Source organism: Marinobacter nanhaiticus D15-8W (assembly GCF_036511935.1).
Taxonomy (GTDB): domain Bacteria; phylum Pseudomonadota; class Gammaproteobacteria; order Pseudomonadales; family Oleiphilaceae; genus Marinobacter_A; species Marinobacter_A nanhaiticus.
The window spans coordinates 5,120,995-5,236,337 of sequence record NZ_AP028878.1 but is presented as its reverse complement, the minus strand read 5'-3'; the positions used below and the strand labels follow the sequence as shown (position 1 = coordinate 5,236,337).

At 60.1% G+C, this 115,343-nt stretch carries 101 protein-coding genes and 2 pseudogenes (1 of these 103 running past the window's edge); 56 read left to right on the top strand and 47 right to left on the bottom strand.

The features are described from left to right. Positions 1 to 11 precede the first annotated feature (11 nt). A complete protein-coding gene (locus RE428_RS23565; RefSeq protein ID WP_004579702.1) occupies positions 12 to 380 on the top strand; it encodes an EF-hand domain-containing protein in 369 nt (122 codons plus the stop codon). Between the two features lie 27 nt (positions 381 to 407). Here the strand turns inward: RE428_RS23565 and RE428_RS23560 are convergent, their stop codons facing one another. The 11 genes from RE428_RS23560 to RE428_RS23510 all read right to left on the bottom strand — a co-directional run bounded on the left by RE428_RS23560 (position 408) and on the right by RE428_RS23510 (position 12,163). Beyond that, entirely contained in the window at positions 408 to 866 is a 459-nt protein-coding gene (locus RE428_RS23560; RefSeq protein ID WP_004579703.1) for a DUF411 domain-containing protein, read from the bottom strand. A gap of 125 nt (positions 867 to 991) precedes the next feature. Next, entirely contained in the window at positions 992 to 3,781 is a 2,790-nt protein-coding gene (locus RE428_RS23555; RefSeq protein ID WP_004579704.1) for a heavy metal translocating P-type ATPase, read from the bottom strand. After that, positions 3,778 to 4,239: a MerR family transcriptional regulator gene (locus RE428_RS23550; protein WP_004579705.1), complete on the bottom strand. Its 462-nt coding sequence runs from the start codon at positions 4,237 to 4,239 to the stop codon at positions 3,778 to 3,780. The genes RE428_RS23555 and RE428_RS23550 overlap by 4 nt, the downstream gene beginning before the upstream one ends. Before the next feature lie 248 nt (positions 4,240 to 4,487). Beyond that, positions 4,488 to 4,808, bottom strand: a complete 321-nt coding sequence (locus RE428_RS23545; RefSeq protein WP_004579706.1) for a hypothetical protein — start codon at positions 4,806 to 4,808, stop codon at positions 4,488 to 4,490. A gap of 110 nt (positions 4,809 to 4,918) precedes the next feature. Further along, positions 4,919 to 7,186 (bottom strand): putative bifunctional diguanylate cyclase/phosphodiesterase, encoded by a 2,268-nt coding sequence (locus RE428_RS23540; protein WP_004579707.1) that lies wholly within the window; start codon positions 7,184 to 7,186, stop codon positions 4,919 to 4,921. 234 nt (positions 7,187 to 7,420) lie between these two features. Continuing rightward, positions 7,421 to 8,371 carry an AEC family transporter gene (locus RE428_RS23535; protein WP_004579708.1) on the bottom strand — a complete coding sequence of 317 codons (951 nt, stop codon included), beginning with the start codon at positions 8,369 to 8,371 and terminating at the stop codon, positions 7,421 to 7,423. A gap of 91 nt (positions 8,372 to 8,462) precedes the next feature. Next, positions 8,463 to 9,740 (bottom strand): HD-GYP domain-containing protein, encoded by a 1,278-nt coding sequence (locus tag RE428_RS23530; RefSeq protein WP_040882350.1) that lies wholly within the window; start codon positions 9,738 to 9,740, stop codon positions 8,463 to 8,465. Between the two features lie 547 nt (positions 9,741 to 10,287). After that, entirely contained in the window at positions 10,288 to 10,719 is a 432-nt protein-coding gene (locus tag RE428_RS23525; RefSeq protein ID WP_004579710.1) for a CoA-binding protein, read from the bottom strand. Positions 10,720 to 10,755: 36 nt separating this feature from the next. Beyond that, entirely contained in the window at positions 10,756 to 11,139 is a 384-nt protein-coding gene (gene folX, locus RE428_RS23520; RefSeq protein WP_004579711.1) for a dihydroneopterin triphosphate 2'-epimerase, read from the bottom strand. Positions 11,140 to 11,170: 31 nt separating this feature from the next. Then, positions 11,171 to 11,737: a GTP cyclohydrolase I FolE gene (gene folE, locus RE428_RS23515; protein ID WP_004579712.1), complete on the bottom strand. Its 567-nt coding sequence runs from the start codon at positions 11,735 to 11,737 to the stop codon at positions 11,171 to 11,173. Positions 11,738 to 11,968: 231 nt separating this feature from the next. Further along, positions 11,969 to 12,163 carry a hypothetical protein gene (locus RE428_RS23510; protein ID WP_004579713.1) on the bottom strand — a complete coding sequence of 65 codons (195 nt, stop codon included), beginning with the start codon at positions 12,161 to 12,163 and terminating at the stop codon, positions 11,969 to 11,971. Between the two features lie 370 nt (positions 12,164 to 12,533). Between RE428_RS23510 and RE428_RS23505 the strand changes: the two genes are divergently transcribed. Further along, the gene (locus RE428_RS23505; RefSeq protein ID WP_004579714.1) at positions 12,534 to 13,445 is read left to right on the top strand and encodes an alpha/beta fold hydrolase; all 912 of its coding nucleotides are present in this window, start codon (positions 12,534 to 12,536) and stop codon (positions 13,443 to 13,445) included. A gap of 13 nt (positions 13,446 to 13,458) precedes the next feature. On the opposite strand, the gene RE428_RS23500 is transcribed toward RE428_RS23505, so the two are convergent. Together RE428_RS23500 and RE428_RS23495 are read right to left on the bottom strand one after the other, a co-directional pair. Further along, positions 13,459 to 14,541, bottom strand: coding sequence for a GGDEF domain-containing protein (locus RE428_RS23500; protein ID WP_004579715.1), 1,083 nt, complete (start codon positions 14,539 to 14,541; stop codon positions 13,459 to 13,461). Between the two features lie 117 nt (positions 14,542 to 14,658). Beyond that, positions 14,659 to 15,297, bottom strand: coding sequence for a TetR/AcrR family transcriptional regulator (locus RE428_RS23495; RefSeq protein ID WP_169334053.1), 639 nt, complete (start codon positions 15,295 to 15,297; stop codon positions 14,659 to 14,661). A 124-nt stretch (positions 15,298 to 15,421) separates the two neighbouring features. Between RE428_RS23495 and RE428_RS23490 the strand changes: the two genes are divergently transcribed. Next, positions 15,422 to 16,501 carry a patatin-like phospholipase family protein gene (locus RE428_RS23490; protein WP_004579717.1) on the top strand — a complete coding sequence of 360 codons (1,080 nt, stop codon included), beginning with the start codon at positions 15,422 to 15,424 and terminating at the stop codon, positions 16,499 to 16,501. Between the two features lie 24 nt (positions 16,502 to 16,525). Here RE428_RS23490 and arsJ read toward each other — a convergent pair whose 3' ends face one another. Genes arsJ through RE428_RS23470 form a run of 4 tightly spaced genes read right to left on the bottom strand, consistent with a single transcriptional unit; the run spans position 16,526 to position 20,566 of the window. After that, complete coding sequence (gene arsJ, locus RE428_RS23485) at positions 16,526 to 17,740, bottom strand: organoarsenical effux MFS transporter ArsJ (RefSeq protein WP_004579718.1); 1,215 nt, start codon at positions 17,738 to 17,740, stop codon at positions 16,526 to 16,528. Then, positions 17,740 to 18,744, bottom strand: coding sequence for an ArsJ-associated glyceraldehyde-3-phosphate dehydrogenase (locus RE428_RS23480; protein ID WP_004579719.1), 1,005 nt, complete (start codon positions 18,742 to 18,744; stop codon positions 17,740 to 17,742). Before RE428_RS23480 ends, arsJ begins: the two co-directional genes overlap by 1 nt. A gap of 26 nt (positions 18,745 to 18,770) precedes the next feature. Further along, positions 18,771 to 19,799, bottom strand: coding sequence for an ACR3 family arsenite efflux transporter (gene arsB / locus RE428_RS23475; protein WP_004579720.1), 1,029 nt, complete (start codon positions 19,797 to 19,799; stop codon positions 18,771 to 18,773). Then, complete coding sequence (locus tag RE428_RS23470; RefSeq protein WP_004579721.1) at positions 19,799 to 20,566, bottom strand: metalloregulator ArsR/SmtB family transcription factor; 768 nt, start codon at positions 20,564 to 20,566, stop codon at positions 19,799 to 19,801. Before RE428_RS23470 ends, arsB begins: the two co-directional genes overlap by 1 nt. A gap of 147 nt (positions 20,567 to 20,713) precedes the next feature. Between RE428_RS23470 and RE428_RS23465 the strand changes: the two genes are divergently transcribed. Beyond that, positions 20,714 to 20,965: a CDGSH iron-sulfur domain-containing protein gene (locus RE428_RS23465; RefSeq protein WP_004579722.1), complete on the top strand. Its 252-nt coding sequence runs from the start codon at positions 20,714 to 20,716 to the stop codon at positions 20,963 to 20,965. Here the strand turns inward: RE428_RS23465 and RE428_RS23460 are convergent, their stop codons facing one another. From RE428_RS23460 to pilG, 13 genes and pseudogenes are all read right to left on the bottom strand, one after another. Then, a complete protein-coding gene (locus tag RE428_RS23460; protein ID WP_004579723.1) occupies positions 20,966 to 22,459 on the bottom strand; it encodes a CHASE domain-containing protein in 1,494 nt (497 codons plus the stop codon). Between the two features lie 366 nt (positions 22,460 to 22,825). Further along, the gene (gene znuB, locus RE428_RS23455) at positions 22,826 to 23,641 is read right to left on the bottom strand and encodes a zinc ABC transporter permease subunit ZnuB (protein WP_004579725.1); all 816 of its coding nucleotides are present in this window, start codon (positions 23,639 to 23,641) and stop codon (positions 22,826 to 22,828) included. Continuing rightward, positions 23,628 to 24,404, bottom strand: a complete 777-nt coding sequence (gene znuC, locus RE428_RS23450) for a zinc ABC transporter ATP-binding protein ZnuC (protein WP_004579726.1) — start codon at positions 24,402 to 24,404, stop codon at positions 23,628 to 23,630. Before znuC ends, znuB begins: the two co-directional genes overlap by 14 nt. Continuing rightward, complete coding sequence (locus RE428_RS23445; protein ID WP_004579727.1) at positions 24,397 to 24,906, bottom strand: Fur family transcriptional regulator; 510 nt, start codon at positions 24,904 to 24,906, stop codon at positions 24,397 to 24,399. Before RE428_RS23445 ends, znuC begins: the two co-directional genes overlap by 8 nt. A gap of 127 nt (positions 24,907 to 25,033) precedes the next feature. Continuing rightward, complete coding sequence (locus tag RE428_RS23440) at positions 25,034 to 25,495, bottom strand: chemotaxis protein CheW (protein ID WP_004579728.1); 462 nt, start codon at positions 25,493 to 25,495, stop codon at positions 25,034 to 25,036. Between the two features lie 10 nt (positions 25,496 to 25,505). Further along, a complete protein-coding gene (locus RE428_RS23435; protein WP_004579729.1) occupies positions 25,506 to 26,555 on the bottom strand; it encodes a chemotaxis protein CheB in 1,050 nt (349 codons plus the stop codon). Then, a pseudogene (locus RE428_RS23430) lies at positions 26,555 to 30,391 on the bottom strand (hybrid sensor histidine kinase/response regulator); the annotation flags it as partial. The pseudogene RE428_RS23430 and the gene RE428_RS23435, both read right to left, overlap by 1 nt. Before the next feature lie 376 nt (positions 30,392 to 30,767). Then, positions 30,768 to 35,000: pseudogene (locus RE428_RS23425) on the bottom strand (Hpt domain-containing protein); the annotation flags it as partial. 11 nt (positions 35,001 to 35,011) lie between these two features. After that, positions 35,012 to 35,905 (bottom strand): CheR family methyltransferase, encoded by an 894-nt coding sequence (locus RE428_RS23420; RefSeq protein WP_040882993.1) that lies wholly within the window; start codon positions 35,903 to 35,905, stop codon positions 35,012 to 35,014. 53 nt (positions 35,906 to 35,958) lie between these two features. Next, the gene (locus RE428_RS23415; RefSeq protein ID WP_004579732.1) at positions 35,959 to 38,031 is read right to left on the bottom strand and encodes a methyl-accepting chemotaxis protein; all 2,073 of its coding nucleotides are present in this window, start codon (positions 38,029 to 38,031) and stop codon (positions 35,959 to 35,961) included. A gap of 76 nt (positions 38,032 to 38,107) precedes the next feature. After that, positions 38,108 to 38,653, bottom strand: coding sequence for a chemotaxis protein CheW (locus RE428_RS23410; protein WP_004579733.1), 546 nt, complete (start codon positions 38,651 to 38,653; stop codon positions 38,108 to 38,110). A 17-nt stretch (positions 38,654 to 38,670) separates the two neighbouring features. Next, positions 38,671 to 39,033: a twitching motility response regulator PilH gene (gene pilH / locus RE428_RS23405; RefSeq protein WP_004579734.1), complete on the bottom strand. Its 363-nt coding sequence runs from the start codon at positions 39,031 to 39,033 to the stop codon at positions 38,671 to 38,673. Positions 39,034 to 39,070: 37 nt separating this feature from the next. After that, complete coding sequence (gene pilG / locus RE428_RS23400; protein WP_004579735.1) at positions 39,071 to 39,463, bottom strand: twitching motility response regulator PilG; 393 nt, start codon at positions 39,461 to 39,463, stop codon at positions 39,071 to 39,073. A gap of 557 nt (positions 39,464 to 40,020) precedes the next feature. Here pilG and gshB point away from each other — a divergent pair. From gshB to RE428_RS23355, 9 genes are all read left to right on the top strand, one after another. Then, positions 40,021 to 40,965 (top strand): glutathione synthase, encoded by a 945-nt coding sequence (gene gshB, locus RE428_RS23395; protein ID WP_004579736.1) that lies wholly within the window; start codon positions 40,021 to 40,023, stop codon positions 40,963 to 40,965. A gap of 150 nt (positions 40,966 to 41,115) precedes the next feature. Continuing rightward, positions 41,116 to 41,982: an energy transducer TonB gene (locus tag RE428_RS23390; RefSeq protein ID WP_004579737.1), complete on the top strand. Its 867-nt coding sequence runs from the start codon at positions 41,116 to 41,118 to the stop codon at positions 41,980 to 41,982. Between the two features lie 144 nt (positions 41,983 to 42,126). Beyond that, positions 42,127 to 42,684, top strand: coding sequence for a YqgE/AlgH family protein (locus tag RE428_RS23385; protein ID WP_004579738.1), 558 nt, complete (start codon positions 42,127 to 42,129; stop codon positions 42,682 to 42,684). Beyond that, on the top strand, positions 42,677 to 43,105 hold the full coding sequence (gene ruvX / locus RE428_RS23380; RefSeq protein ID WP_004579739.1) for a Holliday junction resolvase RuvX: 429 nt from the start codon (positions 42,677 to 42,679) through the stop codon (positions 43,103 to 43,105). Before RE428_RS23385 ends, ruvX begins: the two co-directional genes overlap by 8 nt. Before the next feature lie 76 nt (positions 43,106 to 43,181). Then, a complete protein-coding gene (gene pyrR / locus RE428_RS23375; RefSeq protein ID WP_004579740.1) occupies positions 43,182 to 43,706 on the top strand; it encodes a bifunctional pyr operon transcriptional regulator/uracil phosphoribosyltransferase PyrR in 525 nt (174 codons plus the stop codon). Between the two features lie 2 nt (positions 43,707 to 43,708). Then, on the top strand, positions 43,709 to 44,716 hold the full coding sequence (locus RE428_RS23370; protein WP_004579741.1) for an aspartate carbamoyltransferase catalytic subunit: 1,008 nt from the start codon (positions 43,709 to 43,711) through the stop codon (positions 44,714 to 44,716). After that, complete coding sequence (locus tag RE428_RS23365) at positions 44,713 to 46,002, top strand: dihydroorotase (RefSeq protein WP_004579742.1); 1,290 nt, start codon at positions 44,713 to 44,715, stop codon at positions 46,000 to 46,002. The genes RE428_RS23370 and RE428_RS23365 overlap by 4 nt, the downstream gene beginning before the upstream one ends. Positions 46,003 to 46,148: 146 nt before the next feature. Further along, the gene (locus tag RE428_RS23360) at positions 46,149 to 46,445 is read left to right on the top strand and encodes a hypothetical protein (protein ID WP_004579743.1); all 297 of its coding nucleotides are present in this window, start codon (positions 46,149 to 46,151) and stop codon (positions 46,443 to 46,445) included. A gap of 165 nt (positions 46,446 to 46,610) precedes the next feature. Beyond that, a complete protein-coding gene (locus RE428_RS23355) occupies positions 46,611 to 47,660 on the top strand; it encodes a putative solute-binding protein (RefSeq protein WP_004579744.1) in 1,050 nt (349 codons plus the stop codon). A gap of 95 nt (positions 47,661 to 47,755) precedes the next feature. On the opposite strand, the gene RE428_RS23350 is transcribed toward RE428_RS23355, so the two are convergent. Further along, entirely contained in the window at positions 47,756 to 48,031 is a 276-nt protein-coding gene (locus tag RE428_RS23350) for an HU family DNA-binding protein (RefSeq protein ID WP_004579745.1), read from the bottom strand. Positions 48,032 to 48,476: 445 nt separating this feature from the next. Between RE428_RS23350 and RE428_RS23345 the strand changes: the two genes are divergently transcribed. The 3 genes from RE428_RS23345 to RE428_RS23335 all read left to right on the top strand — a co-directional run bounded on the left by RE428_RS23345 (position 48,477) and on the right by RE428_RS23335 (position 52,786). Next, positions 48,477 to 49,535 (top strand): hypothetical protein, encoded by a 1,059-nt coding sequence (locus RE428_RS23345; RefSeq protein WP_004579746.1) that lies wholly within the window; start codon positions 48,477 to 48,479, stop codon positions 49,533 to 49,535. A gap of 100 nt (positions 49,536 to 49,635) precedes the next feature. Then, entirely contained in the window at positions 49,636 to 50,655 is a 1,020-nt protein-coding gene (locus RE428_RS23340) for a putative solute-binding protein (protein ID WP_004579747.1), read from the top strand. Between the two features lie 46 nt (positions 50,656 to 50,701). After that, entirely contained in the window at positions 50,702 to 52,786 is a 2,085-nt protein-coding gene (locus RE428_RS23335) for a TRAP transporter large permease subunit (RefSeq protein WP_085988665.1), read from the top strand. 380 nt (positions 52,787 to 53,166) lie between these two features. On the opposite strand, the gene RE428_RS23330 is transcribed toward RE428_RS23335, so the two are convergent. The 6 genes from RE428_RS23330 to mutM form a co-directional block, all read right to left on the bottom strand. Then, complete coding sequence (locus tag RE428_RS23330) at positions 53,167 to 54,699, bottom strand: phosphoenolpyruvate carboxykinase (RefSeq protein ID WP_004579749.1); 1,533 nt, start codon at positions 54,697 to 54,699, stop codon at positions 53,167 to 53,169. A 196-nt stretch (positions 54,700 to 54,895) separates the two neighbouring features. Then, entirely contained in the window at positions 54,896 to 55,747 is an 852-nt protein-coding gene (hslO, locus tag RE428_RS23325; protein ID WP_004579750.1) for an Hsp33 family molecular chaperone HslO, read from the bottom strand. Between the two features lie 63 nt (positions 55,748 to 55,810). Next, entirely contained in the window at positions 55,811 to 56,215 is a 405-nt protein-coding gene (gene hslR / locus RE428_RS23320; protein ID WP_004579751.1) for a ribosome-associated heat shock protein Hsp15, read from the bottom strand. Between the two features lie 69 nt (positions 56,216 to 56,284). After that, positions 56,285 to 56,965, bottom strand: coding sequence for a GMP/IMP nucleotidase (gene yrfG / locus RE428_RS23315; RefSeq protein WP_004579752.1), 681 nt, complete (start codon positions 56,963 to 56,965; stop codon positions 56,285 to 56,287). 102 nt (positions 56,966 to 57,067) lie between these two features. Next, the gene (locus RE428_RS23310) at positions 57,068 to 57,394 is read right to left on the bottom strand and encodes a hypothetical protein (protein ID WP_004579753.1); all 327 of its coding nucleotides are present in this window, start codon (positions 57,392 to 57,394) and stop codon (positions 57,068 to 57,070) included. A 163-nt stretch (positions 57,395 to 57,557) separates the two neighbouring features. Continuing rightward, the gene (gene mutM / locus RE428_RS23305) at positions 57,558 to 58,373 is read right to left on the bottom strand and encodes a bifunctional DNA-formamidopyrimidine glycosylase/DNA-(apurinic or apyrimidinic site) lyase (RefSeq protein WP_004579754.1); all 816 of its coding nucleotides are present in this window, start codon (positions 58,371 to 58,373) and stop codon (positions 57,558 to 57,560) included. Positions 58,374 to 58,790: 417 nt separating this feature from the next. Between mutM and RE428_RS23300 the strand changes: the two genes are divergently transcribed. Next, complete coding sequence (locus RE428_RS23300) at positions 58,791 to 59,966, top strand: DesA family fatty acid desaturase (RefSeq protein ID WP_004579755.1); 1,176 nt, start codon at positions 58,791 to 58,793, stop codon at positions 59,964 to 59,966. Positions 59,967 to 60,257: 291 nt separating this feature from the next. Here RE428_RS23300 and rsmD read toward each other — a convergent pair whose 3' ends face one another. Beyond that, positions 60,258 to 60,887, bottom strand: a complete 630-nt coding sequence (rsmD, locus tag RE428_RS23295) for a 16S rRNA (guanine(966)-N(2))-methyltransferase RsmD (protein ID WP_040882353.1) — start codon at positions 60,885 to 60,887, stop codon at positions 60,258 to 60,260. A 249-nt stretch (positions 60,888 to 61,136) separates the two neighbouring features. Between rsmD and ftsY the strand changes: the two genes are divergently transcribed. From ftsY to RE428_RS23255, 8 genes are all read left to right on the top strand, one after another. Next, positions 61,137 to 62,357, top strand: coding sequence for a signal recognition particle-docking protein FtsY (ftsY, locus tag RE428_RS23290; protein WP_040882997.1), 1,221 nt, complete (start codon positions 61,137 to 61,139; stop codon positions 62,355 to 62,357). A gap of 93 nt (positions 62,358 to 62,450) precedes the next feature. Next, positions 62,451 to 63,143, top strand: coding sequence for a cell division ATP-binding protein FtsE (gene ftsE / locus RE428_RS23285; protein ID WP_040882998.1), 693 nt, complete (start codon positions 62,451 to 62,453; stop codon positions 63,141 to 63,143). Continuing rightward, the gene (ftsX, locus tag RE428_RS23280) at positions 63,133 to 64,128 is read left to right on the top strand and encodes a permease-like cell division protein FtsX (protein ID WP_004579759.1); all 996 of its coding nucleotides are present in this window, start codon (positions 63,133 to 63,135) and stop codon (positions 64,126 to 64,128) included. The genes ftsE and ftsX overlap by 11 nt, the downstream gene beginning before the upstream one ends. A 255-nt stretch (positions 64,129 to 64,383) precedes the next feature. Next, on the top strand, positions 64,384 to 65,250 hold the full coding sequence (gene rpoH / locus RE428_RS23275; protein WP_040882356.1) for an RNA polymerase sigma factor RpoH: 867 nt from the start codon (positions 64,384 to 64,386) through the stop codon (positions 65,248 to 65,250). A 148-nt stretch (positions 65,251 to 65,398) separates the two neighbouring features. Then, positions 65,399 to 66,322 carry an NAD(P)-dependent oxidoreductase gene (locus tag RE428_RS23270; protein WP_051079759.1) on the top strand — a complete coding sequence of 308 codons (924 nt, stop codon included), beginning with the start codon at positions 65,399 to 65,401 and terminating at the stop codon, positions 66,320 to 66,322. 3 nt (positions 66,323 to 66,325) lie between these two features. Then, positions 66,326 to 67,111, top strand: a complete 786-nt coding sequence (gene hyi, locus RE428_RS23265; protein ID WP_004579762.1) for a hydroxypyruvate isomerase — start codon at positions 66,326 to 66,328, stop codon at positions 67,109 to 67,111. A 174-nt stretch (positions 67,112 to 67,285) separates the two neighbouring features. After that, a complete protein-coding gene (locus RE428_RS23260; protein WP_004579763.1) occupies positions 67,286 to 67,966 on the top strand; it encodes a winged helix-turn-helix domain-containing protein in 681 nt (226 codons plus the stop codon). Then, positions 67,953 to 69,446 carry a sensor histidine kinase gene (locus RE428_RS23255; protein WP_004579764.1) on the top strand — a complete coding sequence of 498 codons (1,494 nt, stop codon included), beginning with the start codon at positions 67,953 to 67,955 and terminating at the stop codon, positions 69,444 to 69,446. The genes RE428_RS23260 and RE428_RS23255 overlap by 14 nt, the downstream gene beginning before the upstream one ends. 22 nt (positions 69,447 to 69,468) lie before the next feature. On the opposite strand, the gene RE428_RS23250 is transcribed toward RE428_RS23255, so the two are convergent. Beyond that, the gene (locus tag RE428_RS23250; protein WP_004579765.1) at positions 69,469 to 69,702 is read right to left on the bottom strand and encodes a hypothetical protein; all 234 of its coding nucleotides are present in this window, start codon (positions 69,700 to 69,702) and stop codon (positions 69,469 to 69,471) included. Between the two features lie 476 nt (positions 69,703 to 70,178). Here RE428_RS23250 and greB point away from each other — a divergent pair, with 476 nt between their 5' ends. Beyond that, positions 70,179 to 70,688: a transcription elongation factor GreB gene (gene greB, locus RE428_RS23245; protein ID WP_004579766.1), complete on the top strand. Its 510-nt coding sequence runs from the start codon at positions 70,179 to 70,181 to the stop codon at positions 70,686 to 70,688. A 227-nt stretch (positions 70,689 to 70,915) separates the two neighbouring features. Beyond that, positions 70,916 to 71,371, top strand: coding sequence for a hypothetical protein (locus RE428_RS23240; protein ID WP_004579767.1), 456 nt, complete (start codon positions 70,916 to 70,918; stop codon positions 71,369 to 71,371). A gap of 3 nt (positions 71,372 to 71,374) precedes the next feature. On the opposite strand, the gene RE428_RS23235 is transcribed toward RE428_RS23240, so the two are convergent. Both RE428_RS23235 and RE428_RS23230 read right to left on the bottom strand, forming a co-directional pair. Further along, positions 71,375 to 71,683 carry a site-specific integrase gene (locus RE428_RS23235; protein ID WP_004579768.1) on the bottom strand — a complete coding sequence of 103 codons (309 nt, stop codon included), beginning with the start codon at positions 71,681 to 71,683 and terminating at the stop codon, positions 71,375 to 71,377. A gap of 181 nt (positions 71,684 to 71,864) precedes the next feature. Continuing rightward, positions 71,865 to 72,131, bottom strand: a complete 267-nt coding sequence (locus RE428_RS23230) for an acyl-CoA-binding protein (protein ID WP_004579769.1) — start codon at positions 72,129 to 72,131, stop codon at positions 71,865 to 71,867. A 231-nt stretch (positions 72,132 to 72,362) separates the two neighbouring features. Here RE428_RS23230 and RE428_RS23225 point away from each other — a divergent pair, with 231 nt between their 5' ends. The 21 genes from RE428_RS23225 to RE428_RS23125 all read left to right on the top strand — a co-directional run bounded on the left by RE428_RS23225 (position 72,363) and on the right by RE428_RS23125 (position 100,821). Next, a complete protein-coding gene (locus tag RE428_RS23225; RefSeq protein WP_004579770.1) occupies positions 72,363 to 72,854 on the top strand; it encodes a DUF4442 domain-containing protein in 492 nt (163 codons plus the stop codon). A gap of 236 nt (positions 72,855 to 73,090) precedes the next feature. Further along, positions 73,091 to 73,597, top strand: a complete 507-nt coding sequence (gene tssB, locus RE428_RS23220) for a type VI secretion system contractile sheath small subunit (protein ID WP_004579771.1) — start codon at positions 73,091 to 73,093, stop codon at positions 73,595 to 73,597. Positions 73,598 to 73,751: 154 nt separating this feature from the next. Continuing rightward, a complete protein-coding gene (gene tssC, locus RE428_RS23215) occupies positions 73,752 to 75,233 on the top strand; it encodes a type VI secretion system contractile sheath large subunit (RefSeq protein ID WP_004579772.1) in 1,482 nt (493 codons plus the stop codon). 3 nt (positions 75,234 to 75,236) lie between these two features. Continuing rightward, positions 75,237 to 75,677 carry a type VI secretion system baseplate subunit TssE gene (gene tssE / locus RE428_RS23210; protein ID WP_004579773.1) on the top strand — a complete coding sequence of 147 codons (441 nt, stop codon included), beginning with the start codon at positions 75,237 to 75,239 and terminating at the stop codon, positions 75,675 to 75,677. 4 nt (positions 75,678 to 75,681) lie between these two features. Beyond that, positions 75,682 to 77,460: a type VI secretion system baseplate subunit TssF gene (gene tssF / locus RE428_RS23205; protein WP_004579774.1), complete on the top strand. Its 1,779-nt coding sequence runs from the start codon at positions 75,682 to 75,684 to the stop codon at positions 77,458 to 77,460. Next, entirely contained in the window at positions 77,424 to 78,440 is a 1,017-nt protein-coding gene (tssG, locus tag RE428_RS23200) for a type VI secretion system baseplate subunit TssG (RefSeq protein ID WP_004579775.1), read from the top strand. Before tssF ends, tssG begins: the two co-directional genes overlap by 37 nt. Positions 78,441 to 78,443: 3 nt before the next feature. Next, the gene (gene tagH / locus RE428_RS23195) at positions 78,444 to 79,772 is read left to right on the top strand and encodes a type VI secretion system-associated FHA domain protein TagH (RefSeq protein WP_004579776.1); all 1,329 of its coding nucleotides are present in this window, start codon (positions 78,444 to 78,446) and stop codon (positions 79,770 to 79,772) included. After that, positions 79,769 to 80,299, top strand: coding sequence for a type VI secretion system lipoprotein TssJ (tssJ, locus tag RE428_RS23190; protein WP_004579777.1), 531 nt, complete (start codon positions 79,769 to 79,771; stop codon positions 80,297 to 80,299). Before tagH ends, tssJ begins: the two co-directional genes overlap by 4 nt. 3 nt (positions 80,300 to 80,302) lie before the next feature. After that, positions 80,303 to 81,637 (top strand): type VI secretion system baseplate subunit TssK, encoded by a 1,335-nt coding sequence (tssK, locus tag RE428_RS23185; protein ID WP_004579778.1) that lies wholly within the window; start codon positions 80,303 to 80,305, stop codon positions 81,635 to 81,637. A gap of 3 nt (positions 81,638 to 81,640) precedes the next feature. After that, positions 81,641 to 82,435, top strand: a complete 795-nt coding sequence (gene icmH, locus RE428_RS23180; RefSeq protein ID WP_004579779.1) for a type IVB secretion system protein IcmH/DotU — start codon at positions 81,641 to 81,643, stop codon at positions 82,433 to 82,435. A gap of 36 nt (positions 82,436 to 82,471) precedes the next feature. Next, positions 82,472 to 85,117, top strand: a complete 2,646-nt coding sequence (tssH, locus tag RE428_RS23175; RefSeq protein ID WP_004579780.1) for a type VI secretion system ATPase TssH — start codon at positions 82,472 to 82,474, stop codon at positions 85,115 to 85,117. Between the two features lie 53 nt (positions 85,118 to 85,170). Then, entirely contained in the window at positions 85,171 to 86,748 is a 1,578-nt protein-coding gene (locus RE428_RS23170; protein ID WP_004579781.1) for a sigma-54 interaction domain-containing protein, read from the top strand. Further along, positions 86,745 to 87,398, top strand: coding sequence for a type VI secretion system-associated protein VasI (vasI, locus tag RE428_RS23165; protein WP_004579782.1), 654 nt, complete (start codon positions 86,745 to 86,747; stop codon positions 87,396 to 87,398). Before RE428_RS23170 ends, vasI begins: the two co-directional genes overlap by 4 nt. A 50-nt stretch (positions 87,399 to 87,448) precedes the next feature. Continuing rightward, positions 87,449 to 88,882 carry a type VI secretion system protein TssA gene (gene tssA, locus RE428_RS23160; RefSeq protein WP_004579783.1) on the top strand — a complete coding sequence of 478 codons (1,434 nt, stop codon included), beginning with the start codon at positions 87,449 to 87,451 and terminating at the stop codon, positions 88,880 to 88,882. Positions 88,883 to 88,957: 75 nt separating this feature from the next. Then, positions 88,958 to 92,551, top strand: a complete 3,594-nt coding sequence (tssM, locus tag RE428_RS23155) for a type VI secretion system membrane subunit TssM (RefSeq protein ID WP_004579784.1) — start codon at positions 88,958 to 88,960, stop codon at positions 92,549 to 92,551. A 93-nt stretch (positions 92,552 to 92,644) separates the two neighbouring features. Beyond that, complete coding sequence (locus tag RE428_RS23150) at positions 92,645 to 92,992, top strand: type VI secretion system PAAR protein (RefSeq protein WP_115840223.1); 348 nt, start codon at positions 92,645 to 92,647, stop codon at positions 92,990 to 92,992. A gap of 82 nt (positions 92,993 to 93,074) precedes the next feature. Beyond that, positions 93,075 to 95,150 (top strand): type VI secretion system Vgr family protein, encoded by a 2,076-nt coding sequence (locus RE428_RS23145; protein WP_338381156.1) that lies wholly within the window; start codon positions 93,075 to 93,077, stop codon positions 95,148 to 95,150. Further along, the gene (locus tag RE428_RS23140) at positions 95,150 to 96,010 is read left to right on the top strand and encodes a DUF4123 domain-containing protein (protein ID WP_004579788.1); all 861 of its coding nucleotides are present in this window, start codon (positions 95,150 to 95,152) and stop codon (positions 96,008 to 96,010) included. The genes RE428_RS23145 and RE428_RS23140 overlap by 1 nt, the downstream gene beginning before the upstream one ends. Then, a complete protein-coding gene (locus RE428_RS23135; protein ID WP_004579789.1) occupies positions 96,003 to 98,870 on the top strand; it encodes a toxin VasX in 2,868 nt (955 codons plus the stop codon). Before RE428_RS23140 ends, RE428_RS23135 begins: the two co-directional genes overlap by 8 nt. Further along, complete coding sequence (locus RE428_RS23130) at positions 98,845 to 99,720, top strand: hypothetical protein (RefSeq protein ID WP_004579790.1); 876 nt, start codon at positions 98,845 to 98,847, stop codon at positions 99,718 to 99,720. Before RE428_RS23135 ends, RE428_RS23130 begins: the two co-directional genes overlap by 26 nt. 234 nt (positions 99,721 to 99,954) lie before the next feature. Further along, the gene (locus tag RE428_RS23125) at positions 99,955 to 100,821 is read left to right on the top strand and encodes a DNA ligase (RefSeq protein WP_004579791.1); all 867 of its coding nucleotides are present in this window, start codon (positions 99,955 to 99,957) and stop codon (positions 100,819 to 100,821) included. A gap of 61 nt (positions 100,822 to 100,882) precedes the next feature. Here RE428_RS23125 and nfi read toward each other — a convergent pair whose 3' ends face one another. Next, positions 100,883 to 101,575: a deoxyribonuclease V gene (gene nfi / locus RE428_RS23120; protein ID WP_406564731.1), complete on the bottom strand. Its 693-nt coding sequence runs from the start codon at positions 101,573 to 101,575 to the stop codon at positions 100,883 to 100,885. Between the two features lie 215 nt (positions 101,576 to 101,790). On the opposite strand from nfi, the gene RE428_RS23115 reads away from it, so the two are divergent. The 3 genes from RE428_RS23115 (at position 101,791) to RE428_RS23105 (ending at position 105,339) form a co-directional block, all read left to right on the top strand. Beyond that, positions 101,791 to 102,873, top strand: coding sequence for a right-handed parallel beta-helix repeat-containing protein (locus RE428_RS23115; RefSeq protein ID WP_081614551.1), 1,083 nt, complete (start codon positions 101,791 to 101,793; stop codon positions 102,871 to 102,873). Between the two features lie 110 nt (positions 102,874 to 102,983). Continuing rightward, positions 102,984 to 104,303: an MFS transporter gene (locus RE428_RS23110; RefSeq protein WP_004579794.1), complete on the top strand. Its 1,320-nt coding sequence runs from the start codon at positions 102,984 to 102,986 to the stop codon at positions 104,301 to 104,303. A gap of 70 nt (positions 104,304 to 104,373) precedes the next feature. Beyond that, positions 104,374 to 105,339 (top strand): threonine ammonia-lyase, encoded by a 966-nt coding sequence (locus RE428_RS23105; protein WP_004579795.1) that lies wholly within the window; start codon positions 104,374 to 104,376, stop codon positions 105,337 to 105,339. Between the two features lie 13 nt (positions 105,340 to 105,352). On the opposite strand, the gene RE428_RS23100 is transcribed toward RE428_RS23105, so the two are convergent. Together RE428_RS23100 and RE428_RS23095 are read right to left on the bottom strand one after the other, a co-directional pair. Then, the gene (locus RE428_RS23100; RefSeq protein WP_004579796.1) at positions 105,353 to 106,663 is read right to left on the bottom strand and encodes a DUF3422 family protein; all 1,311 of its coding nucleotides are present in this window, start codon (positions 106,661 to 106,663) and stop codon (positions 105,353 to 105,355) included. Positions 106,664 to 106,756: 93 nt separating this feature from the next. Continuing rightward, the gene (locus RE428_RS23095; protein WP_004579797.1) at positions 106,757 to 107,407 is read right to left on the bottom strand and encodes a hypothetical protein; all 651 of its coding nucleotides are present in this window, start codon (positions 107,405 to 107,407) and stop codon (positions 106,757 to 106,759) included. A 186-nt stretch (positions 107,408 to 107,593) separates the two neighbouring features. Between RE428_RS23095 and RE428_RS23090 the strand changes: the two genes are divergently transcribed. Further along, positions 107,594 to 108,316 (top strand): polyamine aminopropyltransferase, encoded by a 723-nt coding sequence (locus RE428_RS23090; protein WP_004579798.1) that lies wholly within the window; start codon positions 107,594 to 107,596, stop codon positions 108,314 to 108,316. A 7-nt stretch (positions 108,317 to 108,323) separates the two neighbouring features. Here the strand turns inward: RE428_RS23090 and RE428_RS23085 are convergent, their stop codons facing one another. From RE428_RS23085 to pdsR, 3 genes are all read right to left on the bottom strand, one after another. Then, positions 108,324 to 108,761, bottom strand: a complete 438-nt coding sequence (locus RE428_RS23085; RefSeq protein ID WP_004579799.1) for a DUF4124 domain-containing protein — start codon at positions 108,759 to 108,761, stop codon at positions 108,324 to 108,326. 83 nt (positions 108,762 to 108,844) lie between these two features. Beyond that, positions 108,845 to 110,899 carry an ATP-binding protein gene (locus RE428_RS23080; protein ID WP_004579800.1) on the bottom strand — a complete coding sequence of 685 codons (2,055 nt, stop codon included), beginning with the start codon at positions 110,897 to 110,899 and terminating at the stop codon, positions 108,845 to 108,847. A 46-nt stretch (positions 110,900 to 110,945) separates the two neighbouring features. Beyond that, a complete protein-coding gene (gene pdsR, locus RE428_RS23075) occupies positions 110,946 to 111,647 on the bottom strand; it encodes a proteobacterial dedicated sortase system response regulator (RefSeq protein WP_004579801.1) in 702 nt (233 codons plus the stop codon). A gap of 205 nt (positions 111,648 to 111,852) precedes the next feature. On the opposite strand from pdsR, the gene RE428_RS23070 reads away from it, so the two are divergent. From RE428_RS23070 to RE428_RS23055, 4 genes are all read left to right on the top strand, one after another. Continuing rightward, positions 111,853 to 113,964: a marine proteobacterial sortase target protein gene (locus tag RE428_RS23070; protein ID WP_154660732.1), complete on the top strand. Its 2,112-nt coding sequence runs from the start codon at positions 111,853 to 111,855 to the stop codon at positions 113,962 to 113,964. Next, positions 113,961 to 114,563, top strand: a complete 603-nt coding sequence (locus RE428_RS23065) for a class GN sortase (RefSeq protein WP_040882357.1) — start codon at positions 113,961 to 113,963, stop codon at positions 114,561 to 114,563. The genes RE428_RS23070 and RE428_RS23065 overlap by 4 nt, the downstream gene beginning before the upstream one ends. 110 nt (positions 114,564 to 114,673) lie before the next feature. Next, positions 114,674 to 114,964, top strand: coding sequence for a DUF6316 family protein (locus tag RE428_RS23060; RefSeq protein WP_004579804.1), 291 nt, complete (start codon positions 114,674 to 114,676; stop codon positions 114,962 to 114,964). A gap of 112 nt (positions 114,965 to 115,076) precedes the next feature. Continuing rightward, positions 115,077 to 115,343, top strand: the 5' portion of a protein-coding gene (locus tag RE428_RS23055; protein WP_040882360.1) for a lysophospholipid acyltransferase family protein. Its footprint extends 450 nt past the window's final position; the window shows 267 of its 717 coding nt (coding positions 1-267); the start codon lies at positions 115,077 to 115,079; its stop codon lies beyond the right edge, outside the window.

Here is a 115,343-nt window from a genome sequence, read left to right as displayed (position 1 = left end):
GGAGAGATTCGATGATAAAGCGTATTAGCCCACTCCTGATAGCCTTGGCCGGTCTGGCCGTGGCGGGATGTAATACCAGCGGCGGCTCACAGGAGCCTGTTGCCCAGAAATTGGGGGCTGGCCCAAAGGACCAGTTCGAATGCGCCGATCGTAATGGCAATGACTACATCGACAAGGCGGAACTGGTCTACCTGCGCGAATGCGGAATAGGCGAGGATCTGAAATGCGGTGACGTGCCGGAGGGTATGGAAACGCGGTCGGCAGGATCGAACTTCGAAGGTGGACGGCGGATGTTGGAGATCGTCGACGCCGATCGCGACGATCGCATCAGCAAGCTGGAGTTCCGTGCACACTGCAACAGTGCCGGCCGCGCTCAGTAACGGATCGCGGCCGGCACTACTCCGGCATTACTGCGGATAGTTGGCATAGGGCCGGCTCTGGCCGGCCTCGTTGAACAGCAGCACGGTGTAAGGATCCTTCCGATCACCCATTTCCATGCCCGGCGAGCCGATCGGCATGCCCGGAACAGCCAGGCCCTGTGCCTGTGGAGCCTCTGCGATCAGCCGGTGGATATCCTGGGCCGGCACATGCCCCTCGATCACGTAATCCCCCACGAAGGCGGTATGGCAGCTTGCCAGCTCGCGGGTCAGGCCGGCGTCTACCTTGATCTCGTTGATATTCGCAGTGTCGTGGACCGTCACATCGAACCCGTTTTCCTCCAGATGCCGTACCCAGTCGGTGCAGCAGCCACAGGTGGGCGACTTGTACACGGTAATGGCCTCGGCTGCATGGACCAGTGCTGGCGTGGCGACCAGGCTCGCCGCTGCCAGAAGGGACGCGCGCAGGAATTGTTTCGCCTTGGACATGGCTTTTCCTCAATGATGATGTTGATGGGTGTTGTTCTCGGCTTGGTCGGCTGGCCCGCTGAGCCAGAACCAGCCGACCACGAAGGCGGCGAGCAGTAGCCCGGCGCCGTTGATCAGAATGTCCATCATGTGGAGGTTCCCTCCGTGTTTGCAGCTGACCGGTCCGGCTTGAACAACCGTAGCCGGTTGGCGTTGGTGACGACAGTGACCGATGACAGGGACATGGCCGCGCCCGCCAGTATCGGGCTCATCAGGATGCCCCAGACCGGGTAGAGTATGCCGGCGGCGACCGGTACCCCGAGACTGTTGTAAACGAAAGCACCAAACAGGTTCTGGCGAATATTACGTACGGTCGCCTGGGAGATCGCGATCGCGTCGGTAACACCATTGAGTGAACTGCGCATGAGGGTAATCGATGCACTTTCGATGGCTACGTCCGTGCCGGCACCAATGGCGAAGCCGACATCCGCGGCGGCCAGGGCCGGTGCATCATTGATACCGTCGCCGACCATGGCCACATGCCGACCCTCACGACGCAACTGACTGACGATATTGGCCTTGTCTTCCGGCAGGACGTTGGCGTGCACCTCGTCGATTCCCGCCTCCCGGGCAATCGCCTGGGCGCTGGCCTCGACATCGCCGGTGAGCATCACCACGCGAATCCCCTGGGCCCTCATCGCGTTGACAGCATCCCGCGAATCCGGCTTGATGCGATCCGCAACACCGATTACACCCAGCGCCTGGGTATCCCGGGCCAGGAACAGCGGCGTACCCGCCTGGTTGGAGATGACTTCGGCTGCCCTGGCCAGTGCTTGCAGGTCGACACCCTCGGCCTCCAGCCAGCGGCGATTACCAAGGCGCAGGATGGCCCCATCCAGCTGCGCGCGGACGCCCATGCCGTTGAGCGCCTCGAAATCCTGTGTCGGTGCCCTTTCGAGCTGTTTTTCGTCGGCAGCGGCCAGTATCGCCTGTGCCAGAGGATGTTCCGAATGTTGCTCCAGGCTCGCTGCGAGTCGCAAGAGTTCGGCTTCGCCCACGCCTTCGGTAGGATCGATCCGCGTCACCTTGGGATGCCCTTCGGTAATCGTGCCGGTCTTGTCCAGAACCACCGTATCGATTTGACCGGCCAGTTGCAGGGCCTCTCCCTGACGGATCAGGATGCCATGTTCGGCCGCCTTGCCGACGCCCACCATGACTGACATCGGTGTGGCCAGGCCCAGTGCACATGGACAGGCGATGATCAGCACCGTCGTCGCCGCTACCATCATATGCACCGCCTGCGGTGCAGGCCCAAAGTTGTACCAGGCCAGTGCTGCGCCAATGGCAACCAGCAGAATGGTAGGGACGAAAATGGCGGAGATCTTGTCCGCCAGGCGGCCGATGGGTGGTTTCTCGCCCTGAGCTTTCTTCACCATCTTTATGATCTGGGCCAAAGCCGTTTCAGACCCGACACGGGTTGCTTCGCAGACCAGTGAGCCACTGGTGTTCAGTGTCCCTGCTGCGACCTCATCGCCCTGCGCTTTAGCCACCGGCATGGGCTCTCCGGTAAGCATACTTTCGTCGATGCGGCTCGCGCCATCGATCACCCGGGCGTCCACAGGTACTTTCTCTCCGGGACGGACCCGAAAGTGATCGCCGATCCTTACCTCTTCGACCGGAATGTCCTTCTCTTCTCCGTCACGGATCACGCGCGCGGTTTTGGCACGCAGATCGAGTAACCGGCGTATCGCCTGCGAAGTCCGGCCGCGGGCCCGCAGTTCAAGGGCCTGGCCGAGGTTGATCAGGCCGATGATCATGGCCGATGCTTCGAAGTAGACATGGCGGGCCGCCTGGGGCAGGAACTCGGGAAAGCCCACCACAACCATCGAATAGGCCCAGGCGGTGCCCGTGCCCAGGGCGATCAGGGTGTCCATATTGGCGTTGTGATGACGAAAGGCCTTCCAGGCGCCCGTGAAGTAATGTCCGCCAGCGAGCACTAGCACGGCCAGGGTCGCGGCGCCCACCAGCAGCCAGCCGATCTGGTTCGCCGGCGTCACGCTCATCGTACCACCGAGCAGACCCCAGGCCATCAGCGGTATACCCAGGCCCAGACCGACCCCCATTTTGATCAGGAGCGTGCGGTATTCCCGCGCATTAGCCTGCATACGCTCGTCGTCCGCCGCGTCACTGTCCTGGATTTCCGAAGCGCCATACCCAGCGCTCTCGATGGCTTTTACCAGGGCTTCAGCGGAAGCAGATCCGTAGGCTGTCGCCGTGAGGTCGGCGAGGTTCATACGCGCCGACTCGACACCGGGTACCCGGCGCATCGCACCTTCGATGGTGTTGACGCAGGAGGCACAGGTGGCGCCGGTGATCGCCAACTGGATTGACGGTTCGTCGGGACGTTCTGATAGGGCTGAGACCTCGTTCGTCGACATTGTCTCCGGTTGAGGTTTTGTCTCGCAGGAATCAGCATCTGGCGCATCGACGGGCATATCATCTGCCTCGGCGGGATAGCCCGCCTCGGTGATCAGTCGCGCGGCCGCGGGCCGGTCGACCGAGGCCGGTAAGGTGACGATCTGCTGCTCCAGATCGACCGTCACGTCGCCTGTATCGTCAACCAATGACGTCAGGGCCTGGCGTATCTTCTTGGCGCAGCCTTGGCACGATGCGCCGCTTATGACGATTCGCTGCCAAGACGGCTCCGCTTTTTCAGCTAGCGGTTGTGCTGGATAACCGGCTTCGGTAATCCGCTGTGCCGCCTCATCGGCGTCGACATCACCCGGTAGGGTGACCCTTTGCTCATCCAGATCCACCCGAACCTGTTGGGGGTCAGGGACAACCGGTTCCAATGCTTTCACGATTTTCTTCACGCAGCCCTGGCAGCTGGCACCGGAAATGGCTAACTGGAGGGGTTGGGTCTTGGCCATGTTCATGCGCGTCCTCCTGTCTTTGCCAATGCGGTATCGTCACAACAGTTTGTCTCGGAAGCTTCGTCCCACTTCTCGATCAAGCGGCAGATCGTATGTCCGTCAGGATTGCCGTCAGGCATGGTTTCCCATGCCGTCATGGCTTCCCGCATACGGTTGCGCAGGGCTTCGAGCTCCGCCAGGCGTTCCTCCACATCCTGCAGGCGACGGGCAAATATGTCGCGGACCATGGGGCAAGGCGAGTGATGATGGTCGGCTTCGCCGAGGATGGATTGGATCTCGCTGAGAGCGAAGCCCAACTGCCGGGCCTTACGGGCAAATTTCAGACGCTGCAGGTCGTCATCGCTGTACTGGTGATAGCCGTTTTCCGGATTGCGCGACGGATTTAGCAGGCCTTCCCGGGTGTAGTAGCGTACCGTTTCTGGGTTAACGCTGGCTGCGCGGGCAATTTCGCTGACCTTCATTGCATCGCTCCAAGCTCATAAGATTGAACTTAGTTTAAAACCTTTGAGCGGCTCAAAGGTCAAGCGTGAAGTGAGGGATCTTTTCAGCAAGAGTGGCGAGTGCGGGATACGAGATGCGACGTGAGGAGCAAAAGTTATGGGCACCTTGCGGCGCCTCAGAAGCTAAAGCATCTGCTACACGCTCGAGTATCAACAAAATGTAGCCGATGCTTTAGCTTCGGAGCAGCCCATAGGGCTGACCTTGGATGTTATTGCCGGGAACGCAGGAATGTTCCGCAATGACGGCACTGATCCGGTGCCTGCAGTTTGGCTTGCCAGCCAATACGGTGGTTGCAGGCGGGGCAGCGCAGCCGCAGTTGCAGTGCGACGATGGGCGCTACCAGCGCCACCAGCAGGATGCCGAGTGGTCCCCATTCGTGGCCGCTGGAAAGCCCCAACTGACTGCTGAAGACCAGCAGGATCACTAGGGTGATAAAGGCAAAGATAAAGTAACGGCGGTTCCAGTCTTCCCAGCGGCGCAGGCTCTGGTCCTGTTCCGGTGTGAGGTAATGGGGGTTGGGCAGGGTCATGGTGCTCCGCAAACCAGTGGACGATCAGACTATGTTAACGATGTTTACGTCATTGTGCCTGCGGCCGTTCAATGTGAATATCAAGTGGTTGTTCGGGGTTGGTGATGGGCTTACGGGGCCTGGTGGGACAGGTGGCCGAGGTCCACGCCCTTGGCGACCAATGTTTCCAATTCCTCGACCGGCAACGGCCGTCCGATGAGGTAGCCCTGGGCCAGATCACAACGGTGGGTGCGCAGGAAGTTGAGCTGGGCTTCGGTCTCGATGCCCTCGGCGGCCACCTGGATTCCCAGGTTATGGGCCAGGTTGATTACGGCGCGGGTGATAACGGCGTCGTCGTGGCGTTCCGTGACCCGGGTGATAAAGGACCGGTCGATCTTTAGCAGGTCCACCGGGAAGTCCCGCAAATAGGCCAGCGATGAGTAACCGGTACCGAAATCATCGATGGCCAGATGGACCCCGAGCTGGTTCAGGCGTTTGAGCTGGTCGAGGTTGTGCTCCAGGTTGTCGATGAATATTTCCTCGGTCAGCTCCACTTCCAGCTGCCCGGCGCTGACGTTGTTGCTGCGCAGGGCGGCTTCGATGTTCTCCACCAGGTCGTGGTCTTCCAGTTCCCGCCCGGATAGGTTGATGGCGATACGCAGGTGTTCCAGCGGCCCGCCCTGCCAAGCCGCCAACTGCCGGCAGGCCGCGAGCGCCACCCAGCGCCCGATATCGGTGATCCGCCCGCTTTCTTCCGCGAGGGGAATAAAGTCCGCCGGTGGCAACAGGCCCCGGGTTGGGTGCTGCCAGCGCACCAGGGCCTCGACGCTGCCGATCTGCTGGGTGGCGAGGTCCAGTTGGGGTTGGAAATGAAGCACCAGTTGGTCCTCGCTCAAGGCCCGGTTGAGGTCTTTGTCGAGCTCCAGGCGGCGCACTTCGCGATCCTGCATGCCTTCGGTGTAGAACTGGTAATTGTTGCGGCCGGCTTCCTTCGCCCGGTACAGGGCGACGTCGGCATTGCGCAGCAGGATGTCGGCATCCAGGCCGGATTGCGGGTAGATCGCTACGCCCATGGTGGCGGTGATGTGGTGTTCCTGTTCCTGCACGACGAAAGGTTCGACCAAGCACTGCTTGATCTGGCCCAGCAGGTAGATCACGTCGTCGATATCGTCGATGTGTTGCTGGCAGACCATGAATTCGTCACCGCTGGAGTAGGCTACCAGCACCCGCTCGCTGCTAAAGCGGTTGAGGCGCTCGGCCACCTTGATCAGCAGCTCGTCGCCAAAATGGTGTCCCAGGGTGTCGTTGAGGATCTGGAAGCGGTCCAAGTCGAGCATGATCAACGCCACCTGACGGAATTGACGGTCGGCGATCGCCAGGGTATGGGTCAGGTCCTCCATGAAGAAGCGGCGGTTGGCCAGTCCAGTCAGGCTGTCGGTCGATTCGATGCGGGCAAGGTCCTGTTGCACCGATTCTCGCTGGTAAATCTCTTCGTTCAACGCTACCTGGGCTTCGACAAGTGCCCGATTACGCCGCTGGATCAACTGGGCCAGCCAGACCAGTGCACTGATGAGGATACCCAGTACCAGTAGACTCAGCAGCGCAACCTGGGGCCAGGCCCCTTTGTGTTGGTCAACCCAGAGCTGGGTAGGCGTCAACCTCAGGGCCCAGTCCAGGCCGGGCACCTCAAGCGCTACAGTTTCCTGTATCTGATCGGCCACCGGATCTTCCGGCGTGACGTCGAACCGGCTCTGGCCCCCTTCGATGATCTCGACCCGAAAAAGATCGTGAACGCGGGGGGTGATCAGTGCTTCGACCAGACCCTCCATACGGAAGACGCCGGCGATATAGCCCAGACTTTCGTCGCCCCTAACGATGGGGGCATACATCACGATACCGCTGCCGCCCTGCTTGAGCTCGATAATGCCTGAGAAATCGACCTGCTCTGTTTGCGTGGCCCGTTGCAGGCTGACCAGGCGTTCGGGGTTAAAAGCAACATTGAAACCCTGCACATTCTCGTTCCCCGCCAGAGGGGTAACCCAGCGGATGCGGTAATTGCTGTCGACCCACTCGATGGCCTGGTAATGCTTGAAGTCCCGCAGATAGTTGTCGGCGTCGGCCTTCCATGTGGCCTCGGAGAGGTCCGGCGACGCCTCCCGGCGTTCGGCCATACGGCGCAGCGCCCGGACATGGCTCTGGAAGTCGCCCTGCAGTTCCCGCACCAGGGCATTCGCCTCCGCCTGCAGGGTCAACTGGATCTGGTGCCGTGACTGGGACTCGATGCCCTGCCAGAACACTGCGGTAAGTACGACGAACGCCAATAGCATTACAACAGGCAGCACGGGATGGAGAAGCGCCCGGGCAATCCCCGTTGTGTGGCTGGAAACGTCGTTCTGCATGCAGTTCCTGTTGATTTTTAAGCAGCCGTGCTGCGCGTGAGTATAGATTCTCGGCCAGTCACCGGAGAACTTCATTAAAGTTTACAAGTATTTGCAATTGAGCAGTGCAGGCTATGAGGCAGGTCTCAAGAAAGATAATAGTTTGTTATGTTTGGTGTGCGAAGCTATCTGCGGCTGGCTGCGAATGGCGAAGCGGTATAAGACATGGACCACCGTTGTGAGTTCCATACACGATCATATCAGCTCCAGCGTTCGTAGCAGGTAGATTCCCAGGCTCAGGCTCACTGGAGCAAACAGCGTGGTCAGGGCAATGATATTGGCAGCGAGCTGGTGATTGCCCCCCATGCTCCTGGCCATGACGTAGCTGACGGTGGCGGTCGGCGAGGCAAACATCGCGAACAGGGTGCCCAGCTGCAGGGCATCGAAGCCCAGGGGAATGGCGGACAGGGTAAAAAACAGCGGTAACAAGACGAGCTTGATGACGGTCGCTACGATCGCTGACGAAGATCCCAACCGCAGGGCGCTAAGGCTCAATGTGGCGCCGACGCAGAGCAGGGCCAGGGGCAGGGTCATCTGGCCGAAGTAGGCGGCACTGGTCAGAATCAGATCTGGCACAGGCACCTTGAAAGCCGCCAGTAACAGACCTAGCAGGATGCTGACGATCAACGGGTTGTGCAGCAGGTGACTGGTGATGTTGCGCCAGGAGGCGCCTCCCCGGCCGGATGCAGCTGTCAGCGCAAAGACCGACAGGACGTTGTACAGCAGTGTCATCCCGGCCAGCAGCACCGAACCGACGGCCAGACCGGTCTTGCCATAGAGACTGGCGCAGACGGCGATGCCGATGATCCCCAGGTTGCCACGAAACGCCCCCTGTACGAATACACCGCGGTCGGGGCCCGATCCGGGCCACCAGGCGCTAACGATCCACAGCAGGATAAAACTGACCATGGTGGCGGCCATACCGAAACCGACATGCTTTGGATCGACCCAGGTGGACAGGTCCAGGTCCACCAGGCTTGTGAGGATCAGTGCGGGTAAGGCCAGCCGGTACACCAGTCGGGAGCCGGTCTCGACGAACGTGTCGTCAATCCAATGGACTCGCCGAAGCAGCCAGCCGGCGGCCATCACCAGGAAAATCGGGGCTGTGACGGAGAGTGAAAAAAGCAGGTTGTCGAGGTAAGACAAGAGTGTCCCTTTCTGGGTAACGTGCTAATCAAACGAGCTTTTGCTTGCGGCCTCGGGACTGACAGGTTGGCAGACTGACCGAAATAGGCCTTCAGGGACGGCCGGTCAGTTGGCTGATGCGGTCCGCCAGCGTAATGCCGTAAGCGCCGTCGGGAAGGGACGTGGCGATGGCATAGGTTTCCCCGCTCTCGGTCACTGGTTCGTCCTTGAGATCGAGCAGCCGGGGCTCAGCTGGTGTTTTGTCCGCCCCTAGCAGGATCTCAACCCGAGGGCGTAGTTTAAAGGATGGATGGGTGGCAATCACTACGGCGACTTCGCCGGTGTTAAGTTCCACGAGGCTGCCGGGCGGATATATCCCGACCATACGGATAAAGGCCTCCACCATCTCCGGATCGAACTGTTTGCCCCGTTCCTGAAATAGGATACGCATAGCATCGGTGGTCGGCATACCGGCACGGTAGACACGATCACTGGTTATCGCGTCGAATACATCGACAATTGAAATCAGACGAGCGAAGCGACTGATCTGCCACTCTTCCAGTTTGCGCGGATAGCCCTTGCCGTCGATGCGTTCGTGGTGATCACGACACACGTTGGCGACGATTGGATCCAGGGTGTGATGAGACAGCAGCATCTCATACCCATATTCCGTATGGCGCCGCATCTCATCCATTTCATCTCGCGTCAGGGCGCCGGGCTTATTCAATATGGTGCCCGGAACACGCATTTTGCCGATGTCATGGAGCATCCCGCAAAGGCCTGCAGCCTCCAGATCCTGCTGAGGCATTCCCAGATAACGGGCAAAGGCGACTGCCAGGATAGCGACCCGAAGACAATGTTCTGCCGTGTAGGCATCTTCGTGCTTGATACGGTTCATCCAGAACATCGCATTGGGGTTGGCGCTGATGCTTTCGACACAGAGCTTTATGACAGGACGGGCTTCCGAAAGGTCGAGCTCACGTCCGGCTTCGATCTGGGACAGGATGTCCTGAACGAACAGCTGGCCGGTTCGAAAGGCCTCCTGGGCACGCGGTAGTTCCTCGTGGAGGGTGCGTGTCTCCGGCAGCGGTTGCTCACGTCGCTTGCGCCTAACCTCAATCTGATCAAGTAAGGGCTTGAGCAAACGCGACGTTGACTCCACAAGGACCCAATCGCAGTACTGGCGGAGTATACTTAACTGATTGGGTGTCTCGACGGTAAAGCCTTGAAAAAGAACAGGGACCTCAGTCCATGGGCGGTCCAGGCTGATGATGCGCATCCCCATTGCCACGAGATCGACGGGTAGGCGAGTCCTGACAAGGGTATCCACGTGCTTTTTATTATTTTGCGTTGTGTTCCGCAGATCTTTGGTCAGTCGTCGAAACGGCATAGGCGACAAGTCTTATGGGAGTAACACGGATTATGGCACGGGAAGGCTACGGCAGGGTGGCGTTTGACGAAATTTTAAACAGCCCCGCCCCGACTCGCTAACATGTCCGGGGCGGGGCTGTGCAAACGTTCCTACATGCCTACGCCGCCCACGTAGGCTGATGCGACCACGAAGATACCGGTAACCGCTGTAATTTTTGCAAATGAGACCAGCTGATCGACCATGCTGCACCTCCGATTGTGGCGCGCCGGTTCGATCGTGCTGATCGGTGGCCGGCGGAGTTGGATCGCGGTTCATTGGGCTGGGGCCTAAAACTACCCTTCGAATCTCTCGCAAGAATGAGTCCGTTTGATGAAAACCGGAAATGCCGGGCCAGGTTGAGTCAACAACTTCATACAGGGCTTCAGCGAGCCGGCGAGCAAAACGTAAAGAAAGGTGACGTTATGCCTCGCGCCTTCCCTGGAAATGGCGAGGCGTGGCAAGCCAGGTAACAATCTGACCTTTTAGGGCAGGTGCAGCAGGCCGCAAGCGGGCGAGAGAAGCCGCATCAGGCTGTAGCCAAAGGGACGCCCAGGCGGGGGATCTCCTGTTTCGGGCAGCGGTCCATAACAACCTTGAGTCCGGCGTCTTCTGCCCGTTGGGCGGCTTCTTCATCAATGACGCCGATTTGCATCCAGACCACACCCACACCCTTGCGGATGGCTTCGTCCACGATCGGGCCGACCCGACGGCTTGCTAGGAACAGGTCCGCCATGTCGATAGCATCGGGGATACTGGTAATGTTGGGGTAGACCGTCTCGCCTAACAGTTGGCCGCCCGCCAGTCGCGGATTGACGGGGATGACCCGATAGCCCCTGCCCTGCAGGAAGGCCATGACACTATGGCTGTCACGGTGCGGTTTTTCGCTGGCGCCCACCAGGGCAATGGTACGAACCGATTCAAGGATCTGGCGCAATTGGTCCGGACGGCTTTCGGGCATGGGTGGTCTCCAGGGTCTGTGCGTGGGGCGGAGTCTTCAGGCGGCTTCCCGGTGGGCTTGAAGGGTCACCGAGACGGATTCGGCATAGCGTAGCGCGTGAGGCTTGTCGATTTCTACCTGGGCCCACTGCACGGCAGCGTGATCCATGACGATCATCAACACTTCGTGGGTGAGCCGTTCGAGCAAGGCGAAGCGATTGCCATCCACATGGTGAATGATCTGTTTGGTGATCGTGCGATAGTTGAGGGCAGATTCGATCTCGTTGTTGTTGACCGCGGCGGTGGCATCGTAGCGCAGCTTGACGTTGATCAGTACATCCTGCTGGTTGTTGATCTCTTCTTCCTTGATGCCGATGTAGGCGCGCAGCAGTAGATCCTTGATACGGACGGTAGCCTGGTGATCGACTGTCGATGGGGTCATGGTTAATCCTCGGGAATCAATGCGGTAGTGGTCAGCGACGGCTGATAAGGGTCAGGAACTCGTTGCGGGTGGCCTGGGATTTGCGGAAGCTGCCGAGCATCACCGAGGTCTTCATGAGGGAGTTCTGTTTTTCGACACCGCGCATCATCATACACATGTGCTGGGCCTCAATGACCACGCCCACGCCTTCGGCGCCGGTGACGTTTTCCACCGCTTCGGCAATCTGGCGGGTCAGGTTTTCCTGGATTTGGAAGCGCCGCGCGTACATGTCCACGATGCGTGCCAGCTTGGACAGCCCCAATACCCGGCCCTGGGGGATGTAGGCGATATGGCACTTGCCGATGAAGGGCAGCAGGTGATGCTCGCAGAGACTGTAGAGTTCGATATCCTGCACCACCACCATCTCGTCCATATCCGATTCGAAGGTGGCATTATTGACGACGCTTTCCAGATCCTGGGCATAGCCCTGGGTCAGGAACTGCATGGCCTTTGCGGCCCGTCGGGGAGTGTCGAGCAGACCTTCTCGGCGGGTGTCTTCACCCAAGGCCTGCATGATGGTCTTGAAACTTTGCGCGATGGTGTCCGTCTTGTCCGTCATTCACCGGTTCTCTTGAGCTGCTGTCAGACTGCCTGAATCGGGTGGCCGGGTTCGTCCATCGATACAGGTACGTCGCCGCCGCTGCGGCGGATGAATACACAGCGGGCCACACATAGGCGTCGGCTATTAAAAAAGACTAAGCTATTTTCGACCCAAAGCCCAAATCTGGTCAGTGGCGGGAAGGCGACCGGCAAACCCCGTTGGCCTGCCGGCTTCAGCAGTGGGGCGTGGTCAGCGACGTTTTTCCGGCATCGCCTGGTGAATGGCGCTACTGATGGCATCGGCCTCGGCGGCCAGCACCCGGCAAAGGAGGCTGTCCTTGCGCTTGTCGGAGGCGCGTTGCAGTTGCTGCTGTTTCAGTCGATACAGTCGATCCAGGCGGCTATTTTCCTGGGTGTCCTGCTGAGACGGTTCGATAATGCGCATGATGTAACCTCGCACGCTTGACGCGTAGAAAGCGGTCCCTGTAACTAGGTTGTCATGGTGACACTGCTGTCCAGGTGACAAAAAAGGATCAAACCCTGACTACACGGGTACCAATGCAGTATCTGTACCATCGGGTTTGAGGACGTACAAAAATTAACCGGCCATGCTCGGCGCGCTGGGAACCGCGGGGGCCAGCCCTTGTCGTGAGTGTGATCGCTGACGCGCCTGCTGTTGCGCAGGGATCACAGTTGCTGCGGTTCTGAGGGTGTAAACTTTCCTTTACAGTTTTCCGGCGCGGTCGCCAAACAGGCCGTTGTCAGAGGTTCCCCAAACAAAAGTCATCAGACAGGCACGACGACGGACACAGGCTATGGAACGCGTGGTCTCACTCGATGTTCCCATGAAAGACGGCGTATCGGGAATTCCGGTAGATCGTTGGCAGCAGGGCGGCAAATGGTTCTCCTATGGCGAACACGCCATCTTCAGTCGCATGGAAGGCAAGGGCGAAGCGCTACTCCTATTGCACGGGTTCCCCACGGCTTCCTGGGACTGGAATCGTCTCTGGCGCCTGCTGATCCAGGATCACCGGGTGCTGGTGGCGGATATGCTGGGGTTCGGTTTTTCGGACAAGCCGGTGGACTACAGCTACAGCATTATCGACCAGGCGGACCTGCAGCAGGGCTGGCTGGAGGCGTTGGGCGCCGAACGTATTCACCTTCTGGCCCATGATTATGGCTGTAGCGTGGCGCAGGAACTCCTGGCACGGGAGCAGGAAGGAGCCCTACCGTTCGAGATCGCAAGCGTCTGTTTCCTCAACGGCGCGCTTTTCCCCGAGGTGCACCAGCCCATACTGATCCAGAAGCTGCTGGTCGGCCCGCTGGGTGGGTTGGTCAGCCGCGGTCTGACGCGCCGGGTCTTTGACTACAACTTCTCCAAGATCTTCGGGCCAAACAGCAAGCCGACAGCGGAGGAGCTGGACGATTTCTGGCAGTTGCTGGTGTACAACAACGGCCGTGGCATTCTGCACCAACTGATTCACTACATGGACGAACGGCGTTGCCACCGCAATCGCTGGGTGAGTGCACTGGTGGATGCCCCGCAGCCCATGCGACTGATTTCCGGTACCGCCGATCCGGTTTCCGGTATTGCCATGGCTGACCGCTATCGTCAGGTCATCCGGCAACCGGATGTGGTCGCTCTCGAAGGCGTTGGACACTATCCGCATTTCGAGGCACCCATGAAGGTGACCTCTGCGCTCAGGTCCTTCTGGGAACGGGTTTGAGGGGAGTCCCTAATTAGGTCGCCACCGGCGGCGTACCGGCTGCACCCGGCCGTAACTCGTCTCCTGCCAGGGATGAGTGATCCGAACCACGCAGGCTGACGACCCGGTTGCGGCCGTCTTCCTTGGCGGTGTAGAGCGCCTGGTCTGCCCGGTTGAGCCAGGTCGACCAGGTTTCCCCTTTGATCAGTTCGGTAATGCCTGCGCTGGCGGTGACGTGGATTTCGTTGTGGAACGGCGCAAGGCTAAGCGCGGTCAGCAGTTGGCGGGCCAGTTCCTCGGCCGATTTTTGTCGGGTTTCCGGCAGGACGACCATAAACTCTTCGCCCCCGATGCGGAACAAGTGATCCACATCCCTCAGGCGTTGTTGCAGACGCTTGGCCGCCTCGCGCAGCACCCTATCACCCGCCGCATGGCCCCAGCGGTCGTTGATCGTCTTGAAGTGATCCAGATCCACCAGGACAAGGCTGGCGACCCGCTCATAGCGTTCACGCATCTGGATCTGGGTATTCAGGATATCGGCCATCTGTGAGCGGTTGAGACACCCGGTCAGCGGATCGCTCGTCGCCAGTGACGTTAACTCGCCCTGCATCCGGCCGACCAGCCAGGCGAAAACCGCGACGACGACACCCGTCATGCCCAGCGAGAAGCTGATCCGCCAGAACTCGGGTTCGGGGAAGCGAAGGTAGGCGACGACGGATAGGGTCATGATAAACAGGGCGTTGAGTACCAAAGCTTCCCGCAATACCAGTAGGAAAAACATGCCGGCAATCGCCGGATACCCCCAGAACAGGCCGATATGGCCGTTGATATGGGTTGAGTAGAGGGTGCTGGCGATCGCGAACAGTGCGAAGAGGCGCCCCTTGAAAAGGTAGCGATCACGGAAACGAAGCACCAGGACCACAGCGATAAGGTTGACACAGAACAGGCCCAACAACGCGCTGAGTAGCGAGTTGCCCTGGTGCCATTGCACGAGGACCAGAGGCGCTACTGCCGCGAGCGACCAGAAATGGATGTAGTAGACAATTTGTCGCCGGTATCCGAGTGCCGTTTCGGTAGGGTTGGTTGAAGTCGACGTCAGGGAAAGCCGCTTGGTCACTCCGCGCTCCTGCAGGTGTAAAACATGGTCGCGCTGCCTTGCCCGACCGGTTGGCAAAAAGTCTAGCAGAGGTCCCGTTTTATGAAAGCGGGCTTTGGGCGAGGGTCTTGTTGATGTTCAAGCGGGAGGTGAGAACGCCAGGCCGCCTTCCACGAAGTCGACGAAATAGGTGAACAGGGTGCGGTCGTCGGGGCGGATATCGCCGAACGGCGTGTTCGAGAGCATGTCGATCTCCGCCGCTCCGTGTATCAGGCTGACGAAGGTGAAGGCCAAACGGACGCGCAACACGTCTCTCGGGATGTGCGGTAACACGCGGTGCAGTTGGGTCTCGATACGTTCGACATCCGGACGGAAGTGGGCATTCATCAGTTGCACGACGTCCGGCGTGTTGTCTGCGTGGAGGTGGGCCATGAAGCGCAGGGCAGCGGGGCCCCAATCCGGCGACAGGGTCAGGGACAGGTAGGGGGTCGTCATCGCCTTGACCACATCTCGTAACGAGGGCGCCGGATCCGCTTCCAACGACTGGAAACCGCTTTCGAACTGGGGCCGGGTAAAGTCGGTGATAAAGGTGACCACGGCTTCCAGCACACCCAACCGGCTGCCGAAATGGTAGTGGGCGGCAGCGGAATTACGGGTGCCGGATTCGGCGCTGATGGTGCGTAGGGAGACGCCGTCCAGGCCGTGTTCGGCGTAGAGTTCCAGCGCCGTGAGGATAATATTCTGTCGGGTCGCTTCGCCGTGGGTCGCGCGGGCCATGATCGGTGCTCGGAAAAATATCGGGGCAGTATAACCCAGCGGCTGCACCAGATCAGTCCCTGGCCGGCCGGGGCGATCTTGGTTAGACTCCCGCTCTACGCTCGCCGCCGTATAGGAACACGCCATGTCTTCATCCTCGCCGCAGGCTTCGGTGCTCACCATCCGGGCTGGACGCCGCGCCTATGACCGTATCCGTTCGGAAGGCCTTAACGCTGAAGATGTGCACGTCATTCCCGGTGCGGCAGGTGGGCCGAAAGCATTGGGTATCAGCGGCCTCGATAAGGCGATCTTTGGTGACTGGCTCCCCGCTAGCCCCCAGGTGCGTTCGTTGATTGGCGCCTCCATCGGCAGCTGGCGCTTTGCTGCCATTGCATCCGGTGACCCGCGCGAACAGTTGACGCGCCTTGCAGAACTCTACACGAGTCAGCGTTTTCCCAAGGGCGTCAGCATGGCAGAAGTCACCCGACGCAGCGTGGTGTTCCTGGAGGAGCTGCTCGGCGGCCGCGAGGAAGCGATCCTGAGCCATCCCCACTACCGCCTCAGCATCATGGTGGTGCGCAGCCTCGGCCTGTTGCAGCACGATACCCGGGGCCGGCTGGCATTGGGCCTGATGACGGCGATCAGCGCCAATATGGTGAGCCGCCGCCACTTGGGGCGATTCCTGGAGCGGGGCATCCTGCACGACCCGCGGGACAAGACGCCCCTGGGCGACCTGATTGACTTCCGCAGTCACCAGGTGCCGCTCAGTCGCGACAACCTGATGGCGGCACTGCTTGCCTCTGCGTCTATTCCCATGGTCATGTCGGGTGTGAAGAGTATCGCCGGCGCACCGGAAGGTCTCTACCGTGATGGAGGCCTGCTCGACTACCACCTGGACTTGCCTTACGAGCAGCCAGGCGTGGTGCTCTATCCCCACTTTACCGACCGCGTGATTCCCGGCTGGTTCGACAAAACCCTGCCTTGGCGCCGTGGCGATGCCACCCGCATGCAGGATGTGGTACTGATCGCGCCGTCGCGGGAATACCTGGCGAAGTTGCCGGACCGGAAACTGCCGGATCGAAAGGATTTCGAGCGCTATATCGGCAATGACGAGGGCCGGGAAGCGGCCTGGCGTCAGGCAGTGGCGGAAAGCGATCGCCTGGGCGACACATTCCTCGAACTGGTGGAAAACGGCCGGATTGCGGACATCGTCCAGCCGTTGTAAGCCCTAGACCGTTTCAAACAACAGTCACCCGGCGGGTACGGCGACTGATCGTTGCTCCGGCAATGCCCGGGTCAGGATCGCCGCGAGTACCACGAATGCCGTCGACACCCAAAGGCAGGCCGTTAGCCCATAAGCCTGGAAAACCCAGCCGGACAATACCGTGCCCAGCAGGCGTCCAGCCGCGTTGGACATATAGTAGAAGCCCACATCCAGCGACACCCCGTCGCCCCGGGCAAAGCTGACGATCAGGAAGCTGTGTAGGGAAGAGTTGACAGCGAAGAGTACGCCAAAGATCACCAGGCCGATGATCAGTACCGGCTGCGGAGCAACATCCAGCTCAAGGCCAATAGCGATCAGTGCCGGCACCACGGCCAGCAACGCCACCCAGCCTGCTGCTGCGGCGCGCCCGGGCGGCACCGACGGATCGCGTCCGGTGATTCGGGGCGCGAAGGTCTGTATGAAACCGTAGCCAATAACCCACAAGGCCAGGAAACCGCCCACCCGCCAGAAGTCCCAGCCAAACACGGTGTGAAGGTATACCGGCAACGCCACGACGAACCAGACGTCGCGAGCGCCAAACAGGAACAGTCGTGCTGCGGAGAGTACGTTGATCGCCCGACTCTTGGACAGGATATCGGTGAACTTGGGCTTGGCCTTGCTGCGACCCAGTTCCTGCTTGAGCAAGACCAGACTTGCCAGCCAGACCAGGCCCAGCGCTACTGCCATCGACATCACAGCGCCCTTGAATCCGGCGAACATGAGGAGCGCGCCGCCCAGGAAGAAGCCAACGCCTTTGAGCGTGTTCTTCGAACCCGTGAGCAGCGCCACCCATTTATAGAGCTTGTCTTGTTGGGCATCGGGCACCAACAGCTTGATACCGCTCTTGGCCGACATCTTGTTCAGGTCCTTGGCGATACCGGACAGCGCCTGGGCGGCCATCACCCAGGGTACCGTCAGCATGGCAGCCGGTACGGCCAGCATGCCCAGCGCTACAATCTGCAGGAAAAGACCGACGTTCATGGTGCGGTTGAGCCCCATGCGCGCGCCCAGGTAGCCACCGACGAGGTTGGTCAGCACCCCGAAGAACTCGTAGAAGATGAACAGAAGGGCGATTTCCAGCGGCGAGTAGCCCAACTCGTGGAAATGCAGTACCACCAGCATCCGCAGGGCGCCGTCGGTCAGCGTGAACGCCCAGTAGTTGCCGGTGATGACGAGGTATTGGCGTATCGCCGCCGACATCAGGCGAAGCCGACCATGCGTGCCAGTTCCACGGTACGGTTGGCGTAGCCCCACTCGTTGTCGTACCAGGCGTAGATCTTCACCTGGGTGCCGCTGATCACCCGAGTGGATAGGGCATCGACAATGGCCGAGCGTGGATCGGTGCGGTAATCGATGGACACCAACGGGCGTTCCTCGTAGCCCAGGATGTCCTTGAGCTCGCCCTCGGCGGCCTCCCGCAACAGGGTGTTGACCGTATCGCGATCGGTCGCCTGCTCCACCTCGAACACACAGTCGGTCAGCGAGGCGTTGGTGAGCGGGACCCGCACGGCTAGGCCATCCAGCCGACCCTTGAGCTCCGGAAAGATTTCGATAATGGCGGTTGCCGAGCCGGTACTGGTAGGAATCAGCGAGCTGCCACAGGCCCGCGCCCGACGCAGATCCTTGTGGGGCGCATCGAGGATGATCTGGCTATTGGTCAGGCTGTGGATGGTGGTGAGGGAGCCATGCTTGATACCCAGCTTTTCGTGGATCACCTTCACCACGGGTGCCAGGCAGTTGGTCGTACAGGATGCAGCCGTCACGATGAGGTCGGTGGTCGGATCGAACTGGTCGTCGTTCACGCCCATCACGATATTACGGGCGCCCGCTTCCTTCACCGGCGCTGTGACTACCACCCGCTTGACCCCCTGATCCAGGTAGGCCTTGAGTAGTTCGACCTTGCGCATTTTGCCGCTGGCCTCGATGACTAGGTCGCAGCCGGACCAGTCGGTTTCATCAATGGTTTTATTCTGGGTAACGCGAATCCGCTGGTCGCCGATCGCAATAGCGTCGCCGTCGGCCACAGCTTCGTGCTGCCAGGTTCCGTGAACACTGTCGAAATTCAGCAGGTGGGCGAGCGTGGCCGCATCGGCGCCCGGATCGTTTATTGCGACGAACTGCATGTCCGATGATTCGAAGGCCGCGCGAAGGGCGAGCCGACCAATGCGGCCGAAGCCGTTGATGCCGATGTTGAGTCTATTCATGACGTATCTCCCGGGTGGCAAGCCGCTCAGGCGGTTTGAGGGTAGGGGAACCAATGTCTGGTCCGGTTAGCGAAGCTCACGAGCGAGAGCATGACCGGTACTTCCACCAGGACTCCGACGACGGTGGCCAGCGCTGCGCCGGACGAAAGCCCGAACAGGCTGATGGCAACAGCGACGGCCAGTTCAAAGAAATTCGATGTGCCAATCAGCCCGGCTGGCGCGGCAACATTATGGGGCAGTTTCAACCAGCGAGCCGCGAAGTAAGCGACGAAGAAAATGCCGTAGCTCTGGATCAGTAGCGGCACGGCGATCAGGCCAATGGCCGACGGGTTGTCGAGGATACGATCAGCCTGTAAGCCAAACAGCAACGCGACCGTCGCCAAGAGGCCGAGAATGGTGGTCGGTTTGCTGTGGGCCAACCAGCGTTCCAGTTTCTGTTGCCCGGACTTCAAGAGGTGCCGTCGGGTCAGAACGCCGGCAATAAGCGGTAGTACCACATAGAGCGTCACAGACAATAGCAGTGTCTGCCAGGGAACGGTGATATCCGAGAGGCCGAGCAGGAAGGCGGCGATAGGCGCGAAGGCAAAGATCATGATCAGGTCGTTGATTGACACCTGGACCAACGTATAGCCCGCGTCACCCCGGGTCAGATGACTCCAGATGAAAACCATCGCGGTGCAGGGGGCAACGCCCAGCAGGATCATGCCGGCGATATACTCGGTCGCTGTCGCCGGATCCACCAGGTCGGCGAAGAACACGCGGAAGAACAGCCACCCCAGGGCTGCCATGGTAAAGGGCTTGACCAGCCAGTTGATGACCAGCGTCAGGATAAGCCCCTGGGGTTTACGGCCGATGTTGCGAATGGCGGTGAAATCCACCTGCACCATCATCGGGTAGATCATGGCCCAGATGAACACCGCAACCACCAGATTTACGTGGGCCCAGGCCAGGCGGGCAATACCTTCGAATAGTCCCGGCCAGTAGTGGCCTGCGACCAGTCCCGCAACGATCGCCAGGCCGACCCACACACTGAGATAGCGTTCGAATGCTCCCATCATGCGCAATCCGTTTGGGGTGGGCGGTTGGGCATGGTCGTCAGCCTCTCTTCCAGCGGTTTCACCAGACTCGGGTTGGCCGCGCCGGCCTCGCGGATGACGGCGACGATCCACTCCGGTAACGCGGGGTGGAGGCTGTAGTAGACCCATTGGCCTCGCCGTTCGTCCGACAGCAGCCGTAGTTCGCGGAGTTGGGAAAGCTGACGGCTGATGGTCGGCTGGGAGGCTTCCAGGGCCGTGGTCAGTTCGCAAACGCACAGCTCCTGATGGACCGCTATCAGCAGCACGATACCGAGCCGGTTCTCGTCGCCCAGCGCCTTGAATACGTCGGCGGGGGGATAGTGTCTGGAACCGCGCACGGTCTTGTCGTGCACCATCACGAACAGTTTGATGCGTTCGCTCAGGTCCTTCATCACCAAGGCGAACGTTGAGTGGCGGTTGACTGGAACCGGATCCGGGAAGTCCCAGGCGATGGTCTGCCCCACAGAAGGGATTGGCAGACACTCATGAGCGGATTTGTCGCAAAGGGTGATGACGTAGTCCCAGTGCTGGTCTTTGACCGAGTCCATGGATTTGCTGTGCAGTCCCTCGGCGTCTACGCCTGCTTCTTCCAGACACTGCAATGCCAAAGGGTGAGGCTGCGTTGGCTGGATACCGGCGCTGTAGGCCTCGAAGGTGTCCGGCGCGATATCCCGCAGTAAGGCTTCGGCCATCAGGGAGCGGGCGCTATTAGCGCTGCAGACAAAGAGAATCCGCCTCTTCTTCATCCATTTTCTCGCATATTCGTAAAAGTGAATATGATGTTATTGAAATATAATAAGGCCTTCAATGAATATTCAGTGACAGCCTCTCTATACTGTCTGTCTCAGTGGCTCCGTATAGCCGCATAGCCAGCCTGATAAGTGAGGTGAAGCATGACAGAAGCCATGCCCAGGATCGCCAGGACGACACCTTGTGCCATCATGGTCAAAAAGGGAAAGGACTACTTCTGGTGTCGCTGCGGCTTGAGTCAGGGACAGCCATTCTGCGATGGGTCCCACAAGGGCTCGTCGCTGGCGCCCCTCAAGTACACCGCCGAGCGCAACGAATGGGTTTGGTTTTGCGGCTGCAAGCAGACCCACACGCCACCACTTTGTGACGGCAGTCACAAGCACCTCGGCGACTGATCAGTCCGGCGGCGTGCTCTTTTCGAATGGTGCCGCCGTCTCTTCCGGCATTGCCGGTCGCGCATGGAGGGACAGCCGGAAGCCGGCGCAGCCAGTCAGGGTATCGATTACGGGTTTGATCCGGGCGGTTACCGGGACCGTCCGGTCGGCACCGTCGACCATCTGCAGATCGAGCCGGGTTACCTGGCGCTCCTGACGCGCCGCCGTGAGACTTTGTTCGAAGCGCGGTTGATCCTCGGCCACGACCAGATCTGCAAGCAACCGGTTTTCCAACTCGGCGGGAGGCACCCCCAGCAGGTCCACGGTCTGGGCGGAAATGAAACCGATGCGGCCCTGCTCGTCGAGTTCGGCAATACAGCCACCGGCGATCGCGACCAGGTCGCGACTACGCTGTTCACTGTCCTGGAGGGCCTGCTTGAGAGCCGTCTTCTCGATCCGTGCATTTTCCAGGACCTGTTCTTCCGCCTGCAGGGCCTGCTCCAGCCGCCACTGACCTTCGCGAGCTGCTTTTGTCCGCCGGCACAGCCAGAGAGTCAAAAGTGCAGTACCGAGAGTGCTGAGCAAACCGACCAACCAGATCACCTGCTGTGTACGCTCCCTGGGCTCGTCGGCAAAACCGGCATCAGGGATAGTGGTCAGGATCCACTCACGGTCGGCCAGACTGATGGCGGATCGCAGTGCCTGAGGGCGCAGGGGTTGTTGCAGTGGATCGGTGGCGAACAGGGGCGTTTTCAGGTGCTGGTCCAAGTCGAATACCGTAACCTGCAGGCCCGGATCGATACGATTGGGTAGAGCTTCTCGCAGTAGCTCATCGGGCGAGAAGGCAAGGCTGATCAGGGCCCGCTCGCCGTCAGATGAGCCGTCTTCGACGAGACGGAATAGCCGTACTGCACTCTGGCTGCTGCCGTTGCGCTGGATCTGGGTCTGTGCGGTGGCGGATACCTTGGCGTGTTGCAGGGCTGTGTCCATGGGTTGGCGCCAATGGGGGACAGACGGCGCAACCAGGCCAAGGCTGATCTTGTCGTCACCGCGCCCCGCAACCTGGGTGACTACTTGGTAATCCTGTTGGGTCCCTGCGGGGCGGGTATCGCCGCTGCTCTGCCATTCCCCAAAGCTGATGGGCTGCCCCCCGCTACGGGATAGTTGCTGCTCCATCGATGGCCGTTGATCATGGGTGACTCGTTCAATGCGATCGAGATTGATCACATCCGGCAGGCGGCGCAGGAGACTCTCGGCCTGGGCTTGGAACGCCTGCTGCGGCGCCCGGCTGGCGCTGAGGCTGCCTGCGATCAGGTCCAGGGCCTGGACGCGTGCCTGGATGGCCTGCTGGACGGTATCGGTGAAGTGTTGGTGGTAGCTTTCCAGCAGCGCCGCACGTTGGGCGGTCAGCCCTTTGCCTACCTGATGGTTGATGAGCGCGGTGCACAGCAAGCCGATAATCAGTACAAGCCCTGGCAGCCAGATGTGCAGGCTTCGTCCCTGAGGCTGGGTCATGGGCGGTCTCCATCGCCGAAATACGCGCGGCATCTCCCAGCTTAACCAGAGTTGCCGCAGATAGTGTTCACTCACAATATGACGTTACGTCAGGTGTATTCACTTTAGGTGTGCGCTGCCGGAAGCGTCCAGTGTCGTCAAAGGACCCTCTTACGCCACTTTCCTACCAGCGCCCTTAATGAAAATGACCTTCATTGCGAACGTCCCGTTCATTGAGGCGGAAGTGAACGGGAAGTTCCCAATGCAAGTCCTCTCCTTCCTGGCACCGCATGCGCGCCATGGTTGGGTATTGCTGGTGGCGAGCCAGGTGGGCTTCCGGAATTTTGCGGTAACCCTCCGCATGAGTCTGAATGACTCCGAAGGCCCTCAACCGCTACGTGGATGGCGAACCAGTCCGTAGACCAGCAGGAACATGAGGAAGGCAGAAACCACGATGGATGGCCCCGCGGGACTGTTGAGGAACCAGGACATGGACAGCCCGCCGCTGACGGCGATCATCCCGGTGATAACCGCCAGCACGACCATGTGTTCCGGGCTTGCAGCGAGGCGCCGGGCGGTGGCCGCAGGAATAATCAGCAGTGCGGTGATCAACAGCACGCCAACGATCTTCATGGCAACCGCGATCACCAGCGAAAACATGAGCATCAGTGCCAGACGCAGCCACTCCACCGGCAGTCCTTCCACCTTGGCCAGCTCCTCGTGGATAGTGCTCATCAGCAGGCCGCGCCAGAGCCAGAACAGCAGACCAAGGATGATCGCAGCGCCACCGTAGATCCAGGCAATGTCCATACGGCTCATAGCCAGCAGATCGCCGAACAGGTAGCCGGTCAGGTCCACTCGCACGTCCGGCATGAAACTGAGGGTTACCAGGCCAATGGCGAGCGCACTGTGGGCGAGGATGCCCAATAGCGTATCGGTAGCCAGGGCTCGGTTACGCGAGAGCATCACCAGCATCAATGCAAGCCCGACGCAGACCACCGCAATGCTGAGACTGAGCTGGATCTGGAAGAGTGTACCCAGCGCCACGCCGAGCAACGCGGAATGGGCCAGGGTATCGCCGAAGTAGGCCATCCGCCGCCAGACTACGAAACAGCCCAGCGGTCCGGCCACCAGGGCGACACCCAGTCCCCCTATCAGCGCCCGCCAGAAGAAGTCGCCGAGGATGGCATCAATGAGAGGCATGGTGTTCGCAATTCTCCCGGCTCTGCTCGTGATTCACCACGTCTCCGTGCAGGTCGTGCTGATGGTTGTGGTGATGGTGATAGACGGCCACGCTGTCGGCCACATGGCGGCCGAACAATTCGACGAAGGCGGGGTCATGGGAGACCTGTTCCGGATAGCCGCTACAGCAGACGTGCTGGTTGAGGCAAAGCACCTTGTCAGTGGCCGCCATCACCAGGTGAAGGTCATGGGAAATCATGATGACCCCGCAGTTGAGGCGCTCGCGCAGGGCCCGTATCAGGTCGTAGAGTGCCGCCTGTCCGTTAACATCCACCCCCTGGGCGGGCTCGTCAAGCACCAGCAGGTCCGGCCGGCGCACGAGGGCCCTCGCGATCAGCAGCCGCTGCATTTCGCCGCCGGAAAGGTGGTGTATGGAGGCGTCATACAAATGGCCGACGTTGGTTTGTTCGAGTGCCTTCCGACAGTCCGCAACGGAGGCCCGGGTCAGGCTGAGGAAGCGTTTTACCGTCAGCGGCAGCGTGGGCTGGAACTGGATATGCTGGGGAACATAGCCGATGGTCAGGCCCGGCGTTTTGTCGATCCGCCCGGTGCTGATCGGTTGCAGGCCGAGAATGGCCTTGATCAGCGTCGTCTTGCCCGCGCCATTGGGGCCGATCACGGTAACGATGTCCCCCCGGCTAACCGAAAAGCGCACGCGCTCAACGATGGTCTGGCCGCCCAGAATGACGCCGACGTCGTTGAGGGTCAGCAGGGTTTCAGCCACCGGTGGCCTCCGGCTTGTGTTGGGACTCCTGCTGGCAGGCCGGACACAGGCCGGCGATTTCCAGGGTGGTGTCCTCAACGGCAAAGCCTTCGTCACGGGACGCCCGTTCCACCGATTCGGCGATGTCCGGTGCGGATAGCTCCAGCACGTTGCGGCACTGCCGGCAGATCAGGAAAAAACCGGTGTGGCTGTGGCCGGCATGGGCACAGCCGACAAACGCGTTGAGCGAGGCGATGCGGTGCACCAGGCCGTGCTGTTGCAGGAAATCCAGCGCTCGATACACAGTAGGCGGTGCGGAATTATGGCCTTCCTGGGTCAAGACACCCAGAAGGTCGTAGGCGCCCAGTGGTCGGTGGGATTGCCAGATCAATTCCAGCACCCGCTCACGGGTCGGTGTGAGTCGAGCCTTGGCGGCAGCGCAAATACGATGGGCATCGGCCAGGGCCTGGTCGACGCAGGCGTCGTGATTGTGAGGACGATAGGGAAGCGGCGTCTGGGTCATGGTCTACCCCGGCTGACGAAATAATGAAACATTATAACATCGCGGGCGTCCGCGGGATAGCCGATGTTTCAGGCGAACGGTTGGGGCGAGGCGGCGACATCTGCCGACCTCGCGATTTCAGACAGGTTCAGGCGGCGGACTTCTGGGCCAGGGATTCCAGGTATTCGAGGTTGGGTATATAGGCGATGTGTCCGTCCACATCCACGACCATCAGGTCGGCGGGACCTGTCTCGCCTTCGGCTTCCTTGACCTGGTCATCGGTCAGCTTGGCCTGGCTGGGAATACCTTGCGTTACCATTGCCAGGAAGGGCATGCGCTGGTGGCTCTGGCTGATGGTGTTGAGCACGGCAATACGACCGCGCATGGCATCTGGCTGGTGCTGGTCACCACCGTTGGCAGCGTCGTAGGAAATCACCGGGAGTTTCAGGCCGCGCCAGTTGAGATAGCCCACCAGCCACTCCGGGCCGTTCTCCGCGGTTTCCGGCTCCGCGTAATCGACGATTTCGGCGATCGAGACGTTAGGCAGGAGGAGCTGGCGGTCCGTCACCGGAATCAGTACGCAGGGAAGGACTTGTGAATTATCAGCCATGGTATTGTCCTCAGGCGGAATCGCGTTGCTGTCTGCGCTTGAGCAGCCAGGATTCTTCAATGGTTTGTGTCAGTTTGCGCGCCAATTGCGTCGGATCGCCGACGAAGCTGGTGCAGCCGGTCGCCTTCACCGAATCCGGCATAGAGCTGTTGCCGCAGCTCTCGCTGTTCTGGACCCATATCCGGCTGCCATAAGCTTGCAGGATAGGTGCGGCAATTGCCCCATCGTTGCCCATGCCGGAAAACAGGATAGCATGGCAGCGCTCCCGGTAATGGTCGGACACGTTCAGCAGCACCTGATCGATGGATGGGCCGTAGGGACCGGGCCAGGGGCAGCTCTTCTGCTGCAGGCTGCCCGCAGCATCCAGGTACCATTCATTCTCCACCGGCAGCAGCACGACGTCGCCGTTGCGAACCCGCGCGCCTACTTCGGCGCGGCGCAGTGCATAGTGGGCATGGCGACCGAGTACCCGGGTGAGCACATCGGTAAAGTTGCCGTCGATGTGCTGGGCATAGATGAAGCCGATAGGCAGTCCTGGCGGCAGGCTATCCAGGAATGCCTTCACCGCTGCCGGGCCACCCAGGGAAGCGCCCAGTATCCACACTTCTTCCGCAGGCTCGCCTTCCTTGCCGGCCGGGATCCAGTGAGGTCGCTCGGGAGCCGTGACCGTCTGCGGCGGCTGGTCCAGTGCCTCGAGTGTCGTCTTGCCGTCCAGTTGTTCCAGCGCGCCCAGTTGCTGTTCCAGTTTATCGACCAGGCGCCGTTCCCAGCGGAAAAACTCCGTACTACCAGGAGTAGGTGCTTCGTCCAACCCAAACAGGATGGGGGCATCCGTGTTCTCAAGCAGAAAGTCGAACAATGTCGGGTGGTCCGCCTCGTCTTCCAGGGTCACTAGCCAGAGCTGGACATCCGGTATCGTCGGATAGGCCATCAGCCGGTCCGGGTCACCGGTAAATGCCGATGCGAGGCCGAACTTGCCGATGGCATCCTGCAACCGATGGCGCTGCAGTGGGCTATCGGAGACGATAGCCACACCCGGCAGCGACCCTTCGGTTGCCATTACTTCTGCCCGGTGAGCCGCTCAATCGTATCGAGCAGCTGGGTTTCCTGGAACGGCTTGCCCAGATATTCGTTGACACCGATGGCCAGCGCACGCTCACGGTGCTTCTGCCCGGTCCGCGAGGTGATCATGCAGATCGGCGTTTCGCGCAGGTTGTCGTCGTGGCGAATGAAGCTGGCCACTTCGAAACCGTCCATACGCGGCATCTCGATATCCAGCAGGATGATATCCGGGCGATGGTCCTGCAACTGTGCAACCGCATCGAGGCCGTCCTTCGCGGTCAGCACTTCCATACCGTTCCGCTCCAACAGGCGCGAAGTGACCTTCCGTACCGTAACCGAGTCGTCCACGACCATAACCACAGTGGCACGGCGCTCGCGCCGGGCCTGCTCCTGCGCCGCCTCGAGATCGGCGATGCGCTGGCGCTCGGAGAGAATATCGGAACGGATCATGGCCGGCAGGTCGAGAATCACAACCACGTTACCATCACCCAGGATGGTCGCACCGGATACACCCCGTACGGAGGTGAACTGCGGCCCCAGGGATTTAACCACGATTTCACGACTACCCATCAGGCTGTCCACCTGCAGCGCCATCGGTTGCTCGGCACCACGAACCAGGATAACCGGCAGCGGCAGGGCCTGACCCTGAAGCTTGGGATGATGCTCAGAATGCAGCAGGCTGCCCAGGTATTGCAGGCGGTATTGCTGGCCGGCGTACTCGTACATGGGCGCTTCCGGCTTGTAGTACTCCTCCAGCTCGTAGGTGCTGACCCGCACGATACCTTCGATGGTATTCAGCGGGATGGCGTAGAAATCCTCACCGGTGGAGACCATCAGTGCCCGGTTGACCGATACGGTGAACGGCAGGCGGACGGTAAACGTCGTGCCCTTGCCCAGCATCGAATCGATATCCAGACTGCCGCCGAGTTGCTTGATCTCGCTGGCGACGACGTCCATGCCCACACCACGGCCGGAAATCTGGGTGACCTTGGCGGCGGTGGAGAAGCCGGGTTGCAGGATGAACTGCAGGATTTCCCGGTCGGAAAGCTCCTCATCTGCGCGCAGCATGCCTTGTTTGATCGCCTTTTCGCGCACTGCCGACGTGCGGACACCCGCGCCGTCGTCAATCATCCGCAGCACCACTTCGCCGCCTTCGCGGGTCAGTGACAGGGTAATCTCGCCGGTTTCCGGCTTGCCCGCCTGGCGGCGTTCTTCCGGTGTTTCGATACCGTGGTCGAGGGCATTGCGCAGCATGTGCTCCAGAGGCGCAACCATACGCTCGAGCACGTTGCGGTCCATTTCACCTTCGGCATTGCGGACGTCGAACTCGACCTTCTTGCCCAGCTCGCCACTGATCTGGCGGACAATCCGACGCAGGCGCGGCACCATGGATGAGAACGGGTTCATCCGCGTCTTCATCAGGCCTTCCTGCAACTCGGTGTTGATCCGCGACTGTTGTACCAGCAGGGTTTCCGTATCCCGAGTCCGATCGGTCATGGTCTCGCGCAGGTCCGCAAGGTCAGAGGCCGACTCGCTCAATGCCCGGGAGAGCTGCTGGATCGACGAATAACGGTCCATCTCGAGCGGATCGAAGTCTTCGCCGTAATCCGGTCCATGCTCTTTCTCGGCACGGAACAGGATCTGTGCTTCGGTTTCGATGTCCATTCTGCGCAACTGTTCGCGCAGACGCTCGATCGTGGCCGCCATTTCGTCAAGGGTATGACTGAAATCGCTGGACTGCTGCTCCAGGCGGCTTCGGGTAATACTGGTTTCGCCCGCCAGGTTAACCAGCTCGTCCAGCAGCGGCGCAGAAACCCGGATGGTCTCCTGGGCGGCTGCCCGGGCGGCTTCGGCTTTGCGATTCCTGGCGGTGTCGGCCTTCTTCGGTGTCGGCTTGGGCTCGGGGGCCTTCGCAGCCGGAACCGCTTCCGACGGCTCCAACTTCGGCTCAGGCGCCGCCGGCACCTCGACGTTCGCCGCCTGCGAGTCGGTTTCGGCCGGCGGTGTGTCCATCTTCGGTAGTTCGACCGGACCGGAACCCGCTTCTTCGTAACGCTTACGAATCTCACCGACCATGTCGGTCAAGGTATCGTGATCCCGGGTAATGGCTTTCCATGCATCCGGACCGGGCTCGTTGCCACCCAGGTCGATCAGTCGCGTCTCGAATTCATGGGCCCGGTTACCCAGCTCTACCAGCTGTGCCAGACGCGCACCCCCCTTCAGGGTATGCAGGGCACGTTGCAGCTCCTGGTTGAAATGAGTGCTTGCCGGTTCCTTGCGCCAGTCTTCTAACAGGTTCTCGATCTGGTCGAGCAGTTCTCCGGCCTCTTCGAGGAAGATTTCCAGGACTTCCGGATCGACCGCTTCGGGCGCCTCTTCAGCTTGTGCCTCTGCCGGCTCAGCCTGTGGCTCGGCCGGAGCATGCTCGTCTTCCTCCCTCAAGGCTTCGACCAGAGAGGCGTCCGCCACTGGGGAGACACCATGTTCGATGTCCTTGAGCATGCGGCCCAGGTCAGCCGCGGCCTTCTCGCTCAGCCCAAGTGTAGAGGGGCTGCCTGCACGGCCGACGATAACCTCCTCCAGGCGTGCGTGCCATGCTTCGGCGAGGTCCGCAATGGGATCCACGTCCGCGAGGCGGGCGCCTCCCTTGAGCGTATGCAGTTCCTGCTGCAGCGCCGTGATACCACTGAGTGCTTCGGGCTCGTCCCGCCACTGCGCCAGGCATTCCTTAATGGCTTCGTGAATCTCAAGGCCTTCGTCAAGGAAGATGCCGATCAGGTCGTCGTCCCGCTCAAGGGGAGCGAGTTCTATGCTATCGCTGGCCTCGGTTGGTTCGACAGGCGGTTCGAAACCTCCAAACTCTGGTTCGGCTGCGCTGTCGGCTGCCTCCTCAGCGCTCTGCTCGCCGGCAAGGATACCTTCGACCTGGGCAATCAGTTCGTGTGCAGGGACGCAAGGCTTCTGGGCCGCAACCTGCTCCACCATTTGGGCCAGGCGGTCGTGGCAGGCAAAGAGAACGTCGTTCATTGCCGGTGTTGCGGCCAGTCGGCCTTCGGCTACGCGCTCGAACAGGTCCTCCAGCACATGGGTCAGATCGCCGATGGCATCGACGCCGGCCATCCGGGCACCGCCCTTGAGCGTATGGACGTCCCGCTGCAGTTCACCGGCCAATGCGGCATCGTTCGGGTTTTCGGTCCAGGCGTGCAGGGTGCTGGCAGTGGAGTTGATGAGGTCGTAGGCCTCCTCCAGGAAGATGCCTACCAACTCCGGATCCAGGTCGTTGTCTCCAGCCTCGTCTTCGGCTGTTTCGTCCGCATCCAGTTCCGCGGGCATGCCCTCTTCGATCTCGGCCTGGGGCTCTTCCTCGCCGGTTTCGTCGATTTCCAGCTCAGGCGTTTCCGGCGTCTCGTCGACGGACGCGTCCGCCAGATCGATGTCCTCGTTGATCTCGCCGACCGGCTCGTCCAGCAGGGCAGCGCGCAAGGCGGCCAGGACATCAGGTGCATCCGGACAATGACCGGATTCGGCGATCGAATCCACCAGGGTGGCGAGCTGGTCATGGGCACGCAGGGCAACCTGTGTGCGGGCCGGCGTTGCTTCCAGGCGGCCGTCGGCGATCAGTTCGAACAGGGTTTCCATTTCATGGGCGATATCCGCAACCGGCGCGATCTCCGCCATGCGGGCGCCGCCCTTGAGGGTATGCAGTTCCCGTTGCAGTTCCTTCACCAGCTCCGGCTGGTGGGGGTTGGCCTGCCATTGGTGAAGCTGCTCTCCGGAGGTATCGATGATCTCGCCGGCTTCTTCCAGGAAGATCTCAGCCAGTTCTGGATCCAGGTTCTGGATGCCGCTTCGGGGGCGTCGATTCCGGTTGCTGGACATCGTTGGATATTGCTTCGCCAGGCTCCGCTACGGCGGGTTCATCGCCGTCGTCGCCTTCGCTGTCCGAGACGTCGAAATGGCCGGTTTCGGAGATATAGCGCTCGAGCTCGTCCCCGGCATGGAATTCAGGCTCGTCCGCTGTAGTCTGCTCGGACTCGTCCAGTTCGATCTCGGGCAAGTCGTCAGTGAACTCGGAGTCATCGGCTGTCTCCGGGGTGTCACTTGCCGCAAATTCTTCCGTTAAATCGAAGGCTGTATGTTCGTCGAAGTCTTCGGTGGATTGGCTGGCATCACTGACCCCATAGCCATCCTGCTGGGGAAGGTTGCCACGGCCCGCGTGAGCGCTGATATAGGACTGGATTTCCTGGATCAGGTCCGGCGCGGGGCGAGGCTGCTGGTTGCTACTGATCGCATCCACCATGGCCGCCAGGCGATCATGGCTACGCAGCAGCAGGTCTTCCAGCTCTTCGCTAGTGTCCAAACGGTTATCGGTAAGGCCTTCGAACAGGGTTTCCAGCTCGTGAGAGAGGTCGCCGATCGGGCTGATATCCGCCAGGCGCGCACCACCCTTGAGGGTGTGCAGGTCACGCTGGAGGTGGCGGACGAGGTCCATGTTATGGGGCTGCTCGGTCCACTGCTGCAAACGTTCGCCGGTGCCCTCGATGAGGTCGGAAGCTTCCTCAAGGAAGATCTCCACCAATTCCGGATCCAGGTCGGTAGCGCTGCTGCCGGCCTCCGGGGGTTCCTCGGTTGCCGGGAACTTCGGGGGCTGCGGCAACTCGTCGGGTTCTTCGTCCTCGTCGAGTTTCGGCAGGTCCAGTTCGAGCTCCTCGTCCAGGCTGTGGTCGATTTCGTCGAGGTCGTGACTGAAGGCGTCATCAGCCTTGGCGCGGAACTGGTCCAGTTTCTCCTGCAGACGCGCGAGTAACTCGTTGTCGGGCTTGGTGGCGAGTCCGGCAGCGACCTGATCCATCATGTTGATCAGGGCTTCGTGACCAGCCCGGGCAACCTCGAAGAAGTCGCCGTCGGGCTGCACGTTCGCGTCGAAAATCGCTGCGTAGGTGCGCTCCAACAGATCCGCGAGGTGTGATACGTCGATCAGTCCGGCTACTTCGGCGCCGCGGGCCAGTTGGCGCAGTTCCAGTACCAGCTTGTCCAGTTGCTCGTTCTCGCCCGGCGCGGCAGCCCAGCTATCGAGAATGGCGTCCGCATCCAGCAGGATATCCAATCCCTCGTTGAGGAACAGCTGTATCAACTGCGGATCTGCTTCGGTAGTAGTTTCCTCGTCGTCGACCGTGCGGGAGGTCAGTGTACGCTCGGCAATCAGTTCGAGCCGCTCGAGGAACGCAGCGGTACCCGGCAGCGTCTGTTGCGGTGCGGTACGGAGCTGGGCCAGCCCGCTTTCGATAAAGCCACAGGCGTCTTCCAGCAGGATCAGTACATCGCGGTCGGCGCGGTGGTTTTCCGCCCGAGCCGTCTTGACGAATTTCTCCAGCGGCGAAATGATCTGGGCCAGCGGTTCGATACCCGCTGTATGAGCCGAACCCTTGAGGGTATGCAGGGCGCGGGAAAGACCGTCGGTATAAGCGGTAGTGTCCCGGCCTTCGGCCTCCGCCAGGAATGTCTTGAGGGCTTGCAGGTGGGTTTCGGTCTCGCTCTCGAAGATCTCCAGCAGGACCGGATCCACCAGGTGTTCGTCGGATTCGGTAATGGCCTCGCCGCGGCTATCTTCCTGGGATAACGGGGCCGGTTCTTCGGTCTGGATGGCCTCCTCCGCCAGGGAATCGGCCTGACTGTCCAGCGGCATTTCGCTGGCTTCGAGGATCTCGCCGTTGGCCAGGGCCTTGGCGCGGGATTCGTAGGGCGACGTGTCGATGCTGGCCGGACGGCGCGCCTCGAAATCATCGACCAGGTCCGGAAGGATCTGGACCACCTCATCCAGCAGCTTGGCCGCATCGTCGTTCATGAAGATACTGCCGTCGATGACGCGGTTGAGCATGTTCTCCACGGCCCAGGCCAGCTCGCCAACGACACTGGCTCCAACCATGCGGCCGCTACCCTTGAGCGTGTGGAAGGCGCGCCGTACTTCAGACAACGCAGTACGGTCATCGTACTGGCGTAGCAGCATCGGCAGGTATTCGCGGATGGTTTCCAGGACCTCGCCGGCTTCCTCGACAAAGATTTCGAGGATTTCGTCATCGATGAGGTCATCATCGATGGTATCGACAGCCTGCGCAGTGGTTTCCGGCGGCGCCGTATTATCGGTATCTTCCGCTATGGGCGCTTCAACTGCATCCGCATCCGCTTCGGGATCTTCGAGGACGAGAGAATCATCGGCATCGTCCATCGCATCGTCAGCCGCGGCTGGTTCCGGTTCCTGGCTGGTCTTGCGCGTGGTTGCCAGGGCTTCGGCCTGGGCTATCAGGTCAGCCACGTCGCCGTCGGTTTCGCCCTGACGGAACTCGGTGATCAGGCCGGGAATACGGGCGATGACCGTATTCACCAGCGAGAACAGTTCTTCCGTTGGCTTGATGGTCTGGTCGATGACCCGGTTCAGCAGGTTCTCAACGGACCAGGCCAGCTCACCAATACTGGTGGCGCCCACCAGGCGACCACTGCCCTTCAGGGTATGGAATGCTCGGCGAACCTCGGTTAGCGCCTCCCGGTCGTCGTGGTTCTGGTGGAGACGCGGATAGTATTCCTGAATGGTGGCGAGGACTTCCTCGGCTTCCTCGATAAAGATCTCTAGGATCTCATCGTCCACCAAGTCAGCGTCGGACGTCTTGGGTGCTTCGAATTCGGCTACCGGCGTAGCATCTTCGACCACTTCAGGCGCTTCGACGGTCCCACTGCGGTCCCACGTCGGCTCTTCTCCAACCGGGAAACCCAGGCTGCGAAGGCTGTCTTCCGCAATCTTGAGAACCGCTTCGTTGTCCTCTATGCCCTCGGCGAGACGCTCGAGGTAATACTCGATGCTGGTGACCGTATCCGCCAGGGTGTCCAGCTGTTTCCAGTCCGGAACGCGCTTGCCGTCGAGCAGCACATCCTGGATGTAGCGCTCAGCGGAAACCAGCATGGTCGATACCCGCTCTAGCGGGATCAGTTGCAGGCCGCCACGAATACTGTGCAGCAGGCCGGGAACGTGTTCGATTTCCCGTGGATCCCACTGGGCGGCGATAAAGTTGACGATCGCCGTCTTGACTTGTTCCAGGGAATTGCGCGATTCGCGCAGCAGGGCACTGTTGGCTTCGCTCAGTTCCTGGCCGCCATATTGGATGGCTTCCCCGGTATCTTCCTTCTGGGTCTGGCGTTCTTTCTCCAGGCCGGCCAGCGTGGCCTCGACGTAGAGTAGGGCGCCAGCGATATCCATCAGGCTGCCGTCGTCTGCTGGCGTATCGCTGGTGCTGAGGCGCTGAACGATCTCGATCTGCTCGGTGACGACACGGCGGGGGATACCCAGTCCCAGTACCGCCAGGGTATTGGCGACTTGCTGGAGACCGGGCAGGAGTTCTTCCAGTTCGTTGTTCTGGCGGAATTCCGCGCGTACGAACAGGTCCAGTTGATCCTTCAGGCGCGCCAGCTCCTCGTTGAGGGCACTGACGACGGAATGGATCGCCTCTCGGCCGGGGCCGGACACACGACTGCGGGCGTTGTCGACCGACTCTTCTGAAGGCAGTGCCTGATCCAGGTGATAGCGTTCGCGCAGGATGTCGACGCGCTCGGTGTTAAGCTCCCAGGCTCGGGCGACGTAATAGAGCAGGTGCTTGAACAGGGCTTCGGGCACCGGCTGTTGCAGGATGTCGATATGCTCGTCGATGAGGCGACGAAGTTCGGCGTCCAGATCGCTAAGCAGCGTCTTGACCGCAGAATTGACCGCATTGTCGCGGCTCTTGAGCGTGTCGACGAAGGCGCCGGCAGCCAACCAGAGTTCGCCGCGCGGGGTGCGGTGACACAGCTTGATGACCCGCTGGATAACCTTATCCAGATAGTCGAAATGGGCGTCCAGATCGGCTTCGCGAACCACGCCTGCCAGGGCGAACTGGAACATCTGGCGCAGTTTACGGATATGGCCGAGTACTTTGGGGTCCTGTAGCCGCTGGGACACCGACGGCACCGGGCGGAACTGTGCCGGCGACAGGTCGGGCTTGAACAGGGAGGTGTCCGAAAGCAGGGCTTCACCCCGGGCGGCCCGCAGGTCGTTCAGCAGCGGCAGCAGCACCATGGGAAAATCGTCACGGCTGCTGTCCAGGTGCTCCAGGTACTGGGGCAACTGGAGGATCGCTTCCATTAGGACTTCGACGGCTTCGTCGACACTGGCCACCGTCTCGTTGAGTACGGCCTGGGCCAGCTTTTCCATTTCCTCGGTCAGCAGGGCCGCGCCATAGAGCTCGACCATCTGCAGGGTGCCATGCACCTGATGGAGGTAGTTCAGGCAAAAACGCAGACGAGCAGTGTCGTCACGGTTCTCGACAAAGGCTTCCAGTGCCTGCTGCCCCTGTCTGAGGGTGTCCTGTATTTCGCCCCTGACCCAGTCCAGGGCGATACTGTCATGGTGATTGCCCATAACCACTCCGGTTATTCTTCGTCAGTCTGGCGGCGGATCCACGCCAGAACACTATCCGATGGCACCCGTTGCAGGGACGGGTGCTGCCAGTCCGTCAGCTCACCCTGGCCCAGCACAAGCAGGCCGCCGGGTGCGAGCCGTTCAGTCAGGCGTTTTACGATTTCCCTGCGCCGCCAGCGGCGGAAATAGATCAGCAGGTTCTGGCAGAAGATAATGTTCATGCCATGCATCGGTGCCTGACTGAGGTCCAGCACATTCAGTCGGGTAAAACAAACGCGTTGGCGGATGGCCGGGTCGATTTCCCATTGATTGCCGTCCACCTGGCGAAAATAGCGGTCCCGGACCGCCATATCGGTGCTCACCAGTTTGCGGGCACCGAAAACACCTCTTTGCGCTTTTTCCAGCGCCGGTTTGCTGATATCCGAGCCGGTAACGCCGAACAGCGGTTCCAGTTCGAGCTGCTGCATGGACTGATCCAGCAGCATGGCCAGGGTGTAGGGTTCCTCGCCGGTAGAGCAACCCACACTCCAGGCTTCCAGGGGATGCCGTTTCAGGTGTTCCCGTGGCCGGGTCATGACATAGTCGGAGACCAGCCGGAAGGCATCAGGATCACGAAAGAAGCGGGTTTCCTGGACGGTGAGCCGGTCCACCAGGACGGCCCACTCGACGATCGCGCCGGGGCCGTTGACCACTTTCTCGTAATAGGCCTGATAGGTCTCGCAACCGATTTCCCGCATCCGGATACCCAGATTGGTCTGAAGGAACGAACGTCGATCAGCCGTCAGGGTCATTCCGGTCCGGTCTTCCAGCAGCTGTTGCCACTGTCTGAACTGCGCCGCATCCATTTCGGGAAGCGGACGCAGAGTCCAGATGCCGGAGGCTATGTCGTTGCGCGTTTCGGTCATGATCATGATTCAGCCGCACATCCGGCGCTGCATCAGCTCGCTATCAGCCGCTATCAACTGACTACGGGAACGTCGCTGTCTTCTTCTTCCTCTTCCGGGATGTCCTCTTCCGGCAGGGTGAAGCCGGCAACGGAGGACCGCAGCTCTGCCGCCATTTCGGCAAGGTTACCGATAGACTTCGCGGTGGCGTTGGTACCGGAGGATGTCTGCGACGTGATCTCCTGGATAACGTTCATCGTGTTGGAGATGTGAGCCGCGGACGAGGCCTGCTGGCGCGCCGCGTTGGAGATATTCTGGATGAGTTCCGCGAGGTTCATCGATACGTTCTCGATTTCCTCAAGGGCAACACCCGCGTCCTGGGCCAGACGAGCACCACGGACCACCTCGGCGGTGGTGTGTTCCATGGAGATAACCGCCTCGTTGGTGTCAGACTGGATCGTCTTAACCAGGGCTTCGATCTGCTTGGTCGCAGCGGAGGAGCGCTCCGCCAGACGCTGAACTTCGTCCGCAACCACCGCGAAGCCTCGACCGGCGTCACCAGCCATGGACGCCTGGATAGCGGCGTTCAGGGACAGGATGTTGGTCTGGTCGGCGATGTCGTTGATCAGCGATACGATGTCACCGATTTCCTGCGAGGATTCACCCAGACGCTTGATCCGTTTGGAGGTTTCCTGGATCTGCTCACGGATGTTGTCCATGCCGCGGATGGTGTTCTGTACCACTTCCGCGCCTTTTTTCGCGATCGCAACGGACCGCTCCGCAACCGCGGAGGATTCAGCAGCGTTCGAGGAAACCTGGTCGATGGACACCGCCATCTCGTTCACCGCCGCGGAGGCGCCGGCGATTTCCTGGGCCTGGTGCTCGGACGCGTCGGCCAGGTGCATCGCAGTGGCCTGTGTTTCCTGGGCCGCTGAAGAAACCCGGACCGCCGTACCACGGATGGCCTGTACCAGTCCGCGCATCTGGTCGATCGCGTAGTTGATGGAGTCGGCGATTGCACCGGTGAAGTCCTCGGTTACCGTTGCCTCGGTGGTCAGGTCACCATCCGCCAGGTCAGCCAGTTCGTCCAGCAGTCGCAGGATCGCGTTCTGGTTCTGTTCGTTCTGTTCCTGGGTCTTGGCCAGACGGTCCTGGGACGCGCGGTAGATAGTCAGACCGATCAGTACAACCACGGCAGCGAGGCCAGCCAGGATGATGTAGGCCAGGATCGGGCTGATCAGGCGAGAATCCGCACGATCGCGGAAGTTTTCCGCCAGGGCAGAGGTCTCGTTCAGCAGCGCCTGGGAACTCTGGAAGATCTCGTTGGAAGCGCGGCGAACGGTAAACAGGTCGGGAGATGCTTCGAGGATCGCGTCGACGTTCTGGGAGACGAACTCGAACAGTTCGGCAACGGCTTCAAGACCGTAGATGGCATCCTCGTCCTGGACCCGGGAGATACCCATGGCGGGGTTGCCTTCCGTCTGACCTTCGAGAACACGACCAAACAGCGCAGCGTCACGGCCGAAACGGTCGGCGGCGATAACCGCGTCTTCGTCACCGGAGAGTACGTTGTTGACCGAGCGCACGATCCGCTCCGCCAGCAGCGACTGACGCTGGGCCAGTGCAATCTGTTCCGCCGGGGCGTCGTTATCCAGCAGGATCTGAACGATATCGTCGTATTCCACCTGTAGCTGCGGAATGGTTTCGTTCAGGGTGCGGGCAACCTCGTGCAGGCCAAGCACTGCTTCGCGGGTAGAGATAATGGTATCGGCACGCTCACGCACCGCGTTCCAGTTCTCCTGTACGCCGCTCTGGGCCGCGAGTTCACTCGGCGGCAGACCGGTTTCCGGGTGACCGTCGATAATATAGCCCCAGCGTGTGGCGAACTCGTCCCGGGTGCGCTGTAGCTGGTCGAAGGCTTCCGGCGTACCACCGGCCGCTTCCGAGGCGTTTTTCGCGATTTCCTGGGAAAGTACCCGCAGCTCACTGGCGTGGGCAATGTATTCCTGGTCGTTCTGGCTGTCACGGTTGATGATGAACAGCACCGCAACGAGCAGGACGGTCAGTACGATCAACGCACCGATCAGGGCACCAACGAGCTTGTTGGCGCCCTGACCCGCGTTGAATCTTCCGGCTCTTTTCTTCATTTTCTGGCTCCCGGCCTTGCGTCGGCAAGTTGGTCCTTACGGTCTGGTATTAAGTGGGCAGGCCCTGCCGTCCTGCTCACCACTGGGCTACATCCAGGAAGCGCTCGTCGTCCATCAGGGCGAAGGTCGAGAACACCTTCCAGATTTCCTCATTGCGTCGATAGCCTCCCTGAACGAAAGGCTGGACGATGTCTGGGGTTTCCGCGGGTTCTTCTATGAAGTTTTCCATCGCGAAATACTGCATGCCTGAGACGCTATCGACGACCAGGCCGCTGAACAGGTCTCCCCGTTCGATGACCAGCACACGGCGCTCCCGATGACTGCGGGAGGTGCGGCTAAGATCAAAAAAGTGTGCGAGATCAATCAGGGGCAGCAGACGGCCCCGTACATTGGCCGCGCCAAGCATGAAGGAACGAACCCCCGGTACATGGGTGTAGCGGGGGACGTGGAGGATTTCGACAACCTCGCCCATGGGAGCGACGTAGCGCTGGCCACCCAAGGTGAAACCAATGCCGTTCCACAGTTCGATGGCTTCCTGCTGAGCGGGCAGACCGGAGGCAAGGGATTTGCTACGCCGGGCGATATCCGTCAGTACGGCAAAGGGGGCAGCCTGGGCGGACATGCTTACTCCAATGGGACTCAGGCGATCAGACTGTTGATGGTCTTGATCAGCTCGTCTTCGTTAACCGGCTTGACCAGGTAGCCTTTGGCGCCCTGGCGGGTACCCCAGACCCGGTCGGTTTCCTGGTCCTTGGTGGTTACGATAACCACAGGGATGGAAGCCGTTTCCGGTGCGCGGGTCAGCTGGCGTGTGGCCTGGAAGCCATTCAGTCCCGGCATGACCACGTCCATCAGGACCAGGTCAGGGCTCTCGGCGCGGGCCTTGGCGACGCCATCGGCGCCGTTGTCGGCGGAGAGAACCTCATGCTGGTGCTTTTCCAGGATGCTGGAGATTTTCTTAACCTCGGTCGGGGAATCGTCGACAATCAGGATGCGGGCCATGATTTCCTCGGTAAATTCGTTGCATCAATAATCGGGATTATTGTTCCGCGGTGGGAACATATTGACGAATAGTGTTCAGCAGTTCGTCTTTGCTGAACGGTTTCGTCAGATACTGATCGGAGCCAACAATACGTCCCTTGGCCTTGTCGAAAAGACCGTCCTTGCTGGAGAGCATGATGACGGGCGTTTTCTTGAAAGTGGAATTGTTCTTGATGAGGGCGCAGGTTTGATAACCATCCAGCCGGGGCATCATGATATCGACAAAGACGATATCGGGCTGGGTGTCTGCGATCTTGGCGAGGGCGTCGAATCCATCCGTTGCGGTGATGACCTCACAGCCAACCTTTTTAAGAAGGGTTTCGGCGGTGCGACGAATCGTCTTACTATCGTCAATCACCATAATCTTCAGGTTTTCGAAGTTGTCATCCATTGTCCAACAGCCTTGCGCTCTACAGGATCGTTGTTGTTCAGCCCCGAGTCGAACCGCAATAATCTCAAAACGAGGTCGAATCGGCGGCCAGCCTTACTTCAGCCCGGCATGTGCTCCATGCCCAGAATAGGCGCCGTCCGACGGTTTTTGTGACCAGCGGGTAATTTGACGGGCCTTTTTAACACACATTCAAGGGGCGTTCTATAAAGCCAGAGTATTTATAGAATATAGGTCGCTTGAGAAAAAGCATAAGTTTGTGACCAAATGTACCCCCGCGTTGATATAACCGGGTTTTGCGTAAGAAATACCCTCTGGTTCAGGTAAGCATTAGCCCTTATAAAAGGGTGTAATAGGGGTGCATACACCCCATTGCTGCAATACCATCGGTAACCATTGCCCGGCCCAGCATAGCACCTGCGAAGCGCCCCGAGGGCCTGATCTACGCGCTCTGCTGACTGGTTCCCGTTTTGACGACGCGTGTGCTGCCCGGCTGGTTCACAGTCGGTCAGCGAACCAGCCGGACGGCACACTGTTTCTATTGCGAGGTGTAACACGTTATGACCATCAGACTCGGCATCGTCATGGACCCGATCCAGGACATCCATTTCAAGAAGGACACTTCGCTGGCTATGCTCTGGGCGGCCCAGAAACGTGGCTGGGAGCTGATCTACATGGAACAGCCAGACCTGTTCCTTGACGGCGGCGAGGCCCGCGCCCGGGTACGCGAACTGACGGTGCGCATGGACCCCGACGACTGGTACACCTTCGGCGATGAGTTCGAAGTCGCGTTAGGCGAGCTGGATGTCATCCTGATGCGCAAGGACCCGCCGGTGGACCGCGAGTTCATGATGGCCACCCATATCCTCGATTCGGCGGCCGACCAGGGCGCGTTGGTGGTCAACCCACCTGCGGCGCTGCGGGATTGCAACGAGAAGCTGTTTGCCACCCGTTTTATCGACTGCACGCCGCCGCTTGTGGTCACCCGCTCTTCCGATCGATTGCGGGAGTTCTATGCCCGCCACGGCGATGTCGTAATGAAGCCTGTGGACGGTATGGGCGGCAAATCGGTGTTCCGGGTCAAGGAGGGCGATTCCAACCTGGGTGTGATCATCGAGATCCTGACACAGGATGGCAACCACCAGATCATGGCGCAAAAGTTCCTGCCCGATATCAAGGACGGCGACAAACGTATCCTCCTGATCGATGGTGAGCCGATTCCCTATGCCCTGGCGCGAATACCATCCCAGGGCGAGAACCGGGGCAACCTGGCGGCCGGTGGTCGGGGCGAAGGCCGGCCGTTGACGGACCGCGACCGGGAAATCTGCGAGCGCATTGCCCCCACGCTCAAAGCCAAAGGCCTGATTTTTGTGGGTATCGATGTGATTGGCGACTACCTGACCGAAATCAACGTTACAAGTCCGACCTGCGTCAGGGAACTTGACCGGGAATTCGGGATCGATATCTCGTCCCAGCTTTTGGATGCCATCGAGGCCCGGCTCTAGGCAGTACGTCCTGTGCGACCCAATTGGGCCGCACAGGATAGACAAGCGGGCGTGAAGCCATCAAACTTGGGCCCTCATCGGAAGTCTTTCCAGGCGAAACCAGAACCGCGTGCGTCGGCACGCTTAGCAGTGGTTGATTAAGTGGCGAGCATGGCTGTCCAGGTCAGTGATTTTGATCGTTTTTCCTTTACCCTTTTTATGGCGCTGGCCCTGCATGCGGTCGTGGTGCTCGGGATCTCGTTTGCGCCGGACGATCCGGTGCCGGCCGCCGAAACCCTGGAAATCACCTTGTCCCAGTTCGACGACAAGGACGCCCCGGAGGAGGCCGATTTTCTCGCCGCGACCAATCAGAAAGGCAGCGGTACCGAGGAAGAGAAGCAGGATCTGACCACGACCCATCAGGCGCCCCTGCAAAACAGCCAGGTACAACCGGTGCAGCCTCAGCCTGTCACCCAGAAGACGGTAGAGCCGAAGCCGCAGGTGGCGACGGAAACGGTAACCACCACCGCCAAGTCCCGCCCTGCCGCGCAGCAGGAAGAGAAAGAAGAGCCGGTGGAGAAGGCGCCCGAGGCCGAGAAGAAGAGCCTGATGCAACGCAGTCTGGAAATCGCCAGCCTGGAGGCGCGCCTCGACCAGCAGCAGCGCGCGTACGCGAAGAAGCCGCGGATCATGCGGGTGACGGCTGCGTCCACGTTGAAATCGGAAAACGCCTGGTACGTGCAGAACTGGGTTAGCAAGGTGACCCGGGTCGGCAACCTGAACTACCCGCCGGAAGCACGCAGCTCCGGAATCTACGGCTCGCTACGGATGGTCGTCGTTCTGGAGAAGGACGGCAGTGTGAAGGACGTTGAGATCCTCAACTCATCCGGTAGCAAAGTGCTGGATGACGCTGCGATCCGGATCGTTCGTCTGTCGGCGCCCTTTGCACCTTTCCCGCCGGAAATGCGCGACCAGGCCGACCAGCTTGAGATTATCCGCACCTGGTCATTCCAGCGTCGCGGCCTGACGTCTGGTTGATCGCGTTCCTGGCTGTCGTCGTATCTTCACCATTCGATGCTTGCCAAGGCAGGCCACGCAACGAATACTGGTGTCCTGTCCCGTGAACAAACACTTGATCAGCGCTTTCGGCTTTTGCCGTTGCGCTGCAGCGACACTGATTCTATGACTGATTGTGAAGATTCACTCCGAAACCGCCTTCTGGTGGCTTCTCCCTATCTCCAGGACCCGGGTTTCCATGGGACCGTCATCTTTATGTGTGAACACAACAGCGAGGGTGCCATGGGGCTGGTGATCAACCGGCCGCTGGACATTACCGTCGGCGAGGTGCTCGAGCAGCTCGACCTGGATGGCGAGGAAATCAACGCGCCGGTCTACGCCGGTGGTCCGGTGCAGCCGGAGCGTGGCTTCGTCCTGCATCGGCCGTTTGGCGAATGGCAAAGTTCCATGGCGGTGACTGACCAGCTCACCATGACCACCTCCCGGGATATCCTCGAAGCTATCGGTTGCGGCGAGGGGCCATCCGAATTCCTTATGGCGCTGGGCTACTCCGGCTGGTCTGAGGGACAGCTGGAGGAAGAGTTGTCCGGTAGCAGCTGGCTGGTGTGCCCGGCCAACCACGACCTGCTGTTCCGGGTCAAAAGCGAAGACCGTTACGCCGAAGTGATCCGCATGATGGGCATCGACCTGAACCAGCTCTCCGATTCGGTGGGTCATGCCTGAGATTGGCCAGCGCCGGGTCATGGGGTTCGATTTCGGTACTCGTCGCATCGGCGTCGCCGTGGGCCAGGAACTGACCGGCACCGCCCAGCCCATTGCCATGCTCAAAGCCCGGGACGGCATACCCAACTGGGACGACATTGGGGCGTTGGTGGAGGAATGGCGTCCGCAACTATTCGTTGTTGGTCTTCCCCTCAACATGGATGGTACCGAGAGCGAAATGAGCCTGCGTGCCCGTAAATTCGGAAAGCGTCTGCATGGCCGCTACCACCACGAGGTGGTCATGGTCGACGAGCGCCTGAGCAGCTTCGAGGCCAAGGGGGAGGTGCTGGCCCGCGGCGGTTCCCGGGATTTCGGCATCCATGGTGTAGATGATCTCGCCGCGGTGGTGATCCTGGAAGGCTGGTTCGCCTCCGGCGCCTGATCGCCGGCAGTCCTGGCGCTGCTTTCCCCGGCGACCTCATGATAGACTAGCGCCGCTGTCTGGATGGGGGAAACCAATGACTGCACTGCTGAAGGTTGATGCACTGCTGGACGACCTGGAACAGGGTCTGCGCAGTGTTCTCCAGGCCCGCCAAATCGAACGCCCGGTTCTGATCGGTATCCGCACCGGCGGCGTCTGGCTGGCGGATATCCTGCACAAGCGCCTGGGCCTCGACGAGCCCTTCGGCGAACTCGACATCTCGTTCTACCGGGACGACTTCTCCCGTATCGGCCTGAATCCCAGGGTCCGGCCTTCCCATTTGCCATTCGAAACCGAAGACCGCCATATCGTGCTGGTGGACGATGTCATTATGAGTGGGCGCACCATCCGCGCCGCCATGAACGAAATCTTCGACTACGGCCGCCCGGCAGGCGTCATACTGGCGACGCTGATCGACCTGGGTTCGCGGGAATTGCCGATACAACCGGATGTAGTCGGCCAGCGGCTCAACCTGAAGGCTAACGAGAGGGTGAAGCTCAAGGGGCCGGATCCGCTCAGCGTGGAACTGCGCAACGCCGACGCCGAGCCAGAAGGAGCCTGAGGATGACCACAACCGACGCCTCCGCCCGCGCGCTGCAACTGAATGCCGAAGGCCAGCTGCGCCATTTCCTGACCATCGACGGCCTCGACCGTCCGCTACTCACCCAGATCCTCGACACCGCCGACTCCTTCATCGAAGTGGGCGAGCGCCGCATCAAGAAAGTCCCGCTGCTGCGTGGCCGCACCGTGGTGAACCTGTTCTTCGAATCCAGCACCCGTACCCGCAGCACCTTCGAACTGGCGGCCAAACGCCTGTCTGCTGATGTGCTCAACCTGGATATCAGCACCTCGGCTACCTCCAAGGGCGAATCCCTGTCGGACACCCTGCTAAACCTCGAGGCCATGGCCAGCGATATGTTCGTGGTTCGCCATTCCCGTAGTGGTGCGCCCCACTTTATCGCCCAGTCGGTGACCCCGGGCGTCGCGATTATCAACGCCGGCGACGGCCGTCACGCCCACCCGACCCAGGCAATGCTGGACATGCTCACCATTCGCCAGAAAAAGGAACGCTTCGAGGGGCTGAAGGTGGCCATCGTCGGCGATATCCTGCACTCCCGGGTCGCTCGCTCCCAGATTCGGGCGCTCAATACCCTGGGTGCCGAAGAGGTTCGGGTGATCGGTCCCAGCACGCTCTTGCCGCGGGATGTGGAGAGCCTGGGCTGTAGGGTCCATTACGATATGCCATCCGGTCTGAAGGATATCGACGTGATCATCATGCTGCGCCTCCAGCGTGAACGCATGGAAGGCGCCTTGTTGCCCAGTGAACGGGAGTTCTACAAGGTGTATGGGTTGAATACCGACAAGTTGGCCTACGCCAAACCGGATGCCATCGTGATGCATCCGGGCCCCATCAACCGGGGTGTGGAAATCGAATCGGCAGTGGCCGATGGGCCGCAGTCGGTTATCCTCAACCAGGTCACTAACGGCATCGCCATCCGCATGGCCGTCATGTCCATGGCGATGAGTGGTCAACGAGCGCAACAGGGGTTGGATGCGGAGGTGCGCGCATGAACCATCCGTCCCTGCGAATCGAGAATGGCCGGCTCATCGACCCGGCGACTGGCTTGGATGTGGTCCAGTCGCTGCTGATCCGTGACGGCAAGATTGCTGCGACCGGTGCCGAGGCGGATGCCGCCGGCGCCGATGCGGTGATAGATGCCAGTGGCGGACTGATCGTGCCCGGTTTTATCGACCTCTACTGCAACCTGCGAGAGCCGGGCAATGGCCAGAAAGGTTCCATTGCCAGCGAAACCCGGGCAGCGGTGCGCGGCGGATTCACCACCGTTTGCGCGGCACCGGACTCCTCGCCGATCAACGACTCCAGCGCGATTACCCACCTGATTCTCGATGTGGCCGAACGCGACGCACCGATTCGTGTGCTGCCGTTGGGTGCCGCCACCAAGGGGCTGTCGGGCGAATTGCTGAGCGACATGGTTGGCCTGTCCAACGCTGGCTGCGTCGCCTTGAGCAATGGTTCCGCACCTTTGGTCAATGCGCGGGTCCTGCGGCGCTGCATGGCCTACGCCAAGACCTTCAACATGACCTTGATGCTGCATCCGCAGAACCGGTCATTGGCCGCTGATGGCTTTGCTCACGACGGGTTGGTGACCGCACGGTTGGGGTTGCTGGGGATTCCCGAAGTGGCGGAGACCGCGTCGGTGATGGAGATGATCCTGCTGGCGGAGGAAACCGGTGTGCGCCTGCACCTGAGCCAGTTGTCCTGTGCCCGCAGCGTGGAGATGGTGTCCGATGCCCGTGCACGCGGCGTGCCGGTGACCGCGGATGTGGCGATGCATCACCTGGTGCTGACCGAGGAAGCCCTGGCGGGTTTTGACAGCCGTTTCCATGTGGAGCCGCCGCTGCGTTCGGAAGCCGATCGCAAGGGCCTGATCGAGGGCGTGCGCTCCGGTGCGATCAGCGCCATCGTCAGCCAGCACCAGCCCCATGACCCCGCAGCCAAGAACGCGCCGTTGGGGGATACCGAGCCGGGTCTGTCGAGTATCGAGAGTGTGCTTTCGATGGGATTGGTTCTGGTTGAAAACGGAGAGCTGGATCTGGGCTCGCTGGTGCGCGCTCTGACTACGGGGCCGGCAGAGGTATTGGGTCTGGCAGCGCCAGGGCTCGGCAAAGGACAGGTGGCCGACCTCGGCTGGATCGATCCCCAGGCGAATTGGACGCCCAAGACGGATTCACTGTTCTCCGCGGGCAAGCATGCGCCAATCCTGAACGAGACGCTCAAGGGGCTGGTCAATCAAGTCTGGCGAGCCGGCCAATCGGTCTATATCCGCCAGGATTGATCGATATCGCCTGATGCGCCTGTATCGGGCTGCTACACTGAACGAGATGGCATGACGCACCAGCCTGCGTCGGGCCGACATAACCGGTCAGTGTGGCGTGAGCCTGGCACACGTGCCTGACGTCGAATCAAGCAACGGAGACAAACATGGGATTTCTCTCGTTTATCGCCCTGCTGGCGATCATCTGGCTGCTGTGGACATTGTCCCGCAATACCTCGGATGCTCTCGATAAGCAGACCGCGCTGCATCACCAGATGGTGGCCCTGGAAAAGCGGCTGGAAAGCCTGGTCGAGCAATTGGCGGAAGAAAAGAAGGCAAACGGTCAGAAAGCCAAACCGGCCGCCCGCAACCGCCGCTCCAACACCGGGAAAAGCGGAACTGGTTCAAAGACTGGCTCGAAATCCTCGGCGGCGTCTGCGGAGTCCGAATCCAAGCCTGAGTAAAGGTGCCCCTGCGAATGCGGGCCTTCCCGCCAGACCCTTCCCCCTAGCATGCGCGAATGGCAGGAGTGCCTGAATGCCCGGGGCGCTGCTGCCAACGTAACCCCACTGGGGCCTTCCTATTCTGGTGCCGCATGGCATGACAAGAATAAGCAGGAGTGCTCCAGCATGTTTAGCAAACCCCTAGCGCAACGCCTGTCCGGCGTCGCGCTCTCCCTCAGTCTGGCGCTAACCGGCGCCGTCCAGGCGCAAACGGCTGCCCAGACCGACCAGGAACCGCAAGCGGACATCCTCAAGCGCAGCTTCTGTGTGTTCGATCCGGTCGGCGCCAATGGTCCGCTGTTCGCCATTACCAAGACCTTCAAACCCGTGGCCCTGCGCGAAGGCATCGAACTCGATCTGCGTGCCTACACCGACGAAAAGGTGGCTGCCGAGGACTTCAAGGCCGGCCAATGCGACGCCGTGCTGCTCACCGGTACCCGGGCGCGCGAGTTCAACAAGTTCACCGGTAGTCTTGAAGCGATGGGGGCCATTCCCGGCGAAGAGGAAATGCGCCTGCTGTTCAACACCCTGAGCCAGCCCAAGGCCAAGCCTTTCCTTACCAATGAGCGCTACGAGGTTGCCGGTATCTTCCCGGGCGGCGCGGTCTACCTGTTCACCCGTGATCGCAGTATCGACACCGTGGAGGAGTTACAGGGCAAGAAGATCGCCACCCTGGATTACGACACGGCGTCCCTGACCATGGTGCGCCATGTGGGCGCCTCGGTGGTGGGAGCCAACTCCGCCAACTTCGCCGGCAAGTTCAACAACGGTTCGGTGGATATCGCGTACGCCCCCGCGGTCGCCTATACGCCGTTAGAACTCTACAAGGGGGTTCGACCCAACGGTGGCGTCTTCAACTACGCCGTGGCCTATATGAATTTCCAGGTGATCCTGCATCGTGACCGTTTCCCGGAGAGTGCCGGCCAGATGGTGCGTGACGAGGCCGTCCGGCGCATCGAGGAGGCTTACCAGATTATCGCCCAGGCAGAGGCTGAAATCCCCGACGAGGCCTGGATGCACCCGCCACAGGAAGATGTCCAGGAATACAACCAGATGCTTCGGGAAGTGCGGCTTTCCCTGTTGGAAGAGGGAATCTACGACGAGCGCGCGATCCGGCTGATGAAAGCCATTCGTTGCCGGGTGGATGCGTCCCGCGCCGAGTGTGTCTCGGGCTGAGGCTATTGCGCATCAGGATGGGGAGGGGCGTCAGATTGAGCGAGCGTTGGCCAGGGGAAGTCAGCCGGCCACGAGAGTGGCCGGCCATCCGGAGATTACTTGGCGACAGCTTCTTTCAGCGCCTTGCCAGCCTTGAACCCGACCGTCTTGCTGGCGGGAATGTTCATGGTTGCGCCGGTCTGCGGATTGCGACCGGTGCGTGCCTCACGCTTGCGGACACTGAAGGTGCCAAAGCCGATCAGGGACACGTCCTGGCCCTTGGCGGTAGCAGCCTGGATCTGGTCGGTGAATGCGGTGATGACTTCGCTGGCTTTGTCCTTGGTCAGACCGGCCTGCTCTGCGACTGCACTGGCAAGTTCGGGTTTGCGCATGAATATCTCCTTCGTTATTGGAAAGACGGCGTCTTCGCATGTTCGCCGCCGACTACAACCGGGCAGAATGCCCGGCCTGGCGTCCTGCTGGGTTGATTCGCAGATTTACTGAACTCCGGAACGCTTTGAGAACAAGGCGCGGCAGCGAAGGTCAAGCAATCAATCAAACAGGACACGAAAGCCTCATCGGAGGTTCCTAACAGGTATAGCGTGTTCCGTGGCGGTGTCAAACAACTTAGTTAATTGCCAGTAAGGTTTAAAAGGGGCCGGCGATGCAGGTTGCGCAGTATGCGATAGCGGCTTTGAGGCACTCGTCTCACAAAAACGGCACTGACTTGAGGATAATCCCGAATCTGTAACATATCGTTACACAGGTTTTGTGCCTTGATGGCTCATTGGCGCTCCGGAAGTACATAAAACAAGAACGCAGAAGGTGGCAGGCTGTATGAAGAAAACAACGGATATTCCTCGCGCGCGCCGATGGCCCCGTTTCCGTATCTGGCTGGTGGCGCTAGCCGGCGGTTTTTCGCTCAGCGGCTGTGGTGTCGTGAATCATATGATCTACAAGACCACCGGTGATGTCATGCAGGGGTTCTCCAAGGAGCACACCGTGCCCTACCTGCTGCAGACCGGCGACCTGGCCATGGCCTGCGCCATGAGTGAATCGGTGCAGCCCCTGCTGATGTCGTTCGGCCGGGTGACCACCGACCCGGACCAACTGGCAGTGATGATGAGCCTCCAGGCCGGCGGCTGCGCCGAAGACCGGGGCCGCGAAGCGGAGCTGCAGAGCATCGCCGCCTTGCGCGCCCGTAATCCGGAAGAGGCTGAGGACGCCATTATCCGCCAGAAGCGCTATTACGCGTTGGCGGCCGAGCGCTACTTCAAGGGCTGGAGACATTTCAAGGCTTACTACGGCGACCCGGAAACCGAGGAATGTCCAGATTTCGATGAAGACCTGGACGAGTTCATCTACCTGGCCGGCCTGCTTTCCGGACTACAGGCGCTGAACGCCGAGATCCAGTCCACTGCACCCATCGGTGTTCCCAAGAACGTCGGCTCGGTGGCCGCCCGGGCAACAAGCTGCCTGGACAACGAAAAGTGGTGGGGCGCGCCCATGGGTCTACGGGCGACCGTCTGGGCGATGATCCCGGGCGCCCAGCCGGAAGGGGAGGATGCCTTTGAACGTCTGGACGCTTCAGACGCCCTGGGCGAGGCCGCTGGCGTGCGTATAAGTCATGTCTTTCATGTCATCGCCGCCTGGAACAAGGGTGATATGGAACGGGTGCGCGCGGTCATTCGCCGGCATGCGGAGGCGATCGAGAAGCGGCCGCCGGCGGACGGGTGGGTGTTGGTGGACCAGTTGGCCACCCACAACATTCTCGCCATCTCCGACAAGTTGTGGATGGAGAACACCGGTCACCGCACGCCGATGGGCGGTTTGGGTACCTTTTGGGACGATGAAGCACCTACCGGTGAAGTGATCGACCTGGACTCCCTGTTGTAACGCGGACCGACGCCATCGTTTCATGCGAGGAAGTCAGCAACCAACGGGGCGCTGAGCGTCGGAACCGCATAAATAACGATAAGAAACGGAGACACTCAACATGAAACATGGAAAGCGGAGCCTGGCCGCCCTGGCGCTGGCCTGGCTACTCAGTGCCGGGCTGGTGCACGCCGACACAGGCGAAATGATCAAACGGTCGTTCTGCGTGTTCGACCCGATCGGCTCCAATGGCCCCCTGTTCAACGTTATGAAATCCGCCCGACCGACGGCCATGGGCTGGGGTGTGGATCTGGAAATGCGGGCCTACACCGATGAGAAGATTGCGGCGGAGGAATTCAAGGCCGGCCAGTGCGATTCGGTCCTGCTGACCGGCACCCGCGCGCGGGAATTCAACAGTTTTACCGGCAGCATCGAAGCGCTGGGCGCGCTGACCAGTGAGCCCCAGATGCGAATCCTGCTCCAGACCCTGGCCCAGCCGTCGGCGGCATCCCTGCTCAAACGCGAGAACTACGAAGTGGCGGGTATCCTGCCGGCCGGTTCCATCTACCTGTTTATACGCGATCGCAAGGTCGACACAGTCGAAGAGCTCCAGGGCAAGAAGATCGCGACCCTGGACTATGACAACGCGGCTGTAACCATGGTCCGCCATGTGGGAGCGTCGGTGGTGGGCGCCAACTCGGCCAACTTCGCCGGCAAGTTCAACAACGGCAGCGTGGACCTGGCCTATGCACCGGCCGTCGCCTACACGCCGCTGGAGCTCTATAAGGGCGTGAATCCCGGTGGTGGCGTATTCGCTTACAAGCTGGCGCAAATGACCTTCCAGATCATCCACCATGCCGACCGTTTCCCGGAGGGGTATGGCGATAAGGTACGCGGCTATGCCTTCTCCCGTGTTGACGAAGCCTACGAACTGATCAAGGCAGCAGAAAAGGAGATTCCCCAGGCGAGCTGGATGCATCCCACCGAACAGCAGGTGCGGGAATACGACCAGATGCTGCGCGAGGTGCGCCTGGCCCTGCGTGAGGAAGGCACCTACGATGCGCGGGCATTGAAACTGATGCGGGCCATCCGTTGTAAGGACGATCCCACCCGGGCGGAGTGTGCCATTGCCGCGGAATGACGCGGTGAGCTTCCAATAACAACAATCGCGACAGGGCTCGAACGTGATGTCTGCCAGTGTATTGACCGAGAGGGGAAGGGTGGCCCGCCGTACCGGGCTTGAGTGGTTCTCTTCCTTTCCCGCCTGCATCCTGTTGCTGCTGGTCGTGATCTTCTCCACCAGCAGCGATATCCACAACCAGATGCTCCAGGCCGGCGAGCAAATGTGGAGCGGTTACTACAAGTTGCGGGTCGACCCGGTGGCGCCCAGCTGCAACCCAAACCGGGATATCGACGCAGAAGTCCAGCGTCAGGTGCTGGAGGCGCACCAGGCGCCGGCAGATCCCTTGATGAGCCTGTTGGGCGAACGAACGGTCAATCCAGCGGATATTCGCGCCGCCGTGGAAAACGCAATTGCATTGTGTCAGCAAAAACACGCGGAATTCGATAGCCTGCAGGGTCAGATCACGCCGGCGCTTGAAGTGTACCGGGCGGTCGAGGGCTTCGTGGCGGATGTTATCGCCCTCGGACTGACCTCCCAGCGCTACATCCTCGTGGTGTTAGTGATGTTGTGCGCCGCCACTGCCACCCTGACGCGTCACCATATCGCCATGCGGGCCATCGATACACGGCTCGACTACACCGTCTCCTATTTCCTGCAGACTGTCGCCAACGTCATGCTGCTTGGGTCGAGTGTGCTGTTCCGCCAGACCTCCCACGATGCCGGGGCGGACATCACCTTCGAGCGGGAGATCTTGCACGACCTGTGGATCGTCGGCTTCGCGGCATTGACGCTGGTCAGCCTTTATCGTCTGGTACGTCCGCCGGCAGATCTACAGGAAGGCGGCGACCTGATGAAGGCCGGTCTGGCGGTACCGCTCTACACCGTGATGTGCCTGATTTCCGGTACCTACTTTGCGCTGCTTGGGCACGCTTCCGGCATTGGTGTCTACCTGGACAAGATGATGGAGTTGTCCGACATGTTCCTCAATGTCGGCCTCTACGTCTGGGTCGGGATGATGCTCAAGCAGACCCGGCTGGCGCCCCTGGTGTTCAATGCGTTCCGGCCGTGGCGCATGCCGCCGGAGATGCTGGCGGTGGTCGCCGTGATCGTGGCGGCCGTTCCCACGGCGTACACCGGCGCTTCCGGGATCTTCGTCATTGCCGCAGGCGCTGTGATCTACAGCGAACTGCGCGCTGCCGGTGCCCGCAGACACTTGGCCCTTGCCGCGACGGCGATGTCGGGTTCGCTGGGTGTGGTCCTGCGCCCCTGTTTGCTCGTGGTCGTTATCGCCTACCTTAATCGGGAGGTGACGACGGATGTCCTGTTCGGCTGGGGCATCTGGGTATTCCTGCTGACTGCGGTGATGTTCCTGGTGGTCTCGCTGACCGTGAACCGTCAAAGCCGCTTCGAACTGGCGCCGGTCGCTGAAGCCCTGCCGGCGATGTTGCGAGCGCTGGTACCACTGATTCCCTATGTGCTGGTGGTTGCGGTGGTCGTATTGTTCTACCGCTGGGCACTGGACGTGGGTATGGACGAGTTTTCCGCCCCGCGCATCCTGCCGGTGATCATGCTCGCGATCCTGGTCTACGAACACCTGGCTTTTCGTAAACGCGGCCGGAAAGAAGCGGCGCCCAAACACCAGGGCATCGAGCGAAGCATCCGCGGCGCCACCAACGACACGACCTCGGAAATCGGGGCCTTACTCCTGTTGTTGGGGCTGTCGGTAAGCATTGGCGGCGTTATCGAACGAGCCGAGATTATGCAAATGTTCCCGCAGGCGTTCGGCAGTGCCTGGACCGCCATGCTGCTGATGGTGGTGGTGCTAGTAGTCCTGGGGATGATCATGGATGCCTTCGGCGCCGTTATCCTGGTTAGTGCGACCGTGGCGACGATTGCCTACGGCAGCGGTATAGACCCGATCCATTTCTGGATGACAACGTTGGTGGCGTTTGAACTGGGCTACCTGAGCCCGCCGGTGGCGTTGAATCACTTGCTGACCCGGCAGGTGGTGGGGGAGACCGAGGTGTCGGCGGCCCTGGCGGAGACCGGAACCTTCTACCAGCGGCACGAGCGTATCATCATGCCGTTGATCGTGATGGGGATTTCGTTGGTGTTGGTGGCGTTTGTGCCGTTGATGTTTTATGCGTGATGGCTATCTATGCCTGATGGGCTATCCGGGGGCTAAGATCCTGTGTAGCCGATGCTTCAGCTTCGGAGCGCCCATCGGGCGCCGATAATCGCTGGAGCCCCGAGCCCTTGGCAGGCTGGCGCCTGCTCCGAAGCTGAAGAGGGTGTTGCAAAACTACTGCGCTCGGCCATGCGGCGTTGGAAATCCGCTCGTGCGCGAGTCCGATCAAAATGCTCATTTACGACCAGTAAACTGCGCTTTTTCGCGAATTTCCGCCTTGCCTGGCCTTCGCTCGCTACGTTTTGCAACACCCTCTGAAGCATCGGCTATATGGGACGGGGGAAGCAAAAACAAGAAAGGCGCCTCGAAGGCGCCTTTCTCATTCTGGTATTCCAGATCCCTTAAAGCTTGGGACCCGCTGCCACGATGGACTCAGCGACATCGAACTTGCTGAAGTTATCGACGAACTGCTTGATCAGCGCCTGGGCCTTGGCGTCGTACTCCGCCGGGTCGCTCCAGGTATTGCGCGGGTTCAGCAGCTTGCTGTCCACATTCGGCACTTCGACCGGGACGTCCAGGTTCAGTTTGTCCAGGTGCTCGGTTTCCACATCGTCCAGCTTGCCATTCTGGATGGCGCTGATAATCGCACGGGTTGTGGGGATGCTAAAGCGCTCGCCCACACCGTAGGGACCGCCGGTCCAGCCGGTATTTACCAGGAACACCTTGCTGCCGAACTCCTCCATTCGCTTCATCAGCAGCTCGGCATAAACGCCGGCCGGGCGCGGGAAGAACGGAGCACCGAAACAGGTAGAAAAGGTGGACTTGAGCTTGGATGACGAGCCCATTTCCGTCGAACCTACCAGCGCGGTATAGCCACTCAGGAAGTGGTAGGCCGCCGATTCCTTATCGAGGATGGACACGGGCGGCAGGACACCGGTCATGTCGCAGGTCAGGAAGACGATCGCAGACGGCTCACCGGCACGATTCTCCAGGACCCGCTTCTCCACGTGCTCCAGCGGATAGGCGCAGCGGGAGTTTTCGGTCAGGGAGACGTCGGTGTAATCCGGCTCGCGGGTTTCGTCGTCGATAACCACGTTCTCGACGATGGCCCCGAAGCGGATAGCGTCCCAGATGATCGGCTCGTTCTTCTGGCTCAGGTCGATACACTTGGCATAGCAGCCGCCTTCGATGTTGAAAACGGTGCCCGGACCCCAGCCGTGCTCGTCGTCGCCGATCAGGTAGCGATCGGGATCGGCGGACAGCGTGGTTTTGCCGGTGCCGGAGAGGCCAAAGAACAGGCAGGTCTCGCCGTCGTCACCCACGTTGGCGGAGCAATGCATCGGTAGCACGTCTTTTTCCGGCAGCAGGAAGTTCTGTACCGAGAACATAGCCTTCTTCATCTCGCCGGCGTAGTGCATTCCAGCCAGCAGCACCTTGCGCTTGGCAAAGTTGATCATCACGCAGCCGTCGCTGTTGGTGCCGTCGCGCTCGGGATCGCACTGGAAGTTGGCGGCGTTGAGGATCTGCCATTCCTGCTTGTCGGCCGGGTTGAAGTTGTCCGGGCGGATAAACAGGTTGCGTCCGAACAAGTTCTGCCACGCGGTTTCGGTGGTCATGCGCACCGGCAGGTAGTGCTCCGGGTCGGAGCCCACATGCAGGTGGGAAACGAATTGGGTCTTATCCGCCATGTAGGCTTCGACGCGGTCCCACAGGGCGTCGAACTTGTCGGCGTCGAACGGGCGGTTGATCGGGCCCCAGTGAATAGCGTCGGAGGTGCTCGGCTCCTCGACGATAAACCGATCCATCGGGGAACGTCCGGTCCGTGCGCCGGTCTTGACGACCAGGGAGCCGTTGGATGCCAGACGGCCTTCGTTGCGTTCCAGCGCCAGTTCAACCAGCCGCGCAGAACTCAAATCAGTGTAAGCGTTACTCACTTCGACCTCGCCCTAGAGATGTATTCGAAATTGTTCGATTCGATGCCGGGGACGGGACTACCCAAGCCCGAAGCTGGCGGTTTCGTGAACAATCAGGCGCGCTATTATGCCAGAGAGCCCGGTAAAAAACGACTGCCCGGGAAGGCGCACGGTTGTGGGCTCTGCGGGCAATCTAGCGTACTATTTTTAAGCTCGGTTAATGCAGCGAATGGCCATGGAACAACTGGTCGATATCGTTGCGGTCAAAACGGTACTGGGCATGGCAGAACTGGCAATCCATTTCGATGGCCCCCTGCTCGTCCAGGATGCTGTAACACTCGTCCTGCCCGATCGATTCCAGCGCCGCCAGGGTGCGTTCCCGGGAGCAGCTGCACTGGAAACGGACGGGCTCGGGATCGAACAGCCGTACGTTTTCTTCATGGAACAGGCGGTGCAACACCGTCTCGCTTTCCAGTTCCAGCAGTTCGCCAGCTTTCAGGGTGCTGGCCAGGTGTCCCACGCGCTGCCAGAGGTCCTCGTCCAGCGACTTGTCTCCGGGAAGGCGCTGCAGCAGCAGACCAGCGGCCTGGTTACCGTCGGCGAACAGGAACAGCCGGGTCTCGATCTGCTCGGAACGTTCGAAATAATCCTCCAGGCATTCGCTCAGGTTATCATGCTCGCGCGGCACGACGCCCTGGTAGCGCTGCCCCTGTTCCGGCGTGATGGTGATCGCCATGCGGCCCGTGCCCAGGATATCGTCGAGACTCTCGCCAGTCGGCGTGGTATCGAAACGCGCGATACCACGAATCGCACGGTCATGACTACATTCTGCTAGCAAGGTCCGTACCGGGCCGTCGCCTTGAGCCTGGATGGACAGCGTGCCTTCGAACTTCAAGGTGCCGCTGAGCAGCACGCTGGCGGCAAGGGTTTCACCGAGCAAGTGCTGGATGCGGCCGGGATATTCGGTTTGTGCAACGATCTGCTGGAAACTGTCGGACAGGCGTACCCACTCGCCGCGGACTTGGCTGTCGTCGAACAGGAAACGTTGGAACTGGTCGTCCAATGCCATGAGCTGACCTCGTTAAGACGGGAAAAGGTGATAGTGGATCCGATCGAACGGGAACACGCGGACCTACAGTCCGTGTTGGTCGCGAAAACGCTGTAGGTCCCTGCGATCTTTCTTGGTTGGGCGCCGGGCTGGAGGCAATTGGGCAGCTTGCATGGTCTTGCGCTGCCAGGCTTCTTCCTCGCGTTTCTTCTGACTGTCCGGCGTCTCGTGGTAGAGCGTCTGGGCTTGAGGCGCACCCCGGCGACGATCACTGATGTCGTCGACGATGACTTCTTTTTCCTGGTGTCCTAGCCGTAACCGCAGGCGCGCACCAACCTCGACCGCTTTGCCCGGCTTGGTGCGCTGGCTGTTGTAATGAACCTTGCCGCCTTCGATGGCTTCCTTGGCAATGGTTCGGGTCTTGTAGAAACGTGCGGCCCAGAGCCACTTGTCTAGCCGCACCCGTTCGCTGGTTTCCGCTGAACTCATGGTGCTCCGGTTTCAGGGTTTGCTGTCATCACGTCAGGCGTGGTCAATCCTCTTCTCATTATAACCCGTTCAGGCTGATGTGGGGACGGGTTGAATCTGTTCGAGGATTTCGTCGAAATGATGGATGCCGAGGAAGTCAGCCAGTGCACTGCGCTCGGGCATCTGGCTGTCTGGTGCCAGGATGGCCAGCAGGTGGGCGATGCCGGCGCGACGCGCGCTCTCAAGTACCGGCAGGCTGTCGTCGACCATCAGTGTGCGGGTGGGATCATAGGGTTCGATACCTGCCAGGTCGGTCCAGAATTGGATATCTTCCTTGGGGCGACCGAAATCATGGGTGGATACCACGCGGTCGACATGGCGGTCGAGCCCGGTGCGCTCCAGCTTGAGTTCCAGCGGCTTGGGGTGACAGTTGGTGACGATCACGCAGCGACGTCCACTTTCCCGGATGGCGCCCAGGAATGACTCGGCGTGGGGGCGGTAGGCAATGCGGTCGGCTACTTCACGTTTGAGTGCGGTGATGTCCACATCCAGCCGGTCACTCCAGTAATCCACGCAATACCATTGCAACGAGCCTTTTTCCGACTCGATCATGGACACGATGGAGGTACGTGCCTCGCCGGGATCGACAGATTTGAGGGCGGCGTAACGGCGAGGGAGGTGGTCCAGCCAGAAGTGGCTGTCGAAGTGCAGGTCCAACAGTGTGCCGTCCATATCGAGGAACACTGTATCCAGCGCTGACCAGTCAATCATTTGCAGCAAATCCGGGGTCGCGAGTTCACTGCCAGAGTGCCCCAGTCAGCGCCGGGGAGCAATACGTCCTTGCCGTTAGATCAGTTCCTCAGGCAGGCGGCATTATTCCTGAGCGACGGCGTCCTGCTTGCGACCAGAGGTGGTGCAGCCGAGACAGCGCACGAACGTCGCCTTTGCCGGACCGACAACCAGGGTTTCGCCGGCTTCTGCCGCGTTGCCGCCCAGCAGGGAGAAGGGCAGGGACACCAAATAGACGGCACTGCCGACAACGGTTGTGGCAAGCAGTAGCGGGCGGGCAATGAGTGCATCGCCGGTCATCGCCAGTGCAGACGGCTCTTCTTCCAGGGTGTTGGCATGGCCGATGGACGCGAACGCCATCAGGCTCAGAGCGAACGTCATGGCGACAACGCGGGAAATCCGGGAAATCATGTCTATTCTCCTGATTTAGCAGACCATCCTGGCCGCGCCATCCCAGGCGCAGCAGGACTTCATAGTCGATTTTTTAACTATGAATGATATTTGCGCATTTTCAAACGCTTTTTTGTCGCATCGTGTATCTCGGCGGACGCAGCCGTTGTCGCTTTTGCAGTGACTATTTCTGGCACCTGGAGCAGTAGACGGTGGAGCGTTGGCCGAGGCGGATTTCCTTGAGGGGCATGCCACAGTTGCGACAGGGCTCGCCGCCACGACCGTAGACATTCAGTGATTGCGCAAAGTAGCCCGGTTTGCCGTCGCTGTTGACGAAATCCCGCAGCGTCGTGCCGCCCATCAGGATGGCGGCGGTGAGGATTTCCCGAATCGATTCCACCAGTCGAACCATCCGGGCTCGTCCCACCTTACCAGCATGGCGCTTTGGGTGGATGCCAGCCATGAACAGCGCTTCGTTGGCGTAAATGTTCCCAACACCGACCACGACGCGGCTATCCATGATGAAAGCCTTGATCGAAGTGGTCTTCCCCCGGGACAGGCGATAGAGCTCGTGACCGGTAAAGGCCAGAGGATCCAGCGGCTCAGGGCCCAGGTGGCTGATCAGGGGGTGGGATTCCGGTGCTTCGCTCCAAAGCCAGGCGCCGAAACGACGGGGGTCGTTGTAACGCAGTATCTGGCCATCGCCCAGCTCGAGTTCCACATGGTCGTGGGCCTGGCGTGGCGAGCCATCGGTCACGATACGCAGACTGCCGGACATGCCCAAATGGATCATTAGGGTGCCGGTCTCGAAGCGTACCAGCAGGTATTTCGCCCGCCGGTCCACTTCCAAGGGCGTTGCGCCGGTCAGGCGCGTGGCCAAGTCGTCGGGAATCGGCCAGCGCAGTCGCGGTTCATGAATGCGGACCGCGCGAATGGGCCGATTTTCCAGGAACGGGGCGACGCCGCGTCGGGTGGTTTCGACTTCGGGCAGTTCGGGCAAAGCGTGATCCTCGTGTTGTAGGCGGTGGGCACTTGCTGCATCGCCAATTGACTTGATTGGTAGATTCTCAGCATTCGCCAACCCACGCGCCCCATCGTCAGGCGATTGTGCGAAACCAGATCGACCCGTCAATTCAGGTGCGGCGCACTGCAATGGTGCCGCCCGGAAACCTTCTGAAATCGCATGGTTACAGGGCTGCGCATGTCGTCACACAAACTACATATAAACCGCGACTGGGTTGTTGTAGCTTACAACTGTACGCTAGAATTCGAAGTTCGGGCGCCCTCTTCAAAACCATAATCAAAGAGGCTCCGGGAACGTCAGGTTTTACATAAGCAACGTCAGGTTTTCTAGAACAAAAGCGGAAAGATCAGGGAATTTCTTTTCGCCCACGCCTTTCTCTGAGGGTTCTTTACTATGTGGTACAACGGTCTTCTGGACCTGTCGGTGTGGCAGCACGTGCTGGTCGCCCTGGGGCTTACGCACGTGACCATTGTGAGCGTCACGCTCTACCTGCATCGCCACTCCGCGCACAATTCGCTGGACCTGCATCCGGTCCTCAAGCATTTCTTCCGCTTCTGGTTGTGGCTGACCACTGCTCAGAACACCAAGGAGTGGACCGCTATCCATCGCAAGCACCACGCCATGTGCGAGACCGAAGAGGATCCGCACAGCCCGGTGGTGCGTGGCCTGAAAAAGGTCCTGACCGAGGGCGCCGAACTCTATCAGGAGGCGGCTACGCCTGAAACATTGGAGCGCTACGGCCAGCGTACGCCGGAGGACTGGATCGAACGCAAGGTCTACACCCCGTACAAGATGCTCGGTATTGCCCTGATGGCTGTGATCGATCTGGCCTTGTTCGGCGTTAACGGTATCTGGATCTGGGCGGTGCAGATGATGTGGATTCCGTTCTGGGCCGCCGGCGTGATCAACGGCATCGGCCACTACTTCGGTTACCGCAATTTCGAATGCGCCGACAATGCCCGCAACATCGTGCCCTGGGGCCTGATCGTCGGGGGGGAGGAGCTGCACAACAACCACCACACCTATCCCAATTCGTCCAAGCTCTCCCGTCGCTGGTACGAGCTGGATATCGGCTGGGGCTATATCCGTGCGTTCCAGCTGTTCCGTCTGGCCAAGCCGAAGGGCTATCGTCCGATCGCACACCAGGTACCGGGCAAGGCGAGTGTGGATGTGGAAACCGTGCAGGCGATTGCCAACAACCGTTTCGATATCATGCGCCAATATCGCAAGCGTGTATTGGAGCCGGTGCTGCGGCAGCAGAAGCAGGTCATGGAGGAGGACATCAAGCCGATGTACCGCCGTGCGCGCAAGCTGCTGTCCCGGGAGACTTCGCTGATCAAGCCCCACGACCAGCAACACCTGGAGTCGCTGCTGGAGCGTAACGCGGTACTGCGTCAGATCTACGACAAGAGCCATGAGCTGCAGGCCCTGTGGCGCCGCCGGGGCCTAAAGCCCCAGGATAAGCTGCATGCGCTGGTGGAGTGGTGCCGTGAGGCGGAGGAAAGTGGTATCCGTTACCTGGAAGATTTCGCCGCCCACCTGAAGTCCTACGCCCTGCGTCCGGCCTAGTAAACAAGCCGGCGCAGTAACCCCGTATTCGGTCAGGACCTTTGAAGTGCTGGCGGAATACGGGGTTTTTTTATGGTTCATCGCGGATTAGCGTGACGGGAGCCCGGAGCCCTCCGCACGAGTCGTAAGACCATGGGCACCTTCGGCGCCTCAGAAGCTGAAGCATCTGCTACATGCTCGAGTTAGCTGGAAAATGTAGCCGACGCTTCAGCTTCGGAGCAGCCCGCCGGGCTGCCCAGGCCCGGAATGCTTTGCGTTACGCGGATTCCCGCTAAAGTGCGACGAACCTTTTTATTGTCCGACCCGGTAGAGCCGGTAACAGACCTGCCCCGCAATTCTCTCCCGATGCAGCGACCAGTTTTCCGGAACGGCCACGCTGGCAAGCTCGCTCTCGTGTTCGATATACACCCAGCTGCCCTGCGTCACCCAGCCGTTTCCGGCGATCAGCGGGAGTAACCGGGTCAGCCAGTCCTGGCGGAAGGGCGGGTCCATCAACAGAATGTCGTAAGGTGTCTCGGCGGGGTGGGAGAGGAACGTTGTGACATCCTGGCAAATCACTTTGCCACCATCGGACTTTAACAGTCCCAGGTTAGCCTTCAAGGCGTCACAAAGTGCGCGTGTATGATCGACAAACTGGGTCTCCCGGGCGCCACGGGACAGGGCCTCCAGGCCGAGTACACCGCTTCCCGCGAATAGATCCAGGCAGCGCGCGCCGGGGAGGGCCGCCATTAGCCAGTTAAACAGGGTTTCCCTCACCCGGGAGGGTGTTGGCCGCACGCCGCCAACGGCGGGAAAAGTCAGGCGCCGGCTGCGCCAATCGCCGCCGATGATCCTCAGCTCCCCTGTCTCGATAGCAGGCGTTTTAGCACGTCGCTTGCCGGTGGCAGGGTTTGGCTTATGACGGGACTGCTTGCGGGTCATGATTTACCTGGATTCGAGAACGGTATTGTGGAGGATGCCGGCAGTGTACCCAAATCCAGCCGCGGTTTGGACGCCCAGCTTGGTTTGGGCTCCCGCCTTGGTTTGGACGACAGTGGCCCGGCCCGATAGAATACGCGCTCTTGAAGGACGCTTCCGGTTTTTACGCAACGGTACGCGAGGCCTGCTCCGGGCCGAAGTCCTGTGACCTCGTTTTTTCTCACCTCCTGACCAACGGAACTGCGAATAATGATGATGGCAGAGTGGATTATGATCGGGCTGCTGGCCCTGCTGGTTCTCGTATTTGTTGCGGAACTGGCTAACAAACGCCGCCAGCGGCCGCGCCCCGAATCGGTACCCCAGCGCGAGCCGAAACCCCAGCCCGGCGCCACCCCTGTCGAGACCGGCAAGAAGGAAGTGGCCGAGCCTGAAGCGGAGAAAGAGAAAGTCCCTCAAGCTCCGGCTCCTGAACCCGAAGCCGAACCTGCGCCTGAACCCAAAGCCGAGCCTGCACCCGCACCTGAACCGGAGCCTGAGCCGGAAGCGCCCCCGGTCAGCGTGTTCCAGCGCATCAAGAGCGGCCTGGGCAAGACTCGCGCAAACCTGAGTTCCGGGCTGGCAGATCTGTTCTCGACCGGCAAATCTGTGGACGAAGACCTGCTGGAAGAGATCGAAACCACCCTGCTGACCGCCGATGTCGGTATTACTGCAACCACCGAGATCATCGATGCCCTGACCGAAAAGCTCGAACGCAAGCAGCTGAAAGACGGGGCTGCAGTGCGTGAAGCCCTGAAGAACGAGTTGCGCGGCATTCTTTCCGAGAGCACGGCTCCGCTCAACATCGAGACGGACAAGAAGCCGTTTGTCATGCTGATGGTGGGCGTCAACGGTGTGGGCAAGACCACCACCATCGGCAAGCTGGCCCGCAAGTTCAAGGCAGAGGGCAAGTCGGTGATGCTGGCGGCCGGGGACACTTTCCGGGCGGCCGCAGTGGAGCAGCTTCAGGTCTGGGGCGAGCGCAACGACGTACCTGTGGTGGCGCAGCATACCGGCGCCGACAGTGCTTCGGTCATTTTCGACGCGGTGCAGTCTGCCCAGTCGCGGGGTGTGGATGTGGTCATCGCCGACACGGCCGGTCGCTTACAGAACAAGGACAACCTAATGAGCGAACTGGAGAAAGTGGTTCGGGTCATGAAGAAGCTGGATGAAACCGCCCCGCACGAAGTCATGCTGGTACTGGATGCCGGAACCGGTCAGAATGCCCTGAGCCAGGCGCAGGTGTTCCAGCAGGCGGTGGGTGTGACTGGCATAACCCTGACCAAGCTCGACGGTACAGCCAAGGGCGGTATCATCTTTGCGGTTGCCCGCCAGCTCAAGCTCCCGATTCGCTACATTGGTGTCGGCGAGCAGGCTGAGGATCTGCGTCCGTTCGAGGCTGAAGACTTCGTCGAGGCGCTCTTCGCTGAAGAATAGGCTCGCGGAGGTAAAGGCGCCCACGCCGGTTCGATTCTGAATAGCGGGTCGGCTGGAATGGCGCGCCGTATTAACCAGACAGGGTTTGAGCAGTTGATCGAGTTCGAGAAAGTCAGCAAGCGCTATGAAGGCGGCCATACGGCATTGCAGGGCGTCAGCTTCGAGATGTCCCGGGGCGAACTGGCTTTCCTGACCGGCCATTCAGGCGCGGGCAAGAGTACCCTGCTCAAGCTCATCATGGTGATGGAGCGTCCCAGTGCCGGCAACGTCATTGTCGGCGGCCAGCAACTCAATGCGCTTCCACGACGGCAGATTCCTTTTATTCGCCGCCATATCGGTGTGGTTTTCCAGAACCATCAACTGCTGTTCGATCGCACCGTCTTCGATAACGTCGCCATGCCCCTGGAAGTCACCGGAGTACCGCATCGCGAGATCGGCCGCCGTGTGCGTGCTGCGCTGGACAAGGTGGGCCTGCTCAGCAAGGAGAAGATGAATCCGATCCAGCTCTCCGGAGGCGAGCAGCAGCGGGTCGGCATCGCCCGGGCCGTGGTCAACAAGCCGCCACTACTCTTGGCGGACGAACCTACCGGTAACCTGGACCCGGCGCTGTCGGCGGACATCATGCACCTGTTCGAACAATTCAGTCAGGTTGGCGTGACCGTGCTGATTGCCAGTCACGACATCGCCCTGATCCGCCACCTGCGCCGCCGTGTCCTTACCCTGAGCAACGGCCAGATGACGACCGGCGACGCCATGCCCGGCGAAGAGGTGCTCTATGGCCACTGAACGCCCATCTCGGCGAGGTGCAGCCGCAGCCCGGTCACCGTGGCGGCAACTGCTGGAAAGCTACTTCCTGCATCATCGCAAGACCGCTCATGATAGCGCTCTCCGTCTTTGGCGTTCCCCTATTGCCAGTCTGATGACCTGGTTGGTGATGGGGATTGCGTTAGCTTTACCGGTTGGACTGCTGCTGCTTCTGTCCAGTCTCCAGGGGGTCAGTGCCGGCTGGGAAAGTACGGCGCGGGTGACGCTCTATATGGAGCAGGGCGCCAGTACGGAACAGTTGGATCGCCTGCGAGTCCAGGTAGCCAGCCGCAAGGACGTTACCGATGTGGCAGTCATCACCCGGGAAGAAGCCCTGGCCGAATTCCGCGCCTCATCAGGTCTGGCTGACGCCCTCGACTATCTGGATGAGAATCCGCTCCCGCACACACTGTTGCTCACTCCCAGTCCGGAGGTCCGCAATACACAGGGTATGCAGCGGCTTGTGGATTCACTGGAGTCGCTGGATTCCGTAGCGCGAGTACAGGTCGACCTGGGATGGCTGCAGCGACTGAACACAATTACCGATCTGCTGGGTCGTGGTGTCTGGGCCCTGGGCCTGTTGCTGGCGGCGGCGGTGATCCTGGTCATCGGCAACACCATCCGTCTGGCCATCGAAAACCGGCGGGATGAAATCCTGGTCGCCAAGCTGGTGGGCGGTACCGATACGTTTGTGCGCCGACCGTTTCTCTACACCGGTATCTGGTATGGCCTGGGTGGCGGGATTGTGGCGTTTCTCCTGCTGCAGGCGACCCTCTGGTGGATGAGCGGGCCTGTTGAGCGGCTGGCAAGTCTGTATCGCAGCCAGTTCGAGCTTACTGGCCTGTCATGGGATGGCACGCTCGCGCTCCTGATCATTGCGGTGGCCCTGGGTTGGTTGGGGGCCTGGTTGGCGGTCAAGCGGCATCTGGATGCAATAGAACCGAGCCAGATCGAAGCCAGCCGCTGATCCGGCGTTTCGGGTTCACCGTATGGCCAGGTCGGGCTGGCGGCGGTAGAAATAAATTAACACAGGTGTTCTCCTGAAGTTTGTCGCCCATGTAGTGTGTTTGGAGTGATGGGTTAAAGCCTTAATGGATTCGAAGCCTTGTATTTCAAGGCCTGATAAAAGGTTTGAGGGCGCAACTCAGGGAACTTTATGGCGGCTTGGCGGTCTTAGTACTGCCTGCTATATTAGTGGGTCGCCACGTTGCGGAGGAAAAGCATGGGTACGAGCTTACAATTGACAGATCGAATGGTTCCGGGTGCGAACCTCGAGGCCTATGTCCAGGCCGCGAGCAGCATCCCGATGCTGTCGGCCGCAGAGGAAAAGGAATTGGCGGAGCGTCTGCATCATGACAATGATCTTGAAGCCGCCCGTCGTCTGGTTCTTTCACATCTGCGGTTTGTTGTCCATATTGCCCGCAGTTATTCCGGCTATGGCTTGGCACAATCGGACCTGATCCAGGAAGGTAACGTTGGACTGATGAAGGCGGTCAAGCGTTTCAATCCGGATTACGGTGTGCGGCTGGTTTCGTTTGCCGTTCACTGGATCAAGGCAGAAATTCACGAGTTTATCCTGCGCAATTGGCGGATCGTCAAGGTTGCAACCACGAAGGCCCAGCGCAAGCTGTTCTTCAACCTGCGTAGCCAGAAGAAGCGTCTGGCCTGGTTGTCCCAGGATGAGCTGAAAGCCGTTGCTGAGGATCTGGGTGTCGAGCCTCGGGTCGTACGTGAAATGGAAGGCCGTCTGGCGTCCCAAGACACCGCATTCGATGGTCCGATGGATGATGATGACGACACTGCGTACCAGGCGCCAGCCTATTACCTGGAGGACCGCCGGAGCGATCCAGCCACCCAGTTGGAGCAGTCCGATTGGACGGAAGATTCCAACAGCCGTCTGCTGAATGCGCTGTCCAGTCTCGACGAGCGTAGCCAGGATATCCTGCGCGAGCGCTGGTTGACGGAGAGCAAGTCCACGCTGCATGAGCTGGCTGATAAGTACGGAGTCTCTGCTGAGCGGATTCGTCAGTTGGAGAAGAATGCGATGAAGAAGATTCGTCTGCACATGGGCGAACCTGAAGCGGCCTGATTGCTAACTTAACTTCAGCGTCTTACCTGAACGCCACGGCTCTTTGGAGCGGTGGCGTTTTTGTTTCAGGCCATAGCGTGTATTGGCATTTTTTCGTCGGCCCGATTGGGTATCATCGGGGTTTGACTCGGATTGGACCCTTGGTGATATGACGCAACCTCGCATCGCATTCCTCGGACTAGGGCTGATGGGCGCGCCCATGGTGGAGAACCTGCTCGCGGCCGGTTACCCCATGACCCTCTGGAACCGCACGCGTGCCAAATGTGAACCCTTCGCGGAACGGGCTGCTATTGCCGCTTCTCCGGCCGATGCGGCGCAAAGTGCCGATGTGTTGATCACCATGCTGGAAAACAGTCAGGTGGTGCATGACATCCTGGTGGAGCAAGGCGTCATCGATCACTTGCGCCCGGGAGCCGTCGTTATTGACATGAGTTCGGTGCAGCCATCGACCGCCCGCGATCATGCCGGGCGCTGTGGCGCCAAGTCCGTGGGTTACCTGGATGCGCCGGTCTCCGGCGGTACGGTCGGGGCGGCAGATGCCAATCTCAGTATCATGGTGGGTGGCAAGAGCGACCTGCTCGAGCAGGTGCGTCCAGTATTAGAGGCGCTCGGTCGGGTCACGCATATCGGTCCGGCCGGTGCGGGCCAACTGGCGAAGCTCGCCAACCAGGCAATCGTCGGCATCACCATCGGTGCCGTCTCCGAAGCCCTCCTACTGGCAGCTCAGGGGGGCGCCGATCCTGCAGCAGTGCGTGAAGCGCTGATGGGGGGCTTCGCAGGCAGCCGGATACTCGATCTCCATGGCCAGCGTATGATCGACCGCCGGTTCGAGCCCGGAGGACCCTCCCGCATCCAGCTCAAGGATATGCGCATGATCCTCGACGAGGCCCGGGCCGAGGGATTGACCTTGCCCTTGGCTCAGCGTGTCCACGACGAATACCTCAATCTCGTGGCTAACGGTCATGGCGAAACGGACCACAGCGGTCTGTTGCTGGCGCTGGAACATCTCAACGGCGTGCAGTTGACCCAGCCGGTTTTGCCCGCCCGGGCTAAATCGCGATTTGAGGAGTAGGCCGTGCCCAATTTCGCAGCGAACCTGTCATTACTCTATCCCGAGCTTCCCTTTCTTGAACGCTTTGTTGCTGCAGCCCGGGACGGGTTCCTCGGCGTGGAATACCTGTTTCCCTATTCCTGGCCGGCGCAGGAGTTACGCGACCGACTCGTCGACAATGGCCTGACCCAGGTTCTGTTCAACCTGCCGCCAGGAGACTGGGACGCGGGAGAACGGGGTATCGCCTGTCTGCCTGGCCGGACTGCCGAGTTCGAGGATGGGCTGGGCCAGGCGCTTGAGTACGCCCGGGTACTGGGGTGCCGCCAGATCAACTGTCTCGCAGGGTTGAGGCCTGAGAGTCTGACGGAGTCCGAAGCCCGGGATACGTTGGTGGAAAACCTTCGCCGCGCGGCTCGCAAGCTCGCTCCGGAGGGCATCACCTTGATGGTGGAAGCCATAAACACTCGGGTGGATATGCCCGGTTTCGTCCTGGATACCGCAGAGACAGCCCTGGCGGTTATCGATGCCACAGGCGAACCTAATATCCGTTTGCAGTATGATATCTATCACATGCAGATCATGTCCGGGGACCTGGTACGCAGTATCGAGCGGCACCTGGACCGCATCGGCCATATCCAGTTTGCAGACAACCCGGGGCGCCACGAGCCGGGAACCGGCGAGATCAATTTTGGTTCTATTTTCAGCGCGTTGGACAGGATGGGCTATAGTGGGTGGGTCAGTGCCGAGTATCATCCGTCGGTGGCTACACCGGAAACCCTCAGCTGGCTAAAGTCGGCAACAGCGAGTTAGTCAGAGGCTATGGCGATCAGTTTCGTGCAACGGCGATCCAATCGGCGCGGATTGCGTCGCCATGTGCTGACCGTCGCCAATTGCGACACCCTCTTACAAGATGTTAACTGGCTGTTTAAGGTGCTGATTCGTACTCTGTAGTCGTTCAATTCACGCATAGCGGGAGGCTGACCGGTGAGAGCGCTGGTAATTGAAGACGATCATGACGTAGCAACCTACCTCGTCAAGGGTCTGAAGGAGTCTGACTTCGTTGTGGATCACGCGGCGGACGGTAAGGATGGTCTGATGCTGGCAGCCAGCGAGGACTACGACATCATGATTGTCGACCGGATGTTGCCGGGCATGGACGGTCTGAACATCATCAAGACTGTACGCGCCACGGGCAACAGCGTACCGGTGCTGATCCTCAGTGCCTTGGGGGACGTGGACGACCGCGTCGAAGGCCTGCGGGGTGGTGGCGATGATTACCTCACGAAGCCGTTCTCCTTTACCGAATTGCTGGCCCGGATCGACGCCCTGGTGCGCCGCAACCGCCAGGCGCCGGAAACCGAGACCGTGCTGCGTGTAGCCGATCTGGAAATGGATCTGTTGGCTCGCACTGTCAAGCGCGCTGGCCAGAACATCGACGTGCAACCGCGTGAGTTCCGTCTTCTGGAATATCTCATGCGAAATGCCGGGCAGGTGGTGACGCGCACCATGCTGCTGGAAAAAGTCTGGGACTACCACTTCGATCCGCAAACCAACGTGATCGACGTGCACATCAGCCGCCTGCGTGCAAAGATCGACAAGGAATTCGAGACGCCGCTGCTGCAGACGGTTAGAGGCGCGGGATACATGTTGCGTGAAGATACTTAGTCAGCTAAAAACCTCCACCTTTCAGCTGGCCTTGCTCTACATGGTGGTGTTCGCCACCTCCGTGTTCCTATTGCTGGCTTTTATCTACTGGCGCACCGCCGGTTTCATGACCGAACAGACGGACGAAACCATTGAGGCGGAGATCGCCGGTCTGGCCGAGCAATACCGTGGGCGAGGCATCAACGGCCTGATCACGATCATCCGGGAGCGGGTCTCCCGGGATCCCAATGCCAAATCCCTCTACCTGCTGGCGACCGACGACTACCTCAAACTGGCCGGCAACCTGAGTACCTGGCCGGAAGAGGCTCAGGTTCAGAACGGCTGGATTAATTTCACCCTGGATGACAGTGTGGGCTGGAAGGGTTCCGAACGCTTGGCCCGGGCCCGGGTATTCGAGGTCCAGGGCGGTCTGCGCCTGTTGGTTGGGCGAGACGTCCAGGAGCTGACGACCCTTAAACGGCTGATCGAGCGGGCGATCAACTGGGGTATGGGTATTACGTTGGCCCTGGCACTATTGGGTGGCTTCATGATGAGCCGCAGTACGACCAAGCGTATCGAGGTGATCAACGCCATCTCCCGGCGTATCATGAATGGTCATCTGTCCCTTCGGATCCCCACCCGTGGCACCAGCGACGATTTCGATCAGCTCGCGGAAAACCTCAACCAGATGCTCGACCGCATCGTGTACCTGATGGAAGGCATCCGCCACGTTTCTGACAGCATCGCCCACGATCTGCGCACGCCCCTAACCCGGTTGCGTAACCAGCTGGAAAATACGTTGATGGCGGTGGATAACGACGAGGCCCGGGACCAGGCGGCCAAGGCCGTGGCCGAAGCGGACCAGCTGCTGGCCACCTTTAACGCCTTGCTGCGTATTGCTCGCCTGGAAACCCGGGGCAATGCCGCTGACAAGACCGAGATTTCCCTGGGCGAGCTGGTCGCCGATGCCTGCGAACTCTATGAAGCGGTGGCCGAAGACAAGGACCAGACCTTCGAGCAGGCCATCAGTCAGGATGTGAAGATCGAAGGTGACCGGGACCTGCTGTTCCAGATGGTGAGCAACCTGATCGACAACGCGATCAAGTACACGCCGGAGGCCGGTGACATTCGTGTGGCCGTCGAGACTGTTGAAGGGGAGGCTGTGCTTGAGGTCAGCGACAGTGGTATAGGTATTCCTGACAGCGAGAAGGACAATGTCTTCCAGCGCTTCTATCGGGTCGGCAAGAGCCGCTCGTTACCGGGCAACGGATTGGGTTTGAGTCTGGTCAGTGCGGTCACCGAAATTCACCAGGGACGAATCGAGTTAACGGACCGGCGACCAGGCGAGGAAAATCCGGGGCTGTCGGTCAAGGTGTACCTTCCTCTCTACCGGCCATTGAAGCGCAAAGTGCTACGCAGTCAACAAGGGCAGTTGCCGCCTGGCGAGTCGTCGGACAAGTCCGGCAGTGAAGAAGAATCGGGCAGCATGCGTCAGGTTTGATGCTGCCCGGGCCTGCGACGGTTCAGATGCGGACGATGCCGCGAATCCGTCCAGCGACGCCTTCAACGAAACGAATCTGGCTGCCATAGCGTGCCTGCAGGCTGTCCCATTCCCCTTCCAGGTGTTTCTGCTCGGCCATGGCCAAGGCAATCAGCGTGTGGCGGTTGACCTTGCTGGTTATGCCGTAGTGGTCCAGTTGGTAGCCCACGGCATCGAGACCGTTCAGGGCGACATCCAGCAGTTTCTTGGCGTTCATCCATAGCTCCTTTCTTACAAGCTGTTCTCGCAAGGAACAGATCTTACAAAGCGATACCGGACCGGCGGGGCTTGGCTGGCCGTTTGGGCAGCCCGTCGAGGGGCCCGGGACACGCTGGACGATTTGCGCTGACTTTATGGCGCCTTTCTAGAATGCTCAACCTAAAACGGCGTGCATAGGCGTACAAGGGGTGTATAGGCGCACAAGGAGTGACGATGGCACCTGAAAAAAGTGTAATTGCACGGCCACCCCGGTGTAAGGCCAGGTATGGAGAATGGAAATAGTCGAGTAAGGCAATAGCCGGTGTGGAATCCCTTCCGCATGGCTGTTGCTCCCTCCAGCACAGCGCTAGCCTTGACCCCGCCCACCAGCGGGGTTTTTTTATGCCTGCGGGTTTGGGAACGGAGGTTGTCCTTGCGGTTGCGTGAGACAATCTTTCGGCGCCAGAATCGCTATTTCGGCAAAGGACCTTACTGATGGCACAGAAACCGGCGGCCGGACGCGGCCGCGCCCGCTATATCACGCCGGAGGGCGAGCGTGCCCTGCGCGAGGAGCTGCGCTACCTGTGGAAGGAAAAGCGCCCAGAAGTCACCCAGGCGGTACGGGACGCAGCAGCGCTGGGCGATCGCTCCGAGAATGCGGAGTACATCTACGGCAAGAAGCAACTGCGGGAAATCGATCGCCGGGTTCGCTTCCTGACCAAGCGTCTGGATGAACTGACGGTGGTGGATCGGTTGCCGGATGATACCGGCCGCGTGTTCTTCGGCGCCTGGGTGACGTTGGAGGACGACGACGGCGAAACCCGCAACTACCGTCTGGTAGGACCTGATGAATTCGATTTGTCCAAGGGCTATCTCAGTATCGATGCGCCCCTGGCGCGGGCGCTGCTGGGCCGCCGCCTGGACGACGAGATCGAGTTCCGCGCACCCGATGGGTTGATGAACTACATCATCGTCGACATTCGCTATGAGGCGTCGCCGCTATAAGTTTTTCACCCGCTATAATTGCCCCCACGGTGCGTTGTCGCCACGGGAATTTGTCCGAAGAGGACAACCACCGAAGGCCAGGTGACCGGAGTCACAATTCTGGCGAATAGTTAAACCTGCCGCTTTAATTGGCGATAAACTGTTCAATAACCGTCGTTATGACGTCATTGATGACAGTCGCAAGCCCGGCGACGGTATCGTCGCGCAATAGCTCCAGGGATTCGGTCATGCTTTCCGTCCAGCACAATCGCCAGTCATTTTATCTCGCAGCGGTCCTGCTCGGTTGTGCCTGTAGTTCAGGCGCAAGTGCACAGAACGCTGCGGCTGAGGGTGAGGAGAAGGTATTCGATTACGAAGAGCGGTCGACCATGCACACCATTCCGTTTCAATCCCTGGATCAGGACGCCTTGTCCAATACGGTGATCGAAGGTGGTCTTGCGGCGCCTGCCGCCGGCGTGCCGGCACGGCCAGTCAGTCAGCCGGACGAAGACTATTTCCTCGACCCGCTCGCGCTACAGCCCCGGGACGATCGCACGGATCTTGGGCGCCACGAAATTCCGGTGGAAATCCGCTTCAGCAACCCGAAGAGTATTCCCGGGCAGACTTTCGGCAACAACTACGTGATCCGGCCGCCCGAGAATCGCACGTACGACACCCTGAATACCAACCTGCAGGATCGCTAGAATTTAGCCCGCGAGTGCAGCCTGTGGCATTTGCCCCAGCACTTCCTCGTAAAAGAAAGCGAGAGCCTGCTTGGCCTGGTTTAGCCGAGCGCGTGAAACGCGCATCCGTTGTTGCAGGTACCCCAGGAACAGCTGCTGCTCCTGATCGCCTAGATCTGTCGGGTCCTTCAGGTCGTGAAAAACCACGTAACGGGTAATCCAGTGCAGGTAGGTCTGCTCGGTACGCTGATTGAGTTTGTGAGATTGAATGGCGCGGTGCACGCGCGACATCAGGCCGGACTGACTTTGGTCCAGCGCTTCGGTCATGCTCATGATTACGTCTTAAATCCTGTGGGTTTCTTGTTATTAGAGTGCGGGTATTCTATGACAAACGTTTGAATGAGACACCCCTGATTTACAGATTGGAACAGGGAGCCAGGTTGGCGTAGGGGGAGGCTTGGGTTGAAGGAGCCTGACGGCCACATTTCCAAGCCGCCAGGCAGTAAGGGATGGCTTAACCCTGTTTCAGCGATTCCAGCTTGTCGATGTACTTCTGCATCGCGTCTTCGCTGGACATACCTTTCTTCTCTTCCCAGGCGTTATATTTGGCCCGGCCCACGACATCCAGCATGCCCGGCTTCTTGCCACTGACATCACCTTCGGTGGCCTGTTTGTAGAGCGCATAGAATTCAAGCTTGAGTTCGTTGGACGGCTTGAAGTCGCCCTCCGCTGTCTGAATGTAATTCACCGCTTCATCGAATTGGGTTTTCAGGTCGCTCATCGTTGGTCCTTATCTTTATGGGCCCTTGGCCTGCCATCATCTGGAGGGGAAATGCACCAGCGCCGCAATGTCCGGTGTTTTCCTTCCCGCTATTGAATAACGAGTATAACGACCCGCCGCCAGGGCGTCACAATCTGCAGGGGCCTAGTACGATTTCCATCCGGTACCGGATCGGCTACATTGGCGACGCGCGTCCGCAGAGACGCCTTTCAGACACCGGAGAACGAAAAAATGACAGCAAACAACCGGCTTCATGGCATCGTGAAGCGCATCAACCAGCTCCCGGGCTTTGCTCGCTCACGCACCCTCTCGCTGTTTTTTGGCAGGGCGGTCCCTTTCACCGGCACAGTTGGGATCAAGATCGAATCGCTTGACGAAAACCAGTGTGTCATCAGCCTGAGCAATAAGCGTCGGGTGCAGAATCACATTGGTGGTGTCCATGCGGTAGCCTCTCTGCTGCTGGCCGAATCCGCCACCGGCTTCCTGGTGGGCCTGAATGTCCCGGACGATAAGGTGCCGGTGATCAAGACTATGCGTGCCGATTACACCAAACGCGCCAAAGGGGATATGCGCGTGGTGGCTTCGGTAACGCCGGAACAGCAGCAGCGCATGAAGAATGATGAAAAAGGCGAGGCGCCGATCCAGGTCACCATCCACGATGCCGAGGATAAGGAGCCGATCACCATTGAGATGATTTGGGCCTGGACGCCGAAGCGGCGCTGACCATTTCGACTTTTGGCTTGTTCGGGCAACTACGTACATGTCGTCAAATTACTGATTCGGCGCGTATTTTAGTTTGCCCGCTGGCAATAAGTTGCCCAGTTTTCATATTTGTTTACAAAATCGGCGATTTTTTGCTTGAGGGGGGCGAGGCTCGTGTGTAGAGTTCGATCCGTACGGCGTACCGGGACGGTACGTGCAATGGATTGTACAACGTTAAATGGACTTAAGGAGTTCGCATGTCTAAGGAAGGCTCTGTTGCGCCTAAAGAGCGCATCAATATCAAGTATGTCCCCGCCACCGGTGATCAGCAGGCTGAGATGGAACTGCCGCTGAAGATGTTTGTCGTCGGCGATTTCAAGGGACAGCCTGAAGAAACCCCCCTCGAAGAACGCAAAAGCATCTCCGTTGACAAGAACAACTTTCAGTCCGTGATGAAAGAAGCGGGTCTGACGTTGTCCACAACGGTCCCCAACCGCCTCGAAGACGACGCTGACGACCTCCCGGTCAACCTTGAATTCAGCAAGCTCGACGATTTCTCGCCCGATAGCGTTGCACGCCAGGTGCCTGAACTGCGCAAGCTGATTGAACTGCGCGAAGCGCTGGTGGCCCTCAAAGGTCCGCTGGGCAACGTGCCGCAGTTCCGTTCCAAGCTGCAGGAACTGCTCGATAACGACGACGCGCGCGAGAAGTTGCTGGCCGAGCTGGATCTGGTTAGTGGCGAGGGCGAACCCTCAGCCGACTGAGGCTGACTTTCGTCACGAGCACTCCGAGGCGTTCCGGGTCTGATCTCTCCCAGGTTCACTGCACCTGAATGAAGACCGGGCCGCCTTTGCCGACGCTTGAATAACGCACTTTCGAAACACGTACTCATTGGATCACGTACTAAAGGGATGTGGTATGTCTGATACAGCCGTGCAGCAATCCGCTGCCACCGAATCCGTAGAAGAAGGCTCTCTGCTCGATCAGGTCATGGCCAACAGCCGGATGAAGCCGGCAGATGAAGGCTATGACGTGGCCCGTCGCGGTGTTGCGACATTTATTGCCAACCTGCTGAACAGCGATGAAAAGGGTCAGCCGGTCAACAAGGCCCTGGTCGACCAGATGGTGGTCGAGCTGGACCGCAAGATCAGCGCGCAGATGGATGAAATCCTGCACGCGCCCAAGCTGCAGGAGCTGGAATCCTCCTGGCGCGGCCTGAAACTGATGGTCGACCGCACCGATTTCCGCGAGAACATCAAGGTGGATATCCTGCACGCCACCAAGACCGAGCTGCTCGAGGACTTCGAGTTCGCACCGGACGTCACCCAGACCGGCTTCTACAAGCATATCTATGCGACCGGTTACGGTCAGTTCGGCGGTGAGCCGGTCGGCGCCGTCGTCGGGAACTACGCGTTTACGCCGTCCACCCCGGACATGAAGTTGCTGCAGTATGTCTCGTCCGTTGGCGCCATGGCCCACGCACCGTTCCTGTCCTCTGTAGCGCCGACCTTCTTTGGTGTCGACAGCTTCCAGGAACTGCCGGCGATCAAGGAATTGAGTGCCGTGTTCGAAGGTCCGCGTTACGCCAAGTGGCGCTCCCTGCGGGAATCCGAAGACGCCCGCTACCTGGGTCTGACTGCACCCCGATTCCTGCTGCGTACGCCGTATGATCCGGTCGAGAACCCGGTGCGCAGCTTCAACTACCGTGAAGATGTCAGCGGCGACCACGATCACTACCTGTGGGGCAACACCGCCTACCTGCTGGCCACCCGCCTGACCGACAGCTTCGCCAAGTACCGCTGGTGCCCGAACATCATCGGTCCCCAGAGCGGCGGCGCGGTGGAAGACCTGCCGGTTCACCTGTTCGAATCCTTCGGTCAGCTGGAAGCCAAGATCCCCACCGAAGTGCTGGTCACCGACCGTCGTGAGTACGAAATGGCGGATGAGGGCTTCATCGCCCTGACCATGCGCAAGGGCAGCGACAACGCTGCATTCTTCTCCGCCAACTCGGTGCAGAAGCCCAAGGTCTTCCCGAATACCAAGGAAGGCAAGGAAGCGGAAACCAACTACAAGCTGGGTACGCAACTGCCGTACATGTTCATCATTAACCGCCTGGCGCACTACATCAAAGTGCTGCAGCGCGAGCAGATCGGCTCTTGGAAGGAGCGCCAGGATCTGGAGCGTGAACTGAACGGCTGGATCAAGCAGTACGTGGCCGACCAGGAAAACCCGCCGGCAGAAGTACGCAGCCGCCGTCCGCTGCGGGCCGCCCAGGTCACGGTGTCCGAAGTGGAAGGCGATCCGGGCTGGTACCAGGTATCCCTGGCCGTACGTCCGCATTTCAAATACATGGGTGCCAACTTCGAGCTTTCGCTGGTCGGACGTCTCGACAAGGAGTAATGCGTGAGCTGGGACACCGGTGATCACGGTGTTCAGTCCACAGGGGGGAGCCTGTTCGAACGACTCGAGCAGGCGACCCGGCCCGCAGGGAACGCAATGGGCGATTCCACCCACGTGGTGGATTCCATCAAACGGCATCTGGTCAGGCTGCTCAATACCCATCCGGGTAACAGTGCCAGCGCACCGGCTCTCGGGCTGGTGGACTTCAACGATGCCACCCTCGGCACCCAGGACCTGAACATCCGGATCCGCAGCGCTATTCGGCAATGCATCGAGAACTACGAGCCCAGAGTCAAACGGGTCGATGTCGTTGCCATGCCCCAGGGGCCCGATCCCTTGCAGTTGCGTTTCCAGGTCACGGTCCACCTCCGTGTGAACTCCGTCGATGATCGAACCACCATCGACCTTCTGTTGGACGACAGGCGATATTATCGCGTGGTGTAACGTCGTGAAGTTAAACAGATTCTATCGAGACGAGCTGAATTTCCTGCGCCTGCAGGGGCGAGAGTTTGCCGAGGCCCACCCTCAGCTGACCCGCTTCCTGTCGGAACAGAGCACCGATCCGGACGTGGAGCGCCTGTTGGAAGGCTTCGCGTTCCTGACCGGCAAGCTGCGGGAAAAAGTCGAGGATGAATTCCCCGAGCTCACCCATTCGCTGCTGAATATGCTCTGGCCGAACTACCTGCGGCCGGTGCCAAGCGCGACCATCATGCGTTTCGATCCGCAGTTGCACGCGATCAGCGAGCGTCAGGTCATTCCGCGTCACACGGAAGTGCGCAGCGGTATGGTGGGTGACCGTCGCGGCCAGACCCAGTGCCGGTTCCGCACCTGTCGTGATATCGCCATGTATCCCATGACCCTGGCGGATGCCCATGCGGAGCATTCCCGGGAGGTTTCGGTGGTCGAGTTGACCCTGGCGCTGCACACGGACCAACCGTTGTCCGAGCTGGGCATGGACAGCCTGCGATTCCATCTGGGCGGTGATACCTTTACCGCACAGACCCTGTATCTCTGGCTGAACCATTGCCTGGCGGGCATCGAGCTTGAAGTGGGCGGAAGCGTCCAGCACCTGCCCAAGGATGCCTTGCATCAGGTCGGATTTGCGGCAGAGGATGCGCTTTTGCCGTATCCGAAGAATGCCTATTCCGGCTACCGCATCCTGCAGGAATATTTGAGCTTCCCGGAAGCGTTCCACTTCGTCGACCTGATGGGCCTGGATCGCCATTTGCCCAACGCCCAGGCCGACGAGATCACCCTGCGCTTCCGCTTCAACCGGACACTACCGCCGGATGCCAAGGTGCGCGACGAAAGCTTCCAGCTCTACTGTGCGCCGGCCATCAACCTCTTTACCCATGAGGCGGAGCCGATCGACCTCAATGGGCGCCAGACCGAATACCGTATGCAGCCCTCCAGCCGCCATGCGTCACACTACGAGATTTTCAGTGTGGACCAGGTGGAAGGTTGGCTGGATAACCCGCGCGGCCGCGAGCGCGGCGAGCCACGGATTTACAGCGCGTTCGAGAGTTTTCAGCACCAGATCGAGCGCGATCGCAACCGTACGGCGTTGTACTACCGGGTGCGGGTACGCGAGAGTGTAAGGGGTGATGGCTTCGATCACTTCATCTCCTTTGTGCGGGGCGACGAAAGTGCCTGTCTCAATCAGCACGAGGCGATCTCGCTGACCCTGACCTGCACCAATCGGCAACTGCCCAATCAGCTGGCGGTTGGCGATATCTGCCATGCCACCCAGAGTACACCGGCGTTTGCGTCTTTCCGCAACATCACGCGACCGACGCCCACGCTACGCCCAACATTGGATGGCAGCCTGCTCTGGACCCTGGTGTCTAACCTGTCGCTGAACTACCTGTCGTTGCTGGACGTGGATGCGTTGCGCTCGGTGCTGCGAGTCTATGACTTCCGCGCGCTGGTGGACCGCCAGGCAGAGCGGGTATCCCAGCAACGGCTGGCGGGCATCCAGGCGATCCAGACCAAGCCGGTGGATCGCATGTATCGTGGGCTGCCGGTGCGTGGCATCCAGTCCACGCTGACGCTGGATCAGCAGGCGTTCGCCTCTGAGGGCGACCTCTACCTGTTCGGCACCGTACTCAGCCAGTTCTTTGCACTTTACGCGAGCATCAATGCTTTTCACCTCTTGGACGTGGTGAATTCCGATAACCAGGAACGGTACACATGGACGTTACAGACCGGGCAACAGCCCCTGATGTAGCCGGCCTGCAGCCCGTTCTTGGGAATGCACGCCGCTACAGCTTCTTCCAACTGGTGGACCTGATCCACCGCCTGCACGGGGACGACCTCGAGCGGGCGACAGACGATGCGCCGCACTATGAGCGTATTCGCTTCTCGTCTACGGCCAGTCTCGGTTTTCCGGGCAGCGACGTGCTGTCAGCCGGCTTGCCGGAACACGAGTATGCGCCGTACCAGATGGAAGTGAGCTTCCTGGGTCTCCACGGCTCCCAGTCGCCGCTACCGGGCTACTACCTGGAAGACCTGGCCTGGGAATATGGTCAGGACGCCGGCATTCGCCGCTACTTCCTGGACTTCTTCAACCATCGGCTGGTGACCCTGTTCCATCGGGTCTGGCGCAAGTACCGCTATTACGTGCGCTTCCAGCCGGGGGCCAGCGATGCGTTCTCCGAGCACATCTTCTCGCTGGTCGGCCTGGGCGATAGAGATCTGCGCGGCGACACCCCGATCAACTGGTCGAAGATGCTGGCCTACGCAGGCCTGATGGCCGGACGCAGCCGATCGCCGGAAGTGGTCAGTGGCATCGTCGCGCATTGCTTCGATCTGCCGGATGTAGAAATCGAACCGTGGGTCCTCCGCAAAGTGGATATTCCTGCTGATCAGCAGACCCGTCTGGGCAAGGCCAACGGTCGATTGGGGCAGGAGACATTGCTCGGCTCGCGCATCCGTGACCGGAGCGGCAAGTTCATCCTGCGCCTGAAGAACCTGACCCGCGAGCGCTTTATGGACTTCCTGCCCAACGGTCAAGAGCACCAGAGCCTGGTCAAGCTGGTGGAGTTCACCATGCGCGAGCAACTGGCCTATGACCTGGAACTGGTTATACGCCCGGAAGATGTCGAGCCCATGCAGCTGGGTAAGGATGTTCGCCTGGGCTGGACCACCTTTGTAAACCCGACCCCGGGCGAGCCGCAGCAGGCCGTCCGCATTCAGATCCGGCGGTGACCCATGGACGCAACCCAGACAAAACTCAGGCTGACCATCAGTAACCCCCGGGAAGTCGGTGGCGGCGCGGATATCGCCTGCGAATTCGGCGTAAAGGGCGGTTCGATCGGTTCGGCGACCAGCGATACCTGGCGCCTTTCGCCCCATCGCACCGGCGTGGTATCCGGTCATGCCGAAATCCGCTGGATTGATGGACAGTTCTGCCTGATCGACCGCTCCGGCCGCACCTACATCAACAGCGCCAGCCTGCCGGTCGGCCGCGGACGCCGCGCGCGGCTGGTGGCCGGCGACAAGTTGCGCCTGGGCAAGTACGAAGTACAGGCGGATCTGGTCAAGGGGGCTGCGACGGCGATGGCTTCGATAGAAGGCGAAGCGGACGACCCTTCGTTGGTGAATACGCCGGAAGGATCGCTGTACCAGTACGACGGCGACCAGCCGCGTCAGTCCGATCCGCTGGACCACCTGGACCCCGCGCCCAGCGAACGGGAACAGCGTGACCCAATGGAAGGCTTCACTTACCAGGATCGTGAAACGGTCGCCGAAGAGAAGCGTCCGGAACTGTTGAACGACGACCCGGCCTGGCGCGGCAGCGTGCCGGAGACCAGCGACCCCTACATGGACGAGCGGGAACGGGCCCTACGCCTGCCCGTGATCAACGGAGGACAGCGGAACATGGATGAGGTCCGCACAGAGCATTCCCATCAGACTCACCATCGTCACGAAGACAGTGAACAAAGCCGCAAACACATCAGTGGTGCGCCCTTGCTGCGCGGTATGGACACCGACCTGCGCTTCAATGACAGCGACGACATGCGCCTGTTCCTTGAAGAAGCCGGCCAGACCCTGAATGCCACTATCCAGGGCCTGTTGGACTTACACCAGCACGAAGACAGTCGTCACCGTGCCCTGCGCACCCGTCTGCAGCCGATCGAGGACAATCCGCTGCGCCTGGGCCAGGACTACGAGAGCACGATGCAGACCCTGTTCGCCAGCGAACGTAGCCCGGTGCACCTGTCCGCGCCGGCCGCAGTCACCGAGAGCCTGGCGGGGCTGCGCGATCATCAGCAGGCGACACAGGCCGCTATCGGCGAGGCGCTCAACGCCATCCTGCACGCCTTCTCACCGGAAAACTTGCTGCGCCGGTTCCACGGATACCGTCGAGGTCTGCAAACCAACGAAAGCGAGCCGGCCTGGGCCTGGGAAATGTACAAGCACTATTACGAGGAACTCAGATCCAGCCGTCAGCGCGGGTTTGAGCGTCTGTTCGAGGAGGTCTTCGAGCAGGCCTACGATCATCATCTGAGACAGCTACAGAGGGAGTCGACGCTGTGAAAATGAGCAAATGGATTTTGCTGAGTGTTGTTATCGGCCTGGCCGGCTGCAGCACGCCCTATAAAGCCGTCACCAAGACCGCGAAGGTACTGTGGGATCCCGATATCCCGGTCGGTGAGCCGGAAGATCTGCCCAGCCGCGTGGACCTGACCATGCTGGCCGAGCCTGACGTGAACCCGAACGAGGCGATGCAGCCGACCCCGATCAATTTCCAGATCATTGAAATGGAAGACAGCTCCATGATCATGGCGGCGGATTTTGACCAGCTGCTGACCGATCTTGAGGATTCCCTGGGTAATAACTATATCGACCATTCCGATTACACGATGCTGCCCGGGCAGTTCAAGTTTATCGAGCCCTTCGAGATCGATTCGGACACGCGCTACATTGGGGTGATTGCCTTTTATGCCTACCCGAACCAGTCCCAGTGGAAGAAGGTGGTTAAGGTCGACCCCATCGGTGGGGACTATCATATCCTGGTCAACCTGCGTGACCGTGACGTGATCATGCAGAAGGCGGAAGACTGAGTTATGTCGGCACACAATCGCGTAGTGTGGAGTGACGGGCTGTTTATCAAGCCTCAGCACTTCCAACAGCAGCAACGTTACCTCGAGCATCAGATCAATGAGCGGGCGCTGGCGGTATCGGATTACCTCTATGGCTTCAGCGAACTTCAGCTCAACGATGAATACCTGAGCTTCGGCCGTATCGGCCTGGTGCGGGCCAATGGCCTGTTCCCCGATGGCACCCGGTTCAACCTGCCCGGCGAAGACGCCATGCCCGAGCCGCTGGAAATCACCGATGCCTCGGTAGCCAACCAGGTGGTTTACCTGGCCCTGCCGCTTGGCACCGACAGCCTGGCGGAGGTGGAATGGCCCGAGTCTGGTGTTTCCGCTCGCTTCAAGGCCCAGTCGTCAGAAGTCCGCGACCTGCATTCCATCGATGGCGACGCCCATGCCATCGACATTGCCAAGGTGAACCCGCGCCTGATGCTGGAGCGGGAAGATCGCAGCGCCTACGCTGCCCTGGCGATCGGCCGTATCCTCGAGAAACGCCCGGATGGCAGCCTGGTCATGGATCCGAGCTTCATGCCTACCATGCTGAGCGTCCGCGCCGCACCCAAGCTTCAGCGCTTCGTCGGCGAAATGGCGGGGTTGATGCGCGAACGGGCGAAGAATATCGCCGAGCGTGTCGGTTCGCCGAATCAGGGCGGCGTCGCCGACGTATCCGACTTCATGCTGCTGCAGATGCTCAATCGCGCCCATCCGCGTTTCATGCACCTGGCCCGCCTGCGCCAACTGCATCCGGAGCGTCTGTATGAAGCGCTGCTGGAACTTTGTGGCGAACTGGTGACGTTTACCGACGAGAACAGGTTGCCCCAGGAGCATGCGGCCTACGACCACGACCTGCCGGAAGACTCCTTCAGTCCGTTGATGCAGGTGCTGCGTCAGTCCCTGAGCACCGTGCTCGAACCGCGGGCCATGGCGATCCAGCTGCAGCAGCGCCAGTACGGTCTTACTGTGGCGCCGATCCAGGATACCCAACTGGTCGGCCAGGCGGAATTTATCCTGGCGGTGCGCGCGGATATGCCCACGGACGATCTGCGTAAGCAGTTCGTGCAGCAGTGCAAGGTGGCTTCTGTCGAGAAAATCCGCGATCTGATCAGCCTGCAGCTGCCGGGCATCCCCCTTATGCCGCTACCGGTCGCGCCGCGTCAGTTGCCGTATCACGCCGGCTTCACGTACTTCCAGCTCGATGCGCGCAGCCAGGCGTGGCAGATGTTGGAGAATGGCAGCGGCTTCGCATTCCACGTGGCTGGGGACTTCCCCGGTATCGAAATGCAGTTCTGGGCGATCAGGAGCTAGATCATGGACGATGCAAGCGTCATGGATGCGCCACAACAGGATACCTTCGGCAAGCTGCTATTCGACGAGCCGGCCGAGATGACGACCACCGCCGACGAAACCTTCCGTCTGCGGGGTTATGAGCACAACCGACTGGTAGACGCCGCCACTCCGCTGCTGGGGCTGGTGATTCGGGTGCGCCGGCTGGCGGACTTCAACCGGGTGCCGGAGCTCTACCAGCAAGTCGTCGATGAAGTCACCGACATCGACCGGGAACTCATCGAGCAGGGTTATGAGCGCCCCACGGTCGTGGCCTACCGCTACGTGCTCTGCGCGTTTATCGACGAGGCGGTGCTGGGTACGGATTGGGGTGCGCACAGTGTCTGGTCGCAACAGTCGTTGCTGTCGCGGTTCCATAACGAGACCTGGGGCGGCGAGAAAGTGTTCGCCATTCTTTCCCGCATGGAGCAGGAGCCCGATCGCTACCGGGACATGCTCGAGTTTATCTACCTGACCCTGTGTCTGGGCTTCGAAGGCCGCTACAAGGTGATGGAAAACGGCCGCGACGAGTACGAGCGCATCATCGCCGGCCTCTACCGCCAGATTGCCGACCTGCGGGATGGTGAGCCGCCGGAGCAGTTGGGCAACGCCCTAGAACATGTCACTCCGGCTCGCAATCGTTTCCGTAATGGGCTGCCACTGTGGGGCATCTTCGGATTGTTCGTGGGCGCGATGGCCACGGTCTATACCCTCTACAGCATTGCATTGGACGAGCGCATCAAGGACGTGCTCGGCGTGTTGGCGCAACTGCCGAAATAGGCGCCGCCGCTCAAATCAAAGGATAAGGAGATCACCATGCTTCGGGTTGAATTACCGGCGCTCATCGGACGCCTCAACGACATCTGCCGCGAGGGGCTGGAAGCCTCGGCGGCGCTGTGTATCGCACGCCAGGGCGCGGAAATCACGCCTGCACACCTGCTGTTCAAGCTGTTGGAAACGCCGTATTCCGACATTCGGCTCATGTTGGATCAGGCGGGAATCGACCACCTGAGCTTGCAGCCGATCGTTGGGCAAAGTCTGGAAGGTGGCCCGCAAACGGCGGAAGCCTACCCCTCTTTCTCGCCGTTGCTGATCGAACTGATCCAGGATGCCTGGCTGCTGGCGTCAACCGAGCTCGAGCATCAGCAACTGCGTTCCGGCGCCATCTTCCTGGCCCTGCTCATCAATGCCGACCGTTACCTGATGCCCCAAGTCAGCCGCGCGCTGGCGGGCCTGAACCGGGAGCACCTGAAGCGCCAGTTCGCCACAGTGACCCGCGGTTCCATCGAATGGCCGGTCGAAGCCAGTGAGCCGGGGCAGGGCGCCAAGGTCGCCGCTGCCGACGAATCGATGCTCAGCCGCTATGCCAGCGATTTTACCCAGCGGGCGCGGGACGAGGAGCTGGATCCGGTGCTGTGCCGTGACGTCGAGATCGACCAGATGATCGATATCCTCTGCCGTCGCCGCAAGAACAACCCGATTGTCGTCGGCGACGCGGGCGTGGGTAAAAGCGCGGTAGTCGAAGGCCTGGCCTTGCGAATCGTGGCCGGCGACGTACCGGATCGCCTGAAAGATGTCGCCCTATGGGCGCTGGATTTGGGCGCAATGCAGGCCGGTGCTTCGGTGAAAGGTGAGTTCGAGAAGCGTTTGAAAGGCGTGATCGAGGCGGTGAAGGATTCACCGACGCCGATCATCCTGTTCATCGACGAAGCTCACACCCTGATCGGTGCTGGCAATAGCGAAGGCGGTTCCGACGCCGCCAACCTGCTCAAGCCGGCCCTGGCGCGGGGAGAACTTTGCACCATCGCCGCCACCACCTGGCGCGAGTACAAGAAATACTTCGAGAAAGATCCGGCCCTGAGCCGTCGCTTCCAGCCGGTTGCGCTGGGTGAGCCGACCACCGAACAGGCGGTGCATATCCTGCGTGGCCTGCGCACGGTCTACGAAAAGGCGCACCAGGTACTGATCGATGACTCTGCGCTAAAATCAGCCGCCGAACTCTCCGCCCGCTACCTGGCCGGTCGCCAACTACCAGACAAGGCTATCGATGTGCTGGATACGGCCGCTGCGCGGGTCAGTCTCAACCTGAGCACGCCGCCGCGTCGCCTGAGCCATGTGCGTAGCGAGTTACATCAACTGCAGATGGAGCAGGACCTGCTCAACCGTCAGGCCCACCTGGGACAGTCCGCTGATCCGGAGCGTCGCGACTTGGTTCGCGATACGGTCGAATCCCTCCACTCCGAAGCCGAACAGTTGCAGGAGCGTTGGGAAGCCCAGCGTCAGCTCGTGTCTCAGCTCGTGGATGTACGTAAGCAATTACTAACGCCTGAGACCCCTGTTGAAGAGGGCGTGGAAGATACAGTCGAGCCCGTAGATTACGATGCCCTGCGGGACCAGGCCGCTGCACTGCAACAGGAACTGGACCAACTGCAAACTGACGAGCCACTGGTTCACGCCTTGGTCGATACCCGCCAGGTAGCGGAAGTCATCGCTGACTGGACCGGTATCCCCGTCAATCGCATGACAGCTGACGAACTGCAGAAAATCACCCACCTGCCAGAGCACCTGGAAGCTTATATCAAGGGCCAGGACCCGGCGATCAAGGCGCTGCACCAGCATCTGCTGACGGCACGTGCCGATCTGCGTCGTCCGGGACGGCCCATGGGTGCCTTCCTGCTGGTGGGTCCAAGCGGCGTGGGCAAGACCGAAACCGTGGTCCAATTGGCCGATCTGCTCTACGGCGGCCGCCAGTTCCTGACCACCATCAACATGTCCGAGTACCAGGAGAAGCACACGGTTTCTCGCCTGATCGGTTCACCGCCGGGCTATGTGGGCTTTGGCGAGGGAGGCATCCTTACCGAGGCCATTCGCCAGAAGCCCTATTCTGTCGTGCTGCTGGACGAAGTCGAAAAGGCGCATCCAGAGGTGCTCAACCTGTTCTACCAGGCGTTCGACAAGGGCGAACTGGCTGACGGCGAAGGCCGCTTGATCAACTGCCAGAACGTGGTCTTCTTCCTGACCTCCAACCTCGGCTACGAAACCATCGTGCAGCACGCCGAGCGTGAAGAGGGCGTGGATACCGAAGCCTTGGATAACGCGCTCTATCCAGTCCTGGCGGACTTCTTCAAGCCTGCCCTGCTCGCGCGTATGGAAGTGGTCCCTTACCTGCCGCTAGGCGAAGACACTCTCAACCGGATCGTCGGTGACAAGCTGGCGCGCCTGGCTGACCAGATTCGCGAGCGCTACCGCACCGACGTCGTGCTGGATGATGGCCTGGTGGAAGCAATCCGCAGCCGTGCCACCCGCAGCGAGAACGGAGCGCGCATGCTCGAATCGATCATCGAGGGTGAATTGCTACCGCCGGTGTCGCTGGCGTTGCTGGAAAAACTGGCGGCCCGGGAGGCCGTCACTGAAGTACGCCTGGGATTGGACGAAGGGCGTTTCACTGGAACGGTCAGCTAAAGACAGCCCGCTAAGGACTGTTAGCTAAGGACCGTCAGTCAAGGAAAATGGTTATGGGACGGATGCAGATGGAACTGCACACCGGAATTGAACTTGCAGTGGACCTGATTCGCCAGCCGGATCGGACAGCCCTATTGGCAAGCGCGACAGCCCACATGGAGCGGTTGTTCGGCATCACCCGTGGTTGGCTGCTGGAACTGGATGCCAGCGGTCGGGCGTTGATCTGCCCGCGGCTCGATGCAGCACTGCGTTTCGAGTGCGACGACTTCTCGCATCCGTTTTCCCATGTCTTGCGCGAGGCCCAGCCCCGCGCTTTGTCGTCCGCAAGCTGCGCGAGGCTGGACCATGCTGGCCTGACGGCGCTATTCGAAGCCAGCCGAGGTGCGGACTCCATCTGGATTCAGCCGCTGATGCAGGACGACAAACGCACCCTCGGCATCCTGGTGTTGTGTGGTCAGGATCCGGTCTGGGACGCGGTGATTGGTCAGCCGCTGTTCGAGGGCATGCTGGCAGTGCTGGTTCACCAGTGGGCCGCGCATCTGGAACGCGACGACCGGGTCTGGCAGCAGCGCCTGCTCAGCCGTTCTCTCAACTCGATGAAAGATACTGAAAGCGAACGCCAGAAGAATGCGTTGCTGGCCGAATCCCTGGTCGGTCCGTCCACGGCAATGGAGGATCTTCGTGGCCAGATCATCCGCGCCGCAGGCAGCCAGCTGTCTGTACTGGTGCAGGGCGAAACCGGGTGCGGCAAAGATCTCGTCGCCCGGGGCATTCATGAGTTTTCTGACCGCAAGGACGGCCCGTTCGTGGTGGTGAACTGTGCGGCCATCCCCGACAGCCTGCTCGAGAACGAGCTTTTTGGCCACACGAAAGGTGCTTTTTCCGGCGCCGATGCCGCTAAAGAGGGGCTGCTGGCCCAGGCCGATGGCGGCACGCTGTTCCTGGACGAAATCGGCGATATGCCGATGGCACTGCAGTCCAAGCTGCTGCGGGTGCTCGAAACCCGCCAGTTCCGCCCCTTGGGCGCACGGGAGGAAATGCACTCGAACTTTCGCCTGGTCGCGGCGACGCACCAGCCGCTACAGATCCGTATCCAGGACGGCGAGTTCCGGCGCGACCTGTTCTATCGATTGAGCCAGTTCCCCATTCGGGTCTTGCCCCTGCGGGATCGTCCGGAGGACTTGGAGCTTTTATGCCGGCATTTCATCCATGGCTTCCGTGAACGGGAAGGCAACGGCCCGCTCGGGATCAGCAGCCATGCGCTGGAATACCTCAAGCAATACGGCTTTCCGGGCAATGTGCGCGAACTGCGTAACGTCATCGAGTTTGCCTGCCTGCAAACGCCGGAGCACGAGGACATCCAGGTCGAAGATCTGCGACTCGACATGATGGCGACACAGGAAACAGCCGTGGCCGAACCCGAAGCAGGGTACATCCCTCAGCCCGGTGTACCTGCCATGCATGAGATCGACGACTTGCGTGCGGCATCCCAAGCATTCGAGGCCGCCATCATCAGTGCCCGCTTGCGCCAGTTCCGCGGCAATCGCGCCCAGGCCGCCGAGAGTCTGGGGCTGCCCAAGCGCACGCTGGCCCATAAGTGCCAGAAGTTCAATGTATCGGAGGCAGGATGAAGTCGATCAAGCAATACACGCTTTGGGCCGCGCTGATGGTCGGTTGTTCTGGCGTGGCCAGTGGGACCCCGGCGGACGACGCCTTCATGGCAGCCCAGGAGTGTACCCAGGAAACCGCGCGCCTGGAGCGCCTGGCCTGCTTCGACGCGGTCTTTGAAACGCCGGTGCATGCCGAGGCGGAAGCCCAGGCGGTGATGCCGGGCCGCCAGCCCAACGAATGGCTGGCCGCTTATGCCCAGGAAACCCGGCGTACGCCGGAAGATGGCGCACTACGTGGCCAGGGCGATGCCGGCGAGATGGTCACGCTTCCGGCCCTGGGAGCCGTGCCGCCGCGACCGCTGTTGACGGTGCGTTGCGACAACAACATCACCCATTTCGCGTTGATGCTCCCGAAGCCTACCTCCGCAGAACGGGTACGTATGACGCTCACTTCCGGCGCCACGCGCCAAGCCCAGATGTGGCGCGTGCGGGACGACGGTTTCGTGGTCAGTGGCGGCCGCGGGCTGCCCGCCATCGACACCATCAAGACGTTGATCAACGCATCGAGTCTCGCGCTGGCGGCGGGTGAATCGGCGGTCGACGGCCTGGTGTTTGACCTGGCAGGTTTGCGGGAAGCGCTGGGGCCTCTGCGTAAGCAGTGTGGCTGGTAAATCGGTAGTGATGGATAACGCAGGAAAAGCGTTCAGCAGGACGTCAGGACATGATGCAAGCGGTTGAAGAACATCCATACGTAGAGCAGGTCATCGCGCCCCTGGCGGGCGATGCAACTTGTGGTGAGGCCCTGGGGGAAGACGCGGCACTTGAGTTCCTCGAGAACGAGATTATGAAGATCGGCTCGCTCGCGCATACCGGTATCGACTGGGCCAAGGTCGAACGTGAATCCCTGCGGCTGCTGTCGGATCAGTCCAAGGATCTGAAAGTGCTGGGTTTCCTGTTGCTGGCCTTGCAGCGTGGGGGTAATGGCGAGCGCTTTGCCCTGTCCGTTCACCTGCTGTGCGAGGTCATGGAGAGCTGGTGGACAGAGGCATGGCCCTATCCCGGCGAGAAAGGTGCGCGTCCACGCCGGCTGATGTTTGGCCAGATGATGCAGCGTGCCGGGGCGGAAGTGGACAAGATCGCCTTCGATAGCGCGGTCGGTGATGGTCGAAGTTTCTGCCTGGCACGGCTGGATAAACTCGCTGAGTTGGCAGAGGCCCAGTCCATTCCGACGGACGGCGTGTTGGACCTCAAGCGCACTATCAAGAATATGCCGGAGGTCGGACAGGCCGCTGGCAACTCTGGATCAGCAAAGGCGGCGAGCAGCCCCAGCAACCAGCCGGCTCCCGCAGCTGAACCGGTGGCGTCGGCAACCACGTCATCATTGGGCAGCCTGACGCTCGATCCGAAGAATGAGCGAGGCACTCGCCAGAGCCTGCTGAAAGTCGCTGACCTTCTGACCGAGTTGTCACCGACATCGCCCCTGGGCTACCAGTTACGCCGCTACGCGATCTGGCAGGCTATCACCACGGCGCCGCCCGCCCGCGACGGCGTCCGTAGCGACCTGGCGGCAGTCAGCGCCGACCGCGTCTCCGAGTATCTGGACAGCCTGGCGCGTGGCGGTGATATGGCACTTTGGGGCCGCATCGAACAGAGCCTGGCTGTAAGTCCGTTTTGGCTCGAAGGTCACTACCTTAGCGCTCAGGCTGCCGAGGCGGTGGGGCAACCGAAATGCGCGGAAGCCATTCGTGTGGCGCTCAAGGAATTTATCGAACGTCTGCCGGCTCTGGCGGAGATGACGTTCTCCGACGGCACGCCTTTCCTGCCCAAGGCGGTTGGTGAGTGGATACTTACCAGTGGCGTGTCGGGAAGCAATGGCAGCGGATCGGATTGGGAAGCCGCTTATGAATCCGCGCAGGACGTGCTCAAACAGAAAGGCCTGGCTCCTGCCATGCAATTGCTGGAAGACGGTCTGGCGGACGCTCGTGAGCCCCGATCGCAATTCTACTGGCGGCTGATGAGTGCCGACCTGCTGCGTGACAGCGGCATGAAGACCCTGGCCCGCCAGCAGGTCGCGGATCTACGGGCACAAACCCAGGATATGAAACTGGAAGATTGGGAGCCCTCTTTGATGGCTCATCTGGAACGCCTGGGCTGATTTGTCCGGCACCAAAAATAGCATTAACAGGGTGGGGCAATGCGCTCCGTCACAGGGAAAGCAGGAAGTACAGGTATGGAAACCATCGCACGCAAGCTGCTCATGATCGGCAAGAAAGTCTGGCCGTTTATTCGTACCGGAGGGCCCATCGTCATTGCCCTCGGGTTTGGTCTATTGCTCGCCGCTACCTGGTGGCTGGGGCCGCAATGGGAATGGCGCGGCGAGCGTCCGTTGGCCAGTTGGCAAAGCCGCACACTGGTGACTCTTGGGCTGGTGCTGCTGATCGCGATGATCTGGGGTTGGATGTTGTCCCGTCGCCTCAAGAAAGTGGATAAGGCCCAGGCCGAAGCCAAGCGTGAGGAAGAAGACCCGATCCTGATCTATGAACGCCGCCAGACGCGCCTGCTCAACCGCAGCCTGGCTGCGTTGCGAGACAACATTCCCGGACGCAACCGCATCTACCGTCTGCCCTGGTATCTCGTCATGGGGCTAGAGGACGCGGGGAAAACCAGTTTGATCCAGCGCTCGGGCCAGACCTTTACCTTGTCCAACGTCACCCGTAACCGTCCGACCGAGCGCAACCCGCTGGGCTTCGAATGGTGGATTGGCGACGAGGCGGTGGTAATCGATCCGGACGGCGAATTGCTGAGCCAGGAAGCCGGTGCCGCCAACGGCGCCGCCCTGCAAGAGCGCCTGTGGAAGCACTTCGTCGGCTGGCTGGAGAAGAACCGCCCGCGGCGGCCGCTTAACGGCGTTATCCTGACCGTCGACCTGGCGCGTCTGAGTGCACTGGGCGAAGCCGAGCGCCGCGCCCAGGCCGTGCTGCTGCGCACCCGTCTGCGGGAGCTGATGGAACAGTTGGGTTCCCGCCTGCCGGTCTATGTCAGCTTTACCAAGCTGGACCTCCTGCACGGCTTCTCCGCCTTCTTCCGCAAACTCAACAAGGTCGAGCGCGAGCAGCCGCTGGGCTTTACCTTTGCCCTGGAATCCCTGCAGGATCCGGATCAGTGGCTGGAGCAGTTCGACACTGCCTATAGCGACCTGATCGAACAGGTAAACCGTCGCCTGCCACAGATCCTGTCCGAAACCCGGGACGCGGAAGAGCGGGCGGCGATCTATTCCTTCAGTCGCCAACTGGCAGGCCTGATGCCGGTCACCCAGCAGTTCCTGACCGAAATGCTGGCGGCGGATGCCTTCTCCACCCCCGCGCTGGTCCGCGGCGTTTACTTCACCTCCGTCTATCAGGAAGGTGTGCCGGAAGATGCCTTTGTCTCTGCCGCCGCCCGCCAGTATGGCCTTGCCGAGTCCATCCAGCCGGCGCAACGCGGCGGCCAGTCGGTGACCTATTTCAGCGAGCGCCTGTTCCCGGGCGTTATCTACCCCGAAGCGGGCCTGGCTGGCGACAACGTGCAGGTCACCCGTCGCCGTCATCGCACCGTTGCGGCAGCAGCGGTGGTTGCCATTGCAGCGGGCATCGGCATGACGGCAGGTTGGCAGCATTACTTTATCGAAAATGCGGAGGCGGCCCAGCAGGTTGAGAACCGCGTGCGCGGCTTCATCGACGACTGGCGTCCGATCGGCCATGAGCTGGACCCGTCGGGCCGTAGCCTGCTCGATCCGCTGGATCAGTTGCGTGATGCGACCCTGGCTTTTGGCGATTACCGAGAGACCTTTCCGCTGGTGGAGGACATGGGCCTCTACCAGGGTGACAAGGTTGGCCCTGAAATCGAGAAATCCTATCTCAATATGCTGGCTTACCAGTTCCTGCCGGCGCTCATGGTTGGCGTCATGGATGAGATGAACCAGTTGCCCGAAGAGAGCAGTGAGCGCATGGCGCACTTGCGTGTGTTGCGGATGCTCTACGATGCCAGCGGCCGGCGCCCTGATATCGTTGACGACTATATGGCCCACTACTGGCAGGACCAATACCCGGGGCAGCGCACCATACAGGAGCGTTTGCTCAAGCACCTGGACTACGCCATGGCCTATACCGACCTGGCAGACTGGCAGCAGCAGGGCGACCGGGCGGCCGACATGGCGCTGGCGCCTTTCCAGAGCAGTGTCCAGTGGGCCCAGCGCGAGCTTGGCCGTATGCCCACGCCTGACCGGGTGTATCGGGAGCTTAAGACCCACGCTAACCGCGACCTGACATCGCCGCTGCAACTGGACAGCACAGCAGGGCCGTCGTTTGACCTGGTCTTCACCCGCATCGATGCGGACGGACGCCCGGTTGAGGACCTCCCGACTGCCGGCGAGGATCCGCTGCGCATACCCCGGATGCTGACCGATAACGGCATGAAGAGCTATTTCGTGCGTGAGTCCGAGTCCGTCACCGATCTTGCGCTGGTGGATGCCTGGGTACTGGGCCGGCGCGATAACGTGGATTTCAGCCGCGCAGACGAAGAAGAACTGCAGGCGCAACTGCGCGACCAGTACGCAGACGACTATGCCCATACCTGGCGCCAGGCGTTGGCGCATCTGGATATCCACAGCTTCCGTGATTTCAATCACGGTGTACGCGTGCTGGAAAATCTTACCGGCGGCCACGAACCGCTCGTGCAGCTGCTGACCACGGTACGTGAGAATACACAGATCTACCCGCCGCAAGCCGAGCAGGACGAGGCCGCGCGTGAAGTTCTGGAGCGCTCGCCGTCCTTCCGCATGGCGCAGGACATCGAGCAACAGTTTGCCGGCCTCAACGCGTTGTTCCGTAAGGAAGGCGACGCGCCCTCCCAGGTGGATGAAATCCAGAACGTGATTCGTTCGCTGCACGATTACATGCGCGGCATCCAGGAATCTCCGGACTCTGGCAAAGCAGCGCTGGCTGCGGCCCGCGCTCGCCTGACCCTCGAGGGTGCGGACCCGATCTTTACCCTGCAGCGTATGGCCCGCAACCAGCCGGCGCCGTTGAACCGGATGCTGGAGAAACTGGCGAATGAAAGCTGGCGTGTGGTGCTAGACCAGGCCGTCGCCCAGCTCGAGCGCAAGTGGTATGACGAAGTCTACCAGCCGTTCCAGCAGAGCCTGGCGCGTAACTATCCCTTCAATACCGGGGCCGGCCGTGATGCGGCGCTGCAGGATTTCGAACGCTTCTTCGCACCTCAGGGCACGCTGGACAGTTTCTATCAGGAGAACCTCAAGCTGTTCCTCGAGGACCATCCCGAGCATGTCCTGGTCAGCAAGCGGGCAACGCTGGTACGTCGGGATGTCATGGCCGCCCTGGAGAAAGCCGATCAGATTCGCCAGGCCTTCTTCACCCGCAGTGGTGCGCTTGATGTGGAGTTTGCGCTGGAGCCGCTGAGCCTGTCGTCCAACAAGCGTCGCAGCGTGGTTAACGTGGACGGGCAGTTGGTGGAATTCAGCCACGGCCCGCGTCAGAGCATCCCGCTGATCTGGCCGAATACATTGCGCGACAGTGTCGAAAGCCAGGTCACGCTGGTACCGGCTGAGGTAAACCGCTCGCCGCGTAGTGAAACGGCTCGCGGACCCTGGGCCTTCTTCCGCCTGTTGGATCGCGCGGACATCACCGGGGTGAGCGGTAGCGCCATCGATGTGAAATTCAACCTGGATGGCGGCAGCGCCCGTTACCGGCTCCACGCGGCAGGCAACGTCAATCCGTTCACCCAGAAATTGCTGGCGGGTTACCAGGTTCCACGAAGCCTATACTGATCGTTGCAGAAAACCGTGGTAGGATCGCGCGGTGATCAGTATTTGGTCGTATGGTGTGCCCGGCTTGGCCGGGCCACACTGACCGCTTCATGGATGAAATCAGGCGCACGATGCGGGCAATGCCCCATCAACGCCAGACAGGGAGTAAGCGTCATGGGTAAGAAAGTGGTTTTGCTGGGCGACTTGGGAACCGACCACGAAGGTTTTCCGCCCACCCCCGTCATCGCTGCCAGCAGCACCGTCCTGATGGACGGCAAACCCGTAGCCCGCCAGGGCGATCCGCTGGCCATGCACTCCAAACCGAAACACTCGCCCCATCCGCGCGCCATTGCTGCCGGTAATCCCACCGTCCTCGTTGAAGGCAAGCCGATTGCCCTGACCGGTGATGCAGTGACCTGCGGTGGTGTCGTTATTGGTAGCGGTTCCGGCGTCGGCGGGTAAGCGCGTTTAAGAGCCAGCACTGATTTGCCCGGGCCAGGATGGTGCCGGGCGTGTAACAACAAGATTTCAAGGAAGAACCCCCATGTCCCAGCCCACCGGCCTGCAGTTTACGGCCCGCCTTGGCAGCTTGCCCGACGACACCTTCGCGGTGGTGGATTTCGAGCTGACCGAAGGCCTGTCCCGGCCCTTTGACCTGACACTCAATCTCGCCAGCACCTTTGCCGACCTGGCGGTGGCCGATGTGCTGGACCAGGGGGCGGAACTGGTGATCTGGCAGGATGGCCAGGCGATCCGCACCGTGCAGGGGGTGGTCAGCGCCTTCAGCCGGGGCGATACCGGGCACCGGCGCACCCGCTACTGGGTGCAAGTCAAACCCGCCCTGTGGCGGTTGGGCCTCATGCACAACAGCCGCATCTTCCAGCAGCAGACCCCGGAAACCCTCCTCGGCACCCTGCTGGACGAGCGGGGCCTGGTGGACAAGACCTTCGACCTCAAGCGCACACCGGCCGAACGGGAATACTGTGTCCAGCACCGGGAGACGGACCTGGCCTTCCTGCAGCGCCTGGCCGCCGAAGAGGGCTGGCACTACCGCTTCGATGCGGCCACCGCCGGTCAGCCGATCGTGATCGCCGATCACCACCGGGATGCCCCGGAACTGCCGCAGGCGAGCTACAACGCCACCGCCGGGGGCAGCCACAAGAGCCCCTGCGTGTTCAAGCTCCAGTACACCGAAACCGTCTCGGTGGCCGGGGTGGCGCTGAAGGACTATACCTTCAGGAACCCCGCCTATGCCCTGATGCACCAGGCCCAGGCCGCCGATATTGAAGAAAACCAACGCACCGACTACGAACACTACGACTACCCCGGCCGGTTCAAGGCCGATGCCGCCGGTCAGCCGTATACCGAGGCACGGCTGGACAGCCTCAGACGGGACGCCAGTGTCGGTCACGGGGCAAGCAACCGGGCGGACTTCACCGCCGGGTCCAGGTTCATCCTCGAGGGTCACACCAGCGACAGTCTCAACCGCGACTGGCTGCTGACGGAACTGACCCACACCGGCAAACAGCCCCAGGCGCTGGAAGAGGAAGGCGGCAGTGGGGCCACCACCTACAGCAACACCTTCCAGGCCATTCCCGGGGACAAGACCTGGCGCCCGAAACCGCCTAAGCGCTTGACCATGGACGGGCCGCAGATGGCGATCGTCACCGGTCCCGAGGGTGAAGAGATCCACTGCGATGCCCATGGACGCGTCAAGGTCCGTTTTCCCTGGGACCGCTACAGCCAGAACGACGAACACAGCAGTGCCTGGTTGCGGGTCTCCCAGGGCTGGGCCGGGGGCAGTTATGGCTTCATGGCCATTCCAAGAATTGGCCACGAAGTCATCGTCTCCTTCCTCGATGGCGATCCGGACCAGCCGATCATCACCGGGCGGACCTACCATGCCACCAATACCCCGCCCTATGCGCTGCCAGAGCACAAGACCAGAACCACCCTGAAGACCCAGACCCACAAGGGTGAAGGCTCCAACGAACTGCGCTTCGAGGACGAAGCGGAACAGGAACAGATCTACGTCCATGCCCAGAAGGACCTGGACCTGCTGACTGAAAACGACCGCACCGAGGTGGTCCGAAACAACAGCCACCTGACCGTCGACAATGACCGCTACAGCCACATCAAGGTCAATGATCACAGTACCGTCGAGGGGGAAAAGCGGGAGAAGGTTGGCCAGGATCACAGCTTCGACGTGACCGGCACGCTCCATATCAAAGCCGGCTCCGCCTGGCTGAGTGAATCCGGCCAGGAACTGCATATCAAGGCGGGTCAGAAAGCCGTTATCGAAGCCGGTACCGAAATCACGCTCAAAGCGGGTGGCAGCTTCGTCAAGATTGATCCCAGCGGCGTGGCACTGAGTGGCGCGGCGATTAATCTCAACGCCGGTGGTTCGGCGGGGAGTGGAACGGGGCAGGGGGTTAAGGGGCCGGCGGTGCCCAGGTTGGTTGAGAAGGCCGGAGTTGCTAGCGCTACGCCTGAAAAGCTACCTGAGGCCCCCCAAAGACCGATGGCTAAGCCAGACCAGATACGTGCTATTAAGAACGCAGCAAATCAGGGCAAAGGAATTTGTCAGGTCTGCTCACCGGAAAAACAAGGGACGGTCTGATGGGTAGTCTGGTTAATCTTCCCGGTAGCGGTAAGACATTCCTTCTTATTGATGGTGCGAAAGTAAATAACCTGCCCCAGGTTATTTACCATGAAATAGAAACACCTCATTGCGATGCCCTCTACAGGGAAACCGAACTTGCCGATCTGTTAGAAATCTCACCTTGGTTAGTTGAAACGGAAATGGAGAGTTCTCTGGCGCTCAAATGCTTCGAAGAGTGGATGCACAGGGGAGCCACTATCGTCATACGCGCTGACCGCGATTTTGAAGAAGTCATCAACCATTTGCGTGGATTGCTGACGGCCAAGTTGGGGTCCGGTGATGAGGTTGTTTTCCGCTTCTACGATCCTGAAATCGCTCGGCACCTATTGAGGCTGGATCCACGCGACGCAAAGCTGTTGATGGGCCCTTGTAGCCTATTTGCCATTCAAGATCGCCGCACAGGCGAGTGGGAACACTTCCACAACGACCAATCCATGAGCAAATTGGAGTCAGAGGTATTCACGATTCGTGAAGAACACCAAGTTGCCATGGAAAGAGCGGCGGGAAAAACAGCCCTCAGGAAGCTTGAGCTTCACGTTGCAAACTACTTTCCCCATTTACTTCAAAAAACTGGCATAGAAGAGCAGCAGTGGGAAGTAGTCTCGGCCCTAGTGAAGGCAGCGAAAGCCCGAGGGCTGTACAGTGCTCGCGATATCGCTCTTTATATCAATACCGTTGGCTGGCTTGGGCATCATGCATTCGAAGACATAGACGTGCAGAGCCTGTGGAATGAGAGCCCAGCGACACCAGGGAAGGCTATAGCGCGAATTGCGGAATTCGCCGAGAGGAAGTCAACGGAGGGACTTGCCCATGGGTAGTGCTAACAGTTCAGCGTTTTTACAGGGTGCTGATGACATCGACTCAGCAGCTCAAATGTGTCCGCTCTTGCTCAAAACGGTGGCGTTGTATCCGGTACGCTGGGCCGTCAGTCAGGAAGAAGTAGCGCTGCCCCCTCAGTTTCAACCGCCCAATATTGTGCTTGAAGCCACACATTACTGTGTAAGAAAACTAACGCCCGGTTGGGTGTATATGTTCTCCGAAGTTTTCGGAACTCTGCATGAGTACCGTGTCAACGAACAAGGTGAATTAACGGAAGTACAGCCCGGGTTCAACTCGGTTCTTCTTCCCGCCGTGGACGCACAAAGCGCTTTGCCCGCCATACACCACCCGGCGGAAGGAAAAGTGTTTCTTAAGTTCGTGCAACACCGATGGACTGCCCGCTTGCAGGAACTCGTACGAATGGACGTCGAAGTTCGCGAAGAGCACATGCAGTCGTTCGACTTGAACGGCCTCCCGGAAAGACGCCAAGGCGTCAATATCAGTGAAACCGAAGCGATCGGCGGCGTAGTTGAAGATTTTCGGACAGAAGCATTAGATTTCGAATGGAGTCTGACGACGTTAATACATGGAACCAGTGAATCGGATTTGCAGGGGCAGTGCAAAAAAGAAACTGAATTTTCTTACTTCGTTGCTCTCGATGACGAAATCGGTATCACATCAGATTTAAGTCAATTGCATTCTCTTTATGTCAACCTGATTACGAACTACGCCGCGGAGAACGCATACGCTTATACCACTTCCCAGATGGTAGACGGACTCATTGCCCGTGAGGCTGGCAAAAAGGAATCGCCTGCGGAGCAACAGGAAGTTGCCGAGGAACTTAAAGAACGCATTCGTTCAGCAGATAAAGATGCATTTGTTGAAAGCTATCACAAACAGATCGAAGAGTATGACCAGGCTCGCTCGTTGATATTCGATGATTGGAAGCGATGGATTGACTCTGACCAATTGGCCCGGAAGCTGGAGTTCAACGACTGTTACTGCGCGGAGGGGTTTGAGGCGGTTGAGCAGGAACTGGCCGACATATTGGATGGCTATGTCAGTGCGGATAAGGGTAAGGTTGACGCCGAAAACTGGTTAGCAGTTGACGATGGTGATTCGGGTACGGTTGGGAACATGTTAAAAACCGTACTGTTCCTCGCATCGGCCACCAACGGCATGACCGAAAAATTGAAAGCCCTGCCCGGCTTTGACTATGGCAGCCTGAAGATCGTGGATAGTATCTTCGATATGCCCGCCTATGTGCAGGTCAGCACCGCCACCGATACCCTAATGCTGGAATTCGCCGCTCCCGCCGCAAAGATGGGGACCTGGGCGAAAGATCCTCAAACCTGGCCGCAATGGAAAAAGTGGACCAAGGCCGTCCAGAAACGTTACAGCATTGATGTCCACCGACACGGAATAACACTGAATACCGCGGCGGATTTGCTCCAGGCCGTCCACCGGCAATCATTGGAGGGGGCGGGCCACAACCTGTCCGAACTCGCAATGACTCCTCTTGCCGCCGGACTGGCAGATGCTCGGATCAGGAGCTACCTGAACAGGGCACTGATTGAGGTATTTCATCTTACTCCGGACTTCAAGGACAACCCCTTTGGCTGGCTTCATACCCGGTTGGACCCAGTGGTTGAACGCATCAAGGAGAATAGGGGCAAGTTCATTGGGGCCGTGACCTTCTTTCACGCAATTAACTTGGCAAGCTTATTCTCTGGTTTGGATAAGACCCACCAGGACGTGATGATGGGTGATAGGACGACTATTGACCGTTGGGGAGGTGTTTTGTCGGGCCTGTGGAGCGTCGGCGAAGGTGTGGTTAATCTCAGTGGATTGTTGATCAAAGAGGAATATGCGAGAGCCTTGGGTGCAAATCTCTCGGCAGGTGGGGTCAAGGTCTCGGCAGTTTTTAATGGAATCAGGTTTGTTAGCAGAGTTGCAGATATTACAGCGAGCTTTGCGAGAGTCACCGTAAAGACCCTTCCCTACGTCGGTGTCTTGCTGTCAATAGGTCTGGAAGGCTGGACTGGCTACAAGGCTTTGAGAACTGGCCATTTCGCAATGGTGGCCCTGTCCGGGGTCCAGATCGGGCTGAGCATTGGCATCACTTATCTAGCCTCTTTGGCGCTGGCCGGCGCCGTTGCAGGGGCGGGCGTAGCCGTGGTGCTCGTAGTGGGCGCGGTTTTGGTCGCAATCTCGTTTGTCATCAGTATGGTGCAGCTATACATAGCCCGGTCTAGGATCGAGGATTTCCTTTCCCTGTCTTTCTGGGGTAACGCACCTACTATGCGTTACTGGGATGAGCAGTCCAGGCCATTGAACAAAGAGCTGCTGGACCAGAGCCGAACCGTTGTCTCACAGGATGAGGGTACAGATGTCAGGCGTTATTTCGAAGCGGAATTGGATGGATTCTACTACATGCTGTTCTCCCCCCGTGTAAAGGTAACTGAGTACATGCCCAAACATTGGGCTATTACCCAGCAGGGTGAGCAGCGAGTTCTGTCAGAATTCACGAGCCTCGTAGTGTATTTCCCTGGTTACATTGAAGGTACCTGCGTTGTCTCAATCAAGCTTTTCGAGGCTAATAGGAACTGGTTCACTGAGGATGAGTCAGCGGAGATCACCGATCTGTTTAATAGAACAAAAAAGGTAGAGGCCAGTGCCCATGGGGCAATTTACCGATTTACACACTATAACCACGGCAACTGGGAACAGCTTGAAATGCTGATCGAGTACGAGAAGGATGGCCGGAAAGTCACGGGTGAAAACGGGCTCCGAGTGATCTTGGATGGCAATGATGTAGAGGAACTGGGTGTCGATGAAAGACTCGCCTTTGAAGTGTAATTTTCCGGAAACGGATCTGGAACATCAGTTGGAAAAGAAGCTGTACCGAACCCACGGTGCGCGGCTTGCCAGCCCTCCGGCCCGGAAAGTGACGGGAGTGTCCGATTCGTCGAAAAAGATGGAGCACAGTTTTGCCTACATTGGTGAACGTTTCGTAGACGTTCGCACTGCCTTTATGTCTCTTCGCTCAGGTCTGCCGGCCATCATAAATCTGTTCATGATCATTGTTTTAGTATTGGGCTGGATTATTAGCCTGTTTTATTCAAAAGCACTGTTGGCGATGCTGATTGCTTTTGGGCCAGTCTGGTTAGCCGTCTATCTGTTCGAAATTTTTTTTCCCCTTACGCTGCCGGTCCGGATCGACCGAAAGGAAGGATTTGTTTACGTAGGGCACCGAGGGACGTTCTATCGGATTCCTTGGGATGAATTGGAAGTGACTTTTTCATACAACTGGCAATACCTGGGTTCCGGAGTTGTATGGGAACGACAGTATTATGCTCACCTTTTTATGCGAGAAAAGTATTACTTTTGCGGAAAACGTCCAAAGATGCCCCTGCAACGTAAAAAAATATCTTCCGGTTTTAAAGAATCGGGTATGTATCAGAAATGGAATTTTATAGTTAGATATTATAACGAAGGAATTATTAGAGAGGATTTCAATCACCTTGCATGGGTTAATTACGATTCCTATAAAGAGGATTTGAAGAAAAAATCACTGGGGGTCTCAGTTGTTGAGTGTTTAGGAGTGGTTTTATTTGTTCCTAGTATTATCTGGTGGAATTTTATGCCCTTTAAGTATAGATGGCCGAAGGAAATTGAAGCCATTTTTGGAAAGGCTAATTATTATTGATCCCGGGCCGAGTCCAGATATCAATTGGTGGATTCGGAAAGGAAAGACCATAAAAATTTATGAATTCCCTTGGAGTAGGCTCGAAGGCTAGATGGAAGGAAGCGTACCGCACCTTGCGCCAAGCGTTCATGCTCTAAATGCATCGACCGACGCGATTCGCCTTGCTCACCACATCCTACGGATGGGATGTCTAGCCTCGGTTTAATTCTAAATAGATACCACAAGGACTGTGAAATGCTCTCCCTGTTGTTCAGATGTTGGCGGCCTGTGCTTTGCGGCCTCGCTTTATTACTCTCTACCTCCCAGCTCCATGCCGAAAAACCCCAACTCACCCTGGCCCAAACCTACGAACAAGGCCCCGACCTCACCCACTACTGGGTCAGTGAAAAACTGGACGGCGTGCGTGCATATTGGAACGGCGAGCACCTGATCTCTCGTCAGGGCAACCGATTCCACGCGCCGACCTGGTTTACCGAAGACTTTCCTGAAGAACCGCTGGATGGGGAGTTGTGGATGGGCCGTGGCCGCTTTTCTGAAGTCTCGGGCGTGGTTCGCAAGCTGGAGCCGGTGGATGCGGAGTGGCGGCAGGTGCAGTACCGGATCTTTGATCTGCCAGCGAGTGAGGCACCTTTTTCGGAGCGTGTAGCGCACATGCAACGGTTGCTGGAGCCTTCGCCGTCGACCTACCTGAGTATGATTGAACAGCGTCGGGCGACCAGTCATGAAGCGCTCATGGCACGGCTGAACCAGGTGGTGGACGCCGGTGGTGAAGGACTGATGCTGCATCGGGGCGATGGTCTTTATCACGCCGGGCGGTCGGATGACCTGTTGAAGGTCAAGCGATACCAGGATGCTGAAGCGGTCGTCGTGGGTTATACCGCGGGGCAGGGTAAATATGAGGGCATGATGGGCGCACTGGTCGTGGAGTTGGACGATGGCAGGCAACTCAAGTTGGGAACCGGGTTTAGCGATGATGAGCGGGCGGCTCCGCCGGTCGTTGGTTCGACGGTAACTTATAAGTATTTTGGGCTGACATCGACCGGCTTGCCGCGGTTTGCGAGTTTTATGCGGGTGCGGGATGAGGAACCGGCTTCGGAGTAGGGGCAAACCGGTTTGATTCGGTTCGCGTTGCTCACCGGCATCCTGCCCTCGCGCGTGCGAGCTAAAGATCTTCGAGAGCCTTGAGCCACCGTTGCCCACGGCCGGAAGCGACGCCGTCGGCCCAGCGGGTGGTTTCAGGCAACCGATACTTCGTGACGCAGGCCATCACGTACTTTATCGATGTGGCCAGGCTGATCCTGTGTCCCGGAGAAATAAAGAGCGGTTTGACGCCTTCCCGTGTGCGAAGGACCGCGCCGATTTCTTCCTCTCTATCCATCAGCGGCGTCCATTCCCCCTTACCTTCCGGAACCTCGCCATGTCGGCCCGTGAGTCGGCTTTTGCCCACACCGATACTGGGCATTCCGGTAAGCAAACCGATATGGGTGGCGATACCCAAGCGCCTGGGGTGCGCGATGCCCATACCATCGCAAAGCAGTAGATCGGGCTGTATCTTGAGCTGATCCAGAGCTTTGAGGATTACCGGGCACTCCCGGAAGGACAGCAGGCCGGGCACGTAAGGAAAGGGTGTGGGCAGGCGCGCGATCGCATGATCCAGCGGTACCAGTTCGGGATAGGACAGCACAACGATCGCCGCGCGGGCCGTCTCCTTGTTTTCGAACCCCACATCGACTCCGGCGACGGTCTTTACGACCGGCAGGTCGTCGGTGGTAGAGACCTGGCTCGCCAGGGCCTGCTGCATGGCAATGGCTTCTCGGGGCGTCAGGTCAGCCCATTCCCGGGTCAAATCCGGCAGCATAGGTGCGTCCTTTCCTCTGAGATTTCGACTTAGGGTAGGCATCCCCGATCAAAACGCCAATGACCTGTGATGATATCAGCCTTCCGCCGTACCAACTTCTTGATAACGTAAAGCTAATGGTTCGTTAATGGCAGGCCGCTGTTTATTCGTACAAAGTATTGAGCTGCCGGAATGGGGATTGGAACAAGGTCTGAGCGAGGGAGCATTGGTACATGACTGGAACACAAAGGGTACGCCGATGGTGTTTGGAGGCTGCGTCTGTTGTCGCTTTGCTCGCCGTGGTTTCGCTGGCGTCCGCCAATGATGGAACGGCGTGTAACCGTCAGGTGAAGCCGGGCGAAAATATCGCATCGATACTCAATGGACTGCCTCAGGATGATTCCCACCAGACCGTCTGTTTCGACGCCGGGGAGTTCCGGTTGGACGGTATGCTCCATCTCGAACGCAGTAACGTCACCCTGCGTGGTGCTGGTCCAGCCGCCACGACCTTGAGGCTGCAGGAAGGCGTGTCGAGCCCGGTACTGGTCCTTGGCGACATCCACCATCAGGAACCGGATATGACGATCCGCAACGTGACGGTCGAGGACCTGGCTATCCGCGGTCGCGCCAACGCGGGCGAGGAATTCAGTGAGGAGCGTCCCTACCTGAGCAATAGTGCGCTTATTGTTCGTCGCGGCGAGAACATCGACATTACCGATCTTGATATTCGGGACTGCCGTAGTGCGTGCGTTCTGACCGAGTATCACAGTAGCGATGTGAGCATTGCCGATAACGTGATTGCCGGTGCCAAGTGGGATGGCATCTCTCTGAACCGTGCGGGCACGACGCGTATCGTTGGCAACATTATCCGCGATAACGTAGCAGCCGGAATTACCGTGGAGTATCTCGAGAACAGCGAAATCGCCAACAATGTGATCACGGATAACGGCTCCCATGGCCTCTACCTGGCAGATGCCGAACATAATCGCTTTGCTGACAACCGGATAAGCGGTAATGCCGAGGCCGGCGTCTATTTGACGTGTTCCATTCGCAGTCGTGATCCTGTGCTCTGCTGGGACAATAGCTTCAGCCGAGATAATGAGTTCATCAATAACAGGTTCGAGAAGAACCGGTTTGGCTACCAGGTTGCGGTCGATAAGGCTGCAAACTGCCTGAACGACGAAAACCCACCGAATATTTCCCGGAACGATTCGTTCCTGGCCAGCCCAAACCATGAGCCTGAATGGGAAACGTACGGCCGTTGCATCGCGTACGACGGCAGCCGCACGTTGCAACAGGTATCCTCGGGCGACTAAGCCAGTGTCCTGGACTGTCATCATGTTATCACTGGCTGCCGACCAGTATCGGCGCTAGTCTCCCTAACAGACTGTCCTAAATGAAGATTTTCACGACCTGAGGAAACAAGATGCCGGCTGACCGTTCGACCGCGACCACGCATCCGCAGGGCCAGCGCCGCGCCCTCTGGTCGTGGGCTTTGTATGACTGGGCGAACAGCGCCTTCTTCACCATCATCCTGACCTTCGTCTTCGCGCGCTATTTCAGCCAGTCTGTGGTCCAGGACGACGTCGCGGGTACGGAGGCTTGGGGCAATATCGTCGGTATCTCCGGTATTTTCATCGCGATACTGGCCCCTATCCTTGGTGCGATTGCCGACCAGGCGGGCCGGCTCAAGCCCTGGCTGATCAGTTTTACCCTGCTGTGTGTGGTTGCTTCGGGGATGCTCTGGTTCGTCACGCCAGAGCAGGAGCAGTTCTGGCCGGCCGCTTTCTGGGTCGGCGTGGGCATTCTCGGTGCGGAATTCGCCTTTATCTTTTACAACGCGATGTTGCCGGATCTGGCGCCGGTCCAACAACTTGGCCGCTGGTCCGGCTGGGGCTGGGGGCTGGGTTACGTTGGTGGGGTGCTCAGCCTCGTGGTGGCGTTGTTCGCATTTATTGAATCGGAGGGGGCCTGGCTGGGCCTGGACACCCAAACTGCAGAGCATGTGCGGGCCACTTTCGTGTTGGTGGCTATCTGGTATCTGTTGTTTGCCCTGCCGGTTTTCTTCTTCGCGCCGGATCGTGCCCGGGGCAATCTGCGGCCGGTACAGGCGATACGGGCAGGGCTGGCCCAGATCCGCGAATCCATTGCCAATGTGCGCCAGTACCGCCACATCCTGCGTTTCCTCATTGCCCGCATGCTCTATATCGACGGCTTGGCAACGATCTTCACCTTCGGCGGCGTCTATGCCGCAGGAACCTTCGGTATGGACCAGACCCAGGTCCTCCAGTTTGCTATCGCACTGAATATTACGGCGGGTCTGGGCGCCCTGGGTTTCGCCTGGGTCGACGACGCCCTGGGCGGCCGAAACACGATCATGGTGTCGCTGGTCGGGCTGGCTATCAGCGCGCTGGCTATCCTGGTGGTGGATAGTGTCGCCGCATTCTGGACCTGGGGCATGATCCTCGGCATCTTCGTGGGGCCGCTGCAGTCGGCCAGCCGCTCCTACCTGGCCCGGGTGGCTCCGGTGCATTTACAGACGCAGATGTTCGGTCTGTTCGCTTTCTCCGGTAAGGCCACCGCCTTTGCCGGTCCCTTACTGGTGGGTGCGGTCACCGGCCTGACCGGCAGTCAGCGCTGGGGTATGGCGACTATTCTCGTGTTCCTGGTGATCGGCTTCCTCATCATGCTCAGTGTCCCCGCTTCCACTGAAAAAGAATCGATGTCGACGGCGAAAGCGGTTTGAAACGGGCCGGTTTTGGTTTCATCCTGAGTGATAAGGACGGTTGTAAAACACGCTAAGGGCAGGATGCACCATGACTGAATCAACGCTACCGGATTTGCAGACCATCCAGGATGCCGAGGCACGCATCCGCCGACATCTGCCGGAAACACCGGCATTGACCGTGACCGACCTGGATACGTTGATAGAAGGCCGTCTCTGGCTGAAGCTGGAAAGTCTCCAGCGTACTGGTAGTTTCAAGGTGCGGGGCGCACTCAACTGGGTTCTCAGTGCTGATGAGGACGAGCTCCGCAATGGCCTGGTGACCGTATCCGCCGGCAATCATGCCCTGGCCCTCGCCTGGGCGGCGGCCCAACGCAAGACGCACCTGACCGTGGTGATGCCGGAAGGGTCCAGCCCGCTCAAGATCCAGCGCACCGAGGCCCTCGGCGCCGAGGTGATCGTCAGGGGCAAGATCCAGGAGGCTGTCGCCCATTGCCACAAGCTGCGTGACGAGCAGGGCCTGACATTGGTTCACCCTTACAACGATCCGCGGGTCATGGCCGGCCAGGGTACGGTTGGTCTGGAGCTGCTGCGCCAGTGCCCCGATATGAAACGCGTGATCTGTCCAATTGGCGGCGGTGGCTTGATCTCCGGTCTGGGCCTGGCGCTCAAGGCCGAGCGGCCCGACGTGGAGCTGATCGGGGCCGAGCCCGAGGGTGCAGCGACGATGCGCAATGCCTGGGATCAGAACGATGCCGATGCCGCCTTGGAGAAAGTCGACACCTGGGCTGCCAGTCTGGCCCCAGCGGTGGTGGGCAATCACACCTTTGCGGCCACGCGCCAGGTGGTGGACCACATTGTGACGGTGTCCGAAGCCGGCATCCGGCAAGCTACGCGGCACCTGCTCTCCGATGCCCACCTGTTTGTCGAACCCGGCGCCAGTGTCGGCCTGGCGGCCCTTCTGGAAAACAAGGCCGCTTTCACGCCTGAACAAACGGTTCTGGTCATCACCGGAGCCAACCTGGACCTCGATCAGGTCATGAGGTGCACAGCGTAAGGTTGGCGGTCGCCTATTTTTCCTTCCGCGCCATGCGGATAAAGCGCCGATGGATACGCCTTATACTGAGCCACACGGCCAGGAGGACGACGGGAATAGCGAGGCCCAGCGCCAGTGATTTATCGAAATGCAGCCCGCTATCGTAGGCAGAATCCAATCCGATTTTGAGCAATGCGATCAGGTAGTAGCTGATCGCAACTACCGACAACCCCTCCACTGTATGCTGCATCATCAACTGGATTTTGGAGCGCCGATCCATGGAACTCAGCAGTTCCTGGTTTTGGCTCTGGATGGCCAGTTCCACCCGGGTACGCATCATGTCGGACGCCCGATCCACTCGCCGTGACAGGTCCTCAAGACGATCGCCAACGGATTCGCAGGTCTTCACCGCGGGCGTCAGCCGGCGGGTCATGAACTCGGTGATTGTCAGGTGACCGCTCAACTCATCCTCGCGCAACTCCTCCAGGCGGGTCAGCACCAGTTGGTGATAGGCCCGGGTGGCGGAAAAGCGGAAGGTGGAATGGGCGCGGAAAGCCTCGATGCGGGCGGCGATGTCGGTGAGCCGGGCCAATATCCGGGGCTCGTCGATGTCGTGGTTGTCTGCCAGGGCCTGGGTAATGTCGGCCAGTTGCTGGTCCATGTCGGCGAGCTGGGGCGAAATTTCCCGGGCCAGGGGCAGGGCCAGCAACGACATCAGACGATAGGTCTCGATTTCCACGAGCCGCTGGGTCAAGCGGCCGAGCTGACTGTCCGACATTTGCCGGTTGAAGACCATGAAACGGCCGAAGCCGTCGCTGTGCAGACGAAAGCTACCCCATACCCGAGCGGCACCTTCCTGCGGACTGCTGCCCACCAAGCGTAGGCCTTCGAACCAGGGGCGTACCTGCTGCAGGTCCTCGTCGGGGCCATGTTCGACCTGTTTAAGATCCAGGTGGAAGGCGGCGACCACTTGCCCGGCGAGGTCTTCCAGCCACCCCTCCGGTAAGTGGCTGATGCCGGTTGCCTCAAATGGATCGGCTTCGGCGTCCCGCCGGTTGATAAACGTGTATGACGCAAACTCCATGTGCATTTCCCGGCGAATGCGGAGGGTACCGAAGTCCTTTTCGTAGCAACTGACCTCTCGCACTGGCGGCTCGAAGCCGAGCAGGCGATGCAGCTTTTGCAGGTGCCGGAACTGGGTGCGCCGCTGTTCGGGGGAGGTAAGCAGCGCGATATGAGTTACCCGTGCCGGGCAGGACAGCACCTGGAACGGACGTGAATGCAGTTCATGGTAGAGCTCGCCCCGCAGGGGATGGACGTCGAGTTTCTGCAACGACGGGTTCAAACGGTGGTCCTCGGTTGGCCTACTTCCATCCGCTCACGATAAGCGACGGCGGAACCCGGAGGAAGAAGACGAACGGGTTACGACCAAGGGACACTAAATATATTCCCACAGCCATTTAGAAACCTGTTCCTTATCCTTCTTCGATGTCAGGCGTTCGGTGTCCAGGGACATGGGCTGGATTTTCAATTCGTCGCGGTCCTCGTTGGTCCAGTCCAGGCTGAAGCTGCGCGCAGCACCAAATGGGTGGTCTTCTGGCCCGTAGATTGAAATCACCGTCAGTCGCAGGGTGAGGAACTCAACATCCCGATCCTGGGGCAAACCACTGCCAACGGACAGGTTGCCGGCGGCGGCGGCCCGATTGATCAACTGGCGGAAATTCTTGACCTCGATGCAACTCCCCCCGTGAAGGGGCCCCTGGCGGGTGCGGTCACCCAGACTTGAACGATTCTCTTCCTTGTCGAGCCCTTCGTCCGAATCGGTAGCGGGCGCATAGAAGACACCTTCGGACGTTTCCAGTTCGACCACCAGGCACTGGAGGAAGATGGGCTCCTTGCTCATGTTGCAGATCAGGCAGGGCGAGTCGAGATCGTCGCCACCTACGCCCTTGTTGATCAGAACGCGCGGTCGGGTATCCCGCTTGTAGTTAGAGTAGAGCAGTTGCGCGTAAAACAGCCAGATGAACAGCGTGCCCAGGCTGGTAAACACCTGGAGCGTACTGCTGTGTTGGCTTATCCATTCGAACATGGCGGATCTCCTTGTCCTTTTGGTTGTCCTTGGATCGCTCGCCGGTCAGGCGGATCGACCTGAAAAGTTAAGCAGCCTATGTGGATGTCCTATTGTCGGACGAAAACATAGGTTTAGCACCGTATCGGGGATTTCCTCTACCCGTGAATGATAGGCTATGCAATCCACACGCAGCAGGACGGGACCATGGGCCTCCTTTTCGAACAGATCGACAGCCAGCCTTCCGACATCGGCGAGATTACCTTGAGACGCCGGCGCATCCCGGCTCTGGGCGATCAGGATATCTACGAGGTCAAGCTGGGGGAGGAGTTCCTGATGTCCAGCCTGTTCGTCGAGGCCGAAGTGGCGCTGGCGGACCTGGCGTTGGACGAACTGTCTGGTGAGGCGCTGGATGTCGTTGTCGGTGGCCTCGGCCTTGGCTACACGGCCGAGGCGGCATTGAAAGACCCACGGGTGAACGAGCTGCTGGTCGTGGAAGCGCTGGATGCGGTTATTGGTTGGCACCGCCAGGAAAAGGTGCCGCTGGGGCAGGTGTTCAACCGGGACGAACGATGCCGTTTCATCCACGCCAGCTTCTTTGACCGGGCGGTCGACGCGGAGGGATTCGATCCGAATCGGCCCGGACAGCGCTTCCACGCGATCCTGTTGGATATCGACCACTCGCCCAGCGACCTGTTGAATGCCGCCAACGCCGATTTCTACCAGATGGACAGCCTGGTTCGGATGGCGCGTCAACTGCACGCGGGCGGGGTCTTCGCGGTCTGGTCCAACGAGCCGCCGGCAGAGGACTTCATGGCGACCTTGAGAGAAGTATTCGTCGATGTCGAGGCGCGGATCGTACGCTTCTTCAACCCATTCCAGAATGGCGAGTCGTCGAACACCGTTTACCTGGCACGAAAGTCAACATAGCGGTCTCTTAACGCCACTTGTCCAGGCAACCGCCGACGATCTTGTAGCGTCCCGTCTCTTCACCTTTATGCTCGTAGACCCACCACTGGCCATCCCGGACATCCGGTTCGCCGAGGATGTAGCGCACCTGCTTTGCGCTCATGCCCGCCTGGACCTGACGCCGTGCCCGGAAGGTGCGCAGCTGGGTCGACTGGATATAGCCCTGGTCGCAGCCCTTCGGTTCCCGGCGGCGTTCCCGTGATGCAGGCTGCCAGGTCTCGACGTCGGTCCCGGTATCCAGGCGGCCGCCAGTGACGACCGGATCGACCGTAACGATGCGGGCATTGTCGGCGCAGGCACGATCCGAGAACACCATCTGGCCGTTCGCCTGGCGACACTGGAAGATATCTGCTGATACAGCGGTACTGAAGCTCATTGCGACAATGAGCGTCATCTGAAGGCGCATCCTGCGTTCTCCTGCCCAATCCGTGGGCTTTTTGATGTGAAACGAGAAGATACCAGAAAGGGCCTGTGGATGCCCGCGACAGGCTACTTTTTATGGGTGGGGCTCTGGCGTGGCAGCATGACGTCGAACATCACGCCGGCCGGATTCAGGACATTGCGGGCATGAACCTGGCCGCGGTGATAGGCAGTAATCAGGCGCACGATCTGCAGGCCCTGGCCCAGATGACCTTCCTGTGGCCTTTCGCGCAGGGACACGAACGAATTGAAGATCTCGCTGGCCAGGTGTTCGGGCAGGGGCGGGCCGGCGTTGTAGACCTGGAGTCGCCAGTAGACGCCCTGATCCTCAAGCCGCACCTCGATCGCCTCACCCTTCGGTGTAAAGTCCCTGGCGTTATCGACGAGCTTATCCAGCAACTGGACGATCAACTCCGGCGACCCCGACATCATGCATCCGGCGCTGGGACCGACGTAGTGGATCTCGTGCTCCGGATCGAGGCTCTGATAGGCGGCCGTAGCCTGACCGGCAACATCTGCCAGATCGAAGATTTCTGGCTCCACCTGATCGAAACTCTTCTCCAGCCGCGCCGCTTCGCTCATACCCTGCAGGATCTGGCTCAGGCGATCCGTCGCCTGGAATGCGCGGGTGATGTAGGGCGATTCCGCCACGTCGGGCGTATCGTGCTTGAGATTTTCCAGGGACGAGCGCACGACGGCGACAGGCGTCTTCAATTCGTGGGACAGGCGGCGGGCGAAACTCTCCAGGTAGTCGGTATAGCCCTGCAGGTTGTCCACCAGATGACTGAACTGGCGCGAGAGTTCCCCCAGTTCGTCCTGGGCCGTGCTAGCCGGCATGCGCTGCACCAGCCGACCATCGCCGTCGAAGCTGGCGGCCACATTTCGCTGTAACCGGGCAATGCGCCATGACAGCCAACTGGCGTAGCCGAGCAGGATCAGCACCAGCAGGCCGACGAAGAATGCACTGCGAACGATCACCCGCCCCAGGGTATCCCCCGAGAGGGCCAGGATATCGTTCAGCGACTGTTCCATTACCAGCGTGACCGGGACCGTCCCGCGGCTTTTTACCGTCGTGCGCACGACCAGTGCCGATTCGTCATCGCCATGGCGGACCAGGCCTGTCTTGGGAATGGTATTCAGCGCATAGCGTGAAGCATCTTCCGGTAACGGCGTGGGGTCGGGCTGGAAGCGTCGCAGCACCGCCCGCAATCCGTTCAATGCAATTTGCTCGACGATCTGCCAGGGTCCGAGCTGATCGAAGTCGGTCTCGCTGGCCGCGATGGGCGTGGCGCCGTCTGCCAGGACCCAGCCGTTATCGTGTAGCACCAATGCCCGCTGTCCGGCTGCCAGTAGCGGCTGGAGCTCGGCCTCCAGCGCACTGATCGGGTGAATGAGATGGGGGAGGTGTTTGCTGCCGTCGTAGCCCATGCCACCCAAGACGCTGTAACCGCCCGACTTACCGGTGTCTGGATGCCAAACCTCGAAACCGACGGGCGCATTGAGCGCTGGTCGCGGCATGCGAAGTTCCACCTGGTAGCCCTGCCCCGTCGCCTGCCACACGCCGTTGACGCGGAAATCGCTGCTACCGCTTGTGCCCTTGGCTTGGGCTACTACCGGTCCCGGGGCCGGTGTGCGAATTTCTCGGGTATGGCGCTGGCCATCCAGGGTCAGGTAGAGACGCAGGTGAGCATGGGGCTCTTCTGGCCGGCCGGGATCGAAATAGCGTCCGGGCGGCTGGCGAACGCGAATCAGCAGGTAGAGGTTCTGGCGGTCGACGGCCGCCTGCCACTGCACCGGTTCGGTTGCGGTTACGGGGCTGGTATAGGCCGAATCGGTTTCTTCGCTCCACGTGGGCCAGTCGTCGCCGTAGCCGTCCAGGTAGAGCGGTCGGCTCAGGGCGTCGGCATAGAGGATACGCGTTGGTAATGGCTGGAGGGGCAGTTGGGCCTCGGGCTGGCGCCGGATGATTCCGGCCAGGCGTTCTGTCTGGCGCTCCAGCTGGCTGGCGGCCTGCTGCCGTAGCGCCTGATCCAGCTCCAGCACGAACTGGAGGCCCGCCCAGGGAATCAACAGCATCAACAGGCAGGCGATCAGCAATTGGCGCTTGAGGGTCAGGCGCGGCATGGAACTCCCGTTGATCCCATGCTCATGGTCGTAGAGAGCTCATCACTTACACCTCATGGGCATTCCAGCGGTAGCCGAAACCATAGGCGGTCTGCACGCCGTCGAAATCCGGATCGAGCTGCTGGAACTTGCGGCGGATGCGCTTGATATGGGAGGTGACGGTGTTGTCGTCGAGGACGGTATTGGCGGCATCCATCAGCTGGGTACGGTTGCGAACGTGGCCCGGGTGGAGCACCAGCGAGTGCAGCATCCAGAACTCGGTTACGGTGAGCTCCACCGCACGCTCGTTCCACTCGGCGGTCATGCGGTCCACATTCAGGCTCAAACGGCCCCGTCGGAGGACTTCGTCGCCTTGCTGACTACTCTGCGCCCAGGCATCGGTGCGTCGCAGTAACGCAGCGATGCGGGCGAAAAGATGATCCAGGCTCATGTCCTTGGTGACGTAGTCGTCGGCACCCAGCCGCAGACCGGTGACCGAATCGGCGTCACTGTCCCGGGCGGTGAGGAAGATGATGGGGAGCAGGGAAGAGCGCTGGCGCAAGGCCTGACACAGGTCGAAACCGCCCTCGATCTCATCGCCCAGCCCGACGTCGATAATCGCCAGGTCCGGTAAAGGACCTTTGAGGCCCTCCAGCGCGCTGGGGCGGTCGGCGTAGACAGACACCTGATAACCACGCCGCTCGAGGGCGTCGCGGTAATTCTCGCGTATGGCCGGTTCATCTTCGACGAGTACGATGTGGCGTTTCATTTTTACTATTCTTCCTGTGCCCTGACTAACGGCTTTGCGGTATTTAACCACGCCCGCCACTTGCCGCAAGTGCGCCGGGGCCTATTGCCACAATTCATCACGATTCGGCCCCGAATTGGCCAGCTTCGCACACGGCTTTGCCTTCCGTCACCGGTTCAATGGCTCGAACAACGCTATAGCCAGCCAAGGCGACGGAGGACGTGCTGTGCGGACATTGATTGCGACACGCTACCGTGAACACTCGATTAAAGCGAATTCGACAAGGCATTCAGCCTGGGTACGCTGGATGGAGGGCGTCAGCCTCTGGCTGGCGGTGGGGCTTTTCTTCGTGCTCCAGTCGGCTGCGGCCCGTGCCAGCGAGGAGCCGGGCACCGGTGAGCTTCGTCTGGTCGCGCCCGGTGGCCAGATCGAGTCGGCCCTGACCCTCAACACCGACTACCGTGTGCGGGTCAGCGGTATGCTGGCCGATACGCGTCTGCAGCAGACTTTCCGCAATGCCAGCGACGACTGGCGCGAAGGCACCTACGTATTCCCGTTGCCGGAGCGGGCCAGCGTCTACGCCCTGCAGCTGCGGATCGGCGAACGCGTCGTCGTCGGCGAGATCAGGACCCGCGAGCAGGCGAAGCAGACTTACGAGAAAGCGCGCAACGACGGCAAGCAGGCCGCCCATGTCGAGCAACAGCGGCCCAACCTGTTCACCACCCGCGTGGCCAATATCCCGCCCGGCGAGACCGTCACTGTGGAGCTCCGCTACCAGCAGGCCGTCACCTATCGCGATGGCGAATTCGAAATGCGGTTGCCGACCACCCTGACTCCTCGCTACATGCCCGGTCTGCCCGTCGACGACCGCGAACAGCCGCTGGCCTGGCGCCAGGGTTGGGCCGTACCGATGACCCAAGTGCCAGATGCCGATGAGATCAGCCCGTACACAGTCAATCCCAACGATGTGCCGGCCGGCAGCCATCAGGCGCGGGTGCAACTGACACTCAACGCGGGCCTGCCCATCGATCAGGTGGTCAGCCCCACGCACGCGGTGGCGCCAGTCTGGCAGGGGGGGCAGGTCCAGGTCACGCCGAAGGGCGGTAGTATCACCATGGACCGTGACTTGGTGGTGCGCTGGCTGCCCAAGCGCGAGGTGGCACCCTCGGCCGCAGTTTTCCACGAACAGTGGGAAGGCGAGGACTTCCTGCTGGCCATGCTGGTGCCCGGTATCGACAGTGGGCAGGCGTTGTCGCGGGAACTGATCCTGGTCGTGGATACCTCCGGCTCCATGGCCGGTGAATCCATCCGGCAGGCCCGTGAAGCCCTGCTGGCGGGTCTCGATACCCTCAAGGCGGGCGACCAGTTCAATATCATCCAGTTCAATAGTGTGACCTCGACCCTGTTCGATACCGCTCGCCCGGTCACGCCGGAGTACCTGCGGGCGGCCCGTCAGTATGCTGCCAACCTTCGCGCTGACGGTGGTACGGAAATGGCCCCGGCGCTGGACCGGGCGTTGCGGGTACGGCACGGCGACGAAGTCTCGCCCCAGGTGCGTCAGGTTCTGTTCATGACCGACGGTGCGGTGGGCAATGAGCGGGCGCTGTTCAGCCAGATCCGCGATCAGCTGGGGCAGTCCCGCCTGTTTACCGTGGGCATCGGTTCGGCGCCCAATATGCATTTCATGCGCGAAGCCGCCCGGTTCGGTCGGGGCACCTTCACGGCGGTGGGGAGCAGTGCGGAAGTGGCCAGTCAGTTGGGCGCCTTGCTAGATCGGATGGCGGCGCCAGTCCTGGCGGATGTAGAAGCCTCATGGTCGGGAGGGCCTGAAGCCTACCCGGAAAAGCCCGGAGACCTGTTCCAGGGCGAGCCGCTATTGCTCATCGGCCGTGGCCAGGACCCGCAAGGCGAACTAACGATACAGGGGCATCTGCCTGATGGCTCGCTCTGGCAACGCACACTGTCGCTGGACTCAGCGGCGCCCGGCCAGGGCCTGCATCGTTACTGGGCGCGCCAGAAGATCGACCAGATCACCGATCAGCGCATTCACGGCGTCGGCGAAGAACAGGTCAGAGCTGAAGTGACTCCCTTGGCTTTGAAGCATGGCCTGGTGACGCCCTACACCAGCTTCGTCGCCGTCGATCAGACCCCGGTACGCACCAATGAAGAGACGATGAAACCGGAATCCGTCCCTACGTTGCTACCGGCGGGCAGCACACCGGACATGCTGCGTTACCCCCAAACGGCGACGCCTTCCATGCTGTTGATTATCGTTGGGCTGTCGGGGCTATTACCGGCCATTGGTGTGTTCCTTGCACGCCGGAGGATCTTCGAATGATGCGGCTGCTGATGACGTTCACCCTGGCTTCAGCCATCACGCTCCTGGTCGGCCTGTGGATTCCCCTGAAGGCGAAACTGGCCCAGGAGTTACTCAACCTGGCCTGGGCCCAGAGTCAGGCCGAACACACCCAGACCCGCCCCTGGCCCTGGGCGGACACCTGGCCGGTTGGGCGCCTGCGTTTGCCAGGGGGCGATAAGCCGATGGTGATCCTTTCCGGCACCCATGGCGAAAGCCTGGCCTTCGGGCCGGGACACATGAGCGCATCGGCGCTGCCAGGGGAGGCGGGCACGGTGATCCTCGCTGGTCATCGCGACACCCACTTCAGCGTGCTGCAGGAGATCCGCACGGGCGACCGCCTCGAAGTCCAGGGCCTCGATGGCGACTGGCGTCCCTATGAGGTCATTCGCGAACGGGTCGTCGATGCTCGGCAGGAGCGGCTCGATTTCCGGGGGGACGGTGGCAGCCGATTGATACTGATTACCTGCTACCCGTTCAATGCCCTCGACCCCAATGGCCCCCTGCGTTATGTGGTTGAAGCGGAGAGCTTTGTTGCCGCGGAGCGGGTTGGCCCGTCCGGACAATTCGCTTCGCTTTAGGGTGTGTAAAGAATGATCTATTGCCGCTCCAGGGGGTATCGTTTGCATTGTTTGACAAATGCTCAATTCGAGCGCAAATTGGCGCAACAAAATGAATGGGAGTAGGTGTCATGTTCTTGCAAAAACGGCAGGGGGAAAGCCGACCGCTACCGCCCCGCTCGAGTCGCTATTTTGCAGTGGGACGGCGTTGGTATTTCACCACCCGCGAGAAAACCACATTGGGGCCGTTTTCGTCTTTCGAGCAGGCTGACCAATCCGCCAGGGCCTATATCCTGGATGCAGATGCTCACAAGCATGGGGCGGCCGTCAGCTATACCTACGGCGTGGTGCTGCACGACTATGAGACCTGCACGGCGGAACATTGCCAACAGTGCCAGGAGATGGCACGCGCCCTGTCCTGAGGCGGTATCTGCAGCGCTTGCTCCCCGGCGGTTCCAAATCCTGGCCCGGATCTATATCCTGTACGGCCCCTGGCGTACGCGTGTACGCTGAAGGTGTATGGGAGTGATTTTGATGCGGTATATTCGAGCGTTACTGGCCTGGGTATCGGTGCCCGTGATTTGTCTTCTGGGCCTGTTGCTGTGCCTGGCACGCCCCTTTAATCCCGAGAACACCCGTATCATCGGCTGGGCGGTTGCCCGGACCGGACGCTTCCTGCTGGGGCTCGAACGTCCATTGGAGGGCTACGAATACATGCCCACCGATCGCCCCACCGTGATCATCGCCAACCATCAGCACAACGATGATCTGTTCCTGATGGCCGACATGCTACCACCTCGT

Bases quoted from the DNA above. Each gene is read 5' to 3' on its own strand.
- RE428_RS23565 (WP_004579702.1), top strand. From the start codon at position 12: ATGATAAAGCGTATTAGCCCACTCCTGATAGCCTTGGCCGGTCTGGCC.
- RE428_RS23560 (WP_004579703.1), bottom strand. From the start codon at position 866: ATGTCCAAGGCGAAACAATTCCTGCGCGCGTCCCTTCTGGCAGCGGCG.
- RE428_RS23555 (WP_004579704.1), bottom strand. From the start codon at position 3,781: ATGAACATGGCCAAGACCCAACCCCTCCAGTTAGCCATTTCCGGTGCC.
- RE428_RS23550 (WP_004579705.1), bottom strand. From the start codon at position 4,239: ATGAAGGTCAGCGAAATTGCCCGCGCAGCCAGCGTTAACCCAGAAACG.
- RE428_RS23545 (WP_004579706.1), bottom strand. From the start codon at position 4,808: ATGACCCTGCCCAACCCCCATTACCTCACACCGGAACAGGACCAGAGC.
- RE428_RS23540 (WP_004579707.1), bottom strand. From the start codon at position 7,186: ATGCAGAACGACGTTTCCAGCCACACAACGGGGATTGCCCGGGCGCTT.
- RE428_RS23530 (WP_040882350.1), bottom strand. From the start codon at position 9,740: ATGCCGTTTCGACGACTGACCAAAGATCTGCGGAACACAACGCAAAAT.
- RE428_RS23525 (WP_004579710.1), bottom strand. From the start codon at position 10,719: ATGCCCGAAAGCCGTCCGGACCAATTGCGCCAGATCCTTGAATCGGTT.
- folX (WP_004579711.1), bottom strand. From the start codon at position 11,139: ATGACCCCATCGACAGTCGATCACCAGGCTACCGTCCGTATCAAGGAT.
- folE (WP_004579712.1), bottom strand. From the start codon at position 11,737: ATGACGGACAAGACGGACACCATCGCGCAAAGTTTCAAGACCATCATG.
- RE428_RS23510 (WP_004579713.1), bottom strand. From the start codon at position 12,163: ATGCGCATTATCGAACCGTCTCAGCAGGACACCCAGGAAAATAGCCGC.
- RE428_RS23505 (WP_004579714.1), top strand. From the start codon at position 12,534: ATGGAACGCGTGGTCTCACTCGATGTTCCCATGAAAGACGGCGTATCG.
- RE428_RS23495 (WP_169334053.1), bottom strand. From the start codon at position 15,297: ATGGCCCGCGCGACCCACGGCGAAGCGACCCGACAGAATATTATCCTC.
- RE428_RS23490 (WP_004579717.1), top strand. From the start codon at position 15,422: ATGTCTTCATCCTCGCCGCAGGCTTCGGTGCTCACCATCCGGGCTGGA.
- arsJ (WP_004579718.1), bottom strand. From the start codon at position 17,740: ATGTCGGCGGCGATACGCCAATACCTCGTCATCACCGGCAACTACTGG.
- RE428_RS23480 (WP_004579719.1), bottom strand. From the start codon at position 18,744: ATGAATAGACTCAACATCGGCATCAACGGCTTCGGCCGCATTGGTCGG.
- arsB (WP_004579720.1), bottom strand. From the start codon at position 19,799: ATGGGAGCATTCGAACGCTATCTCAGTGTGTGGGTCGGCCTGGCGATC.
- RE428_RS23470 (WP_004579721.1), bottom strand. From the start codon at position 20,566: ATGAAGAAGAGGCGGATTCTCTTTGTCTGCAGCGCTAATAGCGCCCGC.
- RE428_RS23465 (WP_004579722.1), top strand. From the start codon at position 20,714: ATGACAGAAGCCATGCCCAGGATCGCCAGGACGACACCTTGTGCCATC.
- RE428_RS23460 (WP_004579723.1), bottom strand. From the start codon at position 22,459: ATGACCCAGCCTCAGGGACGAAGCCTGCACATCTGGCTGCCAGGGCTT.
- znuB (WP_004579725.1), bottom strand. From the start codon at position 23,641: ATGCCTCTCATTGATGCCATCCTCGGCGACTTCTTCTGGCGGGCGCTG.
- RE428_RS23445 (WP_004579727.1), bottom strand. From the start codon at position 24,906: ATGACCCAGACGCCGCTTCCCTATCGTCCTCACAATCACGACGCCTGC.
- RE428_RS23440 (WP_004579728.1), bottom strand. From the start codon at position 25,495: ATGGCTGATAATTCACAAGTCCTTCCCTGCGTACTGATTCCGGTGACG.
- RE428_RS23435 (WP_004579729.1), bottom strand. From the start codon at position 26,555: ATGGCAACCGAAGGGTCGCTGCCGGGTGTGGCTATCGTCTCCGATAGC.
- RE428_RS23420 (WP_040882993.1), bottom strand. From the start codon at position 35,905: ATGACCGAAACGCGCAACGACATAGCCTCCGGCATCTGGACTCTGCGT.
- RE428_RS23415 (WP_004579732.1), bottom strand. From the start codon at position 38,031: ATGAAGAAAAGAGCCGGAAGATTCAACGCGGGTCAGGGCGCCAACAAG.
- RE428_RS23410 (WP_004579733.1), bottom strand. From the start codon at position 38,653: ATGTCCGCCCAGGCTGCCCCCTTTGCCGTACTGACGGATATCGCCCGG.
- pilH (WP_004579734.1), bottom strand. From the start codon at position 39,033: ATGGCCCGCATCCTGATTGTCGACGATTCCCCGACCGAGGTTAAGAAA.
- pilG (WP_004579735.1), bottom strand. From the start codon at position 39,463: ATGGATGACAACTTCGAAAACCTGAAGATTATGGTGATTGACGATAGT.
- gshB (WP_004579736.1), top strand. From the start codon at position 40,021: ATGACCATCAGACTCGGCATCGTCATGGACCCGATCCAGGACATCCAT.
- RE428_RS23390 (WP_004579737.1), top strand. From the start codon at position 41,116: ATGGCTGTCCAGGTCAGTGATTTTGATCGTTTTTCCTTTACCCTTTTT.
- RE428_RS23385 (WP_004579738.1), top strand. From the start codon at position 42,127: ATGACTGATTGTGAAGATTCACTCCGAAACCGCCTTCTGGTGGCTTCT.
- ruvX (WP_004579739.1), top strand. From the start codon at position 42,677: ATGCCTGAGATTGGCCAGCGCCGGGTCATGGGGTTCGATTTCGGTACT.
- pyrR (WP_004579740.1), top strand. From the start codon at position 43,182: ATGACTGCACTGCTGAAGGTTGATGCACTGCTGGACGACCTGGAACAG.
- RE428_RS23370 (WP_004579741.1), top strand. From the start codon at position 43,709: ATGACCACAACCGACGCCTCCGCCCGCGCGCTGCAACTGAATGCCGAA.
- RE428_RS23365 (WP_004579742.1), top strand. From the start codon at position 44,713: ATGAACCATCCGTCCCTGCGAATCGAGAATGGCCGGCTCATCGACCCG.
- RE428_RS23360 (WP_004579743.1), top strand. From the start codon at position 46,149: ATGGGATTTCTCTCGTTTATCGCCCTGCTGGCGATCATCTGGCTGCTG.
- RE428_RS23355 (WP_004579744.1), top strand. From the start codon at position 46,611: ATGTTTAGCAAACCCCTAGCGCAACGCCTGTCCGGCGTCGCGCTCTCC.
- RE428_RS23350 (WP_004579745.1), bottom strand. From the start codon at position 48,031: ATGCGCAAACCCGAACTTGCCAGTGCAGTCGCAGAGCAGGCCGGTCTG.
- RE428_RS23345 (WP_004579746.1), top strand. From the start codon at position 48,477: ATGAAGAAAACAACGGATATTCCTCGCGCGCGCCGATGGCCCCGTTTC.
- RE428_RS23340 (WP_004579747.1), top strand. From the start codon at position 49,636: ATGAAACATGGAAAGCGGAGCCTGGCCGCCCTGGCGCTGGCCTGGCTA.
- RE428_RS23335 (WP_085988665.1), top strand. From the start codon at position 50,702: ATGTCTGCCAGTGTATTGACCGAGAGGGGAAGGGTGGCCCGCCGTACC.
- hslO (WP_004579750.1), bottom strand. From the start codon at position 55,747: ATGGCATTGGACGACCAGTTCCAACGTTTCCTGTTCGACGACAGCCAA.
- hslR (WP_004579751.1), bottom strand. From the start codon at position 56,215: ATGAGTTCAGCGGAAACCAGCGAACGGGTGCGGCTAGACAAGTGGCTC.
- yrfG (WP_004579752.1), bottom strand. From the start codon at position 56,965: ATGATTGACTGGTCAGCGCTGGATACAGTGTTCCTCGATATGGACGGC.
- RE428_RS23310 (WP_004579753.1), bottom strand. From the start codon at position 57,394: ATGATTTCCCGGATTTCCCGCGTTGTCGCCATGACGTTCGCTCTGAGC.
- RE428_RS23300 (WP_004579755.1), top strand. From the start codon at position 58,791: ATGTGGTACAACGGTCTTCTGGACCTGTCGGTGTGGCAGCACGTGCTG.
- rsmD (WP_040882353.1), bottom strand. From the start codon at position 60,887: ATGACCCGCAAGCAGTCCCGTCATAAGCCAAACCCTGCCACCGGCAAG.
- ftsY (WP_040882997.1), top strand. From the start codon at position 61,137: ATGATGGCAGAGTGGATTATGATCGGGCTGCTGGCCCTGCTGGTTCTC.
- ftsX (WP_004579759.1), top strand. From the start codon at position 63,133: ATGGCCACTGAACGCCCATCTCGGCGAGGTGCAGCCGCAGCCCGGTCA.
- rpoH (WP_040882356.1), top strand. From the start codon at position 64,384: ATGGGTACGAGCTTACAATTGACAGATCGAATGGTTCCGGGTGCGAAC.
- RE428_RS23270 (WP_051079759.1), top strand. From the start codon at position 65,399: ATGACGCAACCTCGCATCGCATTCCTCGGACTAGGGCTGATGGGCGCG.
- RE428_RS23250 (WP_004579765.1), bottom strand. From the start codon at position 69,702: ATGAACGCCAAGAAACTGCTGGATGTCGCCCTGAACGGTCTCGATGCC.
- greB (WP_004579766.1), top strand. From the start codon at position 70,179: ATGGCACAGAAACCGGCGGCCGGACGCGGCCGCGCCCGCTATATCACG.
- RE428_RS23240 (WP_004579767.1), top strand. From the start codon at position 70,916: ATGCTTTCCGTCCAGCACAATCGCCAGTCATTTTATCTCGCAGCGGTC.
- RE428_RS23235 (WP_004579768.1), bottom strand. From the start codon at position 71,683: ATGAGCATGACCGAAGCGCTGGACCAAAGTCAGTCCGGCCTGATGTCG.
- RE428_RS23230 (WP_004579769.1), bottom strand. From the start codon at position 72,131: ATGAGCGACCTGAAAACCCAATTCGATGAAGCGGTGAATTACATTCAG.
- RE428_RS23225 (WP_004579770.1), top strand. From the start codon at position 72,363: ATGACAGCAAACAACCGGCTTCATGGCATCGTGAAGCGCATCAACCAG.
- tssB (WP_004579771.1), top strand. From the start codon at position 73,091: ATGTCTAAGGAAGGCTCTGTTGCGCCTAAAGAGCGCATCAATATCAAG.
- tssC (WP_004579772.1), top strand. From the start codon at position 73,752: ATGTCTGATACAGCCGTGCAGCAATCCGCTGCCACCGAATCCGTAGAA.
- tssG (WP_004579775.1), top strand. From the start codon at position 77,424: ATGGACGTTACAGACCGGGCAACAGCCCCTGATGTAGCCGGCCTGCAG.
- tagH (WP_004579776.1), top strand. From the start codon at position 78,444: ATGGACGCAACCCAGACAAAACTCAGGCTGACCATCAGTAACCCCCGG.
- tssK (WP_004579778.1), top strand. From the start codon at position 80,303: ATGTCGGCACACAATCGCGTAGTGTGGAGTGACGGGCTGTTTATCAAG.
- icmH (WP_004579779.1), top strand. From the start codon at position 81,641: ATGGACGATGCAAGCGTCATGGATGCGCCACAACAGGATACCTTCGGC.
- tssH (WP_004579780.1), top strand. From the start codon at position 82,472: ATGCTTCGGGTTGAATTACCGGCGCTCATCGGACGCCTCAACGACATC.
- RE428_RS23170 (WP_004579781.1), top strand. From the start codon at position 85,171: ATGGGACGGATGCAGATGGAACTGCACACCGGAATTGAACTTGCAGTG.
- vasI (WP_004579782.1), top strand. From the start codon at position 86,745: ATGAAGTCGATCAAGCAATACACGCTTTGGGCCGCGCTGATGGTCGGT.
- tssA (WP_004579783.1), top strand. From the start codon at position 87,449: ATGATGCAAGCGGTTGAAGAACATCCATACGTAGAGCAGGTCATCGCG.
- tssM (WP_004579784.1), top strand. From the start codon at position 88,958: ATGGAAACCATCGCACGCAAGCTGCTCATGATCGGCAAGAAAGTCTGG.
- RE428_RS23150 (WP_115840223.1), top strand. From the start codon at position 92,645: ATGAAATCAGGCGCACGATGCGGGCAATGCCCCATCAACGCCAGACAG.
- RE428_RS23145 (WP_338381156.1), top strand. From the start codon at position 93,075: ATGTCCCAGCCCACCGGCCTGCAGTTTACGGCCCGCCTTGGCAGCTTG.
- RE428_RS23140 (WP_004579788.1), top strand. From the start codon at position 95,150: ATGGGTAGTCTGGTTAATCTTCCCGGTAGCGGTAAGACATTCCTTCTT.
- RE428_RS23135 (WP_004579789.1), top strand. From the start codon at position 96,003: ATGGGTAGTGCTAACAGTTCAGCGTTTTTACAGGGTGCTGATGACATC.
- RE428_RS23130 (WP_004579790.1), top strand. From the start codon at position 98,845: ATGAAAGACTCGCCTTTGAAGTGTAATTTTCCGGAAACGGATCTGGAA.
- RE428_RS23125 (WP_004579791.1), top strand. From the start codon at position 99,955: ATGCTCTCCCTGTTGTTCAGATGTTGGCGGCCTGTGCTTTGCGGCCTC.
- RE428_RS23115 (WP_081614551.1), top strand. From the start codon at position 101,791: ATGACTGGAACACAAAGGGTACGCCGATGGTGTTTGGAGGCTGCGTCT.
- RE428_RS23110 (WP_004579794.1), top strand. From the start codon at position 102,984: ATGCCGGCTGACCGTTCGACCGCGACCACGCATCCGCAGGGCCAGCGC.
- RE428_RS23105 (WP_004579795.1), top strand. From the start codon at position 104,374: ATGACTGAATCAACGCTACCGGATTTGCAGACCATCCAGGATGCCGAG.
- RE428_RS23095 (WP_004579797.1), bottom strand. From the start codon at position 107,407: ATGTTCGAATGGATAAGCCAACACAGCAGTACGCTCCAGGTGTTTACC.
- RE428_RS23090 (WP_004579798.1), top strand. From the start codon at position 107,594: ATGGGCCTCCTTTTCGAACAGATCGACAGCCAGCCTTCCGACATCGGC.
- RE428_RS23085 (WP_004579799.1), bottom strand. From the start codon at position 108,761: ATGCGCCTTCAGATGACGCTCATTGTCGCAATGAGCTTCAGTACCGCT.
- RE428_RS23080 (WP_004579800.1), bottom strand. From the start codon at position 110,899: ATGCCGCGCCTGACCCTCAAGCGCCAATTGCTGATCGCCTGCCTGTTG.
- pdsR (WP_004579801.1), bottom strand. From the start codon at position 111,647: ATGAAACGCCACATCGTACTCGTCGAAGATGAACCGGCCATACGCGAG.
- RE428_RS23065 (WP_040882357.1), top strand. From the start codon at position 113,961: ATGATGCGGCTGCTGATGACGTTCACCCTGGCTTCAGCCATCACGCTC.
- RE428_RS23060 (WP_004579804.1), top strand. From the start codon at position 114,674: ATGTTCTTGCAAAAACGGCAGGGGGAAAGCCGACCGCTACCGCCCCGC.